Source organism: Bradyrhizobium jicamae (assembly GCF_018130215.1).
Lineage (GTDB): Bacteria > Pseudomonadota > Alphaproteobacteria > Rhizobiales > Xanthobacteraceae > Bradyrhizobium > Bradyrhizobium jicamae_A.
Map to the genome: position 1 here is coordinate 1 of NZ_JAFCKQ010000030.1, position 89,369 is coordinate 89,369.

General features: G+C 65.4%; 77 protein-coding genes, 1 other RNA gene, 2 pseudogenes and 1 riboswitch. Of the genes and pseudogenes, 40 read left to right on the forward strand and 40 right to left on the reverse strand.

The window, feature by feature from the left end:
* The first annotated feature begins 347 nt into the window (after window positions 1-347).
* Entirely contained in the window at window positions 348-722 is a 375-nt protein-coding gene (locus JQ586_RS26470) for a hypothetical protein (protein WP_212397563.1), read from the forward strand.
* A gap of 196 nt (window positions 723-918) precedes the next feature.
* Here the strand turns inward: JQ586_RS26470 and murD are convergent, their stop codons facing one another.
* From murD to rsmH, 7 genes and pseudogenes are all read right to left on the reverse strand, one after another.
* Window positions 919-2,319 (reverse strand): UDP-N-acetylmuramoyl-L-alanine--D-glutamate ligase, encoded by a 1,401-nt coding sequence (murD, locus tag JQ586_RS26475; protein ID WP_212397564.1) that lies wholly within the window; start codon window positions 2,317-2,319, stop codon window positions 919-921.
* Between the two features lie 113 nt (window positions 2,320-2,432).
* Window positions 2,433-3,539, reverse strand: coding sequence for a phospho-N-acetylmuramoyl-pentapeptide-transferase (gene mraY, locus JQ586_RS26480; protein ID WP_212397565.1), 1,107 nt, complete (start codon window positions 3,537-3,539; stop codon window positions 2,433-2,435).
* A 10-nt stretch (window positions 3,540-3,549) separates the two neighbouring features.
* Entirely contained in the window at window positions 3,550-4,983 is a 1,434-nt protein-coding gene (locus JQ586_RS26485; protein ID WP_212397566.1) for a UDP-N-acetylmuramoylalanyl-D-glutamyl-2,6-diaminopimelate--D-alanyl-D-alanine ligase, read from the reverse strand.
* Window positions 4,980-6,437, reverse strand: coding sequence for a UDP-N-acetylmuramoyl-L-alanyl-D-glutamate--2,6-diaminopimelate ligase (locus JQ586_RS26490; protein WP_212397567.1), 1,458 nt, complete (start codon window positions 6,435-6,437; stop codon window positions 4,980-4,982). Before JQ586_RS26490 ends, JQ586_RS26485 begins: the two co-directional genes overlap by 4 nt.
* Window positions 6,438-6,485: 48 nt before the next feature.
* Entirely contained in the window at window positions 6,486-8,243 is a 1,758-nt protein-coding gene (locus JQ586_RS26495; protein ID WP_212397568.1) for a penicillin-binding protein 2, read from the reverse strand.
* 86 nt (window positions 8,244-8,329) lie between these two features.
* Window positions 8,330-8,707: pseudogene (locus tag JQ586_RS26500) on the reverse strand (hypothetical protein); the annotation flags it as partial.
* A 1-nt stretch (window position 8,708) separates the two neighbouring features.
* Window positions 8,709-9,704 carry a 16S rRNA (cytosine(1402)-N(4))-methyltransferase RsmH gene (rsmH, locus tag JQ586_RS26505; protein ID WP_212397570.1) on the reverse strand — a complete coding sequence of 332 codons (996 nt, stop codon included), beginning with the start codon at window positions 9,702-9,704 and terminating at the stop codon, window positions 8,709-8,711.
* A 467-nt stretch (window positions 9,705-10,171) separates the two neighbouring features.
* On the opposite strand from rsmH, the gene JQ586_RS26510 reads away from it, so the two are divergent.
* Together JQ586_RS26510 and JQ586_RS26515 are read left to right on the forward strand one after the other, a co-directional pair.
* Complete coding sequence (locus tag JQ586_RS26510; protein WP_212397571.1) at window positions 10,172-11,044, forward strand: N-acetylmuramoyl-L-alanine amidase; 873 nt, start codon at window positions 10,172-10,174, stop codon at window positions 11,042-11,044.
* Window positions 11,045-11,136: 92 nt separating this feature from the next.
* Complete coding sequence (locus JQ586_RS26515) at window positions 11,137-11,403, forward strand: hypothetical protein (protein WP_249148171.1); 267 nt, start codon at window positions 11,137-11,139, stop codon at window positions 11,401-11,403.
* Between the two features lie 60 nt (window positions 11,404-11,463).
* Here the strand turns inward: JQ586_RS26515 and JQ586_RS26520 are convergent, their stop codons facing one another.
* The 3 genes from JQ586_RS26520 to JQ586_RS26530 form a co-directional block, all read right to left on the reverse strand.
* Complete coding sequence (locus JQ586_RS26520) at window positions 11,464-12,699, reverse strand: RNA polymerase sigma factor (RefSeq protein WP_212397637.1); 1,236 nt, start codon at window positions 12,697-12,699, stop codon at window positions 11,464-11,466.
* A gap of 106 nt (window positions 12,700-12,805) precedes the next feature.
* Window positions 12,806-13,159 (reverse strand): YciI family protein, encoded by a 354-nt coding sequence (locus JQ586_RS26525; protein ID WP_212397572.1) that lies wholly within the window; start codon window positions 13,157-13,159, stop codon window positions 12,806-12,808.
* A gap of 107 nt (window positions 13,160-13,266) precedes the next feature.
* Window positions 13,267-13,707: a PAS domain S-box protein gene (locus tag JQ586_RS26530; protein ID WP_212397573.1), complete on the reverse strand. Its 441-nt coding sequence runs from the start codon at window positions 13,705-13,707 to the stop codon at window positions 13,267-13,269.
* A 124-nt stretch (window positions 13,708-13,831) separates the two neighbouring features.
* On the opposite strand from JQ586_RS26530, the gene rnpB reads away from it, so the two are divergent.
* From rnpB to JQ586_RS26545, 3 genes are all read left to right on the forward strand, one after another.
* An RNA gene (gene rnpB / locus JQ586_RS26535) (RNase P RNA component class A) lies at window positions 13,832-14,257 on the forward strand.
* A 131-nt stretch (window positions 14,258-14,388) separates the two neighbouring features.
* Window positions 14,389-16,044, forward strand: a complete 1,656-nt coding sequence (locus tag JQ586_RS26540; protein WP_212397574.1) for a tetratricopeptide repeat protein — start codon at window positions 14,389-14,391, stop codon at window positions 16,042-16,044.
* Window positions 16,045-16,095: 51 nt separating this feature from the next.
* Complete coding sequence (locus tag JQ586_RS26545; protein ID WP_249148172.1) at window positions 16,096-17,103, forward strand: VOC family protein; 1,008 nt, start codon at window positions 16,096-16,098, stop codon at window positions 17,101-17,103.
* A 155-nt stretch (window positions 17,104-17,258) separates the two neighbouring features.
* Here the strand turns inward: JQ586_RS26545 and JQ586_RS26550 are convergent, their stop codons facing one another.
* Window positions 17,259-18,164: a heme-binding protein gene (locus JQ586_RS26550; RefSeq protein ID WP_212397575.1), complete on the reverse strand. Its 906-nt coding sequence runs from the start codon at window positions 18,162-18,164 to the stop codon at window positions 17,259-17,261.
* A gap of 410 nt (window positions 18,165-18,574) precedes the next feature.
* Window positions 18,575-19,303, reverse strand: coding sequence for an alpha/beta fold hydrolase (locus tag JQ586_RS26555; RefSeq protein ID WP_212397576.1), 729 nt, complete (start codon window positions 19,301-19,303; stop codon window positions 18,575-18,577).
* A 106-nt stretch (window positions 19,304-19,409) separates the two neighbouring features.
* Here JQ586_RS26555 and JQ586_RS26560 point away from each other — a divergent pair, with 106 nt between their 5' ends.
* Together JQ586_RS26560 and JQ586_RS26565 are read left to right on the forward strand one after the other, a co-directional pair.
* Window positions 19,410-20,153 (forward strand): sulfite exporter TauE/SafE family protein, encoded by a 744-nt coding sequence (locus tag JQ586_RS26560; protein WP_212397577.1) that lies wholly within the window; start codon window positions 19,410-19,412, stop codon window positions 20,151-20,153.
* Window positions 20,154-20,228: 75 nt separating this feature from the next.
* Window positions 20,229-21,137, forward strand: a complete 909-nt coding sequence (locus JQ586_RS26565) for a DMT family transporter (protein ID WP_212397578.1) — start codon at window positions 20,229-20,231, stop codon at window positions 21,135-21,137.
* On the opposite strand, the gene JQ586_RS26570 is transcribed toward JQ586_RS26565, so the two are convergent.
* The 4 genes from JQ586_RS26570 to JQ586_RS26585 all read right to left on the reverse strand — a co-directional run bounded on the left by JQ586_RS26570 (window position 21,082) and on the right by JQ586_RS26585 (window position 27,656).
* A complete protein-coding gene (locus JQ586_RS26570) occupies window positions 21,082-22,485 on the reverse strand; it encodes an MATE family efflux transporter (protein WP_212397579.1) in 1,404 nt (467 codons plus the stop codon). The genes JQ586_RS26565 and JQ586_RS26570 overlap by 56 nt on opposite strands.
* A 56-nt stretch (window positions 22,486-22,541) precedes the next feature.
* Complete coding sequence (locus JQ586_RS26575) at window positions 22,542-24,344, reverse strand: ABC transporter ATP-binding protein (RefSeq protein ID WP_212397580.1); 1,803 nt, start codon at window positions 24,342-24,344, stop codon at window positions 22,542-22,544.
* 364 nt (window positions 24,345-24,708) lie between these two features.
* A complete protein-coding gene (locus JQ586_RS26580; RefSeq protein ID WP_212397581.1) occupies window positions 24,709-26,304 on the reverse strand; it encodes a DHA2 family efflux MFS transporter permease subunit in 1,596 nt (531 codons plus the stop codon).
* A 50-nt stretch (window positions 26,305-26,354) separates the two neighbouring features.
* The gene (locus JQ586_RS26585; RefSeq protein ID WP_212397582.1) at window positions 26,355-27,656 is read right to left on the reverse strand and encodes an HlyD family secretion protein; all 1,302 of its coding nucleotides are present in this window, start codon (window positions 27,654-27,656) and stop codon (window positions 26,355-26,357) included.
* Between the two features lie 186 nt (window positions 27,657-27,842).
* On the opposite strand from JQ586_RS26585, the gene JQ586_RS26590 reads away from it, so the two are divergent.
* A complete protein-coding gene (locus JQ586_RS26590; protein ID WP_212397583.1) occupies window positions 27,843-28,484 on the forward strand; it encodes a TetR/AcrR family transcriptional regulator in 642 nt (213 codons plus the stop codon).
* A gap of 108 nt (window positions 28,485-28,592) precedes the next feature.
* Window positions 28,593-29,096: a hypothetical protein gene (locus JQ586_RS26595; RefSeq protein WP_212397584.1), complete on the forward strand. Its 504-nt coding sequence runs from the start codon at window positions 28,593-28,595 to the stop codon at window positions 29,094-29,096.
* A gap of 702 nt (window positions 29,097-29,798) precedes the next feature.
* On the opposite strand, the gene cls is transcribed toward JQ586_RS26595, so the two are convergent.
* Window positions 29,799-31,241, reverse strand: coding sequence for a cardiolipin synthase (gene cls / locus JQ586_RS26600; RefSeq protein WP_212397585.1), 1,443 nt, complete (start codon window positions 31,239-31,241; stop codon window positions 29,799-29,801).
* Window positions 31,242-31,478: 237 nt separating this feature from the next.
* Here cls and JQ586_RS26605 point away from each other — a divergent pair, with 237 nt between their 5' ends.
* Entirely contained in the window at window positions 31,479-32,321 is an 843-nt protein-coding gene (locus JQ586_RS26605) for a GNAT family N-acetyltransferase (RefSeq protein ID WP_212397586.1), read from the forward strand.
* A 202-nt stretch (window positions 32,322-32,523) separates the two neighbouring features.
* A complete protein-coding gene (locus JQ586_RS26610; protein WP_212397587.1) occupies window positions 32,524-32,817 on the forward strand; it encodes a hypothetical protein in 294 nt (97 codons plus the stop codon).
* Between the two features lie 99 nt (window positions 32,818-32,916).
* Here the strand turns inward: JQ586_RS26610 and JQ586_RS26615 are convergent, their stop codons facing one another.
* The 6 genes from JQ586_RS26615 to JQ586_RS26640 form a co-directional block, all read right to left on the reverse strand.
* On the reverse strand, window positions 32,917-35,589 hold the full coding sequence (locus JQ586_RS26615; RefSeq protein ID WP_212397588.1) for an alpha/beta hydrolase fold domain-containing protein: 2,673 nt from the start codon (window positions 35,587-35,589) through the stop codon (window positions 32,917-32,919).
* A 212-nt stretch (window positions 35,590-35,801) separates the two neighbouring features.
* A complete protein-coding gene (locus JQ586_RS26620; RefSeq protein ID WP_212397589.1) occupies window positions 35,802-36,506 on the reverse strand; it encodes an SDR family oxidoreductase in 705 nt (234 codons plus the stop codon).
* 35 nt (window positions 36,507-36,541) lie between these two features.
* Entirely contained in the window at window positions 36,542-36,925 is a 384-nt protein-coding gene (locus JQ586_RS26625) for a response regulator (RefSeq protein WP_212397590.1), read from the reverse strand.
* 106 nt (window positions 36,926-37,031) lie between these two features.
* On the reverse strand, window positions 37,032-38,282 hold the full coding sequence (locus JQ586_RS26630) for an extensin family protein (RefSeq protein ID WP_212397591.1): 1,251 nt from the start codon (window positions 38,280-38,282) through the stop codon (window positions 37,032-37,034).
* Between the two features lie 430 nt (window positions 38,283-38,712).
* On the reverse strand, window positions 38,713-39,054 hold the full coding sequence (locus JQ586_RS26635) for a hypothetical protein (protein WP_212397592.1): 342 nt from the start codon (window positions 39,052-39,054) through the stop codon (window positions 38,713-38,715).
* Between the two features lie 110 nt (window positions 39,055-39,164).
* Window positions 39,165-39,983, reverse strand: coding sequence for a DUF2147 domain-containing protein (locus tag JQ586_RS26640; RefSeq protein WP_212397593.1), 819 nt, complete (start codon window positions 39,981-39,983; stop codon window positions 39,165-39,167).
* 185 nt (window positions 39,984-40,168) lie between these two features.
* On the opposite strand from JQ586_RS26640, the gene JQ586_RS26645 reads away from it, so the two are divergent.
* The 7 genes from JQ586_RS26645 (at window position 40,169) to JQ586_RS26675 (ending at window position 48,037) form a co-directional block, all read left to right on the forward strand.
* Complete coding sequence (locus JQ586_RS26645; RefSeq protein WP_212397594.1) at window positions 40,169-40,915, forward strand: DUF2147 domain-containing protein; 747 nt, start codon at window positions 40,169-40,171, stop codon at window positions 40,913-40,915.
* Between the two features lie 153 nt (window positions 40,916-41,068).
* On the forward strand, window positions 41,069-42,175 hold the full coding sequence (locus tag JQ586_RS26650; RefSeq protein ID WP_212397595.1) for a helix-turn-helix domain-containing protein: 1,107 nt from the start codon (window positions 41,069-41,071) through the stop codon (window positions 42,173-42,175).
* A 91-nt stretch (window positions 42,176-42,266) separates the two neighbouring features.
* A complete protein-coding gene (locus JQ586_RS26655) occupies window positions 42,267-43,334 on the forward strand; it encodes a prolyl oligopeptidase family serine peptidase (RefSeq protein WP_212397596.1) in 1,068 nt (355 codons plus the stop codon).
* Between the two features lie 4 nt (window positions 43,335-43,338).
* The gene (locus tag JQ586_RS26660; RefSeq protein WP_212397597.1) at window positions 43,339-45,231 is read left to right on the forward strand and encodes a PQQ-binding-like beta-propeller repeat protein; all 1,893 of its coding nucleotides are present in this window, start codon (window positions 43,339-43,341) and stop codon (window positions 45,229-45,231) included.
* A gap of 59 nt (window positions 45,232-45,290) precedes the next feature.
* On the forward strand, window positions 45,291-45,905 hold the full coding sequence (locus JQ586_RS26665; protein ID WP_212397598.1) for an inner membrane-spanning protein YciB: 615 nt from the start codon (window positions 45,291-45,293) through the stop codon (window positions 45,903-45,905).
* A 127-nt stretch (window positions 45,906-46,032) separates the two neighbouring features.
* On the forward strand, window positions 46,033-46,359 hold the full coding sequence (locus JQ586_RS26670; RefSeq protein WP_249148174.1) for a hypothetical protein: 327 nt from the start codon (window positions 46,033-46,035) through the stop codon (window positions 46,357-46,359).
* A 160-nt stretch (window positions 46,360-46,519) separates the two neighbouring features.
* On the forward strand, window positions 46,520-48,037 hold the full coding sequence (locus JQ586_RS26675; RefSeq protein ID WP_409411016.1) for a FecR domain-containing protein: 1,518 nt from the start codon (window positions 46,520-46,522) through the stop codon (window positions 48,035-48,037).
* A gap of 46 nt (window positions 48,038-48,083) precedes the next feature.
* Here the strand turns inward: JQ586_RS26675 and JQ586_RS26680 are convergent, their stop codons facing one another.
* The 3 genes from JQ586_RS26680 to JQ586_RS40660 all read right to left on the reverse strand — a co-directional run bounded on the left by JQ586_RS26680 (window position 48,084) and on the right by JQ586_RS40660 (window position 49,161).
* On the reverse strand, window positions 48,084-48,530 hold the full coding sequence (locus tag JQ586_RS26680) for a hypothetical protein (RefSeq protein WP_212397600.1): 447 nt from the start codon (window positions 48,528-48,530) through the stop codon (window positions 48,084-48,086).
* Window positions 48,531-48,576: 46 nt separating this feature from the next.
* Window positions 48,577-48,882, reverse strand: coding sequence for a nickel-binding protein (locus JQ586_RS26685; RefSeq protein ID WP_212397601.1), 306 nt, complete (start codon window positions 48,880-48,882; stop codon window positions 48,577-48,579).
* A 90-nt stretch (window positions 48,883-48,972) separates the two neighbouring features.
* A complete protein-coding gene (locus JQ586_RS40660; RefSeq protein WP_249148187.1) occupies window positions 48,973-49,161 on the reverse strand; it encodes a hypothetical protein in 189 nt (62 codons plus the stop codon).
* Between JQ586_RS40660 and JQ586_RS26690 the strand changes: the two genes are divergently transcribed.
* Complete coding sequence (locus JQ586_RS26690; RefSeq protein ID WP_312017028.1) at window positions 49,087-50,838, forward strand: winged helix-turn-helix domain-containing protein; 1,752 nt, start codon at window positions 49,087-49,089, stop codon at window positions 50,836-50,838. The two genes, JQ586_RS40660 and JQ586_RS26690, sit on opposite strands and share 75 nt — an antisense overlap.
* Window positions 50,839-51,262: 424 nt before the next feature.
* On the opposite strand, the pseudogene JQ586_RS41615 reads toward JQ586_RS26690, so the two are convergent.
* Together JQ586_RS41615 and asd are read right to left on the reverse strand one after the other, a co-directional pair.
* A pseudogene (locus tag JQ586_RS41615) lies at window positions 51,263-51,679 on the reverse strand (NUDIX hydrolase); the annotation flags it as partial.
* A 163-nt stretch (window positions 51,680-51,842) separates the two neighbouring features.
* A complete protein-coding gene (asd, locus tag JQ586_RS26700; protein ID WP_212397604.1) occupies window positions 51,843-52,712 on the reverse strand; it encodes an archaetidylserine decarboxylase in 870 nt (289 codons plus the stop codon).
* A gap of 34 nt (window positions 52,713-52,746) precedes the next feature.
* On the opposite strand from asd, the gene JQ586_RS26705 reads away from it, so the two are divergent.
* Complete coding sequence (locus JQ586_RS26705) at window positions 52,747-54,411, forward strand: aminotransferase class III-fold pyridoxal phosphate-dependent enzyme (RefSeq protein WP_212397605.1); 1,665 nt, start codon at window positions 52,747-52,749, stop codon at window positions 54,409-54,411.
* Between the two features lie 270 nt (window positions 54,412-54,681).
* On the opposite strand, the gene JQ586_RS26710 is transcribed toward JQ586_RS26705, so the two are convergent.
* The 3 genes from JQ586_RS26710 to JQ586_RS26720 form a co-directional block, all read right to left on the reverse strand.
* Window positions 54,682-55,299, reverse strand: a complete 618-nt coding sequence (locus JQ586_RS26710; protein WP_212397606.1) for a hypothetical protein — start codon at window positions 55,297-55,299, stop codon at window positions 54,682-54,684.
* A gap of 257 nt (window positions 55,300-55,556) precedes the next feature.
* Window positions 55,557-56,246 carry a class I SAM-dependent methyltransferase gene (locus JQ586_RS26715; RefSeq protein ID WP_212397607.1) on the reverse strand — a complete coding sequence of 230 codons (690 nt, stop codon included), beginning with the start codon at window positions 56,244-56,246 and terminating at the stop codon, window positions 55,557-55,559.
* Window positions 56,247-56,279: 33 nt separating this feature from the next.
* Window positions 56,280-57,335 carry a glycosyltransferase family 1 protein gene (locus tag JQ586_RS26720; protein WP_212397608.1) on the reverse strand — a complete coding sequence of 352 codons (1,056 nt, stop codon included), beginning with the start codon at window positions 57,333-57,335 and terminating at the stop codon, window positions 56,280-56,282.
* A 138-nt stretch (window positions 57,336-57,473) separates the two neighbouring features.
* On the opposite strand from JQ586_RS26720, the gene JQ586_RS26725 reads away from it, so the two are divergent.
* The 4 genes from JQ586_RS26725 to JQ586_RS26740 all read left to right on the forward strand — a co-directional run bounded on the left by JQ586_RS26725 (window position 57,474) and on the right by JQ586_RS26740 (window position 62,940).
* A complete protein-coding gene (locus JQ586_RS26725; protein WP_212397609.1) occupies window positions 57,474-58,910 on the forward strand; it encodes a TAXI family TRAP transporter solute-binding subunit in 1,437 nt (478 codons plus the stop codon).
* 244 nt (window positions 58,911-59,154) lie between these two features.
* Window positions 59,155-59,838, forward strand: coding sequence for a L,D-transpeptidase (locus JQ586_RS26730; protein WP_212397610.1), 684 nt, complete (start codon window positions 59,155-59,157; stop codon window positions 59,836-59,838).
* Window positions 59,839-60,032: 194 nt separating this feature from the next.
* Window positions 60,033-61,601 carry a DUF4403 family protein gene (locus tag JQ586_RS26735; protein ID WP_212397611.1) on the forward strand — a complete coding sequence of 523 codons (1,569 nt, stop codon included), beginning with the start codon at window positions 60,033-60,035 and terminating at the stop codon, window positions 61,599-61,601.
* Between the two features lie 124 nt (window positions 61,602-61,725).
* Window positions 61,726-62,940, forward strand: a complete 1,215-nt coding sequence (locus JQ586_RS26740) for an ABC transporter substrate-binding protein (RefSeq protein ID WP_212397612.1) — start codon at window positions 61,726-61,728, stop codon at window positions 62,938-62,940.
* Between the two features lie 63 nt (window positions 62,941-63,003).
* On the opposite strand, the gene JQ586_RS26745 is transcribed toward JQ586_RS26740, so the two are convergent.
* Window positions 63,004-65,160: an alpha/beta hydrolase fold domain-containing protein gene (locus JQ586_RS26745; protein ID WP_212397613.1), complete on the reverse strand. Its 2,157-nt coding sequence runs from the start codon at window positions 65,158-65,160 to the stop codon at window positions 63,004-63,006.
* Window positions 65,161-65,223: 63 nt separating this feature from the next.
* Between JQ586_RS26745 and JQ586_RS26750 the strand changes: the two genes are divergently transcribed.
* On the forward strand, window positions 65,224-65,904 hold the full coding sequence (locus tag JQ586_RS26750) for a TetR/AcrR family transcriptional regulator (RefSeq protein WP_212397614.1): 681 nt from the start codon (window positions 65,224-65,226) through the stop codon (window positions 65,902-65,904).
* 9 nt (window positions 65,905-65,913) lie between these two features.
* Here the strand turns inward: JQ586_RS26750 and JQ586_RS26755 are convergent, their stop codons facing one another.
* Window positions 65,914-68,976: a glycoside hydrolase family 38 C-terminal domain-containing protein gene (locus JQ586_RS26755; RefSeq protein WP_212397615.1), complete on the reverse strand. Its 3,063-nt coding sequence runs from the start codon at window positions 68,974-68,976 to the stop codon at window positions 65,914-65,916.
* Between the two features lie 454 nt (window positions 68,977-69,430).
* Between JQ586_RS26755 and JQ586_RS26760 the strand changes: the two genes are divergently transcribed.
* Window positions 69,431-70,834, forward strand: coding sequence for a glycerophosphodiester phosphodiesterase family protein (locus JQ586_RS26760; RefSeq protein WP_212397616.1), 1,404 nt, complete (start codon window positions 69,431-69,433; stop codon window positions 70,832-70,834).
* 99 nt (window positions 70,835-70,933) lie between these two features.
* On the opposite strand, the gene JQ586_RS26765 is transcribed toward JQ586_RS26760, so the two are convergent.
* A complete protein-coding gene (locus JQ586_RS26765) occupies window positions 70,934-72,499 on the reverse strand; it encodes an acid phosphatase (RefSeq protein WP_212397617.1) in 1,566 nt (521 codons plus the stop codon).
* Between the two features lie 117 nt (window positions 72,500-72,616).
* Here JQ586_RS26765 and JQ586_RS26770 point away from each other — a divergent pair, with 117 nt between their 5' ends.
* The gene (locus tag JQ586_RS26770) at window positions 72,617-73,867 is read left to right on the forward strand and encodes a cytochrome c peroxidase (RefSeq protein ID WP_212397618.1); all 1,251 of its coding nucleotides are present in this window, start codon (window positions 72,617-72,619) and stop codon (window positions 73,865-73,867) included.
* An 18-nt stretch (window positions 73,868-73,885) separates the two neighbouring features.
* Here JQ586_RS26770 and JQ586_RS26775 read toward each other — a convergent pair whose 3' ends face one another.
* From JQ586_RS26775 to JQ586_RS26785, 3 genes are all read right to left on the reverse strand, one after another.
* A complete protein-coding gene (locus tag JQ586_RS26775; protein ID WP_212397619.1) occupies window positions 73,886-74,092 on the reverse strand; it encodes a hypothetical protein in 207 nt (68 codons plus the stop codon).
* Window positions 74,093-74,290: 198 nt separating this feature from the next.
* Entirely contained in the window at window positions 74,291-74,803 is a 513-nt protein-coding gene (locus tag JQ586_RS26780) for a PRC-barrel domain-containing protein (RefSeq protein ID WP_212397620.1), read from the reverse strand.
* 78 nt (window positions 74,804-74,881) lie between these two features.
* Window positions 74,882-75,259: a PRC-barrel domain-containing protein gene (locus JQ586_RS26785; protein ID WP_212397621.1), complete on the reverse strand. Its 378-nt coding sequence runs from the start codon at window positions 75,257-75,259 to the stop codon at window positions 74,882-74,884.
* A 440-nt stretch (window positions 75,260-75,699) separates the two neighbouring features.
* Between JQ586_RS26785 and JQ586_RS26790 the strand changes: the two genes are divergently transcribed.
* Complete coding sequence (locus tag JQ586_RS26790; RefSeq protein ID WP_212397622.1) at window positions 75,700-76,437, forward strand: response regulator; 738 nt, start codon at window positions 75,700-75,702, stop codon at window positions 76,435-76,437.
* A 1-nt stretch (window position 76,438) separates the two neighbouring features.
* Window positions 76,439-77,803: an ATP-binding protein gene (locus tag JQ586_RS26795; protein ID WP_212397623.1), complete on the forward strand. Its 1,365-nt coding sequence runs from the start codon at window positions 76,439-76,441 to the stop codon at window positions 77,801-77,803.
* 41 nt (window positions 77,804-77,844) lie between these two features.
* On the opposite strand, the gene JQ586_RS26800 is transcribed toward JQ586_RS26795, so the two are convergent.
* On the reverse strand, window positions 77,845-78,039 hold the full coding sequence (locus tag JQ586_RS26800; RefSeq protein WP_212397624.1) for a hypothetical protein: 195 nt from the start codon (window positions 78,037-78,039) through the stop codon (window positions 77,845-77,847).
* A gap of 337 nt (window positions 78,040-78,376) precedes the next feature.
* Between JQ586_RS26800 and JQ586_RS26805 the strand changes: the two genes are divergently transcribed.
* From JQ586_RS26805 to thiC, 6 genes are all read left to right on the forward strand, one after another.
* Window positions 78,377-78,901: a lytic transglycosylase domain-containing protein gene (locus JQ586_RS26805; protein ID WP_212397625.1), complete on the forward strand. Its 525-nt coding sequence runs from the start codon at window positions 78,377-78,379 to the stop codon at window positions 78,899-78,901.
* Between the two features lie 158 nt (window positions 78,902-79,059).
* A riboswitch (TPP riboswitch) is annotated at window positions 79,060-79,202 on the forward strand.
* Window positions 79,190-80,203 carry an FAD-dependent oxidoreductase gene (locus tag JQ586_RS26810; RefSeq protein ID WP_212397626.1) on the forward strand — a complete coding sequence of 338 codons (1,014 nt, stop codon included), beginning with the start codon at window positions 79,190-79,192 and terminating at the stop codon, window positions 80,201-80,203. Its footprint overlaps the riboswitch before it by 13 nt.
* Window positions 80,194-80,391 carry a sulfur carrier protein ThiS gene (thiS, locus tag JQ586_RS26815; protein ID WP_212397627.1) on the forward strand — a complete coding sequence of 66 codons (198 nt, stop codon included), beginning with the start codon at window positions 80,194-80,196 and terminating at the stop codon, window positions 80,389-80,391. Before JQ586_RS26810 ends, thiS begins: the two co-directional genes overlap by 10 nt.
* Window positions 80,392-80,527: 136 nt before the next feature.
* Window positions 80,528-81,310 (forward strand): thiazole synthase, encoded by a 783-nt coding sequence (locus JQ586_RS26820; protein WP_212397628.1) that lies wholly within the window; start codon window positions 80,528-80,530, stop codon window positions 81,308-81,310.
* Complete coding sequence (gene thiE / locus JQ586_RS26825) at window positions 81,297-81,905, forward strand: thiamine phosphate synthase (RefSeq protein ID WP_212397629.1); 609 nt, start codon at window positions 81,297-81,299, stop codon at window positions 81,903-81,905. The genes JQ586_RS26820 and thiE overlap by 14 nt, the downstream gene beginning before the upstream one ends.
* 133 nt (window positions 81,906-82,038) lie before the next feature.
* The gene (thiC, locus tag JQ586_RS26830) at window positions 82,039-83,904 is read left to right on the forward strand and encodes a phosphomethylpyrimidine synthase ThiC (protein ID WP_212397630.1); all 1,866 of its coding nucleotides are present in this window, start codon (window positions 82,039-82,041) and stop codon (window positions 83,902-83,904) included.
* A gap of 400 nt (window positions 83,905-84,304) precedes the next feature.
* Here thiC and JQ586_RS26835 read toward each other — a convergent pair whose 3' ends face one another.
* Complete coding sequence (locus tag JQ586_RS26835; protein WP_212397631.1) at window positions 84,305-85,972, reverse strand: NAD(P)/FAD-dependent oxidoreductase; 1,668 nt, start codon at window positions 85,970-85,972, stop codon at window positions 84,305-84,307.
* Window positions 85,973-86,269: 297 nt separating this feature from the next.
* Here JQ586_RS26835 and JQ586_RS26840 point away from each other — a divergent pair, with 297 nt between their 5' ends.
* The 4 genes from JQ586_RS26840 to JQ586_RS26855 all read left to right on the forward strand — a co-directional run bounded on the left by JQ586_RS26840 (window position 86,270) and on the right by JQ586_RS26855 (window position 88,186).
* The gene (locus JQ586_RS26840) at window positions 86,270-86,785 is read left to right on the forward strand and encodes a mismatch-specific DNA-glycosylase (RefSeq protein WP_212397632.1); all 516 of its coding nucleotides are present in this window, start codon (window positions 86,270-86,272) and stop codon (window positions 86,783-86,785) included.
* A 118-nt stretch (window positions 86,786-86,903) separates the two neighbouring features.
* Window positions 86,904-87,329, forward strand: a complete 426-nt coding sequence (locus tag JQ586_RS26845; RefSeq protein WP_212397633.1) for a YeeE/YedE family protein — start codon at window positions 86,904-86,906, stop codon at window positions 87,327-87,329.
* 2 nt (window positions 87,330-87,331) lie between these two features.
* Window positions 87,332-87,796 (forward strand): YeeE/YedE family protein, encoded by a 465-nt coding sequence (locus tag JQ586_RS26850; RefSeq protein WP_212397634.1) that lies wholly within the window; start codon window positions 87,332-87,334, stop codon window positions 87,794-87,796.
* 3 nt (window positions 87,797-87,799) lie between these two features.
* The gene (locus JQ586_RS26855) at window positions 87,800-88,186 is read left to right on the forward strand and encodes a RidA family protein (protein ID WP_212397635.1); all 387 of its coding nucleotides are present in this window, start codon (window positions 87,800-87,802) and stop codon (window positions 88,184-88,186) included.
* A 42-nt stretch (window positions 88,187-88,228) separates the two neighbouring features.
* Here the strand turns inward: JQ586_RS26855 and JQ586_RS26860 are convergent, their stop codons facing one another.
* Entirely contained in the window at window positions 88,229-88,663 is a 435-nt protein-coding gene (locus JQ586_RS26860) for a hypothetical protein (RefSeq protein WP_212397636.1), read from the reverse strand.
* Window positions 88,664-89,369: the final 706 nt, after the last annotated feature.

Genomic DNA, 89,369 nt, shown 5'->3' on the forward strand with positions numbered 1-89,369 from the left:
TCACGCATGCGGCGTCCACCGCATCCCACCGCAACGTTCGTGACGATCGCGAGCGCCCCTCGATCGGGTGAGACGGGATGAGCTATACACTGATTTGTCGTTACGATAAACCGAAATATTTCTTAAATGGGGGCTTGCGCCGTCGGGCAAATCAGTGATTGGCGCGAGGGACGCAGGATGGGCAATGGAACAGTCGTTCAGGTAGATGAACGTGCGCGCAGCTGAACGTGAGGTTTGATCCAAGTCAACAACGCGAAACTCCGGCGCGCGAGCCTTTGGACGGTCGCGGTCAATCGCGATGGGCAGGTGTGTCCGCGGCTTTCACTCTGGAAAAGGAGAGTACGCCGATGTTGCGTAAGATACTCATCGCTTCGGCAGCCGCAGCCATGGTGTTGGTCACCCTCACGCCCAATGACGCGAACGCGCGTGCCGGCGCGCGTGCTGGCGGAGGTTACAGGGGCGGCGCAGTCGCGGTTCGCGGTGGATACAGGGGTGGCGCTGTCGCGGTTCGCGGCGGGCGATACGGCTATCGGGGTGGCGCCGTCGCTGTGCGCGGTGGGCGCTACGGCTATGGGGGGGCATATCGCGGCTACGGCTACGGAGCAGCAGCAGTGGGCGCGGCTGCAGTCGGTGCGGCAGCGGCGGGGGCCTACTACCGCGGCGGCTGCGGTTACGACGCCTACGGCAACTATGTTTGCCCGGGCGGATATTATCCATACTGAACGCGCGACGCCACTGGCCCATGGTGCGCGAAGCTCATGACGAGGTCATCGGCATTGCGCACCATGCCTCACCGGCAACCACAACCGCGAGTTTTCTCGCGGCGGATATTCTGAGCAAGTGCGGTCGCGCGTACCGCACTTTTCGTGCGCGCCCGGAGGACCAGGACGGCTGCGCGGACAGTCGCCCATCCTGCGATCACACCACCGGCTTGACGCCGGGCAGCGCGTTGACGAGGTCGCGGAAGGCGGCGCCGCGGATCTCGAAATTGCGGTACTGGTCGAACGAGGCGCAGGCCGGCGACAGCAGCACGACCGCCTCGCCGAGCCCGGACGCTTCGGCATCGCGCGCGGCGCTGGTCACCGCGACGTCGAGCGTGCCGGACATCTCGTGCGGCACGTGTTCGCCGAGCGTGCCGGAAAACTCGGCCGCCGCCTCGCCGATCAGGTAAGCCTTGCGAATGCGCGGGAAGTAGCCCGACAGGCCGGTGATGCCGCCGGCCTTGGGCTTGCCGCCGGCGATCCAGAAGATGTCGGCAAAGGATGACAGCGCATGCGCGGCGGCATCCGCATTGGTGCCCTTGGAATCGTTGACGAACAACACGTGGCCGCGGCGGCCGACCTGCTCCATCCGATGGGCGAGCCCCGGGAAGCTGCGCAATCCGTTCTGCAGCACGTCGGTGGAGATCCCCATCGCGAGCGCGCAGGCCGAAGCGCAGGCCGCGTTCTGGGCATTGTGCAGGCCACGCAGCGAGCCGATGCCGCCCAGCCGCGCCACCTCGCTGCGCGCCGCGCCGGACGCCCGCACGATGGTCTCGTGCTCCACATAGAGACCATCGGGAAGCGGGTTCCTCACGGAGATACGCACCACGCGTTTTCCCGCACGATCGAGCCGGTCGGCGATGTCGCGACACCAGCCGTCGTCGACGCCGACGATTGCGGTGCCACCACCCTGCACGCCGGCGACCAGACGCTCCTTCACCGCGGCGTAGTTCGCCAGCGTGCCGTGGCGGTCGATATGGTCCTCGGTGACATTGATCAGGATCCCGACGGAAGGATCGAGCGAGGGCGTGAGGTCGATCTGGTAGGACGACATCTCGATCACATGGACGCGGCCGATCCGCGGCGGCTCCAGCGACAGGATCGCGGTGCCGATATTGCCGCCCATCTGGGTGTCGTAGCCCGCAACCTTGATCAGATGCGCGATCAGTGCGGTCGTGGTCGACTTGCCGTTGGTGCCGGTGATCGCGACGAACGGTGCGTTCGGCGCTTGCCGCCGCCGCTCACGGCAGAACAGCTCGATGTCGCCGATCACCTCGACGCCGGCCTCGCGTGCCTTCAGCACGCTCCAGTGCGGCGCCGGATGGGTGAGCGGCGCGCCGGGGGTCAGGATCAGGGCCGCGATGTCAGCCCACGACACCGTGCGGAGATCGGCGGTGACGAAGCCGGCCTGGGCGGCCTTGGCGACATTGTCGGCATTGTCGTCGGCCGCGATCACCTCCGCGCCGCCGGCCTTCAGCGCGTGGCAACTCGCCAGCCCGGAACCGCCGAGACCGAACACCGCGACCGTCTTGCCTGCGAAGGAGGTGACGGGGATCACGATTCACCACCTTGTCATTCCGGGGCAGCCCGACAGGGCTGACCCCGGACTCTCGAGATTGCGGGTTCTCGCTGCGCGAGCCCCGGAATGACGATGGTTGGGTTGAAGGTTCATCACCGCAACTTCAGCGTGGAGAGGCCGGCGAGCGCCAGCATCACCGAGATGATCCAGAAGCGGATCACGATCTGCGGCTCGGTCCAGCCCTTCTGCTCGAAATGGTGATGCAGCGGTGCCATCCGGAACACGCGCTTGCCGGTGAGCTTGAAGGAGGCGACCTGCACGATGACGGAGACCGCCTCCAGCACGAACAGGCCGCCGATCACGGCGAGCACGATCTCGTGCTTCACCGCAACCGCGGTGGCGCCCAGCATGCCGCCGAGCGCAAGCGAGCCGGTGTCTCCCATGAAGATCGAGGCCGGCGGCGCGTTGAACCAGAGGAAGCCGAGACCCGCCCCTAGCACCGCGCCGCAGAGCACCGCCAGTTCGCCGGTGCCCGCGACGTAGTTGATCTGCAGATAATCGGAGAACACCGCGTTGCCGGTGAGATAGGAGATCATGCCGAAGCTGGCGGCCGCGATCATCACCGGCACGATGGCAAGGCCGTCGAGGCCGTCGGTCAGGTTCACCGCGTTGCCGGCGCCGACCATTACGAAGGCGCCGAAGATCAGGAAGAACCAGCCGAAATTGATCACGACATCCTTCAGGAACGGAATCACAAGCGAGGTCGAGGAAACGTCGCGCCCGAGCCGGACCAGCGCGTAGGTGGCGGCGAGCGCGATCACCGCCTCGATCAGGAGGCGCAGCTTGCCGGCAAAGCCGCCGTGCGACTGCTTTGTGACCTTGAGGTAGTCGTCATAGAAGCCGACGAAGCCGAAGCCGAGCGTCACCGCCAGCACGATCCAGACATAGGGGTTGATCGGGTTGGCCCACAGCAGCGTCGACACCACCAGGCCCGACAGGATCATCAGGCCGCCCATGGTCGGCGTGCCCTTCTTCGAGATCAGGTGCGACTGCGGACCATCGGTGCGGATCGGCTGCCCCTTGCCCTGCCGCAGCCTCAGGTGGTCGATGATCCAGGGTCCGAACAGAAATACGAACAGCGCGCCGGTCACCATCGCGCCGCCGGTGCGGAACGTGATGTAGCGGAACACGTTGAGAGCGCTGCGGAACATCCCGAACCCCGGGACGGTATTGGACAGCTCGATCAACCAGTAGAACATTCAAAAAGCCCTATACCGCTTCTTCGTGCGCGGCTTTGCCGGGAAAGCGTCTTTCCAGTGCGCTGACAATGACCTTCATCTTCGAACCCAGCGATCCCTTCACCATGATCGCGTCACCGGCGCGGATCGCGGCGACCGCCTGCGCTTCCAGCGCCGCCGAGCTCTCCGCATAGCCTCCCCGCTTGCCGGAGGAAAGGGCATCCCACAAATTCCGCATCAATGGACCACAACAATATACGAGGTCGATGCGATTGGCGGTGACGGCCTCGGCCAGACCGCGATGCAGCGCCGGCCCGGTCGGGCCGAGCTCGAGCATGTCGCCGAGAACCGCGATGCGGCGGCCGTGCGGGCCGATCCGGGCCTGGCCGAGCACGTTGAGCGCGGCTCCCATCGAGGCCGGATTGGCGTTGTAGCTTTCGTCGATCAGCGTGGCCTCGCCGAGGCCGAGATCGAGCGCGCGGCGCACGCCGCGTCCCGAGGGCGCCTCGAGCTGCGACAGCGACAGCGCTGCACGCGCGATGTCCGCGCCCAGCAGCGAGGCCCCTGCCAGCACCGCGAGCGAGTTCATCGCCATGTGACGGCCGGGCGTGCCGATCTTGTAGGTGATGTCGTGATCGAGGATGTCGGCATGCACCGCCGAGCAGGTCGCATGCAGCGACAGATCGATCAGCCGCGCATCCGACCCCTTGTTGGTGCCGAACGAGACGATCCGGGAGATGCCCGCCTTCCTGGCGTGCTTCTGCAATCTCGTGAATTGCGCATTGTCGCGGTTGAGCACGACTGCGCCGCCGGGCTCGACGCCGGAGAAGATCTCGGCCTTGGCATCGGCGATCGCCTCGATGCCGGAGAAGAATTCCAGATGCACCGGTTCGACCGTGGTGATGATTGCGACATGCGGCCGAACCATCTTCACGAGCGGCGTGATCTCGCCGGCATGGTTCATGCCGATCTCGAACACCGCGAAGCGCGCGGTCGCAGGACAGCGCGCCAGCGACAGCGGCACGCCCCAGTGATTGTTGAACGAGGCCGTCGAGGCATGGGTCTCGCCCTGCGCCGCCAGTACGCGCCGCAGCGCCTCCTTGGTCGAGGTCTTGCCGACCGAGCCCGTCACCGCGACGATCTGCGCGCCAAGCCGCGCGCGCGAGGCATGCGCAAGCTCGACGAGCCCGGCAAGCACGTCGTCGACCACGAGCAATGGCGCATCGGATGGAAACCTGTCGCGCTGCGCCGCCGCCACGACCGCGAGCGCTGCACCCGCCTTCAGCGCCGCCTCGACGAAGCTGTGGCCGTCATGGACCTCGCCCTTGATCGCGAAATAGGCTTCGCCGCGCCCGATGGTGCGGCTGTCGATCGAGAGGCCGGTGACGCCCTCGGGCAGCACGCCCTGCGTTGCGGCACGCATCGCCTTCGCCATCGCATCCGACGTCCACAATATCGTGCTCATTTGCTCCTCGCTGCCAGAGCCGACGCCACCGCTTCATGATCGCTGAACGGTAACGTCCTGTCGCCGATGATCTGCCCGATTTCATGACCCTTGCCCGCCACCAGCAGGGCATCGCCCGGCTGCAGGCCCGCAATGCCGGCGCGGATCGCCGCGGCGCGGTCGCCGATCTCGCGCGCGCCCGTCGCGGCGGCGAGGATCGCGGCACGGATCGCCTCCGGCTTCTCGCTGCGCGGGTTGTCGTCGGTGACGATAACGTGATCGGCATTCTCGGCGGCGATCGCGCCCATGATCGGACGCTTGCCTGCATCGCGATCGCCGCCGGCGCCGAAGATCACGACGAGCCTGCGGCTGGCATAGGGCCTGAGCGCCTGCAGCGCCTTGGCGAGCGCATCGGGCTTGTGCGCATAGTCGACGAAGATCGGCGCGCCATTATGCTCGCCGACGAATTCGAGCCGCCCCCTGGCGCCCTCGAGCTGCGCGAGGCTGTCGAACACGGCGTCCGCGGCGCTGCCGGTACCGATGGCAAGCCCTGCGGCCACCAGCGCGTTCTCGATCTGGAACTCTCCGACCAGCGGCAGGGTGACGGCATGGTTGCGGCCGCGATGCTCGATCACGAGCTTCTGCGCAAAGCCCTCGATCGCGGCGTCGACGAGCCGGATGCCCTCGCCCGCATCGGCGTTGCGTCCGACCGCGATGACCCGCAAGCCCCGCCCGCGCGCCGCGGCGATCACCTCCGCCGAGCAATCATGGTCCGCCGCGACGACGGCTGCGCCGCCGTTCGCGACGAGATCGCGGAACAGCCTGAGCTTGGCGTTGAGGTAGTGCGCGACGTCAGGATGATAATCCATGTGATCGCGCGACAGGTTGGTGAAGCCGCCGGCGGCGATGCGCACGCCGTCGAGGCGATACTGGTCGAGGCCGTGCGAGGAGGCCTCGAACGCCAGATGCGTGACGCCGTCGGCCGCGATCTCGTCGAGCTGCCGGTGCAGCGCGATCGGATCCGGCGTGGTCAGCGAGCCGTAGACGGTGCGCCTGTCCGACACCAGACCGATGGTGCCGATGCTCGCGGATGAATGGCCGAGCCGCTGCCAGATCTGGCGGGTGAAGGCCGCGACCGAGGTCTTGCCGCTGGTCCCGGTCACCGCCGCGATCACCGCCGGCTGGCGCGGATAGAATCTTGCGGCGGCGAGCGCCAGCGCGCGGCGCGGATTGCCCGTCACGATGAAGGGAACGCGCAGCGCGCCGTGCGGCGGATGGTCGCCTGCGACGGCCACCGCGCCGGCCGCGATCGCCGCGTCGATGAAGCGCGCGCCATCGGTCTTCTGGCCGGCCAGCGCGAAGAACAGGTCACCCGGCTTCACCGCGCGGCTGTCGACCGCAAGTCCGCCGACCACAATCGTGTCGGCCCTTGGATCGATCGTCGTGTCATCGCTGAAGAGGTCGCGAAGTCTCATGATCTTCCAGCTGGCTGGCGCGGCCCCGCGCGCCCGTGAATGTACGCCTTACTGGGTTGTTCTGGATGCCGCAAGAATAAGGCGGTCGGACGGCGGCAGGTCGAATCGCGGTTCGATACCCAAAATCGGCGCAATTCGGGCGATGACGGCGCCGCCGGTCGGCACCGCATTCCAGCCCGAGGTGATGAAGCCGTAGGTTTCCTTCAGCGCCTGCGGTTCGTCGAGCATGATCAGGAGCTGATATTTCGGATTGTCGGCCGGCAGGATCGCGGTAAAGGCCGTGAGAACCTTCTTCTTGGCATAGCGGCCGTTGACGACCTTCTCGGCCGTGCCGGTCTTGCCGCCGATGTAATAGCCCTTGACGTCGGCTTTTCGCGCGGTGCCGATCTCGGCGTTGAGCCGCATCAGGAAGCGCATCTTCTCGCTGGTCTCGGGCTTGATGACCCGTTTGGCGATCGCCATCGCTTCCTGCTCGGTGCGCTTCAGGAACGTCGGCGGAATCAGATAGCCGCCATTGGCCAGCGCGTCGATACCCATCACCGCCTGCAGCGGAGCCACCGCGATGCCGTGACCGAACGAGATGGTGATGGTGTTCAGGTCGCCCCAACGCTTCGGCACGATCGGCGAAGCGCTCTCCGGCAATTCGGTGCGCAGGCGCTCGAGCTGGCCCATCTTGCGCAGGAACGCCTTGTGTGCCTCGACGCCCTGCGACAGCGCAATGCGCGCCGCACCGACGTTGGAGGAGAAGGTGAAGACCTCCTTCATGCTGAGGAAGCGGCCCTTCGGCTCGTCGTCGTGGATCGCGAACTTGCCGTAGTGCAGCGGGCCGCGCGCATCCCACATCGAGTTGAGATCGTACTTCCCGGAGTCGAGCGCCATCGCCAGCGTGAAGGCCTTGAAAGTCGAGCCCATCTCGTAGACGCCGGTGGTCAGGCGGTTGATGCGATCGGGATCGTGCGCCTCCTTCGGATTGTTCGGGTCGAAATCGGGCAGCGACACCATCGCCACGATCTCGCCGGTACGCACGTTGGAGACGAGGCCCGAGGCGGCCTTGGTGTGGAACTTCTCCTTGGCCTTGATCAGCTCGTCGCGCAGCGCGTGCTCGACGCGCAGGTCGATCGACAGCTCGACCGGCTTCTGCAGCCGGTCGGTGGCGAAGCCCGCGCGATGCAGATCGGCCAGACCGTTGCTGTCCAGCCACTTCTCCATGCCGGCGATGCCCTGGTTGTCGATGTTGACCAGGCCGATCAGGTGGGCGACCTCGTTGCCGGTCGGATAGACCCGCTTGTTCTCGCGCAGGAAGCCGATGCCGGGAATTCCGAGGCGGTGGATCTCGAGCTGCTGCTTCGGCGTGATCTCGCGCTTCAGCCAGACGAACCCCTTGCGCGACGACAGGCGGTCGCGCACCTCGCCGGTGTCGAGATCGGGCAAGGTCGCGGTCAGGAGCTCGATCGCCTCGTCCTTGTCGATGATGCGGCGCGGCTCGCCGAACAGGCTCGGCGCCTTGACGTCGGTGGCCAGGATCTCGCCGTTGCGGTCGATGATGTCGGGTCGCGCGGTCGCGATCGCGTCCTGCGAGGCTGTGTGTCGCGCGCCATGGCTGTCGGCACCGACCGCAAACAGCACGAGGCGTCCGGCGAGCACGGCGTAGACGGCGGCGAAGGCGAGGATCGCGAAGCCGACGCGGGCGCGCGCCTTCGCGGCACGGTCGACATTGCGCCCGTACAGCAGGGTGCGGATCAGCCGCTGGCTCCAGGGTTCGGTGGGCCTCGCGGCCGGCTTGTTGGCTTGCGCCGGATCGGTCATTGCTGATCTCCCTGCGCCTGGTCTGGATCTGGCTCTGGAGCCGCCTGGTCGGGAGCGGGCTGGTCGGAAACCGACTTGTCCGTCGCCGGCGCGGCGATCGAGCCGGTCGTGCTGTCGGGCGCGGCGGCCGCCTCGATCGTATCGATCATCGAGCCGATCGGATCGCGCGCGCCGGGCCGGGTGAAGTTCGGCGGCCGCTCGGGCAGGTTCTTCAGGGAGTCATACTGGTTGGCGTTGATCGGCTTCAGCGGCAGATGCCGCTCGACCAGGCCCTGCAGCCGGAGCGGCGCATCGAGCTTGGCCCATTGGGCGCGTAGCGAGGCGATCGCATCGCGCTGTGCGCGGATCTCCGCATTCAGTTGCAGCACACGCTCGACGCGCGCGGTCGATTCCATCTTGATGCGATAGACATAGGATGCGGCGAAGATCAGCATGCCGATGACGAGGAGATGGAGGATGCGCATGTCAGCCTCCCCGCATCACGTCTGCCAGACGCGGCCATGACGGCAACGCATCGGCCTTGTGCAACGGTGCAGCGGTGCGTTCGGCCGCGCGCAGCTTGGCGGAGCGCGAGCGCGGATTGGCCGCGACCTCGGCCTCGCCTGCCGTCACCGGGCGCCTGGTCAGGATCTGGAAGCTCGGCGCTGCCTGCGCGACCTCCGGCAAGTGCCGCGATCCGGCTGCGGCCTTGCCGCGCTCGGCGAAGAAGGTCTTCACGATGCGATCTTCCAGCGAGTGGAAGGACACCACGACCAGCCGGCCGCCAGGCCTCAGCATCCGTTCGGATGCGGCGAGCGCCTGATGCAGCTCGTCGAGCTCTTCGTTGACGAAGATGCGCAGCGCCTGGAACGTCCGCGTTGCGGGATGGATCTCGTTCGGCTTGGCGCGCACGACCTTCGCGACGATGTCGGCGAGCGCCTGCGTCGTCGTGATCGCCGCCTCCTTGCGCGCTGCGACGATGGCGCGCGCGACGCCGCGCGAGTGGCGCTCCTCGCCGAAGATGTAGATGATGCTGGCGAGGTCGCTCTCGGAGGCCTTCGCGACCACGTCGGCGGCAGTGGGGCCGCTCTGCCCCATCCGCATGTCGAGCGGGCCGCCGAGGCGGAACGAGAAGCCGCGCTCGGCCTGGTCGAGCTGCATCGAGGAGACGCCGACATCCATCACGATGCCGTCGACCGCTTCTAGCCCCTGCGCGGCGCAAACCTCCGCAAGGTTGGAGAAGCGGTCCTCGACCAGCGTCAGCCGGCCGTCGGAACCATCGACAAGATCGAAGCCGCCCAGGATCGCGGTGCGGTCGCGGTCGATACCGATGACGCGGGTTTCGGCCACGCCGAGGATCACCCGGCTGTAGCCGCCGGCGCCGAAGGTGGCATCGACATAAGCACCGCCGGCGTGCGGCGCCAGAAACGCCACGGCCTCGCGGCCCAGCACGGAAATGTGACGGGAGTCACGCGCGCTCATCCGCGGCCCCCTGACGGAGCCGCGCCGCTCGAATCGAAAATGGACGTGCGCCGGCTCATTGCGCCTCGAATCTCTGCGCCTTGCCAGGCCGTTCCGGTCAGAAAGCCCCCGCGAGAGGCCTGCGCGGGTTCCCATCCCCGGCGGCAAATCCTGACATCCGACCGGAATTTGCTGGGCTTCCATGGGATTTCGCGCAAAAAAGCGGACCTCGGCCGTCCCCAACCGGTTCGGCTCCTCACCCCTCAGTAACGGCACTTAGCGTTAAGAAAACGTTGATGTTCCGTTAGCGCTATCAGCAGCATTTGATTAGCATTTTGGGTGATGCTTGTGGTGCCCCTCACCGCACGCCAGATGTGCCCCTCGGGAAGGCCTGATGATTGCGCGGACCGCAGGGTAAAGGAATAGTAAACGAGTGTTCGTTTATCCATGTGTGATGTGCCGTTCTGCCGCCTGACTCGAGTGATTTGATGACTTCTGGTTCGTCCTCGTCCGCCGATGCTGATTCGAAGCGCCAACGTGTCCTCCCGGCTCCCAGGGGAGCGGCCGACATGACGACATTCACGCCCGATTCCTCGATCGCCTCCGACGTGATCGCGTCGGCGAATTACGGTGAGCGCGCCGATGGCAGGCAGCCCGACATGATCGTGCTGCACTATACCGGGATGCCCGACGTCGAGGGCGCGATCGCGCAGCTTTGCACGCCCGGCACCGAGGTCTCGGCGCACTACGTCGTGCTCGAGGACGGCCGCATCGTGCAGTGCGTGCCGGAGAGCAAGCGTGCCTGGCACGCCGGCGTCTCCTGCTGGGCCGGCGAGGAAGACATCAACTCATGCTCGATCGGCGTCGAGATCATCAACCGCGGCCACGACTGGGGCTATCCGGACTTCCCGCTGCGACAGATCGCTGCCGTGATCGCGCTGTGCCGCGGCATCATGCTCCGCCGCAAGGTGCCTTCGCATCGCGTGCTCGGCCATTCCGACGTCGCGCCGGCGCGCAAGAAGGATCCCGGCGAGAAGTTTCCGTGGCATTCGCTGGCCAATTCCGGTGTCGGCCACTGGGTGCAGCCGGCGCCGATCGTGCGCAGCGATGCGCTGAAGCTCGGTGCGATCAGCGACAATGTCGCAAGGATGCAGGCGGCGTTTCGGCACTATGGCTACAACATCCCGACTCACGGCAAGTTCGACGGCCCGACCATGGACGTGGTCACCGCCTTCCAGCGCCACTTCCGCCCCGAGCGGGTCGACGGCATCGCCGACCAGTCCACCATGGCGACGCTCCATGCGCTGCTGGACAGCCTGCCGGAAGGCGCGCTGGCGCCTGATGTGACCGACGCGAAATAGCCGCTTCTCCGACGATCTGCCTATCGGTGACGCAGGAACCTTTTGCCTGCACGCCGCTTCCTGTTCGGGGCGGTTTGCGTGGAGACCAGTCCATGTTCAAGGCACTCATTGCGGGAGCCGTCGCCGTCGGCCTCGTCGTTGCTCCAACAGCGGCAAGCGCCATGACGACCCACAAGGTCCATCACGTGCAGAAGCACAAGATGGCACCCGGCACCACGACCGGCATGTCGAAGGAAACGACGACCGATAAGATGACGACCGGTAGCACGACGAAGTCGACGACCGGTACGACAACCGGCAATGCGGCCAAGTCGACGACCGGTACGACATCCGGTACAGCGACGAAAAAGAACTACTGAGCGCGTCGAACGTCGCGGCATGGGAGTTGATCCCCTCGTGAGCCGCACGCGCAGGTGACGTCACCCCAGCTCCGCGATGCGCCGCGCATAGAGCCGGCGCAGCGGCTCGAGTTGCGTGGCCGCGGTTGCCGCGAGATACGCCTGCCGCGCCTCGTCCTTGCGGCCGAGCCGGCGCAACAGCTCGGCGCGCGCGGCGGGCAGTTGGTCATATCCCTTCAGCCCGCCGCGCGCCTCCAGCGCGTCGATCAGGTCGAGCGCGCGCGCCGGACCGTCGACCATCGATACCGCGGCGGCGTGATTGAGCTCGATCACCGGCGACGGGCTGATGCGCAGCAGCACCTCGTAGAGGCCGGCGATCTGCGGCCAGTCGGTGTCGTCGTAACTCGGCGCCCGCGCATGCAGCGCGGCAATCGCGGCCTGCACCGCGTAGGATTGCGGCCGCCCCGGCATCAGCAGCGCCTCCTCGACCAGCCGCAAGCCTTCGGCGATCTGCTGAAAATCCCACAGCGCGCGGTCCTGCTCCTCGAGCAGCACGATATCGCCGCCTTTGGTCTGGCGGCCGGCGCGGCGCGCGTCATGCAGCAGCATCAGCGCCAGCAGGCCCTTGATTTCGCCGCGCGCCGGCATCAGCCGATCGATGAGCCGCGCCAGCCGGATCGCCTCGCACGCGAGATCCGGGCGCATCAGGTCCTCGCCGGAGGTCGCCGCGTAGCCCTCGGTGAACACGAGATAGATCACCGCGAGCACGCCGTGCAGCCGCGGCTCCAGCGCGTCGCGCTCCGGCACCTCGTAGGGAATGCCGGCGAGCCTGATCTTCTGCTTGGCGCGCAGCAGCCGCTGCGCCATTGCATCCTCGCTCACCAGGAAGCCGCGCGCGACCTGCGCCGTGGTGAGGCCGCACACCGTGCGCAAGGTCAGCGCCACCTGGACCTCCGCGGCAAAGGACGGATGGCAGCAGGTGAAGATCAGCCGCAGCATGTCGTCGTCGAGCGTCGCATCCGCCGGCTCGACGGACGGCTCCGCATCGAGCAGCAATTGATGCGTCAGCTGCTGCTGCTTGCCGCGAAAGCTGACGGCGCGCCGCACCCGGTCGATCGCCTTGTTGCGGCCGACATTGACCAGCCATGCGCGCGGATTGGCGGGCAGATCGCCGATCGGCCAGCGCTCCAGCGCCACCGCGAAAGCATCCTGAAGGGAATCCTCGGCGAGATCGAAATCGCCGACGAGGCGGATCAGCGTGGCCAGCGCCCGCCCCGCCTCGTCGCGGAAGATCTTTTCGATTTCGCTCGGGGTCATCTGATCCAACATGTCGCTCCGGGGCGCACGTACCCTTGCACGCGCGAACCCGGAACCTCGAGATTCCGGGTTCGTCCTTCGAAGCTCCGGAATGACGACACTTCTATCAGTTGTCGTAGACCATCACCGGCCTGACCTCGACCGAGCCGGTCCTGGCCCCGGGAATCCGCGCGGCGAGGCCGAGCGCGGTGTCGAGATCCTTGGCATCGACCAGATAATAGCCGGCGAGCTGCTCGCGGGTCTCCGCGAACGGGCCGTCGGTTGTCAGGATCTTGCCGTCGCGAACCCGCACCGTGGTTGCGGTCGTCGTCGGCTGCAGCCCGTCACCCGCCTTGAAGTGGCCGCTCTGAATGATGGACTGGGTGTAGGCGCCGTACTCTCCGGTCATCTTCTTGCGATCATCGGCGGTCATGTGGCCCAATTCCGCTTCATTCCGATAGATCAGCAGCAAATAGTGCATGTCTCATCTCCTTGTCATCGGCTGGATCGCCGACACTCAGTCGAACGGACGACGTGCAGGACGACATCGTCGTCATTATTTTTTTGCCGGGCTCATCGTCCGCGGCCTCATGACCCGGAACCGGCCTGGCCCGACTGCGCCAGCCGCCGCCTCAATGCCCTGATTTCCTCGAACCGCCGGCTCACGTCGCGCATCACGGCCACGGTCCCGGCCACGCGCTGCGCCGGGTCCCGCAGCATCACGATCGTAAACTCGACCGAGATCCGGCGGCCATCCCTGGTCAGGCCGGGCACCGACAACAGATCGCCGTGCCCGTAGCGGCTGACGCCGGTCTCCATGACTTCGCGAAAGCCCGCCCAGTGGCGCGCGCGCAGGTTTTCCGGAATGATCAGGTCGAGCGACTGGCCCACGGCGTCCTCGGCCGTGAAGCCGAACACCCGCTCCGCGCCGGGATTCCAGAATGTGATGCGGCCTTCCCGATCGGTCGCAACAATCGCGTCGGACGCGCTGCCAAGCAGCGCCTCGCCCAGGTTGGTCTGGAATTCCATCGGACTCTCCACTCCTTCACCCCTCGCCCCGATCTGGACCCGCGGACCCGGTTTGACAAGCGCGGACCGGATTAACCAACGCAACCGCTTGACGCGGCGGAGCAAAGCCCGCATGCCTACGCCGTCAGTCGGCCGGACGGCCGCTCCCGCTGGCGCCGAAAGGCCGCGGGGGAGGAAAGTCCGGGCTCCATCGACATGCGGTGCCGGATAACATCCGGCGGGGGCAACCCCAGGGAAAGTGCCACAGAGACCGAACCGCCCCGCTTCGCCCTCGGGCTTCGCGGGGTAAGGGTGAAAAGGTGCGGTAAGAGCGCACCGCGTTTCCGGCAACGGAGACGGCATGGCAAACCACACCGGGAGCAAAACCGAATAGGGACGGCACCGCGGTTAGTTCGCGCTTTCAGCGATAACACCGCAGGGCGATGTCAGGCCCGCTGTCCGGGTAGGTTGCTCGAGGCAAGGTGCGAACCTTGTCCCAGAGGAATGGCCGTCACGTACCGTTCGCGAGAATGGTGCCCTACAGAACCCGGCTTACAGGCCGGCTGATGCTCTACCATGAGGGGCTCGGCGTAATACGCCGGGCCCCTCGCCATTTTGCGGTACCACTCAGCAAGCGCAGTGACGCCGCGAGCCTTTCGAGTAGAATGCCGGAACCGGCACTGCTCAATGAGGACAAGAGGCATGACCTATTTTGATCTCGGGCCGTACAGCCGCAAAGTCACCACATCATCGCCTGACGCACAGCTCTGGTTCGATCGAGGGCTCAACTGGCTGTTCGGGTTCAACCATACCGAGGCGATCAAGTGCTTCCGCAAAGCGCTCGCGCACGACGGCGAATGTGCGATGGCGCATTGGGGCATCAGCTACGCCTCGGGACCCAACTACAATCTGCCCTGGGTGCGCTATGACCCGCAGGGGCGGCAGATGGCACTGTCGGCCTCATACGACGCCATGCAGGACGCGCTCGCGCATGCGGCCAAGGCAAGTGCGGTCGAGCGGGCGATGATCGAAGCCCTGCCCGCGCGCTATCCGCAGCGCGAGGCGATCGAGGACATGGCGCCATGGGACAAGGCCTACACCAGGGAGATGCGCAAGATCTTCACGGCCTTTCCGGACGATCTCGAAGTCCGATGCGTGTTCGCCGAATCGATCATGAACGAGACCCCCTGGCAGATGTGGGATCTGCCGTCCGGCAAGCCGGCTGAAGGAGCAAGCACCGAGGAATGTCGCGCGGTGCTCGAACAGGCTTTCGAACGAGTGCCGGCCGCGTGGGACCATCCGGGCCTGCTGCATCTCTATGTCCACCTGATGGAGATGTCGCCGTTCCCGCAGCGCGCGCTGCGCGCCGGCGACCGGTTGCGCGCGATCGTCCCCGACAGCGGTCACCTGATCCATATGCCGACGCATCTCGACGTGCTGTGCGGACAGTACAACGACGTGCTGCTCTACAATCAGAAGGCGCTCAAGACCGACCGCAGCTTCCTCGCCTTTTCGGACGATCCGGGCGTCTACCTCGTCTACGTCATCCACAACTTCCACTTCGCAATCTACGGCGCGATGTTCCTCGGCCAGTACTTGCCGGCGATCGCGGCGGCCGAGGAGCTGATCGCCACGGTCCCGGAGCCGGTGCTGCGCATCCCTTCGCCCCCGATGGCCGATTTCCTCGAAGGCTATCTGACCATGAAGCAGCACGTGCTGGTGCGCTTCGGCAAATGGCGCGAGATCATCGCACAGAAGCTGCCCGAGGATCGCGACCTCTACTGTTCGGTGACGGCAATGATCCACTACGCCAAGGCGGTGGCGCACTCGGCGCTCGGCCATGTCGCCGAGGCCGAGGCCGAGAAGGCATCGTTCACGGCAGCGAAGGCCCGCGTGCCGGAGAGCCGGCTTGTGCACAACAACAAGGTCGCGAACCTGCTCAATGTCGCCGAGGCGATGCTGAACGGCGAGCTGGAATACCGCAAGGGCAACCATGACACCGCATTTGCGCAGCTGCGCAAATCGGTCGAGCTCTCCGACGCGCTGCCCTATGACGAGCCGTGGGGCTGGATGCAGCCGCCGCGTCATGCGCTCGGCGCGCTGCTGCTCGAGCAGGGACGCCTCGATGAAGCCGAGGCGGTCTACCGTTCCGATCTCGGCCTCGACGGCAAGCTGAGCCGGGCCTGCCAGCATCCCGACAATCTGTGGTCGCTGCATGGTTTGCACGAGTGCCTGGTGCGCCGTGGCGAGATGGTCGAGAGCGCGCTGATCAAGCAACGGCTCGATCTCGCACAGGCGCGCGCGGAGATTCCGATCAAGGCCTCCTGCTTCTGCCGCAGGACCGCGATGGCAGCGTAGAACATGATGCAGTCAGGTTGAACCGGTTTCGAAACAGAGGGGAGGCACGTCATGGAAATCCAGGCATTCGGCTATCTCGGCGTCGGCACCGCGAAACTGGACGACTGGACGACATTGGCGACGAAGGGCCTCGGTATGGAGGCTGTCGATCGCGGCGGCGGCATGCGTGCTTTCCGCATGGATGACCGGAAGCAGCGCCTGGTGCTCGATGGCGCCATGCCCGGCGGTACGAACTATTTTGGCTGGGAAGTCGCGGACGCCGCAGCGCTGGAGGCTCTTGCTGCAAGGTTGGAGCAGGCCGGCATTGCCGTGCGGCGCGAGCCGGCTGCGCTTGCGGACCAGCGCTTCGTGTCCGGCCTGATCTCGTTTCGCGATCCGGCCGGCAATCGTCTGGAGGCGTTCCATGGCGCCGCGCTAGCCGATACGCCGTTTCGCCCCAGCCGCCTGATTTCGGGATTTCGTGCCGGCCCGCTCGGGATGGGACATGTTCTGATCGCGGTGCAGGACATCAAGGCCGCATTGACGTTCTACCGCGACCTGCTCGGCTTTCGCATCAGCGATTATTCCCTCGCGCCGATCGCGGCGTATTTCCTGCACGTCAATCCGCGGCATCACAGCATCGCCCTCGTCGAGGCGCCGGTGAATGTCCTCAACCACCTGATGGTCGAACTCTATTCGCTCGACGACGTCGGCCAGGGTTATGACCTGGCCCTGACGGATCGTGAGAAGATCGTCGCCACGCTTGGTCGTCACAGCAACGATTTCATGACGTCCTTCTACATGCGTACGCCGTCGGAGTTTTTTGTCGAGTATGGCTGGGGTGGCCGCGACGTCGACGACGCGACGTGGCAGCCGCACGAGGTGGACACGCTGGCGAGCTTCTGGGGCCACGATGGACTGTTCCGCGCCGTTGGCGGCGAGGATCCGCCTCCCGACGTGCGGCATGATGCACAAAACCGGCAGAGAGGAGCGCCGGTTCAGGTGATCGACGGCAATTACGCGCGCGTCAAAGGCGTCTGCCCGTGGTGGGATGCCGTGGTGGCGCAGGGCCGGCAATGACGATCAGCGCCGCTTCGGCGAGCTAGCCCAAGCGGGTAGCGCCGATGTCGCCTATTGGACAATCGCCGACCGCCCACCATCCGCGACGTCGTTCGTCGGCGTGGATCGGATATTGAACGGGGACGCTGCCTGTGCGGCGTCCCCGCTGATGGATGTCACTTCACGGGCGGAAGAGCGGCCACGGCGGCATCGGATGGATTGTTCAGACACTTCGGATGGCCAAACCCGCTCGCGCTCTTCCCGACCCCGCCCGAGCCGGCGGGAGACTGGCCCGTGCCACCCGTACCATCGGGATTTGTCGTGATGTCGAAGATGATGTTGTCCGGGTGAGTTGCATCCGCCACCCCTTTGACGCCCTGGAATTGATCGAGTCCCAGGGCATTTCGAACGCGCCATGCGACCATGTGGTCGGTGCACGACGTGTCACCGCTGACGCCGACGCCACCGACCTTGAACCCGTTCGCGTAGAGCGCAAGTCCGCCCCCGAATACATTCACGCCGCCAATTCGCTGGCCGACCATGGGATCGCTCGGCGTACCGAACGAAGCCCCCGCGGCGGGACCCGAGGTGAAACTGGCCTGGCTCACGCCGGGAGTACCGGCGGGCGGACGGTTGCCATAGGCGGCGGCCGTGTCGACCGGATTGCTGTGCTGCAGGCCATAGAGGCTGCCGCCCGGTTGCACGGCGGTGAACAGGTTGGCAGTCGACAACGCCAATCCCGTCGGGAACAGGCTGCCGGCCGGTGTGGCGTTGTGGCCGAGACTGAAATCATTCGCGGTGTTCGCCTTCTGTGCGGAGATCACGCGACTGCCCAACCATTCGGAGGTACCTTGGCTGCCCGAAAACGCGACAGCGCAGACGGTGCCGTCATTGGCGACCAGCGTCGCCCACATGTTGAAGCCCAGGCCGCCATTTGCCCCGGACGCGGGCGTCAACGCGCCGACGAGCGCAGAACGCAGTTGCGAAAAACTCGGCAAAGCAGAGCAATCTGCGAAGGCCGGACCGGCGACCATGGTAAGAGCACAAATTGAAAACGGAAGTATCCGCAGTCGGACGCTCATTGTCTCGCTCCTCTGGTACGGTGGATGACGGGACGACAGAAATACGACGCGGGGCCCGTCGAGCCCGCGATCTCGATAAATTGCAATTGCTCCGTTCGGCGATCTGATTGTGCCCGAGAGAAATATCCGGGCAGGAAATTTCGATTACGAGAAGAAAAAGCCCTGCAATAACATTCGGCTGCCGCTCACCCTTGGAGTTTGATACCTCCGTTGGCAGATCGTTGGTTGCAGCTTACATCACCGCGCGGCGCGATGAAATCACGTTTCTCTTCCAGGTGAAGTGCTCGGTGAGCTCGCGGACTGAACGGCAGTGACGTTGACGCTTCGTATCAACGCGTGCGGCAGGTCCGACGGGCACGGCTCGCATGAGCACATGCCCGGATTCTCATCGCGCTCCAGTCGTTCGCCAATCAGCCGACGACCTCTTCCAGCAGCGCCATCAACGCCTCCGGCGCGGTGACGTTCGGCGAATGGCTGGCGTCGATCTCGAAATAGCGCCAGCCGGCTTCGTTCTTCGCGCGCTTCGCAAACCGGCCGAACGTATCGGCCGGCGTGATCCGGGTGGCGTAGATGTAGCTGCGCGGGATCGATGGCTCGCCGTGCTGCAACTTCAGCTTCTGCTCGAAGCATTTGATCGGCATGTCGACGCGGCGGGCGGTCAGCCATTCGACGTCGGCGGGGTGCGTGTCCGGCGGCGTCGGCATCGGCGGGATCCGCCAGCCGTCGCCGTCGTGCGCAGCTTCCCGCATCTTCTCGATCGCGACCTCGTTGAGGTCGAACAGCGACTGGCCGTCGCGCGGCACGAAGGCGTCGAGATAGATCAGTTGAGTGACGCGCTCGCGTGCGCGGTCGGCGACGCCGGTTGCGACCATGCCGCCATAGGAATGGCCGAGCAGCACGATATCGCCGAGATCCTCATACTGGATGACGCTGAGCACATCCTTGATGTGGGCTTCCAGATCGATCGCCGGATTGGCCAGGTGGGCGCGCTCGCCGAGCCCGGTGTAGCTCGGAGTGATCAGCCGGTGGCCTCTGACCTGCATCAGGGGACGCATCTTCTTCCACGCCCATCCCGCCGACCAGGCTCCGTGACAGACCAGAAAGGTTTTGGACGAGCTTGCAGACGGGCTTGCAGACATGGGGACGCTTCCGGTTCGATTGTCGTTGAAGGGCTGCGATTTCGAAGTGTACCTGCCGCCGGCGTCGTGTAAACGTCACGGCAATGACCAAGAACACGAGACAGCGATGACGCCGGCGACCTACGTGATCCTGTTCGCCGGCGCGCTGGCCGGCGGCTTCGTCTCCGGGCTTGCCGGCTTCGGCACCGCGCTGATGGCGCTCGGGATCTGGCTCTATGTGCTGCCGCCGACGCTTGCGGTGCCGCTGGTGCTGGTCTGCTCGGTCATCGCGCAGGTCTCGACGCTGCCGTCGATCTGGAAAACGATCGATTTCCGCCTGATCTGGCCCTTCATCATCGGCGGTCTTGCGGGCGTGCCGATCGGCATCCTCCTGATCGCGCAGGCCGACCCTGCCGTGTTCAAGCTGACCGTCGGTGTCTTCCTGCTGGTGTTTCCGACCCTGCTGTTTCTGCAGCGCAAGCCGATGTCGATCGCCTTTGGCGGCAAATGGGCCGACACGGCCGTCGGATTTGCCGGCGGCATCCTCGGCGGCCTTGCAGGGCTATCCGGCCCGCTCCCGATCCTGTGGGCGAGCGTGCGCGGCTGGGGCAAGGAGCAGCGCCGCGGCGTGTTCCAGACCTTCAACTTCACGATCCTCGCAGTCGCGCTCTGCGTCCAGATCGGAAGCGGGCTGGTGAAGCCCGCGATCGTCTGGCTGGTGATCTGCGCTTTCCCCGGAACGCTGCTCGGCGCCTGGCTCGGCGCGCGCGTCTATCATGCGCTGAACGACCGGAATTTTTCCAGCATCGTGCTCGCCTTGCTGTTCCTGTCCGGGGTTGGCCTGGTGTGGAGCGGAATTGCTCCGAGATAGCGTGCGCATAGCCGCCATGTGCTCCGAGCGCGCCGGCTTGTCGACGGTACCGTCAAGCCGCTAATCACATGCATCATGACTTCCTCCTCGCACCAACGTCTCGGCCTGCTGCTCGGCTTCGTCGGCATGGCAATCTTCGGCGGCACGCTGCCGGGGACGCGTCTTGCGGTCTCGGTCATTGATCCGATTGCACTGACGGCGATGCGGGCCGCGATCGCGGGCGTTTGCTCTGCGGCACTGCTGGTCGCGTTGCGGCGTCCGATACCGGCGCCGGCGCTCTGGCCACAACTGATCCTGACGACGCTCTGCGTCACCGTGCTGTTTCCCCTGCTGATGGCGAAGGGCACGCAAAGCGTCGATGCCTCGCATGGCGGCGTGGTGTTCGGCGTCATGCCGATCGGAACGGCGCTGGTAGCGGTCGCCGTGACGCATGAGCGGCCGCAGCCATTGTTCTGGATCGCTTCGCTGGTGGGCGCGGCGCTGGTGGTTGCCTTTGCGCTACGGCAGGGCGGCGGCAGATTGTCGACCGGCGACCTCTATCTGTTCGCAGCAGTCGCGGTCGCGGCGATCGGCTATGCCTTCTCCGGCAAGCTGACGGCAAGCATGCCCGGCTGGGAGGTCATCAGCTGGGTGCTGGTGATCGCGCTGCCGCTCTCGCTGCCCGCGGCCTGGCTGACGATGCCGCCCGACCTCCTTCACATCCCGCTCGGGCCGCTGCTCGGCCTGCTCTATGTCGCGCTGTTCTCGCAATGGATCGGGTTCTTCGCCTGGAACGCCGGCATGGCGATGGGCGGCATCGCGCGGGTGTCGCAGGTGCAGCTGCTGCAACCCTTCGTCACCTTCGCGCTCGCCGCACAGTTCAACGGCGAAACCATCACGCGGCAGATCGTGCTGTTCGCCACCGCCGTCGTGGCGACGGTGGCGATCTCTACACGGACGCGCCAGCAGAAGGCGCCACTTCCGGCTCAGCTGGTTCCGGAGTGATCGCGCGCGCCGATGGCGCAAGGCGCTTCCCGAACTCGCGGCGCAGCAGCCACAGGCTCAGGGCGGCCTGCAACGTCGTCGTCGCGATCGACAGGTACCAGACGTACTCGATCCGGAAGCCTGGCCGCGTCGAGAGCCAGATCACCGGCACCGCATAGGTGACCAGGCGAGTGGCCGAACTCAACAGCACCGGCCTGGTGTTGCCGAGACCCTGGAACATGCTGTTGCAGGTGAAGACCAATCCCTGCGCCACGAGATTCAGCGAGACGAACTGCAGGAACATCGCGGCGACGCCCATGGTCTCCCGATCGCTCGAGAAGTTGCCGAGCAACCATTCGGGCTTGCATTGCGCCAGGACCGTGAACGCCCCCATCACGATCGTCACGATCGCTACCGCCTTGATGAAAGTCTCCCGCACCCTCCCGGCATTACCCGCGCCGAAATTCTGCCCGGCGATCGGGCCCGCGGCGAGCGCGACCGCGAGCGCCGGCATCTGGATCAAACCGAGCACCCGCGTTCCGATGCCGAACCCGGCCTGCGCACCCGGACCGAAATCGCGCAGCACGTAATAGATCACGCCCATCCAGGCGAAGATGATCGCGAACTCGCCGCCGGCCGGCAGGCCGACATTGAGGATGCGCTTCCACTGATCAAGCCGTGGCCGCCATTGCCTGGGATCGAAGCCGACATAGCGCTCCAGTCTCCGGAAATACACAAACAGCATCAGAACGGCCATCAAAACGGCGATCGAGCTGGCAAGGCCGGCGCCGGCGACGCCGAGCGCGTGGCCAGTGCCCCAGCCCGCGATCAGGACCGGCGCCAGCGCGATGTTGATGATCACGGCAAGCGCCTGCACCAGCATGGTCGGCCGCACGACGCCGGTGGCGCGCAACGCCGAACCCATCACCTGCGTGATGAATTGCATGGCCAGCGCCGGCATGAACCACAGGAGATATGTGGTGCCCGCCTCGATCGTGTCCGCGTCGGCGGCGATTGCGCGCACGTAATGGCGCGACAGCAGAGCGCCCGCTACCAGCGTCACCAGTCCGAACAACACCGACAAGACGATTCCCTGGTTGAACACCGAATTGGCGTCGCTGCGATCCTTGCGTCCGACCGCCTGGGCGATCAGCGAGACCGTGCCGACACCGAGCACCTGCATCAGCCCGTTGATCAGGAATCCGGCATTGCCCGCCGCAGCCACGCCCGCGACCGCGGCCTCGCCGAGGCCGCCGACGAAATACAGATCGACGAGCTGGCAGATCATGATCGTGATCATGCCGACGACGATCGGCGGCGCCATGGTCAGGATGTGGCTCACGATGGAGCCGCGTGTCAGGTCTTTCATCGCCAATTCCCCCGGGGCGCGGCTGCCGGACTTTCACCCGTCAGCCGCGCGCCATTTCACTCCGCCGCCGCGATCTGGCCGAACTCGGTCGCCTGCCGCTCGAACAGCGAGCGGTAGATGCCGCCCGGCCGCGCGGCGAGCGCCTCATGCGTGCCCTGCTCGACGATCTCGCCGCGGTCGAACACCAGGATCCGGTCCATGCTGCGCACCGTCGACAGGCGATGCGCGATCACGATCGAGGTGCGGCCCTTCATCAGCCGCTCCATCGCCTGCTGGATCAGCGCCTCCGATTCCGAATCGAGGCTCGATGTCGCCTCGTCCAGGATCAGCACCGGCACATCGGCCAGGAAGGCGCGCGCCAGCGCCACGCGCTGCCGCTCGCCGCCCGACAGCTTGACGCCGCGCTCGCCCACCAGCGTGCCGTAGCCCTTCGGCAGCCGCATGATGAAGTCATGCGCATTGGCAAGCCGCGCCGCCTGCTCGATCGCCGTCATGCTCGCGCCCGGACGGCCATAGGCGACGTTCTCCGCCAGCGAGCGGTGGAACAGGATCGGCTCCTGCTGCACGATCGCGATCTGGCTGCGCAGCGACTGCTGCGTCGCGCGCGCGATATCCTGACCGTCGATCAGGATCGTGCCGGCCGACACATCGTAGAGCCGCTGCACCAGCTTGACGAAGGTCGTCTTGCCGGAGCCCGAGCGCCCGACCAGGCCGACGCGCTCGCCCGCACGGATGTCGATCGACAGGCCGTCATAGAGCGGCCGGCGATGGCCGCCGTAGTGGAACGTCACGTCGTCGAACACGATCCGGCCACCCTGAACGTCGATCGGGCGCGCGTCCGCAAGATCGACGATGCCGAGCGGCTCGCCATGGATCTGCACCAGTTCCTCCATGTCGTTCACGGAGCGCTGCAGATTGTTGATGTGCATCCCGACATCGCGCAGATAGGCGTGGATGATGTAGTAGCTGGTCAGCACATAGGTGACATCGCCCGGCGTGGCGCGGCCCGCCGCCCACAGCAGGATCGCACCGCCGATCACCGAGCCGCGGAAGCACAGCAGCACCGTCAGCTGCGCGGCAGCCGTGTAGTTGTAGCGCAACCAGGTCCGCTGCACCCGCCGGCCCCACCGGCCGATGACGCCGGCAAGCCGCCCGTCCTCGCGCGTCTCTGCGCCGAACGACTTCACCACCGCGTTGCAGGTCAACGCATCCGCCAGCGTGCCGCCGACCTTGGTGTCCCATGCATTGGAGACCCGCGCGGCCGGCGCGACATAGCCGACTGACAACGTCACCGTCATCGTGACATAGATCACCGAACCGATCGCGATCACCGCTCCCAATGACGGCCAATGCAGTCCGAGCAGGATCATCGAGCCGATCAGGACCACGAACGACGGCAGCAACGCCATCAGGATGGTGTCGTTCAACAAATCGAGCGCCCACATGCCGCGCGTGACCTTGCGCACGGTCGAGCCGGCGAACGAATTGGCGTGCCAATCGGTCGAGAAGCGCTGCACGCGCATGAAGGCCTGTTGTGCCACGTCGGACATTATCTTCAGCGTGAACGGCACGATCGCCTGCAGGCCGAGCATGCGCAGGATCACCGAGGAGAAGCCGAGCGCGACGATGGCGCCGAACGCGATCATCGCCGCGCGACGCGCAGCGGCGTCCGAGGCGCCGAGCGTCAGCGCATCGATCAGGCGGCCGGAATAGACCGGCATCAGCAGGTCGGCGACCGTCGCGCCGAGGAATCCCGCGATCATGGCGCCGCCGCGGAGCGGCTGCTGCAGCCAGTGGCGGAAGACGAACGGAAGCACGATCCGGATCGCGGCCGGCCGTCTGGTGGTCTGGCGGGTCATGGCTCATTCCGGCCGCGCATTTGCCGCGCCGGCCGGCTCCATCTGGGACGACGTGCGGACGGAATCCGGCCGCTGCTGTCGTTGAAAACAATCGATAACGTGTTGGGAAGTTTGGGTGATCGGGGATCAGGCCCGATCAGAGCTGACGCTCAATGCGCGAGGGCGTCCAGCGACATCGAACGCGGGCGCGCGATCAGCATAAAAGACGAAATCATGCGCATCTCCCCGGTTCGAGCGACAATATGAAACTTATAAATGCATCACGCGAAATTTGCAAGATGACAAGGTCGTGAGCGCGTCAAACCGCGCGACTGTGGCCGTTCGGACTCAGTGGGTCGCCGCGCGGTGCGAGCTACCACTGCAGCTAATGCGCGTCGCCGCCGCCTCCGGCAGTCATCGACGGCGGCTTGTTGACCAGCAGCACCAGGAGGCTGAGGCCGACATAGAACAGCGAGAGCATGAAGAAGGCGTCGCCATAGCTCATCACCAGGGCCTGGCGGTGCACGATCTGGGAGAGCTGCTTCATCGCCATCATCGCGGCATCGCCCATGCCCTGCATGCGCTGGGTGAGCATGTTGAGCGTCTCGACCGCGGTGGTGTTGGCCCAGGTCACGCGATCCTGCAGCCGCACGATATGCAAGTCGGTGCGATCGTTGAGCACCTCGTTGATGATGGCAAGCCCGACCGCGCCGCCGAGATTGCGCATCAGGTTGAACAGGCCCGAGGCGTTCTTGACGCGATCCTGCGGCAGCGTGGCGAGCGCGATGTTGTTGGTCGGCACCATCGCGCACATCATGCCGATGCCGCGCAGGACCTGCGGCAGCAACAGCTCGTAGAAATCATAGTCGCGCGTGATCCAGGTCATCTGCCAGGAGCCGAGCGCGAAGGTGACCAGGCCGAAGGCGATGATGTAGCGCAGGTCGACCTTCGTCATCAGCCGCCCGACCACCGGCGCCATGAAGAACATCGTCGCGCCGGAGACGAACATGGTCTCGCCGATCATCAGCGCGCTGTAGCCGCGCACCTCGGCGAGATAGCGCGGATAGACGTAGGTGAGGCCGTACAGCCCGATGCCGATGCAGAACTGCAGCACGCAGCCGACCGCGAAGTTGCGGTTGACGAAGGCGTAGAGGTCGACGATCGGCTCCTCCGCCGTCAGCACGCGCCAGAAGAACGCGATCGCCGAGAGGAAGCAGATGACGGCGCAGATCGCCACCGACGTGTCCTGCAACCATTCATATTGCGGGCCTTCCTCCAGCACATATTCGAGCGAGCCGAGGAAGCCGCCCATGAAGATCAGGCCCCACCAGTCGAAACGGTCGAGCAGCGCGAAATTCGGCTGGTCGAAATCGATCAGCGCCAGCACGCCGATGGTGATGCCGATGCCCGGCACGATGTTGATGAAGAACAGCCAGTGCCACGACATCAGGTCCGTGATGTAGCCGCCGACCGTCGGACCGATCGTCGGCGCCAGCGTGGCGACGAGGCCGATGATGGGCGCCACGATGTGGAACTTGGAGCGCGGGAAGATCGTGTAGGCGGAGGCGAACACGGTCGGGATCATTCCCGCGCCGAGAAAGCCCTGCAGCGCGCGCCACAGGATCATCTGCGCGATCGACGAGGCGAAGCCGCACAACAGGCTCGAGACCGTGAAGCCGAACGCCGAGATCGCAAACAACAGCCGCGTGCCGAGCGCACGCGACAGGAAGCCGGACAGCGGGATCGCGATCACCTCGGCGATCAGGTAGGCGGTCTGCACCCAGGAGACTTCGGTCGAGCTCGCCGAGAGGCCGGCCTGGATGTCGGTGAGCGAGGCCGAGACGACCTGGATGTCCAGGATCGACATGAACATCCCGAACACCATGATGATGAATGCGAACACCCGCTTCGGCTGGAGGCGCTCGGCCGCCGGCGGTGCAGCGCTCATCATCGAGGGGGAAGCGGTGGTCGTATCAGCCATGGGCTCATGCGGCTCCGGACCGTGGACCTGAGGCCCGAAGCCTCAAGGCATCACTGCGGATGGATCATCAGCGGCGAATCGAGATCGGCGTCGCTGTCGGCATCGGCGGCGCCCTCGCGGGTGTCGACGGTGGTGTAGACCGACATGCCGGCCCGCAACAGGCCCTGCCTGGCGACGCCGCGCGGCACGCGGATACGCACCGGCAGGCGCTGCACGATCTTGGTGAAGTTGCCGGTCGCATTGTCGGGCGGCAGCAGCGTGAACACCGAGCCAGCCGCCGGCGAGATGCTGTCGACGACGCCGGAGAATTTGCGGAAGCCGTAGGCGTCCACCTTGATCGTCACACTCTGACCGGGGCGGATGCGCTTGAGCTGGGTTTCCTTGTAATTGGCGTCGATGAAGACGTCGTCGAGCGGCACCACGTTGCCGAGCCGCTGGCCGAGCGTGACGTAGTCGCCGACATTGACGAGACGGTTGGAGAACGTGCCTTCGACCGGCGCGCGCACCTGGGTGAAGTCGAGATCGCGCTCGGCCTTGGCGAGCTGGGTCTTCAATTCGGCGAGCTGGGCGCGGGCCTCGGCCTGCTGCGCCTTGATCACCTCGACATTGTCCTTGGCCGAACCATAGGCCGCCTGCGACGAGCGCACCGCGGCAGCACCCTGGTCGCGGCCGGCCTCGGAGACCTCGAAGGTTGCGCGCGAGGCAAAGCCCTTGTTGCTCAGCGCCTGCTGGCGGTCGAAGTCGAGGTCAGCCCGCTTCAGGCCAGCTTCGGCGGAGACGAGTTGCGCCTGCGCCTGTTCGACCGCGCTCACCGCGGCCGCGACCTGGCGGCCGATGCGCTCGATCGTCGCTTCCTGGGTCGCGATCCTGGTGCGGGCGGCATCGACGGCGATCCTGTAGTCGCCGTCGTCGATACGGAAGACCACATCGCCGGCATGCACCAGCGCGTTGTCGCCGGGCATGATCGCGGCGATATGGCCTGCGACGCGGGCACCGAGCATGGTGTTGTTGGCGCGGACATAGGCGTCATCGGTCGAGACGTAGAACCGGCCGACCAGCATGTAGTAGGCGGCGTAGCTCGCGGCGGCGAGCGCCAGCGCGCCGATCACGCCCATCATGACGAATTTACGCTTGCCGGATTTCGGCGCAGCTGCGGTTGCAGCGGGTAGAGCTGCCGGCTTGTCCTCGGTCGCAGGCGCAGCCGGCACCTCGCCGGGACGGCGCCTGGCTTCATCGGAAGTGTGAGCCCTGGCCTGCTCGCCCGGATACGCGGCGGCGCGCGCTTCCTCGTCGGCGACCGTCCCCGGTTCGGACCGAACGATGCGCGCGGCCTGGTCTCTCGCTGCGGCCATAATTGGCCTCCCCACAAAAAAATCCCGCTGTCCCGCGCGCCCAACATAGGGCAAGCGGGTCATCCGGGTCCAAACGTATCATTGACCGAACCGTTCGGTCAATCTATATTCCCGTCCCACGGATTGTAATGCGTCGATACTTAACCCCCTGTTTTGAGTTGAATTCTTTCTTAAGAAGCTAAATCAATGGTTGCAGCATCCGCCAATCCCGTCCGCCTTGCCGAGGAGGACTCCTCGAAGCGCCGCCAGATCCTGGACGGCGCGCGCAAGGTGTTCATGGACCTGGGCTTTGACGGTGCCAGCATGGGCGAGATCGCCCGCGCCGCCGGGGTCTCCAAGGGCACGCTCTACGTCTATTTCGCTGACAAGGGCCGGCTGTTCGCGGCGATCGTCGAGGAAGAGAAGCTCGAGCAAGGCAAGATCGCCTTCAACTTCGATCCGGCGCGTGACGTCGACACCACCCTCCCCGAATTCGGCCGCGCCTACATCGCCGTGCTGTGCCGGCCCGGTGGCGGCTCGGCGATCCGCACCGTGATGGCGATCGCCGAACGGATGCCGGAGCTCGGCAGCGAGTTTTACACCCATGTGATCGCCCACACCGTCGATCGCTTCGCGGCCTATCTCGAGGCGCGCGGTGCACTCGGCGAGCTCGAGATCGAGAACTACCAGCTTGCAGCGTGGCAGTTCATGCAGATGTGCCAGGCCACGCTGTTCCAGGCGTTCATCTTCCAGGCCAAGCCCTCGCCCTCGCCCGAGCAGATCGCCACCGTGGTCGACAGCGCCACGCGCGTGTTCTTCGCGGCGTACCGGCCGAAGCAAGCGGGCTGAGATCCCACTCCGGACATCGGCTTGCGGATGCCATTGCCGCAGATCGAAGTTGCGCCCATATTCATCGAGCCGTCGCAGCCAACGCGGGCCCGGCGAAAGGGCAATCGGATGAGCGATGAACCGGACAAGGAGCGTTCCGAAGCGGACGCCGAACTTGAACGCGAAATCCGTCGAGGGCGAAAGTTCACCGCAAAAGAGGCGATAGCGCGGATGATCGGTCCGGGCGCGATGAAAGGCGGTTCCGCGGTCTCCAGAGTGCAACAAGCCGAGACGGAGATCGGGACGTGGCTAAGAAGCAACCTCACGGATTCGACGGGAGCATTGCAGGCGCTCCTCCACCGTCAGCTCAAGGGAAGCGAGTTGCTGCTCAACAACCTTGATCAGCCGCTCCTGGCCTTGGCGGCCTACTGCCGACAGGTTCTCGCCTCGGATCATCACCTCGAAGAACTCGTCCGCGAAGCCGACGTCGAATGGGGACGAAGGATGGATGAGCGGCCCCATTTCAACAAGGCAGGTTCTCCACCGCACCCGGACGACCCCTATACGAACGATTCCGTTCGCATGGCATTGGGCAAAATCCTGACCCAGATTTCCCAGGCGACAGGCCGATAGGTTGATCAGGCCGCTTAACGCCCGTGCCCGGTATCGCCCTCGTGTCTTCCGACAACGAGCGCCGGCGCGGTATTATGGCGCAAACGCCACAAGCTTTCTCCACGGGGGTGGATTGATCCAAATCAATAATGAGCACTCACCCACAAAGGCTAATGCCTGGCGGCGGTAAGCTTCGCAAGATGGGGAGGTTTCCATGGGCCGTTGTCTAATTGTCGTTGCAGCGATCAGCATGCTTGGCACATCAGCCCACGCGATGACTATGGCGGAGTGCAGGGAACAGTACAGAGCCGATCACGCCAAAGGAACCCTTGGGGTCAAGTCATGGCACGAATACCAGCCAAAGCGCTGCGGTATCCACCATGAGCCTAAGGCACCGAAACACGCGCCCAGCAAACAGCACTGAATTCACACCACCCGATTTACGATTAGCGCTCTCGCCAGGCCTGAGATCGCCGATCTAAATCCCTACCTTCGGCTCTACAGAAAGAGAAACGCAGCGAGCGCGACCGCGCCCGCCAAGATTGAGGCGTATCCGACAATCATGATCCAGTCGATAGGTCTGCTCGTCATGTTGGGACGGTTGTCCCAAATCTCAGCACGACGTTGACTTAGGTCAAATCTCCTCCAAAACCACCTGTTCAAGCTCTGGCGCGGCAACGCAGGCAAGAAAGAAGATCGCCGTGAACGATCCCCGCTTCAGCTTCATAGGAGCGGGCTGAAGAGCCGAGCCAAATGCTCCGCGAGCTTGGATCGGAACGGCCGCTTCCGCCATTGCTGCAGCTCGAGCGAACGACAATTCCGGATGTAGCGTTGCTGCTCCGACTTGAGGCGACCCGTCATGTCCAGGTCATGAATCACGAGGATATGCTCGGCATTGAGCGCAAACGAGCGGATGTCCATGTTGCTCGTGCCGACCAGGCCAATGGTATCGTCGATGGTCAGAAACTTGGCATGGAGGAAATTCTTTCGGTACAGGTGGACCCTGGCTCCCGCCTCAAGAAGCTCCTCATAGTACGATCGCTGGGCGTACGAAACGACGGGTTGATACCCTATCTCGGAAAAAACGAGGTGAACGTCCACGCCACGAAGTACAGCCGTTTCCAACGCCTGGAGCACAGGCTCGTCGGGAATAAAATACGGTGTGGTGATCTTGATCTGTTTGCGCGCGGCGTAGATCAGAGCAACGATCAGACGTTGGTTGTTCTGAGTTGGAAAATCCGGTCCGCTCGGCACGACCTGGATGGGGACCGATCCTGTGATTTCTGCATCTGGAAAAATGTCCTCGCTCTCAAGCACCTCGTCGGTTTCCAGGAACCAGTCCGCGGCGAAAATGTACTGCAGCTCCAGAACGGCAGGACCCGTCAGGCGCAGCACGAGTTCCTCGTAGGTGACCCCTGCCACGAAATCGGAGGCGACCAGGTTTTGCGAACCGGTGAACGCAGCCCGGCCGTCCACAATCGCGATCTTTCGATGGTTGCGCAGGTCCAGCCGTGCTCGTTTGTGGCCGAAGAGACTGACGGGCAGCATCTCCCTGACATTGACGCCCAACGCGGTCAGTTTCGGTATCAAGATGGGCAACGCGGCGCGAGAGCCCACGGAATCGACGAGCACCCGGCACGCCACACCACGCTCGACTGCTCGGCCCAGTGCAGCAATCACGGGGGCTGTTGCGGTATCGGCGGCAAACAAGAAATACAGCAAATGGACGTGGTTCTTGGCGTGGTCGATCTCAGCCGCCAGGCGAGCAAGGATGGCGTTGTAGTCTATCAGGATCTCCGCGTCGTTTCCCCCGAGCGATGGCATATAGCCAAGCCTTTCCGCCAGGTAACCAGTCCACTCAAGTCCGGGCATCACCTCGGGGCGGAAAACGTTTGGATGATTGAGAACGCGCTCGCGAACCTTGGCCATGGCCTGAGGCAGCCTGGCCATCTGTTGAACCCGCCAGCGAGACATTGTCGGCCGGCCAATCAGGACGTAAAGCAACAGGCCGATCCACGGTTCGAAAAAGATCAGCAGCAACCAACCTTTTGCTGCCGCCGGACTGCGCCTGAATGGCACGACCGCAAGCATGACCAACCGGATCGTCCATTCGCTGAGAAAGAAGACCCAGGCAAACCAATGCAGGACGATCTGGACGAAACCCATGACATCCTCAGGTCAGGCGACTGCCGCACTGCGACACACTGTCCGTCGCCTTCTACCACCGAGACAAGCGTAAGAGTATAGAGCGCGACGCGACGGAGCAGCGCGTGCGAAAGGACCCGGTCGTGAACTGGGCCAGTACCCGTATTTCAAGAATGGCCACGCAACTCGCGATGACGGGGACCGATTGGCGCGCTAGTCTGCCTCAGCCGACGCCAATTCGAGGTGATCATCTCCGTCATGAGCGACCTCACCATCCGACACATGCGGCCGGACGAGATTCCGCTCGCGCTGGACTGGGCCGCGGCCGAGGGCTGGAATCCCGGTCTCGCAGATGCCACCTGCTTTGGCGCCGAAGATCCGGCGGGATTCTTCATCGGCGAGTTCGACGGGCAGCCGGCCGCGGTCATCTCCTGCATCAATTATGGCGCACGTTTCGCCTTCCTGGGCTTCTACATCGTGCGTCCGGATCTGCGCGGCCGCGGCCATGGCCTGCGCATCTGGAACACCGCGATCGCGCATTCGCGTCCACGCGTGATCGGGCTCGATGGCGTGGTGGCGCAGCAGGCGAACTATCGGAAGTCCGGTTTTGAGCTCGCCTACGCCAATGTGCGCTACGGTGGCACGGTCGCCGCGCCGCCAGCGCCGAACGGCGACGTCATCGCGCTGACCGACGTGCCCGCAGCGACCCTCGCCGCCGATGATGCGACGGTGTTTCCGGCACCGCGCGCGGCATTCCTGCGTGCCTGGATCCAGGCACCCATGCATCTCGGCCGCGCGCTCATGCGCGATGGCAGACTGGCCGGCTGGGGCGTGATCCGCCCGTGCCGCAGCGGCCGCAAGATCGGTCCGCTTGTCGCCGACGACCGCGCAACTGCCGAAATCGTTCTGGCGGCATTGCTCGCCGGCACGGGCGGCGGCGAGATCTTCTTCGATGTTCCCGCCATCAACCGTGACGCGATCGCGCTCGCTCACGACCTCGGACTCTCGCCGGTGTTCGAGACCGCGCGCATGTACACCGGCGCGATCCCGCAATTGCAACTGCAGCGGATATTCGGTGTCACGACATTCGAACTGGGCTAGTCGGCGATGGGAAATTGAAGCCCTGCTGCCTGCGCGCAATCGCCGCATGCGACAACGCCGGTTCCGTCCGACCGGCTGTGAAGCGGCTCACATTGCGATCATGTGGTTCAGACTTATACCTCAGGTTGAACGACGGGAACGCCGGTTCGGCAGCACGTCGTTCGTCACGCACTGCGGCCACCCACGACACCGGAGGTATCACATGGCATTCCTGTTCGCTCACACCCGCAGCATGGGCCTCAGCGACGCACTCGCCAATATCGGCGAGCTCAAGGGCGTCATTGCCAACACGCTGAAGCAAAGCGGCTTCAGCGACGTCATCAACAATCAGGCCGAAGTTGCCGGAAACAAGAACGGCGTGCGCCTCTCGATCCTGCATTTGCACATCGCGGATCGGCAGTTCTGGCAGGTGTTCATGGCCGGTGGCGACACCGCCGCCACCCAGCAGATGCTCAACGATGTCGTGAACAAGGTCGAGCACCTCGCCTTCCTTTGAGGGCAGTACCGGCCGGAGAAAGCGGGTCGCGCGACGGCGCCGCACCTCACAGCGGCATGCCGCCGTCATTGCGCGTTCCTCGCAATGACGGCCGCCGCCTCAGTCCGCCGCCACGTTGATCTTCGGCGCGCTGCGCTCGCCTTGCTCCAGTTCCTCAGGCAACCCGGCGAAGCGTCGCAGCGCGCGCGCCATCCTGGCGCGGCCGCTGACGCCGGTGATGATGACGTCGACCATCGTGAAGGACGAGTGGAATTGGCCGTGCGCCTTGAACTGCTCGACCGGAACGCCGGCCTTCGCCAGCGCCTCGCCATAGGCCACGCCCTCGTCGCGAAGCGGATCGAATTCGCAGGTCGTGATGAAGGCCGGCGGCAGGCCTTCGAGCTTGCCGCGCAGCGGCGAGACCCGCGGATCGGTGCGGTCGGCGGGCGAGCAATAGATGTCCCAGAACCAGTACATCAGCCCGCGCGTCAGGAAGTAGCCGGTCGCGTTGTCGACATAGGAGGGACGATCGAAGCTGCAGTCGGTGACCGGGCACACCAGCAATTGCCCGGCGATGTCCACTCCGCCGCGATCGCGCGCGAGCTGGCAGGTGACGGCCGCGATGTTGCCGCCGGCGCTCCAGCCTGCGACGAGCACCGGCCCCGCCCTGCCACCGAGCTCGGCAGTATGCGCGGCGATCCAGCGCGCCGCGGCGTAGCCGTCCTCGGCGGCCGCCGGGAAGCGATGCTCGGGCGCATGGCGATAGCCGACGCTGACGATGATCATGCCGGTGCGCCGGCACATGTCGCGACAGAATGGATCGTCGGATTCCTCGTCGCCCAGCACCCAGCCGCCGCCGTGGAAATAGACCACGATCGGATGCGGCCCCGGCGTCGCCGGACGGTAGAGCTTGTACGGCAACGGCCCGTCGGCACCCTGCAACATGCCGGTGCCGACCTCGCCGACCGGACGTCCCGCGGGACGGCCCTTGTTGAACTCGTTGAGGAAGTCGCGCGCGCCCTGCGCGCCCATCGTCTCGATCGGCGGCAGGTTCATCTCGGCGAGCATGCCGAGCACGAGGCGCACATCGGGCTGCAACCGCACCACCTCGCCGTCATTGCATTGCTCGGCAACGTCGGGTCCCGTGAGCTTGAAGCCGAGCATGCCGCGGCTGACGACCTCGTTGCAGATGCTGCGATACGGGCCGACGCCGCCGGTATAGGGCATCACGCCCTGTGGCTTGCCCGGCACGTTGGCGCCGGTGTACCAGGTGTTGGCGAGCCGGTGCAGCGTCAGCGTCGCGCAATCGGCCATGTGCCGCTCCCAGCCGGCCTGTGCCGTCCCGGTCGCTTCCATCGTGGTGAAGCCGGCCTCACGCAGCTGCATCAGGCGATCCACCACCCAATCGACATGCTGCTCGATCGAGACAGCCATGTTCGACAGCACCGACGGACTGCCGGGCCCGGTGACCATGAAGAGGTTGGGGAAACCCGCGACCGTGAGCCCGAGATAGGTCTGCGGCCCGTGCGCCCAGACATCAGACAGCGACTTGCCGCCGCGCCCGGTGATCGGATGCACCGCCATGATCGCGCCGGTCATCGCGTCGAAGCCGGTCGCGAACACGATGACGTCGACATCGAAGCTGCGCTTGTCGGTCGTGATGCCACTTGCCGTGATCGTCTTGATCGGCTCCTGCCGCAGATTGACCAGCGTCACGTTGGGACGGTTGTAGGTCGCATAGTAGTTGGTATCGAGGCAGGGACGCTTGGCGCCGAACGGATGATCGTGCGGCGTCAGCGCCGCGGCAATCTCCGGATCCTTGACGACACCCTTGATCTTCTCGCGGATCAGGTCGGCAACCACGGTGTTGCCGTCGACATCGACGCCCTGATCGGCCCAGAGCTGCGTCAGGATGTGCACGAGATCGCCGGCGGCCCATGCGGTCTCGAAGCGCTCTCGGCGTTCGGCGTCGCTGAGCTGCCAGCTCACCACCGTCTGCTGCGGATACGGCACGCCGGCCATCGACCAGCGCGCCTGCTCGCGATAGGCGGCGCGGTCGGTCTCGAAGTAGGTCTTGCGATCCTCCGGTGACGGGCCGTTGCCCGCGGGTAGCGCGAAGTTCGGCGTGCGCTGGAACACGGTGAGCTGGGCGGCCTGCTCGGCGATCAGCGGGATCGACTGGATGCCCGAGGAGCCCGTGCCGATCACCGCGACGCGCTTGCCCTTGAGGTCGACACCGTCATGCGGCCAGCGGCCGGTGAAATAGATCTTGCCCTTGAAATCCTTGACGCCGTCGATCTCCGGCGGCTTCGGCGCCGACAGGCAGCCGGTCGCCATGATGTAGTTGCGGCACGACACGGACGCGCCCTTGTCGGTCGCGATCAGCCAGCGCTCGCTGGCATCATCCCAGGTCGCCTGCGTGACGCGGGTGCCGAAGCGAATGTCGCGGCGCAGATCGTAGCGATCGGCGACGAAGCCGAAGTAACGGAGGATTTCCGGCTGGGTCGCGTATTTCTCCGACCAGGTCCAGGCGGTGTCGAGTTCCGGATCGAACGTGTAGCCGTAGTCGATGGTCTGGATGTCGCAGCGCGCGCCGGGATAGCGGTTCCAGTACCAGGTGCCGCCGACGTCGCCGCCCTCCTCGATCACGACGGCGGAGAAGCCGGCCTTGCGCAGCCGATGCAGGAGATAGAGACCGGCGAAGCCCGCGCCGACGACCGCGACGTCGACCTGCTGTACGGTTCCGCCGCGTGTCTCGTTCGAAGCGCGTGCTGCAAATGCTGCGTCTGGCATGCCATTCCTCCCACAGGTTTGATTTTGGAGGAAGGCTAGTCCTGACCCCTCAGTTTGTCATCACGACAAATGCAATCTGAGGCAGCGTGTAGACGCAACTTGTCTGGCCGCCGTGCTTGCGGAACTGCTTGGTCGCTTCAGCGAGAAATTGCTTTGCAATCTTGTCGCGAGCTCCTCGCGATGCGACGTTGCAGTGTCAACGTTGCAGTGTCTCAAACCGACCGCATCAATCCGCCATCGACGCGGATGTTCTGACCAGTGATGTAGGCGGCGCCGTCGGAGGCGAGGAAGGCGATCGTCGCGGCGATCTCCTCGGCCTTGCCATAACGCTGCATCGGCACGCTCTGGCGGCGCTCCTCGTTCGCCGGCAGGCTGTCGATCCAGCCCGGCAGCACGTTGTTCATGCGGACATTGTCGGCGGCGTAGCTGTCGGTGAACAATTTCGTGAATGCGGCGAGACCGGCGCGGAATACGGCCGAGGTCGGGAACATCGCGCTCGGCTCGAACGCCCAGGCGCTCGAGATGTTGATGATCGCGCCTGATTTCTGCGCCTGCATGATCGGTGCGACCAGGCGCGCCGGGCGGATCACGTTCAGGAGATAGACATCGAGGCCGGTATGCCATTGCTCGTCGGTCAATTCCAGCACCGGCGCGCGCGGGCCATGGCCGGCGCTGTTGACCAGTGCATCGATGCGGCCCCAGCGCGCCATCACGCCGTCGACGGCGCGCTTCAGGTCGTCGTTCGAGCGGTTGGAGCCGGTGAAGCCGAGGCCGCCGAGTTCGTTCGCGAGCGTCTCGCCCTTGCCCGATGACGACATGATCGCGACCTGAAATCCGTCCGCCGCAAGCCGGCGTGCCGCCGCTGCGCCCATGCCGCTGCCGCCCGCAGTGACGAGCGCGACCTTCGTTGCTGCCATGATCGATTATCCCGTGATGTTGAGCCGGACGCCGGCTATGCCTTCGCAGCGTCCTTGAGCAGTTTCGTCACCTCCGCGACCAGCTCGTCGGGCGAGAACGGCTTTTGCAGCAGCACGCTATCAGGCACGCCCTTGGTCGGCCACTCGTCGCCACCGCCGCCCGTAATGTAGAGCACCGGAAAGGCCGGATCGACCTCGCGGGCACCACGCGCCACGCGCCAGCCGTCGAGCCGGCCGAGCAGGCGAATATCGGTGACCAGGGCGCTGTATTTGGTGCGGAATGCCTTCAGCAAGGTCAGCGCTTCCTCGCCCGAGCCTGCTATCGCCGGTTCGAAGCCGCCATCCTTCAAGGCGTCCTCAACCAGTGATTGAAGGTCACGATCGTCTTCGATGACGAGAATGATCGGCGCGTCTGGCAAAGCTTCCCCCTGAAAATCGCCGGGCGCGCCCGGCTCCGCGAGGATATGCAGTAAAAAATGGCTACCGTTTGCACGGTACCGGGCAAAATGATGGGCGTGGACAGCTTTATTCGTCTGTCGCGTCGTCCTCGTCGTCCCCGGACTTGCCCCGCGGAACGGACGGCTTGCGCCCGCCCAGCGATCCTGTCGCATATGGATCGCGCGCTGCATAGGGGCCATGGCCGCCGGCACGTGCAGCAACCTCCTCGCCGGAGCGGGCGGCCGGCTCGCAGATGAAACGACGGCTGGCGCGCCGCATCAGGTCCACGTGGATGTGGTCATAGTGATAGACATTGGATCCTGGCGCAAGCACGGTCGTGAACTGCTGGCAGGCCGCGGCCTGGACGTCGCGCAGAAAACCTTGCTCCTCCGGCAGGCCCTTCCAGCCATCCTTCACCGAGATGCGGCGGCCGTCGGACAGCGTGAAGGCGGCGATGTCGAGCGCGTTGCCGAAGGCGTGCTCGGAAATATGAGCGTGCGGATTGCCGTTCATGCCGCGGCAGGAATAGGCGGAGATCTGCTTGATCTCGACCACGCGCGCACCGAACCAGCGCTGCGCCGCAGGTTGCACCGAATCGGCCAGCCAGCGCTCGAGCACCGAGACGATCGGGCACGCCAATGTCGCCGCCGGCTTCACCGCAACCGGGCCAACCGCCATCACCTGATTACCGTTCGACGGTCCGAGCCGCGGCGGCGAAGCCGTGCCGGGCTGCTGATATTCGGGCTGGTGGGCATACGGCGCTGGCGAATAGAGCGGGGCTGCGCTGTCGCGCTGCGGATTGGCCGGCAACCCCGGATAATAGGGCTTGCGACCTCGCGGCTCGGGCGAGCCTTCGGGAGGCAGGTCGATCTCGTCCTGTTGCGGCTCGACGCCAGGTGCGGTGAGCGAGATCGGGCCGCCCGGTTGCGCACCGTAACCCGGTTGCGCACCGTAACCCGGTTGCGCGCCGTAATTCGGCTGGCTGACGACCTGGTCGGAGTAAGGGGCCTGCGCCGGCCGCTGGTTGATCGGCCAGCGCGGCTGATTGCCGATCGGCGCCGGCGGACGCAGATCGTCGACATATCCGTAGGCCGAGTTGCCCTCGCCGATTGCAGAGACCTTGAGCGGAAACTCCGCGCCGCAGGCGCCGGGACCGGAAATCGGGTCGATGCGAACGAGGTCGGGACCTTCCTTGACCGCGCCTGATTTCAGGCATGCGGCCTCGGCCTCGGCTCGCCACGGTTCGCGCTCGGCAGTCTGAAACAGACCGCGCCCGCAACCAGCCAGCGAGACAAGGACCAGGGAGCCGACGAGATACAAACGAACTCCACGCGTCATGCGCGCAGGTTCGGCGAATTTATTTAAAGACTCTTCAACGCATTGATTTCACGTGTTTTTAACCATGCGCGGGAACCCGCCTGAAGCATCGCGGATGCCGATCGACAGCGGAACTGACTTTTTTGGCCGGGAACGCCTTGCTAGCTTGATGGTTAATGCGGGCAGCGTTGTGAACCAATGGAGCTTCCAATGCACTCCGCGAGTCCTCTGCTGAGCAAGCTGAGCATTGTGGCCGCGTACCTCGCGTTAGCCTTCGTCGGCGCAATCATCCTCGGCGTGTTCTAGGCCATCTGATCAAGGCAGAATTTCGCGCCCGGCGGCCCGTGCCCCGCCGGGCGTTTTGATTTGGGGCTGATGCACGGGGCTTCATCCGCCGCCGCTGCGAGCGCTGGCGCAGCAAGCCATCGCGCCACAGGCATCGCGTATCACATCAAAAATTCGAGCAGTCCGAGCCGGTGATGCCGCCGATCTTGAAGTCATGGCAGATCAGGCCGGGATTGTCGGGATCGGGATAGCCGTCGTCGGGTTTCGCACGTTCGCGGATCGTGCGGCTGAAGCGCCAGCCGCGGGCGCGCATGCAGCTCTTGTATTGCCGTGACGTCGGCGTGCCGTTCTGCGGCGCGCCGAACTGCGCATCGCAGAACGCGGCGTCGACATGCAGCGCGTCGTCGCCGCGCTTCTGCTTCAGCATGTTGTTGTAGATATCGTTGTCGGCATGGGCGGCGGCGACGCTGCCGACGAGCAGCAGCGCGACCAGGCTCAGGCGCTTCATGGTTGCCTCCATCGCTTGCAGGATAGCTTGACCCCTGTCGGTCGCGCGCGATGGAGCCGAGGGTTCGACGTCAGTCGATTACAAATTGGACACGTGGAGATGATCCGTTATCAGGAGTGTGGCTCGACCTGCTGCCGCTGCGTGATCATGTGCTGCGGCGGGCGCGAGGCCCGGATCCAGTCGGTGCCAGTGCAATAGAACCGGCCGAGCGCGCAGGCCTCGACCCGCAGCGTGCCGATGCCCTTCAGCTCGATCGTGCCGTAATAGATGTTGCCGCTGTCGTGGCTGTAGACGCTGCCGCTCCATTGCGCATCCTGCTTTCGCTTCATGTTGATCAGCACGGATTCGCCGAGATCGCGCGTGGCCCTGTCGAGCGTGTAACCGCACAGCGCGCGGCCGCACAGGCGGATGCGCACGAGGTTGCCGGTTTCGGTCTCCCAGTCACCGACCGGCCCCTCGGCCGGTTCGTCGCCGGTCTCGTGCGACACACGCACGACGTGCGGTGCCGGGCGCGCAGGCTCGGGCGGCATCACGGCCGGCGGAGGCGGTGCAGGCGGAGCCACCACAACGGGCTGCGGAGCCGGCGCGCTGAACACGCGTGGTGGGGGCGGAGGTGACGCCGGTGGGGCAACGACGGGTGGCGTCGCGACCGGCGCGGGCTTGGTAGACTCAGGCGGACGAGTGGCAATCGGTGCTTCGGGAATCGCGCCCGTCATTGCAGGCGCCGGCGGAGGGCTCTTCGCGCTGCCATGACAATCTCCGCCGTCATCCCGCCGGGACTGGCCGGAGACCGAGAGACAGGAGAACGAGCGGCATCGCACGGAATTGACGTGAATGCGATGGCCGGCGATCGAAAACGAGATGCCGTTGCCGGCATAAGCCGACGAACTGAGCAGCATTAGCGCGATGAGCAGGGAGGAGCGCTTCATCGAGGCCTCCGGGGTATCGCGCACGAGGCTAGCTTCACTGCACTCACGGTGATGTGAGGTGAGTCACGCGCCGGCTCGCCGTGCGGCCTGTGACGCATGTCACGGAAGACGGCGGCGAGGCCGGCTAGCTTCCACGCCAGATCGACGCACGGCGCATCCGCCGTTCAACGCTCAAGGAGGCTCTGATGAGGAAGCTCGTTGCGATCGCCGCGCTGTTGATGGCCACCACCTCCGCCCATGCCGGCGGCTCCGGCATCACCATCCAGATCGACGGCCAGCGCATCCGTGTCGAGGCGCCGCGCAATTGCAATGCTTTGTCCTGCATCCGCATCGCCGCGCCGGGCTACAACGGCACGCTCAGCGGCATCAATCTGAAGGGCCTCGGCTCGAAGGCCGACGATGACGACGACGTCGCGTCGACGACATCGGCACCGTCTGCGCCCGACTATGCGCCCGCTCCGGTCCAGGCCACGGCACCGCGGCCACAGCCCCCAGCGCCCGTTGCAACATCAGTCGCGCCGCCTGCGCCGCCCTCGACGGTAGCGACCGCAGACCCCGCACCTGATAATGCCGCGCCCGCTCCCGTCGCCGCGCAGCCCGCGCCGCAGCTGCAACCTGCTCCGGTCTCTGCCGCGCCGACACCTGCTCCGACCGGGCCGATCGGCATCTGGGCCACCGAGGAGAACAAGGGCAACGTCCGCGTCGAGGCTTGCGGCGACAATCTCTGCGGCTATTCGGTCAAGAGCAACGAAAGAATCCTGATCAACATGAAGCCCGACGGAAATAAATGGAGCGGCCGCATCCACGATCCCGACTCCGGCCGCAACTATGACTCGACGATCGCGATGAAGGGCCCGAACGCGATGCGCGTGCAGGGCTGTGCCTTCGGCGGCATGTTCTGCGGCGGTCAGACCTGGAAGCGGGTCAGCTAATTCGGAGTGATTTCAATGCCCGCTTCCGCCCGGCCACCGGCGGCAAGCGGGCATTCGCAATTAAAAGTGTGCCGAACCGCCGCTTCATGGAGATCATCCGGCACGGTATAACAGGGCCATCGTTGATTTGAGAATCCGCGGAGGCGGCTGACGATGGCGTTGACGGCTCTTGATCTCGGCCTCCGCGGAGCGGTGGTCGGGCTGTTCCTGGTGGTTTGCGCAGTGCTGCTGCTGCGTTACACGACGGTGCACCGCGCCGCGAGCCTCGGTGCCGCCATGGGCGTCGCCGGCGCGGCCTACGCGATTTCGACCGCGCCTTTCTTTCCGACCTGGTCGTTCGGCTGGAGCACGCCCTTCGTCGCGCTCGGCATGAGCTGCCCCGTCATCCTGTGGCTGTGGGCGCGCATGCTTTTCGACGAACAGTTTGTCCTGCGGCCCCGACATGCCGCGATCTGGGTGCTGATGGCCGGCCTTGGCGTCGTGGCCTGCAACGGCTGGACCAGCTGGCCCGGCCTCGCAGCGACATGCGGACGCGTGCTGGCGTCAGCGTCGATCGCCTTCGCCGTTCTGGCGCTCGCTCAATCGGCGAAAGGTTGGCGGAAGGCCATGACGATAGCGCGCGGCCGGCTGCTCGTCGCGCTGCTGATCGGCATCAGCAGCCAGACCGTGCTCAGCGCCTCCGCCGGGCTCGCCGGAATTCCTAACCGGTCCACCAGCCTCACAGCCGCCTGCGCGCTCGGCGCCTTCGCGGTGATCTCGATCTGGATGATGCTGTTCATCCCCCCGGAGAGCCAGCCGGTCGTTGCCGGCGCGAACGACGATGGCGGCCGGGCCTCCGGATCGCTCGTGCGCGCCAACCCCTCGGCACCCGATCGCGCCGCGCTCCGTCGCCTGGAACATCTGATGACGACCGAGCGGACCTACCGTCGGGAGGGGCTGACCATTGGCCTCTTGGCAGCCCGGCTCGGAATGCCGGAATACCGGCTGCGAACGCTGATCAATGACGGGCTCGGTCACCGGAACTTCAACGCCTTCCTCAACCGCTACCGGATCGACGAGGCCAAGGCCGCACTCGCCGATCTCGGCCAGGCCGACGTGCCGGTGCTGACCATCGCGCTCGACGCCGGGTTCCAGTCGCTCGCGCCTTTCAACCGCGCCTTCAAGGCCGACACCGGACTGACGCCGACCGAATTTCGCAGGCGAGCGGCGGCCGGGAAGCGGAGCCGGGATGTCGAGGCAGAAATCGCCCATTCGAGCTGACAAATCGCTCCTCGATTTCAAAATTCGATAGGCCCAAAGCCCCGCAATCCCGTTAGTTTTGCCGCGACGGTATCGCTTCGGGACCTCGCAGGTGAACAAGGTTGCACTTTTGGCCACCGCGTTGCTGGGCCTGCTGGCCCGGCCCTGCACCGCGGCCGCAGTGACGTGGGAATGCCCCGCGGGCTATCAGGTCCATGAAGGGCTCAACGTCGGCTTTCCCCACAAGGGATTGCAGCGATCGTTCTGGGTCTATCCGCCGGCCGACAACACCAGGCCTGCCCCGGTCTGGGTGCCGCTGACCGGCACCGTGGAATCGACCAACGGCAACCTCACCGCGCCCCGCAGCGGCGCCAATGCGCTGATGGCCCAGCAGGGTTTCCTGGTGATCGGGCCAGTGCGCCAATGCGCCGACGGCGATCCGGCCTATACCGGGGCGCGCTGCAACGGCCCCGGCGCGGACGGCTGGATCTGGCGGCCCTGGAACGAGGGCCGCGCCGCAAGCCCAGGCGGCGATCGCTGGAAGCAGGACGCCGGTCCCGATGCGAGCTTCTTCCAGGCGGCAATCAAATGCGTCGGCACCCGATGGAAGCTCGATCCCAATAGTCTCTATATCGGCGGCATCTCCTCCGGCGGCACCATGACCAACCGGGCGCTGTTGTTCGACTCCGATTTCTGGGCTGGCGGCATGGCGATCTCGGGCGAATGGTACGTCACGCGCGACGATGGAACGGGCCTTGCCTTCAACGACGCACGCAGCTTCGTTGCCGCCAATCCCGACAAGATCGTTCAGGGCCGGGCCGGACCCTATCCGCTGCCGGCGCGGCTTGGGCCGATGATCGTCATCACGGTCTGGGGCGGCGACAAGGACCTCTGGGATTGCGGCCCGCCGATCGGCCCCTGCGCGGACTACCGGCCGGCGACGCAGGCAAGCTCCAACTTCTTTGCCGCCCAGCCCGACGTGGTGCATATCGCATGCAGCTCGAGCCATGGACACATGTGGCCGCAGATCAACACCCAGGCCTTCAACACCTGGGCCCTGAAGACGATGGCCTCGCATCCGAAAGGCACAAGCGCCAAGGACTTCGTGCTCGTACCGCCACCGGACGGCTATCAATGCCGCATCGGTCGCTTCACCGATCACTATCCGGAGCGGAGGTGATCGCATGGGCATCGCACGCGTCGGTACATGGTTGCTGTTGGCAATGACGCTGCCTCTGGCTGCGTCCGCGACCGATGATCCCGCGCCGGCAATTGCGAACGGCAAGATGCTGTACGAAGCACGCTGCGCCGGCTGCCACGATCGCGCCAGCGACCGCACGCCGTCACGCGACATCCTGGCGCATAATCCACCTGCCTTCATCCTCAATGCGATGCGTGGAGTGATGGCGCCGATGGCCGCCGGCCTGTCCGACGACGAGATGAAGGCGGTCGCCCTCTATCTCGGCGCCGCGGCGGCGCCGCAGCCCGGCGATCCCAATCCGAACGCGATCTGGGGCCCCTCGTCCGCGCAGATGCCGCTGGACGGCCCGAGATGCGAGGGACCACCGCCGCCGATCGATCTGTCCGCGGCACAGTGGAACGGCTGGAGTCTTCGGCCGGACAACGCGCGCTATCAGCCGAACCCCGGATTCGCCGCAGCCGACGTGCCGCGGCTCAAGGTCAAATGGGCCTTCCACTATCCCGGTTCGAAGAACGGCCAGGCCACCGTCATCGGCAATCGGCTCTATGTGACGAGCATGTCGGGCGCGGTCTATGCGCTCGATGCGCGCTCTGGCTGCGTGTACTGGCGATTTGATTCACTCGCGGCGACACGCTCCAGCGTCTCGATCGGTCCGATCGCGAACCGGCCGGGCCATCGCTACGCGCTCTATTTCTCGGACTGGACCAAGAGCGCGGTCGCGATCGACGCCGAAACCGGCGAGCCGCTGTGGCGCACCAAGGTCGATGACAGCTCGGGGCTCCAGATGACGGGGTCGCCGACACTCTATCACGGTGTGCTGCTGGTGCCGATCTCGACCGGCAACGAGGCGTATGCACGCAACGACGACTATGTCTGCTGCAAGTTCATCGGCTCGCTGGTCGCGCTCGATGCCAATAGCGGCGAGATCCTCTGGAAGACCTACACGACCGACAAGAAGCCCGAGCCCTATCGGCTGAACGCCAAGGGCAGGCAGATGTGGGGGCCCTCCGGCGGTTCGATCTGGAGCGCACCGACGATCGACCCGGCACGCGGCCTGATCTATGTCGCCACCTCCAACTCGCACACCGACGCCTTCCATGACGGCGCCGATTCCGTGATCGCGATGGATTTCAAGACCGGCGCCATCAGATGGAAGAACCAGCTGCTGAAGGACGACAATTACATCAATGGCTGCCCGGCCGCCGCCAACTGCCCGCAACCGGTCGGACCTGATTTCGCGCTCGGTGACTCCGTCATCCTGCATACTCTGAAGGACGGCAGGCAGATGCTGATCGCCGGCCAGAAGTCGGGCGACGTCTACGCGCTCGATCCCGACGCCGACGGCAAGATCGTCTGGCGCCATCGCCTGAGCAGCGGCAGTGCGCTCGGCGGCGTGGAGTTCGGCTCGGCGGCAGATGACGACAATGTCTATGTCGGCATCTCCGACGTGGTGAATTTCCGCGATCCAAAACCCGGGCTGACCGCGATCCGGATCGCCGACGGCGCCATCCTGTGGAATACGCCGGCGCCGGGTACGCCCTGCCGCTGGAGCAACATCTTCTGCTCCGGCGCGATCTCGATGGCCGTCACCGCGATATCGGGCGTGGCTTTCGCGGCCTCGATGGACGGGCATTTCCGCGCCTATGCGACAGCTGACGGCAGCATCGTCTGGGACTTCAACACGTCGGCCGACCCGATCACCGACGTGCTCGGCAAGCCGGCCTATGGCGGCGTGATGGATGGAGCCGGGCCGACGATCGTGAACGGCATGGTCTATGTCCATTCCGGCTATGCCGGACGATCGACCGCGAACATCCGCGACCTCAAGGGCAGAGAAGGCAATCTGCTGATCGCCTTCTCGGTCGACGGCAGATAACCCAGGGCATCAATCGGCGCAGCGCGCTGCGCAACAAGAGAAGCGGAGTTCAACGGGCGATGAAGGATTTTCTCAATGCGGCCAAGCTGCTGCTGCTCGACCTGGCGTCGACCCTCGTCTTTCTCGTCCTGTTCCTGCTGACGCACAACACGTTGCTCTCGGTCGGACTCGGCATCGCGTTCGGCGTCGCGCAGATTGGTATCCGGCTGGTCCGCGGCAGGCAGATCGGCGCCATGGAATGGCTGAGCCTGTTCCTGGTCGTCGCCGCGGGCACCGCGACACTGCTCACCCATGACCCGCGATTCGTGCTGATCAAGCCGAGCGTGATGTACGCGATCGTCGGCGTCGTGATGCTCAAGCCCGGCTGGCTCAACCGCTATCTGCCCGAGATCGCCAAGGCGGTCATCCCGGACGTCGCGCTCGTGGTCGGCTACGTGTGGGCGGGGCTGATGTTCGTCTCGGCCATGGTGAACGCATTCGTCGCACTGACCTGCGACGTGGCCACGTGGGCCATGGTGATGCCGGTCTACGGCATGGTCAGCAAGATCGTCGTGTTCCTCGGCGGATTTGCCGCGATGCGCCTCATCGGCCGCCGCCGCATCCTCGCGATGCCAGAAGCCCAGCGCAATGCCGTGCTGGCGCTCGATGGTCGCGCGGCGACGGCGTCACCGTAACGGAAGCGTCCGCACGGCCTCTCGACGAAACCATTTCGCCGCTGCGATGAAGCATTGCGGAAACGAAGCGTCCCTAGTGGTGGCAGCGGACACGCACCGCTCCGGTGCGGTGAACAAGGGGGACATCATGGCTTTCACCGCTTCTGCGCGCCGTCACGGCAAGCTCTTCGCCGCCAGCGTCTTCGCGCTGGGCCTGCTGACGTCGGCTTCCCATGCCTACACGCAGGAGCAGCAGCAGATGTGCACCGGCGATGCGATGCGGCTGTGCGGCGCGGAAATTCCCGACGTCGATCGCGTGACCGCCTGCATGATCCGCCAGCGCGCGCTGCTCAGCGACGCCTGCAAGGCCGTATTCCAGTATGTGCCGCCAACGTCGGCGGCGCAGCCTGCGAGCTATTCCCCCGCAACCAGGCCGGGCAAGCCGCTGACCATCGCCCCGAATAAGCGCGGCTGAGGATTCCCCGGACGCAAGACAGGCACCGCTCCTCCCTGACGTGGTGCGGTGCTTGATCGTCACGGCGTGCCATGACAACAAGTGCGGACCGTTCATTCGGCATTCAGCCTGACACGGCTCAATTGCCGGTCCGTCAAATGCTTCCCGGGAATTGATGGTGATGCGGCGCCCGCTCCTTTTCGCGCTTCTGCTTGCCGGTGTCATGACGGGCAGGCCCGCGCAGGTCGTGGCGGCGCCGGAGTTGATTCAATATGCACAGGCGCAGCCGGCACAGACGCCGGCCCCGGCGCCCGGTGCTGCACCGGCAACGCCGGCGACACCGGCGCCGGCGGCAAACACGCAGGCCACTGCCCCGGAGCCGATCGGCAACGTCGCGACCTTGACCGGCACGGCGACCGTGAAGCGCAACAACACCACGACGCCGCTGCAGATCCGCGACGATATTTTCCCCAACGACGAGATCGCCACCGCGCCGACCTCTTCACTTGGCATCACCTTCACCGACGGCACCACGTTCGACCTGCGGGCCAACGCCAGGATCGTCATCGACAACTATGTCTATCAGGACGGCGGACAGCAGAACAACGCGCTGTTCGATGTCGCCAAGGGAACGGCAGCCTTCGTCGCCGCCGCGGTCGCCAAGACAGGCAACATGAAGATCTCGACGCCGACCGCGACCCTCGGCATTCGCGGCACCACCGGCCTTGTCGAGGTGCCGGAAGGCGCGACCGCGGCCAGCAACAACGTCGGGATCAAGCTCTATCCCGACGCCGACGGGCATGTCGGCCGCATCGAGGTTGCCGATCGCAGCGGTGCCTCGCTCGGCGTGCTGACGCAGGGCGCCAGCGGCTTTGCGATTCGTCCCGGTGCAGGCGGCGCGCGCTTCGCCGCGGTGCCGCTGACGATCTCGCCGCAGCAGATCGCGCGCGACCAGGGTTTTGTGCGCCAGGTGCACGCCGCGCAGACGCTCGGCCGCCAGGTCGTCAGCGAGCAGCGCGACTTCCGCCGCGCCAATCCCGACTTCCGCCGCAACAATCCGGCCGCGCCCTATCCGAACCGCGGTCAGCCGGTGCAGCCGTCCCAGCCGCGGCCGAACGGATTGCCGGGTCAGAACCGCAACGCGCCGCAGCAGCAGCCGGGTCAGCCGAACCGTCCGGGCCAGCCGCCGCCGCAGAACCGTCCCGGCCAGCCGCAGCAACCCGGCGTGCCGGGCCGGCAGGGCTCGCAGCAACCCGGCACGCAGCAGCAGGGCGCCGCGCAGCACAGCCTGCCCGGCCAGCCGGGCGGTGCAGCGCTGCCGCGCGCGCCGGGCGCGCCGACCCCGGCCGGGCAACAGCCGGCAGGACAGCAGCCTGCCCGCCAGGGCGCCGCGCCACAGCCGGGCAGCCAACCGGTCAACCGCCAGGGCGGCGTGCAGCCGCTGGGTCCGCGCATGCCCTCAGGCACCCAGCCGCCGGGCGGCGTACGACCGCCGGGCACGCCGCAGCAAAACGGTGCGCTGCCGCCTGCGCTCCGCCCGCAGGGTCAGCCGCACCTGCCGGGATTCCAGCAGGCCCTGCCCGGTCTGCTACGGCCCGGCCTGCCACCACGGCCCGGTTTGCCGCGGCCCGGCCTCCTGCAACGGCACCCGCCTGCGCTGAAGCCTGCGAAGCCGCCGCCAAAGGACATCCGCAACTGAACCGCGGACCGTCGGCCTGTCGTGGACGTACCTTGTGTTGGCCGGCCTACTGCACGCGACGATCGGCTCGGGCGGGCATGGCGGACGCGACAATCCAGCCTCTGTCCCAACGGACAAAGCGGTCCGGGCCGCAATGAAGACGAGCGACCTGTTGCATTCGCCCGACACGATGATCCCGTGCAACCGGCCCTTCCGTCCTGGTGAACACGGGCGAGGACCAGCTTGCAACCATGAGCCCGATCAGCGCACTTCGAACGATCAGCCGGGAGCAGCCGGTGCGGACATTGCCGTCCCTTGCCCGCGGATCGACGAACCTGCGCAGCCCGAAGCGGCTGACCTGCCGCGCGCGATTTGCAAGCATGCTCGCCACCGTCTGATTGACGATCCGGTGGAAGCGCAAAAGAAGAATGGAAAAATATCCGAGCAATGAACCTATTGCTGGCTCCTTGAATAAAGGCGACATCAGCGTTTCCTTGATTGAAGCATGGCGCACCGGGTCATCGTGAACCGCGATGCGCCATCATGACGCCTCGCACGCGTCATTCAGCGGCAACTGGCGACTCCGCGGGATCGATGCGCACCACGACTGTGGTCGCGACCTTGTAGAATTCCTCGCCGGGCATGCCGACGCGGCGCGCATGCTCGCGGATCGACTCGGCGTCCTTCGCCTCGTAGATGCAGAATGTGCCGATGCGACCATCTGCCTCATGCACCACATAACTGCGAATCCACCGGACGCAGTCCGGCATCTGTTCATCGCCAATTCGGGCCGACGTCGCACCGGCGAGCTCCAGCTCGCGCATGTCTGCCCACGCGCTCGGACGGCGAATGACGTACAGTTCCATCGGAATCTCCTCGGTTGCGGCCGTTGCACGGCTGGCTGCGACAATCGCGGGCCATGATGGAGCTATAGCCGTCGCCGATGCGGATCGTCCTTACCGCGGGCTGATCATTGTCTGATCTTTGCCTGAACCTTTTCCGGCAACGCCGGACTCATCGACATGGCTTTCGTATTTGGACCGTTCGAGCTTGATGAAGCTCGCCGCGTTGTGTTGTGCGCGCGGCAAGAGGTCGCAATGCAGCCACGCGTCTTCGATCTGCTGGTCTACCTCGTTCGCCATCACGATCGCGTCATCTCCAAGGATGAACTTCTGGACGCCGTGTGGTCTGAAGTCACGGTAACCGACAATTCGCTCCAGCGCGCCGTGAGTTCGTTGCGAGCGGTGCTTCGCCAGGGCGGCATGGCGAGCGTGATCCGAAACGTGCCGGGCAAGGGATATCGCTTCTGCTTCGACGGCGAGACCACCCGGCCAGTCGAATCCGGTGAAAGGGACGTCGACCGGATTTCCGGTGCGACAGGCCTTGCCCGACGCGCGGCTTCTTCGCAATTGTGGCTCCAGGCTGCAACGCTGTTCGAAAGCGCGGATGAAGGCGGCCTGCTCACCGGCGAGGACTTGCGCAGCTGGGCGCTTGCCCTGCAATGTCTCGGCAAACCCACAGCTGCCATTCCGTTGCTGGTTCGCGCAGTCAGTACCCGCACCAGGGCGGGTGATGCAGTCGGGGCCGCCATCGACGCGATCACGCTCTCGGGCCTGCACTTCGAGAGCGGTCAGGCTGCGATTGGGCAGGGTTGGCTCGCGCGCGCCGAGGACTGGGCGTCCGGGCTCGACGATCCTGCGACGACCGCCCTGATCCTGTGGATGAAGTCGAAGCTGGCCGCATTCGATGGAGAGCTGGAACAGGCGCTCTCGCTGGCGGAGATCGCTTACGCAACCGTGCAAAACAAGGGCGCGGCCAACGTTGAGGCCCTCAGCCTTGCCTATCGAGGCTTCTATCGGCTGTGCCTCGGTGACACGCGCCGCGGACTGGCCGATCAGGACCACGCGGCTGCGCTTGCATTGTCCAGCAGCAATCTCGATCCGATCCTGGGCGGCATACTCTATTGCAATGTCCTGTGGGCCGCCCGGATGTTCGGAGACTGGGCGCGAGCCGACCAGTGGACCCTGAGTTACCAGAATTTCTGCTCGGGCAGCGGCATGGAATTGACCGGATCGTGCCAGCTCCACCGTTCCGAGGTCCTTGGCATCAGGGGCTCGCTGCACGAAGCATTGTCCCGCATTCAGGATTCGCTCGCCCGCCTGTCAAGCGATGCGCCTTGGTCGACCGGCGACGCCAATCGGGTGCTGGGCGATATCCAGGCCGCCATCGGCAACGATGACGCGGCATTGGAAGCCTATGACAGGGCCTATTCGTTCGGATGGTGCCCGGAGCCGGGCCACGCGATGCTGTTGCTGACGAGAGGCGAAGCGGAAGCAGCCCATGCCAGCCTCGAACGGAGCCTGATCGGCAAGACCTGGTGGACCTTGCAGCGGCGGGGAATTCTGCTCGCCCACCTGGCGCTGGTTGCTGCGCATACGCACCGGAACGACCAGGCGGAGGCGTTGATCGGAGAACTTTCCGGAAGCCCCGATCGCTGGCCGATGCCGTCGATTCGCGCTCTCACGAACGAGGCGCAGGCGATCCTCGCTCTCGCCCGGGGGGATCACGAAACAGCCATGCAGCACCTGCACCTTGCCCGGCAACTCTGGTCGAGCGTCGGCGGGCGAGTCCATGCGGTACGGCTGCGGCTCCAGATCTCCAGGCTTCAGTTCGAACGCGACGACATTCGTGGCGCCATGGCCGAAGTTCACGCGGCCCGGCTCATCGCCAGCGAATTGGGCGCCCGCAAGCTCGAGGCTGAATGCATCGCCTTGCAGCGCGACATCGATGGCCGCGCAAACGGCTCCGCGCTGGTCGCCTAAAATTTTTCCCATTCCGAAAGCGAATGCGTGGTGCTCAGGCCGCGCGGCGCAGCCAGTCCCGCACCCACTGGATCAGATTCTTGCGCACGGCCTGCTCTGGCTCGGTGGCGACCGGTTCGACATCGGGGGCGAACGACGGCGGCTCGACCGGCGCAGTTTCGTGCACGATTTGCTCCGTCTCGAGCACATCAGGCGCAGCCATGACGGATTCCTGCGCGAAGGACGGCAACGCGGCCTGCTCGTCCGTCCCGGCTTGCACGACGACCGGTGTGTCCACGACCGTCGGCGTCTCGGCGAGCACCGGCGTTTCGGCAATTGACGCCTCGGTGACCGCGGGCGGGTCCGTCACGACCGGAAGCTCTGCAGCCAGGCGGCGGCGCTTCTCCGCGGCGACCGCGCGCGCGCGGGCACGCCGCGTGCGCTCGGCAAGCGCTGCCGCCTGTAGCGCGATCGGACCGACATTCTCGAGAAACGCGCGCTCATAGCCGCGTGACAGCCGCTCGAGCGCCTCATCGAGCGGCAGCCAGTCGACCGCCCTGACATCATTCATCAGCCCGCGCACCGGCTTGTCGCCGGCATCCATGCGCCAGTAATGCACGACCTTGGAACGGCCGCCCGATTCATAGACCAGCGTACCCAGGAACTCATGCACGTCGACGGCGTGACCGGTTTCCTCCAGCACCTCGCGCTCGGCGGCGGCGCGCGGCGTCTCGCCGTCATCGAGCTTGCCCTTGGGGAGCACCCATTCATTGCGCTTGCGCAGGCGCACGACGGCGAAGCGCGGCGGCGTCTCCCGCCGCAGCACAATGCCTCCCGCCGCCATGACAGGCGTCCGCGCCATCTCGTATCCTAAAGGGTTGCGATTTATGATCGTCGCACGACGATCGCAGCCACTCTAAAGCATGATCCGGAAAAGTGGAAACCGGTTTTTCCTCGCGGCAAACGCGTTGGCAGCGTTTGCGCGGAGATCATGCTCAAACAATGACGCGCAGACGAAAACGAGATCAATCTGCAGGCTTTCGCAGCAACGGCTCGCCGCATTTGATCCGCGTTCCCTCCGCGACATTATCGCAGAACTCGAAATTGCCGGGCGCCAGCACGATGATGGTCGAGCCATGCTCGAACCAGCCGAGTTCATCGCCCTTCTTCACCTGCGTGTCGCAGGCAAAATCGACCGGGCCTCGCGACTGCGCATTCAGCGTGACGTCGAGGAAGTGCAGGCGGATGCTGGCGACGAGAATGGCTGCGACCGGAACGAGCGTCAGCGCCTCTCCGCTCGCAAGTTTCGCGCGCAGCACCGCGCGCTCGTTCTTGCAGAACAGCCGCTCGACCCGCTTCAGCGCGATCGGATTGACGTTCCAGACGTCGCCGTGGATGAAAGTCACCCCGTCAATCACGAGATCCGCGGGCGCATGGAAGCGGTGATACATGCTCGAGGTCAGTCGCAGTGTCACGAAGCGGCCGTTCCGGTGCCGTTCGACGAGATCGGAATCGCCGAGCAGGTCGAGCAGCGAATAGGGCGCGCCCTTGACCTGGAACAATTGCCCGTCCTCGATCCGACCGTGCGCGCCTATGATCGCGTCGGACGGGCTTGCGATGATCGCGGGATCGGTCACCGCCGGGCGCAGGCCGGGCTTCAGCTCGCGGGTGAAGCAGTCGTGCAGACTCCTGAACTCTGTCTTCTTGGCCTCCGACAGGTCGAGGTCGGAGAACAGCTTCCAGCATGCGATCGAGGCGTCGCGCACCAGCGGGTTCTCGATCTTGGAGAACCAGCCCATGAACCGGGTGATTGCGGCGCGCGGAATCCGGTTGGTCAGCAGGAAATTGAGGTCCTCCTGCTGGGTGAATGCCGAGATCAGGCCCTTGACTGTCATGAATCTGTTAGGCTGTGACGCTAGCGCTTCTGTCATGGATTCATCCCTTCCGATTCTCTCGCTGTCCGCCGCCGCGCTTGCCGGCGCCGCCGCAGCCTTCCCCAAGGTGCAGGCCCGCATTGCCCTGTCGCGTGCGAAGCACCGCTCGCTGACCGGGCACTCCAAGATGTCCAAGATGGTGGCGCGGCTGGTTCCGCACTACGAATTCGACATCAACGAATTCTTCCGCTCCGACGGCGCGCCCCCCGCGGTCGCGACACAGCGCCAGGACGGCTTCTTCCGCCTCGCCGGCATCTACAACGACCGCTACCCCAAGGGCCGCGCGCTCACCGCCGAGGTCTCTGACCGCATTTCCGACCTGCAATTCACCGAAACCTACCGCGTGCCGTTCCAGTACAGCCGCCTGGTGCGCGAGCACCTCAACACCTCGGCGTTCATGGAGACCTCGAAGGGCGTCACCGTCACCGACGTCGACGGCAACGTGCTCTACGACCTGACCGGCTCCTACGGCGTCAACATCTTCGGCAACGACTTCTACAAGGAGTGCATCGCCGAGGGCGGGAGGCGCGCGCATGCACTCGGCCCGGTGCTCGGCCCCTACCACCCCGTTATCGCCGACAACGTCAAGCGCCTTTGCGAGATCTCCGGCCTCGACGAGGTCTCGTTCCACATGTCCGGCACCGAAGCCGTGATGCAGGCGGTGCGCCTCGCGCGCTACCACACCAGGCGGAAGCGTCTCGTCCGTTTTGCCGGCGCCTATCACGGCTGGTGGGGCGACGTGCAGCCGGGAGTCGGCAATCCGGTCTCGCCGCACGAGACCTTCACGCTCGCCGACATGTCGGAGAAGGCGCTGCACGTCCTGCGTACCCGCAAGGACATCGCCTGCGTGCTGGTCAATCCGCTGCAGGCGCTGCACCCGAACAGCAACGCGCCCGGCGATTCCGCCTTGGTCGACTCCTCGCGTTCCTCCAGATACGACCGCGCCGCCTACACCGAGTGGCTGAAGAAGCTGCGCGAGGTCTGCACCGAGCGCGGAATCGTGCTGATCTTCGACGAGGTGTTCGTCGGCTTCCGCCTCGCTGCCGGCGGCGCCCAGGAATATTTCGGCGTCAAGGCCGACATGGTGACCTATGGCAAGAGCCTCGCGGGCGGCCTTCCGGTCGGCGTGGTCTGCGGCCGCAAGAACCTGATGCGGCGCTTCCGCGACGATCGCCCCGCGGATGTCTGCTTTGCCCGCGGCACGTTCAACTCGCATCCTTACGTCATGACGTCGATGGACGAGTTCTTGAGCCGGCTCGCCAGCCCGAACTTCCGCTCGATCTACAACGGGCTCGAGGAGACCTGGAACGGCCGCGCCAAGGCGCTCAACGACCGCCTCACCGCACAGGGTCTGCCGGTTCGCGTCGGCAACATCTCGTCGATCTGGACCGTCTATTACACCGAGCCGTCCCGCTACAACTGGATGCTGCAGTACTATCTGCGTGCCGAGGGTCTGGCCTTGAGCTGGGTCGGCACCGGCCGCCTGATCTTCACTCTGAACTATACCGACGCCGACTTCGCCGAGGTCACCGAGCGCTTCGTCGCAGCGTGCGGGAAGATGAAGCGCGACGGCTGGTGGTGGCACAAGGAAGGCCTCACCAACAAGACCATCAAGCGACAGATCCTGAAGGAGATGGTCGCGGTGAAGTTCGGGCGCTGAGGCGCGGCACGCTCCCTCCACTCCCTCGCCCCGCCCTTGCGGGGAGAGGGTAGTGGTGAGGGGCTCTCTCCACGACATCGGTGACAAACGGACTCGCGGTGAGCCCCCCTCACCCGGATCGCATCTGACGATGCGATCCGACCTCTCGCCGCAAGCGGGGCGAGGTGAAGCGAGAGCGCGGACGAAGTTATTCACTGTCGTAGTCCCAAGACGTAGATGCCCGGGACAAGCCCGGGCATGACGCGATTCGAAGACGTTGAGGTCGAACGATCAGGCGTGCTTGACGTGCTTCTCGAGGCCCGGATCGATCAGCTCGCCCTTCATCAGGAACAGCGGCGCCTTGTGGTAGAGCTTCAAGTCGTTGAAGGGGTCGGTGATGATCTTGGTCATCCAGACGAGGCCGGTCTCGATGTCGCGGATGAAGAACAGGTGGACGGTGCGGAACAGCAGGCCGCCGATGCCGACCACGAGCCAGATCTTGGCCACCTGGCGGGCGAAATCGGCGAACGACACCCACGGCTTGAACAGACCGAACAGGGTCGGGTCGAAGTACAGCACCATCGGCGAGGCGGCCCAGATCGCCATCAGCACGACCTTGCGCTGCAGATTGTAGCCGACCTTGATGTCTTCCTTGTGCTCATGGGTCGCCTGGTTGACGTGGTCGTAGCCCTTCGGCTCGAAGAAGAAGTGACCGGCCTGTCGCGAGGTCATCGAGACCAGCCAGCCGACCAGCGCCGACACCACGGGATCGAAGAACAGCATCACATAGGCGAACAGGAAGCTCAGCGCGCTGACAAAGTGCAGGCTCTGGTTGATCCGGCTGTGATGATAGTAGCGATGGTCGTCCCAGCGCTGGGTACGCAGCTCTTGCAGGAAATTCTTGATCATTGGTTCCCCCAACATCTTTCGGAACAGGGTTTACAGGGATTCGATGTAGCGCGTGTGACATCATCATAATGACATATAACGATGCGGAGCGGTGGGCTTGACGCAACCTGCGGCTGCTGCCGTGTCACCAGTGACCCGACAGGCGCCTGAAGGATGGGCCGAGGATCGTCACCTCATGGGCGAGGCCGGCGCGGTGCACCGCCTCGCACGAGGATCGGCGGCCCGGGCCGCCCTGATGCCGCCTCCTAGGCCGCCTCCTAGGCCGCCTTGGCCACGTCAGTCTTGCGGAGACGGACCAGCGAGAAGTGACCGAGCGGCGGGATCAGGCGGCGTTCGGCGAGCTCCATGCCCTTCGCGCCGGCCAGCCACCTGGTGTAGCGCGACCAGGCGAATTCGGCGGTCCGGAATCCGAGCGGACGCACCACCGGCTGCAGCGTCTGCTCGATGAAGCGGCGGACACCGGCATCGGCGCTGACGCGGGTCAGGATGATCAGTTCGCCGCCCGGGCGCACCACGCGGGCAAACTCGTCCATCGCGGCTTCCGGGTTCGGCACCGCTGACAGCACATACTGCGCCATCACGACGTCGAATGCATTATCGGGGAATTCGAGCTTCTCGGCGTCCATCACCGCGAGCCCCTCGACATTCTTGAGCCGCTGCTCCGCGACGCGCTTCCTGGCCTTCTCCAGCATCGCTTCCGAGATGTCGGTGCCGAAGATGCGGACGTTCGGGCCATAGAGCGGCAGCGAAATGCCGGTGCCGACGCCGACCTCGAGCACGCGGCCGCCGATCTTGTTGGTGGCCTGGATCGCCGCCTGCCGGCCCTTGCTGAACACGCCGCCGAACACGAGGTCGTAGATCGGCGCCCAGCGGTCATAGGCCTGCTCGACCGTCTCGCGGTCGAAGTCCAGGGAACGGTTGGCGTCCAGCTTGTAGATATCTGCCATTGATGGTCTCTCGTCTCTCGTTCGATTGAGCTGCTAATTCGGAACGGCAGTCCGGCCGGCGACGCGGCGGGCGGGCCGCGGCGCGCGGCTCGGCTGCAACGTGGCCAGATTGCCAATGAACTGACGCGCACTGTTCTCCCAGGAACGCTCGAGCGCGAAGTTGCGGCACGTCGTGCGCGACATCGTCAGCGCACGCAGGCAGGCGCTGCACAAATCATTGTCGATCGCCCCGATCGGATGGTCCGCGATCACGTCCTTCGGGCCGGTGACCGGGAAAGCCGCAACCGGCGTGCCGCAGGCCAGCGCCTCGAGCTGCACGACGCCGAAAGTGTCGGTCAGACTCGGGAACACGAAGACATCGGCGGCAGCGAGATGCGAGGTCAGGTCCTGGCCCTTCTTCTCACCGAGGAAAACCGCACCGGGATATTTCTGTTGCAGCGCCGCCTTCTGCGGACCGTCGCCGACCACGACCTTCGATCCCGGCAGGTCGAGCGACAGGAACGCGTCGAGATTCTTCTCCACGGCGACGCGGCCCATTGTCATGAAGATCGGCCGCGGCAGATCGAGGCTCGCCGGCTGGTCCGGATTGAACAGCCGGGTGTCGACGCCACGGGTCCAGAAGCCGAGCTTGCGGAAGCCGCGCTCGGAAAGCTCCTGGCGCAGCGAGTCGGTCGCCACCATCGTCATCGACGCCGCGGCATGGAAACGGCGCAGCACGGCATAGCCGACGCTGTCCGGAATTCCCGTTCGCACCGAGACATATTCAGGAAAGCGCGTCGTGTAGGATGTCGTGAAGGCGAGCTTGTTGCGGCGGCAATAGCCGCGCACCGCCCAGCCGATCGGCCCTTCGGTCGCGATATGGATCGCGTCGGGTGCGGCCTGCTCGATCCGGCGCGCGATCTCGCGGCGGTTCGGCAGTGCCATGCGCAGGCCCGGATAGGTCGGCACGCCGATCGACGGAAAGCCGTCGGGCGTGAGGAATTCGATGTCGGCGCCGAGTTCGGCCGAGCTGCGCGCCAGCGAGGTCAGCGTCCTCACCACGCCGTTGACTTGCGGATGCCAGGCATCGGTCGCAACGAGTATGCGCATCGCAGGAGATCCAAATCGTTAATCTTGATTCTGCTCCCGCGACGTTCTGACATGGATGTTTCAACCGTATGACGTCATCGAAATGTAAGGTTCTTTTTCATCACCGGGCGCCGCTTTTTCGTGTAACGTGACAGTAAGATGTCAGAGCAGAGCGAAATCCCCGGTGCAGCGCGCCGCAGGCTCAGGCGAAGAAACTCGTCGCTGCTGATCCTGGCGCTGGGCATCTTCGTGTTCGGCATTGCCGCCAGCACGCTCTACTACGCGCTGAGCCCGGTGACGTTGCGGATCGCCGTCGGCCCGACGGGCAGCGACGACGTCAAGGTGGTGCAGGCCTACGCGCAGGCCTTTGTGCGCGACGGCAGCCACGTCCGGCTGCGGACGATCACCACCCAGGGCGCCGCCGAGAGCATCGCGCTGTTCACGGCCGGCAAGGCCGACCTCGCGGTCGCGCGCGCCGATCTCAATGTACCGACGAGCGCCGAGGCGGTGGCGATCCTGCGCAAGAACGTCGTCGTGCTGTGGGCCCCGTCGGGCGCGCCGGCGAAGGGCGTGAAGCGCTCGGCGATGTCGAAGGTCAAGAGCATCGACGATCTCCCCGGCCACAAGGTCGGCGTGGTCGGCCGCACCGAGGCCAACGTCACGCTGCTGCGCGTGATCCTGACCGAGTCCGGCGTCAACCCAGACAAGGTCGCGGTCAGCCAGTTCGCGGTCAACCAGATCGCCGACCTGGTGCGCGATCCCTCGCTCGACGCCTACATGACGGTCGGCCCGCTCGACTCCAAACTCACGGCGGACGCGATCGCGGCAACGGCGGCCGCGCGCGGCGAGCCGAAATTCCTGCCGATCGACGTCTCGGAGGCGATCGCACAGAAGCATCCGCTCTACGAATCCGAGGAGATCACCGGCAGCATCTTCTCGTCGTCGCCGGCGCGGCCCGAGGACAAGGTCGAGACCGTCGGCGTCAATCATCTGATCGTCGCGCAGCATGCGGTTCACGAGGCGATCGTCGGCGCACTGGTCCGACAATTGTTCACGATGCGCCCGCAAGTCGCCCATGACGTGCCGGCCGCCGGCAAGATCGAAAAGCCCGACACCGACAAGGATGCGACGCTGCCGGCGCACCGGGGCGCCGCCGCCTATATCGACGGCACCGAGCGCACCTTCATGGAGAAATATTCCGACTACATCTGGGCCGGGATCCTGCTGCTGTCGGGCGTCGGATCGGCGGGTGCCTGGCTGCGTCATTACCTCAGGCGCAACGAGCGCGAGGAGTACATCGACCATCGCGACAACCTCCTCGCGCTGATCTCCAAGGTGCGCGAGGCCGAGAGCGCAGAGGAACTGGCGACGATGCAGGCGATGGCCGACAGCCTGCTGCGCGAGGCGCTCGACTGCTACGACGACGGCGCGATCGAGGACGGCGACCTCTCGGTCATCGGCCTGACGCTCGAGCAATTCCACCACGCGGTCGCCGACCGCCGTGCCGTGATCGGCATGGCCGCCCCACCGGTTGCCGCGGATGCGGACGAACCGCTCCGGCCGCACGTCACGCCGATCGCGCCGAGAGCGATGTAGCTGTTGCGCCGCCGCCGGCGAAGCTGCGTCGACAAGGGCCGCCCGGGAATTCCATCCTGAGCCGGGACACTCCGCGGCAAGATTGCCTTAACCGTCCGACGAAACACGCACGAAACAATTCCCTAACGCCACGAAACCATTTTGGCGATTTCGTGCAAACGTCCTGAAACGCCTCCCCTGTACTTGTTCCCTCAACGACGCGCCGAAAACGAGCGCGCAAGGGCGCAAACAACAGGGGTCGACAATGTTCAATTCCATCAAGCTGAACTCGCGTCTTGCTGCCGCCGCCTTCGGTGCGCTGGCGATCGGTACCGCTGCCTTGTCCACCTCGGCCACGGCCGCTCCGCTGCCGATCTTCCCGTTCATCCTGCCGCTGCCGACCGAGTCGGCCCCGCCGCCGGTGCAGTCGGCGCCCCAGGTGCAGGAGGAGGAGCGCGGCGCCGAGTTGCCCGCCCGCCTGAAGCGCCAGATCGTCACCTATCCGACCCGCGAAGCGCCGGGCACCATCATCATCGACACCCCGCACACCTATCTCTATTACGTGCTCGGCGGCGGCCAGGCGATCCGCTACGGCATCGGCGTCGGTCGCGAAGGCTTCACCTGGTCGGGCACCCAGACCATCACCAAGAAGGCGGAGTGGCCGGACTGGACCCCGCCGCCGGAAATGATCGCCCGCCAGCCCTATCTGCCGCGCCACATGGCCGGCGGCCCCGGCAACCCGCTCGGCGCCCGCGCGATGTATCTCGGCGGCACCGTCTACCGCATACATGGCACCAACGCGCCGGAGACGATCGGCACGCACGTGTCCTCGGGCTGCCTGCGCCTGACCAATGAGGACGTCACCGACCTCTATTCCCGGGTCAATGTCGGCACCAAGGTGATCGTCCTGCCGATGACCCGGGCTGACCTCGGCTCGACCGTCCGCTAGCTTCGACACATCCAGAAACCAGTGACGGCCCCGGCACCGCGCCGGGGCCGTCATTGCGTCTGGTCTCGTTAACCTTCATCGCCGCAATCGCCCTCGCCGCCAACTTCTGCCCCCGAAGAAGCCCGATCCGGCCACACTGGCGCCGCCGTCGGCGGGCCTGTACAAGCCGTCTATTCATTTCATCCGGGGTGATGATGCGTCTACCGATGCGTCCAAGGACGATCCTGATCGCCGTTGCCGTCGTCGCGCTGTCCTTCCTGGTCAGCCTGAAGGCCATGGACTGGCTGGGGCCGCGCCAGAACGTGCCGCAGCCGCAGCTCGCGCAATTGCCGCCGCTGCCGCCCGCGCCGCGCTCGTCGACGATCGTCGCGCGGGTCGCGGTCGCGCTGTCGGCGATCCGCGATGCCGCCGAACGCGGCGCGCCGAAGACCTTCAGCGGCAAGGCCAACAATCCGGTGTCGCAGATCCTGCAGAACGCCGATATCGGCTGGACTGCATCGCGCGGGCCGATCACGGCAACCGGCGCCCAGGACCTGCTGACGCTCGCAGCCCCGATCAACGGAACGCTCAACGTCACGGGCACGCTGTCGGCCAAGGCGACCGGCGCCGTCACCGACGCGCTCGGCAGCCTGCTCGGCGGCAACGTCGCCAAGCACATCGGCAGCGTCAACATCAAGCAGCTCAACGCCAGCGCCGAGATCAACGGCAACGTCACCATCACCTCGCGGCCGAAGCTCGGCGCGTCGTGGCGGCTCGAACCCAATCTGCAGGCGCAGGTCAATCTCGGCGACACCAGCCTGAGCGCGGCGGGTGTCAAGGTCAGCGTGCCGGCCCAGGTCAAGCCTGTCATCGACAAGACGGTCGCCGACCAGATGGCGGCGCTGCAGGCCAGGGTGCACAACGACCCGACCTTCGAGAACAACGCCCGCGCGCAGTGGGCCAAGGCGTGCCGCTCGATCCCGCTGCAGGGCACCGGCGGTACCTCGTCGATGCCACCGATGTGGCTGGAGCTGCGGCCGATCCGCGCCATCGCGGCGCAGCCGAAGGTCGACGCCTCGTCGATGATCGTGACGATGGGAATAGAGGCAGAGACCCGGATCACCGAAACGCAGACCAATCCGACCTGTCCATTCCCTGAGAAACTGTCGATCGTGCCGCCGATGCCGGGCCAGGTCGCGATCGGCCTGCCGGTCGACATGTCCTTCACCACGCTGAGCCAGCTCGTCGAGGCCCAGCTCAAGGGCAAGACCTTCCCCGAGGACGGCTCCGGCCCGGTCGACATCACCGTCAAGCAGGCGAGCATCGCCGCGTCCGGCGACCGGCTGCTGATCTCGCTGCTGGTGCGGGCCAAGGAGAAGAAGAGCTGGTTCGGCCTCGGCGCCGAGGCGACCGTGCATATCTGGGGCCGGCCGCGGCTCGACGAGCAGGCGCAGACGCTGCGGCTGACGGACGTCACGCTTGCGGTCGAATCCGAGGCCGCTTTCGGCCTGCTTGGAGCCGCGGCGCGCGAGGCGATCCCCCACGTGCAGCAGGCGCTGGCCGACAAGATGATCGTCGACCTCAAGCCGTTCGCGAGCAACGCGCAACGCAAGATCGCCGCCGTTATCGCCGACCTGCAACGGAACGAGGAAGGCATCCGCGTCGATGCGGAGATCAACAGCATCCGCCTGGCCGACATCGCGTTCGATTCGAAGATGCTGCGCGTGATCGTCGAGACCGACGGCACCATCGACGCCGCCGTGAGCACGTTGCCGACACTGTGAGCCGCCAGTCGGCGGTCCGTCCATACCGCCTTGCCCAAAAAGTCGACTTTGCGGGCGCTTGCCACACCGGATAGAAGGGGCGCGTGGTTCAAGCCCCTCAACAAGAAGACAGGGAGACGAAACGATGAAATTGCTCGTGGCCGCAGCAGCGGCCAGCCTCGCGCTTGCCGGTTCCGGCACTGCGGCCAACGCCCAGATCTCCGACGACGTCGTCAAGATCGGCGTGCTCACCGACATGTCGAGCCTCTATTCGGACGCCACCGGCAAGGGCTCGGTGGCCGCCGTCGAGATGGCGGTGGCCGATTACGGCGCCAAGGTGAAGGGCAAGCCGGTCGAGGTGGTGGTGGCCGACCACCAGAACAAGCCGGACGTCGGCGTCAGCATCGCGCGCAACTGGTACGACAACGAGAAGGTCGATGCGATCTTCGACGTCCCGACCTCGTCGGTCGCGCTGCCGGTCTCGGCGCTGACGCGCGAGAAGAACAAGATCAACATCAATTCCGGCGGCGGCTCCTCCGATATCACCGGCCCGGCCTGCTCACCCAACACGGTGCACTGGACCTACGACACCTACGCGCTGTCGAACGTCGCCGGCAAGGCGATGGTCAAGCGCGGCGAGGACACCTGGTTCTTCGTCACCGCCGACTATGCCTTCGGCCAGGCGCTGGAGCGCGACGCCGCCAACGTCGTCAAGGAGAGCGGCGGCAAGGTTCTGGGTGACGTGCGTGCCCCCCTGAACTCGTCGGACTTCTCGTCATTCCTGCTGCAGGCGCAGGCGTCCAAGGCCAAGGTCGTGGCGCTGGCGAACGCCGGCGGCGACACCACCAACGCGCTGAAGCAGGCCTCCGAGTTCGGCCTGACCCAGGGCGGCCAGAAGATGATCGCGCTGCTGATGGAGATCACCGACACCCATTCGCTGGGCCTGAAGGCAACCCAGGGGCTGATCGTGACCGACGCCTTCTACTGGGACATGAACGACGAGACCCGCGCCTTCTCGAAGCGCTTCAACGAGAAGGTCGGCCACATGCCGACCATGATCCAGGCCGGGCTCTATTCGGCCACCATGCATTACCTGAAGGCGATCGAGGCCATCGGCACCGACGAGGCGCCGAAGGTGATGGAGCAGATGCGCAAGACGCCGATCAACGACTTCTTCGCCAAGAACGGCCATATCCGGATCGACGGCCGCATGGTGCACGACATGTACCTGTTCGAGACCAAGAAGCCCGAGGAGTCCAAGGGCGAGTGGGACCTCTACAAGCTGATCGCCACCGTGCCCGGTGACGAGGCGTTCCGCCCGCTCGACAAGGGCGGCTGCCCGCTGGTGAAGTCGAACTGATCCGACTGACCGCAGAACAGGGACGCGCCCGGCACTGCCGGGCGCGTTTCTTGTTTCAGGAGGTCATTCCGCAGCCTGCGAATGCGGCGCGGGTGCCTTGAGATGCCGCCGCGCCCAGAGCGCGACCTCGGCCATCGTGCTTTCGGTTTCAGGCAGGAACGGAAAGATCGTGTAGACGTGGACGGAATCCTCGACCAGCCGCAGCGTCACGTCGACGCCGGCCCGTTCCGCGCGCTCGGCAAGACGCACGGAGTCGCTCAGCAACACCTCGCCCTGCGTCGCGGTGACGAACAGCGGCGGCAGGCCGGCGAGATCGCCGAACAACGGCGACACCAGCGGATCCGCCGGCTCGTGGCCCTGGAAGTAGGATGCCCCCATGAAGGCCAGCAGGTCGCGGTTGGCCGCGGGATCATCGCCGTTGAACGCGCGGACGCTGTCGCCCGAAAGCGTCAGATCGGTGAAGGGCGCAACTGCCAGGATGGCAGCAGGCAAGGGATCACCGGCCATGCGCAGGGCAAGCGCTGTCGCAACCGCAAGGCCGCCGCCGGCGGATTCGCCTGACAGCAGGATCGAGCTCGCGGGGATCCCTCTGCGCAGCAGCGCGCGATAGCTGGCGACGGCATCGTCGAGCGCGGCCGGATAGGGATGCTCCGGCGCAAGCCGGTAATCGACGGTGTAGCAGGCCCCGTCGACGGCGGTAGCCAGCCGGCTGGCGTATTCCAGCGATCCCCTGGCCGAACCGATCAGATAGCCGCCGCCGTGAAAGTGCAGCACCACATTGCCCGATCGCGCCTCCTTGCGCGCAACACGAAACGCCCCGACGTCGCCGAGCTCGCCTTCGATGGCCTCGAAGTCCGCGGGCAACGGGAAACTCGTGGTCAGGAATCGATCATAGGCCTCGCGGAGCCCATCATGGCCGCGCGCAACATCCTCGGGGCGGAATGCGTATTTCCAGAGCTCGAAGGCACGCTGGCTCTCGGGACGCTTCAGACGCTTGCCTTCACGCAGGCCGGTGACGTTGACGACGTCACCGGGCGCCTCCTCGGTTGCCTTGACGACGTTGTAGTCCCAAGCCAGCCCCCAGCTGGTTTCCGCCAGCGGATCGATGCGGGCGAGCCCCTTCCAGCGCGCATTGCGGTTGCGCAACCGGCCGGCCTCGGTCTCGTGCATCAGCTTCACGACGGCACGGGCCCCGGCCTGGATGCGCGTGGTACGCGGCAGCCGGCGCCGCTCGTACTCGAGAAGCGCGCCCGGGACGTCGTCCTGCCGTCGGGCCAGCACGCGCGCGAACGTCCAGGCGTCCTCGATGCTCTGACCGGCGCCCGCCGCCAGGAACGGCACCATCGGGTGCGCCGCATCGCCAAGCAGCGTGACGCGGCCCGAGCTCCAGCTGTCGATCGGATCGCGATAGTACATGCCGGTGATGAAGGCCGTCTTGATCTGCTCGAGCATGGCCCGCGCCCGCGGCTCGGCGTCCTCGAAGGAACGCAGCAACTCGGCGATGTCTCCGCTCTCGGTCCAGGATTCGCGACGCACCTCGTCGGCCGGGACCGACGCCAGGATGCTGTACAGGTTTTGCGGCCGCACCCAATAGGTGATCAGCGTGCGGCCGGGTCCGAACCAGTAATTGCCGCGTTCGGGAAGATCGATACCGGCAAGCTGCTCGGCAGGAATCAGCGAACGCCACATCAGGATATTGGCGAACTGCTTCTGTTCCGGTCCCCGCAGATGCTGACGCACCACCGAGTGGATGCCGTCGCAGCCGATCAGCGCGTCGGCCTGCAGCGTCTCACCGGTCGCGAGCCGCACCTCGACCGCATCGTCGGTCTGCGAGATCGCCGTGCAGCGCGCCCCGAGCCGCTTCGCTTCTGCAGGCACCGCGTCGAACAGCAACTGAACCAGATCGGCGCGGTGCACATTGTACATCGGCGCCCCGTAGCGGCGCGCGGCTTCGTCACCGAGCGGCGCCTGATAGAGCATGCGGCCGGTGTGCAGATCCCGGTAGTCGTACGACTGGGGCTTGACGCCGACGGCTTGCATGGCGGCCTCGAGCCCGAGCTCGCGAAGCACGATCGCGGCATTGCTGGCGATCTGGATGCCGGCGCCGATCTCGCTCAACACCTCGGCCTGCTCGAGCACCAGGGCGTCGATCCCGTGATGTCGCAACGCGATTGCAGTCGTCAGTCCACCGATTCCACCACCCGCTATGAGTACGCGCATCGTTCGTCTCCGGCTCTGGACAATTTAAGCGATTTCACTTAATTTAGGATCAGGGAGATTCGAATGTCAAGCAGAATGCGGACGACGCCTCGCGCCGGCTCGGAAGAGACGCGGAACCAGATCAAGGCCGCGGCGCAAATGTTGTTTGCCCGCAATGGCATCGACGCGGTGACGGTGCAGCAGATCGTCGATGCCGCAGGCCAGCGCAACAATGCGGCGCTGCACTATCACTTCCGGACCAAGGAGGAATTGATCCGGCAAATGGTCGTCGACGGCGCCACCGTGCTCGACGCGCGACGGCGCGGGATGCTCGACGAGATGGATCGACGCGGAGGTCCGACCAGCATTCGCGAGGTGATGCTGATCCTGATCATGCCGGTCATCGAGCTCGGCGAAGACGAGCGGTGGCGCGGCTACATCCGCTTCACCTCACAGCTCCAGGCGACCAACCCCAAGGCGTTGCGCGAGGCGCTGAGCGACCGGTGGAACGCCGGCTATGTCGAGTGCTTCAATCACCTGAAGCGCATGCTGCCGCTGCCTCCGGCGATCGTCGAACAGCGGCTCTCGATCATGGCGATCTATGCCAACGCCGTGCTCTCGGCCCACGAAGCGGCACGGGAATCCCGCAACACCAAGGGCAGCCGCCTGTGGGGGCAACCCTTCACGGTCGAGAACATCCTCGACATGCTGGAAGCCGCGATCACCTGCCCGCCCTCCGAGGTCACGCTCGCGAAACTGCCGTAGGTGCGCCGATCACTCCTGGAAGATTCGCAGCGTTGCGATCTGGAACGGGCGGAGCGACAGGCGGCAGGTCCGGCCCTGCGTCGGCAATGCGTGGATGCGGTCTTCCAGAGTATTGCTCATCCACACCGACGCGACGTCGACGCCGAAGTCGAGCAACGCGCCGGCGCGAATGCCCGCGCTTTCATAGAGCCGCACCACCCAGCCCTCGCCGTCTTCGGCCGGCTTGAGCGTATCGACGACGACGTTGGACGGAGATGCCGTCAGCAGCGACCGCTTCAACGGATCGCGCGGGCGTCCCTTGACCCAGAGCAGCGGCCGCGAAAAGCGCAGCGCCCGGCCGACGCTGTCGGCGGAGCGCCAATCGCCCGCATGCGGATAGATCGCATAGCGCATCCGGTGACGCCCGAGATCCGCCTTCGGATCGGGCGACTCGGGCCCGCGCAGCAGCGTCAGCGCGAGCTGGCTGCCGAACGTCGAATAGCCATGCCTGACGTCGCTGAACAGCGACACGCCGAAATCCGGCTCTGACAGATCCGACCAGCGATGGCCGGGGACCTCGTATTTCGCGGCATCCGCATCGGTGTTGGCATGCGTCGGCCGTTCGGTCGCACCGAACATCGTCTCATAGGTCGCATGAGGCGCGCGGCAGGCGACGGGGAACATCACCTTCAGCGCCGTCTTGCGCTCCTGCCAGTCGATTTCAGTCTCGAATTCGAGGTGATGCGCGCCCGCATCGAGGCGGATCACCTGGGAGAGCCGGCTCGCCTTGCCGAGCGCGCGCTCGAAGCGCAGCGCGCCGCGCAGTCCGGCATCCGACACCACCTCGCAGCTCACCTCGCCGGTAACGTCGCGCGCGGTTTCCAGCGCGAACGGATCGATGTCCCAGGCTTCGAATTGCAGCGGCCTGTCGTCGAGCAGCACGAAGCGGGCACCCGGAGAAGCGAGGGTTTCGCGGCCGGTCGGCAGATGGATCAGCGACTGCACCAGGCCGTTGCGGTCAATGCGCGCCTCGAGCTGCGCGTTCGACAGCACGAAGCCGCCGGGGCCGGACGATATCGACACACGCTCGTCCGTCGCAGTCGTCGTTCCCGCCGCGAGCGGCGCAGCGACGACGCAGTGGAGCCCGCCGTCCGGATCGGCCGCGATCTCGGCGCGCGAACTGCCGAGCGTATTGATCGGCGTCCAGTCGGTTCCGGGGTCGCAGAGTACGGCCAGCAGGGCTTGCGTGCGGCGTCTGGCCTCTTCCTCGACGGCGGCGAGCTCGACCTCTGCCCGCTCATAGACCTCGCGGATGCTGCTGCCCGGGATGATGTCGTGAAACTGATTGGTCAGGAGCGTGCGCCAGAGCGATTCGATCTCCCCGGCCGACGGCGCCTCCTGCCGCCACGCGCGCGCCAGCGTGGTGACGAATTCGAGCGCCTGGAGGCCGGCCTCGCAGGCGCGGTTGAGGCGCTTGATCTCGCCTTGCGTGGTGTAGGTGCCGCGATGATATTCGAGATAGAGCTCGCCCTCGATCGTCGCCAGATCCGCAGCCGACATCGCAAGGCGGTCGAAGAACTCGTCGACGTTGCGAATCCCGATCCTCGGCAATCCCTGCAGATCCTGCGCGCGCGCGAGCGTCTCGAGCATCGTCTCGTCGGCGCCGCCGCCGCCGTCGCCGTATCCGAACAGGTAAAGCGCGTCGGGCGACCGGTCGGCATCCTTGTAGTTGGCCGCGTGGTAGCGCAGTTCCGCGACCTGCGCCGAGCCGTTGTAGGTGTCCGCCGGCGGGAAATGCGCCAGCACGGTGCTGCCGTCGTGGCCACGCCAATGGAAGCTGTGATGCGGCGGCGACGTGAACCTGTTCCACGACAGTTTCTGGGTCAGGAAGCGCGACATCCCGGCCGACCGCATCAGCTGCGGCAACTGGCCGTCATAGCCGAACACGTCAGGATTCCAGAACACGGTGGAGCGCTGGCCGAAGGTCCGCTCGAAATAGCGCTGGCCATAGAGAAACTGCCGGCAGATCGACTCGCCCCAGGGCAGGTTGCAGTCCGGCTCGATCCAGCTGCCGCCGACGGGGATCCATTGCCCGGCGGCGACCTTGGCGCGGATGCGCGCGAACAAATCGGGGTCGTGCTGCTCGATGACGGCGTATTGATAGGCCTGCGAGCAGGCGAACTTGAATGCAGGATAGCGGTCCATCAGCGCGACCGCGGTGGAGAAGGAGCGCTGCGCCTTGCGCCTCGTCTCGTCCAGCGGCCACAACCACGCAGTGTCGAGATGGGCGTGGCCGATCGCCGACATCTCGTGCGCGATCGTGCCGTTACGCGCCGCGAGCAAGCTGCTCAGAATGGCGCGCGCTGCCGGCCATGTCGCGCGATCGTCGGGATCGGCGATGTTGCAGACGCGGTTGAGGTCGTGCAGCAATCGACCCGCCCAGGTGCGATCCAGCGCCGGCTGCACCGTTTCGCCGACGGCGCCGTAGGACCTGCTCTTCGTCGCGGGATCCCGGTCGGCCTCGAGCTGGCGCAGCACGTCAAAATCGAAATAGAACGCCAATGCGTCGGGATCGAAGCGGCGCAGCTCGCACGCCGCGAGAGCATAGCCCTGCGGATCGCCGTTGAATGCGCCGAACAAACCGTTGCAGGCCACTTCCACGTGGAAGGTCAGCGTCTCGCCGCCGCGCGCCGACTGGATCAGCGGCGCGATGTGGCGGCCGGGATTGAGGCCCTGCTGTGAGCGTCCATCGAGCCACAGCAGGGCTTCCGAACGGCTGTCCCAGCACAATTCCACGCGCGAGCCGGCCCAGGCCGCCGGTACCTCGGCCACCACCCTGACCCAATACGTCGCCCACAGCGGCCCCAGCGTCTCCCCCAGCGAAACCGGCCGATAATCCAGCTCGAGCGCCTCGGAGAGGCTGATCCGCCCGGTCGGTCCGGCAAGCGCGAGCGAGGTGACCGGAACGCGATCGGGATGGATCCTGTCCTGCAGCCGTTGCGCGAAGGCCTCCAGCCGGCCGCGCGTGTATCGGGGGTAGCGTCCACGAATCCGGCCGACCGCGGGATTGTCGTCTCGATCCGTTTCGTCCATCGCCGGCCCCAATTCGCTGCGGCCGGACTATAGCGGCAATTCAGATGCCGGAATCGATGGTCTCGACGCGCGTGGTTAACGGTTTCGGACGCGGGCATCGTCGGCGCCGGCAAAGCTGTGCGAACGAGCCGTTGCGGGCTGTCCTTGGACCGATCGATCGCCTAGTGAGAGATTGCGGTTGAGCCTCACGACTGCGCCGGACCCGCAGTCCCTGATGTGACGATGTTTGGCTCACCAAGTCGTCCCGGCGAACCGCGCCGCCCCGCATGCACAGAGCCTGATATACAGATCTTGCGCATCCCGGCGTTTTTGCCTCCCCTGCCCTCCGGCGGTCATCTGCCTGTCAAAAAACCGGGGCTAGAAGACTGCAGCGGCGGCCTTGTTCGGCTCGGCCCTGCGGCATTCGACGCGATGCTGCGCAAAAGATGTTACCCCGAAAGCTGGAGGCTTGGTCATGAAGCACGGTCGTTTGCGACGGAAACCACATGTTGGAGCGATCCTGCTCGGCGCTGCGGCCCTGACGCTCGCCTTGGCATTGCTTCCGTCATCGATGGCGTCGGCGCAAACAGCCACGGCTCCGGCCGGCGCAAAGCCGTTCCTGACCCTCGATGGAAAGGCGCCGTTGGTGATCGGGCATCGCGGCGTGCCGGGACTGATGCCTGAAGAGACCGAGGCATCGTACGAGCTGGCCGCTGCGCTTGGCACCGACTCGTTTGAAGAGGACCTCCATTTGACCAAGGATTGCGTCCTGGTCGCACGTCACAATCCCTGGCTCAGCGACAACACCAACGTTGCCGCGGTGGCGAAGACCAATGCCGAGGTTGCGGCCCGCAAGCGCACGGTGCCCGGAATCATGATCAAGGCCCCCAGGTCTGCGGCCGGCGGACCCGCTGAATACCCCACCGACCTGACCGATCCGGCCAACCCCAAATCGGTGCTGAAATCGCTGATCGTCGACGGCGAAGACCATACCAATGACTGGTCGATCACCGATTTCACCATGGCCGAACTCAAGAACTGGATCGCCGGCACCACCTATGATGCAGCCAACGAGCGGCCGAAGGTATTCAACGGCAAATTCCCGATCCTCAGCTTCCAGGAGATCGTCGATATCGCCAAGGCCAAGAGCAAGGAGACGGGACGCACCATCACCGTCTATCCGGAAACCAAGAACCCGACCTGGAACAATGCCCAGGCCATAGCAAATGGCTGCGGCGCGCCCGGCAGTCGCCCGCTCGAGGATGCCCTGATCAAGCTCATCAACGACAACGGCCTCAATTCGAAGGAAGCTCCGATCTTTGTTCAGAGCTTCGAGCCCGGCAGCCTGAAATATATGCGCAGCCACGGCCTCCAGACGCGGGTGGTCCAGCTCATCGATGGCAACGGCGTCGACTTCAAGGCCGGCAAGGTCCTGCTCAATAACATCACCAATTCCCGGCCGTTCGACTGGACGGTTGCGGGTGACGCGCGCCTGTATGATGCGATGGTGACGCCCGAGGGCCTTGCGGAGATCAAGACCTATGCCGACGGCATCGGTCCGTGGAAGCTCTACATCGTGCCGGCCAGGATCTCACCGTGGAAGGACAGCAACGCCGATGGCTCCCCCTACAAGGCATCTATGCCGGACGCCACGACGCAGGACGCCACCAGCCTCGTTGCCGACGCACACAGGCTCGGCCTGTTCGTGCATCCCTTCACGTTCCGGAACGAGAAGAAATATCTGGCCGGCGACTATCACGCCGATCCGAGCCAGGAGTATCTGAAGTTCTTCCGTCTCGGCGTGGATGGCGTCTTCACCGACTTCACCAACACCGGCGTCGCCGCCCGCGCCGCCTACCTGCGTGAACTCGGCTGGTAGGCACCGGCAACCGGCCCGACCTGACTTCATCGAGCCTCGGTTCTGGTTGAAGCAGAACCGAGGCCTTTTCATTTTCGACTTCAGACTGGTATCTCCGCCTCACTTGTCCTTGAGCATCAGCGCGCTGGTCAGGTCGCCGAGCGGCTTCTGGTCGTGGGCGGCGATCGCGGCGTCGCGAACGGTGATGCCGTGCAGGGTCGGCAGCTCGAAGCGGCGCGTGATGAAGCGCAGGATCGAGGTCGTGTCCATCGGCGTGTGGTCGACATAGCCGTGGCGCGCATAGGGCGAGATGATGATCGCCGGGATGCGGGAGCCCGGGCCCCAGCGGTCACCCTTCGGCGGCGCCACGTGATCCCAAAGGCCGCCGTTCTCGTCATAGGTGACAACAACGAGCATATGCGGCCATTGCGGGCTCTTCTCGAGATGCGCAACCACATCGGCGATATGGGCGTCGCCGGCCTGGATGTCGGCATAGCCCGAATGCTCGTTGAGATCGCCCTGCGGTTTGTAGAATGAGACCTGCGGCAGCTTGCCGGCGTCGATCGCCTTGATGAACTCGCTGCCGGCCAGGCCTCCGTCGAGCAGATGTTCGGCACGCGCGGCGGTGCCGGGCGCGAAGCTGGCGTAATAGTTGAAAGCCTGGTGGTGAAACTGGAAGTTCGGGACCGGCGACTTGTAGCCGTGGTCGAGCACGTCCTGCCAGGCCCCGCTGTACCAGGCCCAGGTGATGTGCTTGAGGCTGAGCAGATCGCCGATGGTCGGCTCGATCTGCGGCGGCAGCGTCGTCGGCTTCGTCGGATCCGCATAGGCCTTGTCGCCATCCTTCGCCGGCTCGTTGCCGCTCGGCTGATAGGGCGGCTGCATGGTGTTCACGGCGTAGAAGTCGGGGGTGATATTGCCGTCGCTGACATATTTCGGAATGCCGTCCATCGCCGATTTCGGCGAATTGGCGGCTTCCTTCAACGTCACGCCGTCCGCCTCGACAGCCGCGATCGACGGCTTCGCCGGATTGGTGTCGGCCTTGGGATAATAGGGCACGCAGGCGCAGACCAGCCATTGATGGTTGAGGAAGGAGCCGCCGAATGCGCCCATGAAGAAATTGTCGGCCAGCGTATATTTCTCGGCCACCTTCCACATCGCCTGCTTCGATCCGTCCCACAGGCTCATCACCAAGGCTCCGGAATCGGCGTGGGCGACGAACTTGTCGTTGCGCCCGCCGTCGATCTGCATCTGGTTCTGGTAGAAGCGGTGCCAAAGGTCGTGTGTGATCGTGCCGTAGCTGAGCTTGAAGCCCTTCGGATCGTCCAGATAAAACGGGCGATTGGGCAGGTGCTCGGTCTGCGCCTGCGTCACCGGCGGCGTCACACCCTTGGCGGTCAGGCCGTCCCAGACCGGCGGCAGTTCACGGAACGGCTTGCCGTTGCGGTCGCGCTGGATCCGCGCCGAGGCAGCCGCCTTCGAGACGCCGTTGGCGCCGGGGAAACTGCCATAGAGATTGTCGAAAGAGCGGTTCTCCGCGTAGACCACCACCACCGTGTCGATCAGCGACAGATCGGCGGCGGCGCCCTTCCTGGCCCCCGCACTGTTCTCCGCTGCCAGCGCCGGACCGCATGCACCGATCAAGACACTCGACGCGCAAAGGATAACCGCCGATTTCGTTCGCATTCAAAGCCCCCAGCAATCACCTGATTGTTGCTATCTTTCCATTCGTCATAACCCGGACGCGCACCGAAGGCACGTTCGATCGCCATACAATTTCCAGCCATAGGCCCGGTTTGCAACATGCGGATTAAGCATTGGGTCTTCAGGTTCGCAATGATCCTCAACGCCTTGGCCATCGATCCCGGCCAGGCCGGGGCGGAGATGTCACGCACCGAGGCGCGCCGGCAGGCCGAACGGCTCGGCGCCCTCGGTCAGGCGCTGTTCTTCGATCCGTCGCTCTCGCCGTCGGGCAAGCTTGCCTGTTCGTCCTGCCACGATCCCGCCCACGGTTTCGGCCCGGCCAATGCGCTTTCGGTCCAAATGGGGGGTGGCGACATGCAGCAGCCGGGGACGCGAGCCGTCCCCTCCCTGAAATACCTGCAGGCGGTGCCGCCCTTCAGCGAGCATTTCCATGATTCCGAGGACGAGGCCGACGAGAGCATCGACAACGGCCCGACCGGAGGCCTCACCTGGGATGGACGGGTCGACCGTGGCGCCGACCAGGCCCGGATTCCGCTCCTCTCCAGTTTCGAGATGGGCAATCGCGACGAGGCCGAGGTGGCCCGCCGGGTGCTGGCTGCGGGCCACGGCAAGGAGATCGCGGCGATTGCCGGGCTGAAGGCGACCAGCAAGGCAGCCGCCGAGCCTGCCACTGTCTACAAGACGGCCCTCAAGGCGCTCGAGGTCTACCAGCAGGACTACCGGACCTTTTATCCCTATTCGAGCAAATATGACGCGGTGCTGGCCGGCAAGGCTGAACTCGCGCCAGCGGAAGCGCGGGGGCTCGAGCTGTTCAACGCGCCGAACAAGGGCAATTGCGCCTCCTGCCATATCAGCAAGCGGGGCAACGACGGCACCCCGCCCCAGTTCACCGATTACGGGCTGATCGCGCTCGGCGTGCCGCGCAATCGCGACATTCCCGCCAACAAGGACCCGGCCTATTTCGACCTCGGGCTGTGCGGACCCCTGCGCACGGATTTCCTGAAGCGCGAGGACTATTGCGGCCTGTTCCGGACGCCGACGCTCCGCAATGTCGCGCTCCGCCAGACCTTCTTTCACAACGGCGCCGTGCATTCCCTGCGTGACGCGGTGCGGTTCTATGTTGAGCGGGAGACCAAGCCCGAGCTTTGGTACCCGCGCAAGGCCGACGGCGGCATCGACAAATACGACGACCTGCCCGAAACGGCCAAATCCAATATCAAGGCCAATCTCAACATGGATCCGCCGTTTGACCGCAGGCGTGGCGATGCACCGGCCCTGACGACGGCCGAGATCGACGACGTCGTCGCCTTTCTCGGTACGCTGACCGACGGATATCAGCCGGCGAAGTGAGGGTTCAGACCCGCGACCTCAGGCAGATTTGCCGGGCAGGCCGAGCAGACTTGCGACCGCCTCGGCGCCCTTGCCGGAGGCGGAGATTTCCCCATTGTCCCTGACTTCCACGACCGCGCCGTTGGAGAAACTGAGCGACCAGCCATCATCCGTGCCGTTCCGGCGCCGGTCGGTCAGTTCGATACCGGCTGCGGAAATCACTGCTGCGGCCTTGTCGACATCCATGGTCGTCACCTCTTGTAAGGCGTCGGAATATTTTCCTCTGCCTGTGGTTCGCGAAATCCAGCCTACTCTAGGCGAAGCGATTAGCGGCAATATGAACGCGGCGGAGGTTTGCGCAATGGCGACCGCCGCGTATCCCCGAACGACAAAGCGCGCCCGGCATCGCCGGGCGCGCTCTGCATCTGCGCCACGCGGGAAAAGTCACTCGGTCGAATATTTGAACTGCGGCATCGCCTTCAACTCGTCCTTGCTCGCATTGAACACGGCATGATCGGGATACCAGGGATTCGGCTTCGACGCCGATGTGTTGGCGGCACCCGTCGTAGTCGTCGACGACTTGTTGGTGCTGCCGGTGTTCGACGCGCTGCTGCCGGTATAGGCGACCGCTTCGGTCGAGAATTTCACCTTGTCGAGCGGCACGGCGACCAGATGCTCGCCGACGCCGAGGAAGCCGCCGACACCGATCACCACCGCCTTGATGGCACCGCCCTTGTCCATCAGCAGGTCGTTGATCGTACCGACGCTCTCCTTGTTGTCATTGTAGACGCGCAGGCCGACGACCTTCGAGGCGCGCCAGTCGCCTTGATACGAGGTCGACGATGCGGCCGTCGTCGCCGCGGTCTTGTCACTCTTGTCGGTCGGTGTTTGCGCGAAGGCAACGCTCGCAAGCAGCGCAGAGCCGGCCACGCCGGCGACGATAGATTTGACTAACATCGTGGGCTCTCCTCATTTCGCGAAATCGCTGGAGGGAAAACCCGGAATGTCAGCGAGCGTTCCTACGGGAACTCGCGCTCAAAAGCCGCCCCAATACGGCGGAACGCCATAGAACCGATGCAACTCGACTTCCTGCGAGCGATCGCCCCAGTCGAAATCCTTGTCGGCGCGGAATGACGGCGCGCGCTTCAATTCATCATCCTCGATGTCGAGCTCATAGGCCTCGAACTTCGGATTGTAGTGCAGCCGTCCCCAGGGAAGCGGAATGAGGTTGGTGCCGATGCCGAGGAAACCACCGAAGCTGAGCACCGCGTAGGACACTTTCCCGGAAATCTTGTCGATCATCAGCCGTTCAACGTGTCCGATCATGTCGCCATTGGGCCGCCGCACCGCCGTGCCCTCGACGCGATCACTCGCAATGAGTTGATGCGGCGTTGTCACCGCGTCGACTGCCATCTCACCCTCCATGCCTTGACCCTGAAATTAACGCACTGCTCGGCGACCGGGTTCCCCGGGAGATGCGACAGCCGGCCTTTCCTTTCGGAAGATCGGGATAGCGATGCCGTCGCGAGACGGGCCCATGGCCCAGACGAGGGTGACAGGCAGGGCGATGTATCTCAACCGGGAAGAATGGCTCGCATGGTGAAATCCAAACCCGCCCCGACAAGTTGCGGATGCGCCGCGGCGCATCCGCAAGGCCCGCGGCCCATCATCTTCGAGGTGCGGCAGGGTCCGAAAAATCCTGTCGATATTTCAGGTAATTAGCGTTGATGACAGAACAATAACTTTTCAGCGCGGCGACGACCTGTTAGCTCTGTTTGCCGGGCAAGATTTCAGAAACATGCTGAAACAAAAAATCCTGAGCCGTTTCCCCGAATCACGGACAAAACGTCGCTATGACCCAGGCTTCGCCCAACATCCTAGTCGTCGAGGACGACCGCGAGACGCGGGCCCTCATCGCCAAATATCTCCGTACCAATTCCTGCAACGTCACCACCGCATCCGACGGCCGCGAGATGGCCCGGGCGATGGCCGATCATCGCGTGGACCTGCTGATCCTCGACGTCATGCTGCCGGGCGAGGACGGGCTCAGCCTGTGCCGCAAGGTGCGCGCGGAATCGCAGACGCCGATCATCATGCTGACCGCGCGCGGCGAGGACGTCGACCGCATCCTCGGCCTCGAGATGGGCGCCGACGATTATCTGGCCAAGCCGTTCAACCCGCGCGAGCTGCTGGCGCGGATCAACGCGGTGCTGCGGCGGCAGGCCGCCGCGCGCAACGCCAGCGCCATCGAGGGTGCGACCACGCTGTCGTTCCTCGGCTGGCGCATCGACATCCGTCTGCGCGAGCTGCGCAACCCCGAGGGCGCCCGCGTCGCCATGACCAGCGCCGAGTTCGACCTGCTCAGGACCTTCTGCGAGCGTCCCGGCCGCGTGCTGTCCCGCGACAGTCTGCTCGACCTGACGCAGGGCCGCAGCGCCGGATCGTTCGAGCGCTCGATCGACGTGCTGGTCAGCCGCATCCGCCGCAAGATCGAGCCCGATCCGCAGGAAGCCACCATGATCAAGACGGTACGCTCCGGCGGCTACATGTTCACCCCGAGGGTGGAGGCCGTTGCCGCCACGAGCAACTGACATGAAGCTGCTGCGCGTCTTGAGTCTGCGGGGGATCGGCGCACAGATCGCGGCACTGATGGTCGTGTCGATCGTCGCGCTGCATTTCATCATCACCATCAGCTTCCTGATCCACCGGCCCGACAGGCCCGAGCCGCCGGACCGCTGGCACACCCAGCTCGCTGCCGCCGCGCAGCTCCTCGGGCATGCGCCCGCATCGGAGCGGCCGCGGCTGATGGCCGACGTCGCCCGCGCCTTCCCGCAGCTTGCGATCGGCGACCTCGCCGCGGACACCACCCTTCCGGCGGAATCCGACGTCTCAACCATGCACGCGCTGCGCCGGCTTGGTGCGACCTATCACATCTTCCTGCTGCCCGACCCCGTCGGCACCAGGGGGGATGACGGCGAGATCCGCCGTGTCGGCATCCGCCTGCCCGACGGCGCGATGATCGCGGCGAACCTGATGCCGGACCAGCACATGCGCCCGTTCTGGGGCGGGCCGTGGATGATAACGGTGCTGTTCGCGGTGATCAGCGTCACCCTGCTCGGCCTGTGGGCGGCCTGGGCGCTGACCGCGCCGCTGTCGTCCTTCGTCAAGGCGGCAGAGACCTTCAGCCTCAACGGCGCCGCCGCGCCGTTGCCCGAACGGGGCCCGGAGGAAATCCGTTCGCTGGCGAAAGCGCTGAACCGGATGCGCGAGCGCATCACTGCCCTGATCGACGACCGCACCAAGATGCTCGCCGCGATCAGCCACGACCTGCGTACGCCGATCACGCGGATGCGGCTGCGCGCCGAATTCATCGAGGACGAAACCCATCGCCACCGCATGCTGCGCGACCTCGACCAGATGCGCTCGATGCTTGAATCGGTGCTGTCTTTCCTGCGCAACGACCGCAAGCTCGAGGAGATGACGCTGGTCGACATCGCCAGCACCCTGCATCTCGTCACCGACCAGTTCGCCGACATGGGCCACAAGGTCACCTACGAGGGCCCGCAGCACGCGATGGCAACCGCGCGGCCCGGCGATCTGCATCGCAGCATCACCAATCTGGTGGAGAACGCGGTGCGCTTCGGCGGGCAGGTCGCGGTCCGCCTCGCCGTCACGCCAGACGAACTCACCATCGATGTCGAGGATGACGGTCCCGGCATTTCGGACGCGCACAAGGCGAGCGTGCTGGAGCCTTTCGTGCGCGGCGACGACGCGCGCAACATGGACGAAGCCGAGGGCTTCGGCCTCGGCCTGTCGATCGCCAACGCCATCGTGCTCGCACATGGCGGCACGCTGTCGCTGCACGACCGGCAGCCGCACGGGCTCGTGGTCCGCATCCGGTTGCCGGCGCGTCAGCAGCAGCCGCTCGACCGGGCGCCGCGGAAATCGGCGGCCTGATCGAGAGCTGGCGCTTCGGTTCTGATTGAATCGAAAACGCTCTACGCGGCGAGCGGTGTCAGCTGCTCGTGGTCGTAGATCGCGATGGCCTCGAAGCGGTAATTGCAGGCGCGGCAATTCCACAGATAGGTCGTGCGGCCCTCGTCATGCTCGACCCAGTCCGGACGCGGGATCGGCTTGCCGCATTGTGCGCAGGGATTTTGTCGTGGCGAATAGCCCATATCCTGACGAATCATGGCGCACCTCCCTGAATCGTTTCTCGCGTGCCGCTGAATGGACAGACGTTGAATGGACAGATGATGAATGGACAGACGTATTGTCTCAAGCGCCGCACGCTGTTGGGCAGCGTTATAAACCTCTGCTGAGTCGTTTGCACGACAATCAGCAAGAAATCGCGTTCAGAAAAAATCCATGCCGACAACTTGAATCATCTTGCGCGAATTCCACTCCCGGCCCGGCTGTGGACAACTGCCGACGGCCAGTCCGCGGCGGCTTTGCCACATTCCTGCCCGCTCGCCGTTCCAATCAGGATGCGGAACCCGCCATCTCGTGAACAGTTCGAGCGATAGGAAAATGAAGAAGCTGCAAATCCCTGGCCTGCTTGCCGCAATTGCCGTGCTGGCGTTGTGCGCACCCGCGAGGGCGCAGTCGCGTGCCCAGTACGAGACGACGGTGGCGGCCCACGCCAGGGCAAATCTGGTGCCGGAAGAGCTGGTGCATCGCGTCATCGTGCGCGAGAGCAAATATCAGCCGAGGCTGATCGGGCGCGGCGGCGCGATCGGCATGATGCAGATCAAGCTCGCGACCGCCCGCAGCCTCGGCTACACGGGGACTGCCGAAGGCCTGCGTGACGCCGAGACCAACCTGACATATGGCGTCAAATACCTCGCCGGCGCCTATCGCGCTGCCCAAGGCGATTTCGATCGAGCCGTGCGTTATTTCGCGGGCGGGTATTACTACGTCGCAAAGCACCAGCGCATCGAGCACCTGCAAGAAGCGAAACATGCCGGCGAAGGCGCGCCGCCCAAGGAACTCGCAAAGCAGGATCAACTGACCACCGACACCGCCGAAGCCGACCCGGAACAGGCTGCAAGATAAGCCCGATCGCGCGTTTCGCTGATCGGCCCGCGGCGCGATCGGCCTGTTCCCGCTCCGCAATTCCTGCAGAATCATTCGGCAGTGCACCCGTCGCGCACCACGGCACGATGCACGTTCTGGCATACAAGTTGACACATCCGTCCATCGGCCTACATTAGAGCCGTTCCGAGGGGTGCTCCGATGAGGAGCTGAGATACCGCAAGCTTGGACCCGCCAGCGATGGCGATCAGTCCGGGACCGCGGTGACCCTTTGAACCTGATCCGGGTCATGCCGGCGAAGGGACAGGGATGTACCAGACGAGCAAGCTGCGGGGGGAATCCCCCGTCACCATCATCGGCGCAGGCATAGCCGGCGCCTGGCATGCGCTGTTGTTCGCGCAGGCGGGGCACGCGGTGACCTTGCACGAGCGCAGTGACGCCGCGATGACGGAATCCACCAGCCACTTCGCCGGCGGCATGCTGGCGCCGTGGTGCGAGGCGGAAGCTTCCGAGCCGGTGATCGGCCGGCTCGGCATCCGTTCGCTCAGCCTGTGGCGCGATCATTTCCCGCAGACGCCGTTCAACGGCTCGCTGGTGGTGGCGCATCCGCGCGACCGCGCCGATTTCGAACGCTTCGCCCGGCTCACGTCAGGCCATCGCCGGCTCGATGCGCAGGGGGTCGGCGACCTCGAACCGTCGCTGCAGGGCCGTTTTCGCGACGCGCTGTTCTATCCCGACGAGGGCCATGTCGAGCCGCGCCGCGTGCTGCCGCAGCTCCATGCCGCAATCGCGAAGGCAGGCGCCACCATCAGCTTCAGCAGCGACGCCGCGGCCGATGATCCCGACGGTCTCGTGATCGATTGCCGGGGTCTCTGCGCTCGCGATCGCGAGCCGGGCCTGCGCGGCGTCAAGGGCGAGATGATCATCATCGAGACACCGGAGGTCGAACTGTCGCGTCCGGTGCGTCTCATTCATCCGCGCTGGCCGCTCTACGTGATCCCGCGCGGCGACGGCCGTTTCATGCTGGGCGCGACCTCGATCGAGGCCGAGGATCGAGGGGTCAGCGTCCGCTCGGCGCTGGAGTTGCTGGGCGCGGCCTATGTCGTGCATCCGGCCTTCGGCGAAGCGCGCATCGTCGAATTCGGCGCCGGCCTGCGCCCGGCCTATCCGGACAATCTGCCGAAAATCAGGATCGAGCAGGAACGCATCACGGTAAACGGACTCTACCGTCATGGCTTCCTGCTCGCGCCGGCGCTTGCGGAGCTGACGCTCGGCTTCGTGACGCGCGGCGAAATCGACAACGAGGTGATGCAATGCGCGTGATCGTCAATGGCGAGCAGCGCGAGATCGCGGCCGCAAGCGTCGGCGCGCTGTTGAGCGAGCTCGACTACGAAGGCACGCATTTCGCGATCGCGGTGAACTACGACGTGGTGCCGAAGAGCCGCTGGGCCGAGACCGAGCTGAAGGCCGGCGACGAGATCGAGATCATCACGCCGCGGCAGGGAGGGTGATGGTGATTGGCACATTCCCGCCGCGCGACGCTCTTCACCTCGCCCCGCTTCCAGGGCGAGGTCGATCGCCCCTCACCCCAACCCTCTCCCCGCAAGATCGGGGCGAGGGAGCAGACCGCACCATGCGGAGACATTGATGGTCAACTTCTACGGCAAATCCTTCCCCTCCCGCCTCTTGATCGGAACGGCGCTCTATCCCTCGCCCGCGATCATGCAGGCTGCCATCCGCGCTTCCGGTGCCAGCATCGTCACGGTGTCGCTGCGGCGCGAGGCCGCCGGCGGCAAGACGGGCGACGCGTTCTGGTCGCTGATCCGCGAGCTCGGCGTCACCGTGCTGCCGAACACCGCCGGCTGCCGCAGCGTGAAGGAGGCGGTGACCACCGCAAAGCTGGCGCGCGAACTGTTCGGCACGCCCTGGATCAAGCTGGAGGTGATCGCCGACAACGACACGCTGCAGCCCGACGTGGTCGGCCTGGTCGAAGCCGCCGCGATCCTCATCAAGGACGGCTTCGAGGTGTTCCCCTACTGCACCGAGGACCTCTCGGTCGCCTCCCGCCTGGTCGATGCGGGCTGCAAGGTGGTGATGCCGTGGGCAGCGCCGATCGGCAGCGCAAGAGGCATCATCAACCGCGACGCCTTGCGGCTGCTGCGCGATCGCCTGCCCGACATCACTCTCGTGGTCGACGCCGGACTAGGCGCGCCGTCGCATGCCGCCGAGGCGCTCGAACTCGGCTATGACGCCGTCCTGCTCAACACCGCGGTCGCCAAGGCCGCCGATCCGGTGGCGATGGCCAACGCCTTCCGCCTCGGCGTCGAGGCCGGCCGCATTGCCTATGAAGCCGGGCTGATGGGCGCCCGCGACTTCGCCTCCCCGTCCACCCCTGTCGTTGGGACCCCGTTCTGGCATGCCGTATCCTGACAAGTTCTATCCTGTCGTCGACAGCATCAAGTGGGTCGAGCGCCTGACCAAACTCGGCGTCGGCACCATCCAGCTGCGCGCCAAGGAGCTCGACGACGGCGCGGCGCTGCAGATCGTCAGCGACGCGCTCGCGGTGACCAAAGGCACGGGCACGAAGCTCGTCGTCAACGACTACTGGCGCGCGGCGATCGTCGCGGGCGCCGAGCATCTGCATCTCGGCCAGGAAGACCTCGTCGACGCCGATCTCGGCGAAATCCGGAAAGCCAGGCTGACGCTCGGCGTCTCCACCCATGATGACGCGGAGCTCGCCACCGCGCTCGCGGCAGAGCCCGATTACATCGCGCTCGGCCCGATCTTCTTCACGACGCTGAAGTCGATGCGGTTCGCGCCGCAGGGCATTCCGAAGCTCACCGAGTGGAAGAAGCGCATCGGTTCGATCCCCCTTGTCGCGATCGGCGGCATCAAGTTCGAGCACGCGGCCGAGATCTTCGCCGCCGGCGCCGACTCGATCGCCGTCGTCTCCGACGTCACCCAGAACGCCGACCCCGACGCGCGGGTCAGACAATGGCTCGGCCTCAATGCGGAGGCCGCGTGATGCAGACATTTCCACCAGCGTCATTCCGGGGCACGCGAAGCGTGAACCCGGAATCTCGCACCACAACCTCGAGGTTCCGGATCGGTCCGCTTCGCGGCCCGTCCGGAACGACGCCATAACAAGGAGGATCCTCATGAACATCCGCTCCAACCCCGACACCACGCTTCCCGCCGTCACCACCGGCCCGCTGCCGTCTTCGCGCAAGATCTTCGCTGCGCCGGAGGCCGCGCCCGATCTCCGCGTGCCGCTGCGCGAGATCATCCTCTCGGAAGGTGCCGGCGAGCCGAACCTGCCGGTCTATGACACCTCGGGCCCCTACACCGATCCCAACGTCACGATCGACGTCAATTCCGGCCTGCCGCGCAATCGCCTCGCCTGGGTCAGGGAGCGCGGCGGCGTCGAGGAATATCAAGGCCGCGAGATCAAGCCGGAAGACAACGGCAATGTCGGCGCCTCGCATGCCGCAAAAGCCTTCACCGCGCATCACAAGCCCTTGCGCGGCCTCGACGGCCACAAGATCACGCAACTCGAATTCGCGCGCGCCGGCATCATCACCAGGGAGATGATCTACGTCGCCGAGCGGGAGAATCTCGGCCGCAAGCAGCAGTTGGAACGCGCAGAAGCCGCGCTGGCCGACGGTGAAAGCTTCGGCGCCGAGGTGCCGGCCTTCATCACGCCGGAATTCGTGCGGTCGGAGATCGCACGGGGACGGGCCATCATTCCCTCCAACATCAACCATGCCGAGCTCGAGCCGATGATCATCGGCCGCAACTTCCTGACCAAGATCAACGCCAATATCGGCAATTCGGCGGTGACCTCGTCGGTGGAGGAAGAGGTCGACAAGATGGTGTGGGCGATCCGCTGGGGCGCCGACACCGTGATGGACCTCTCGACCGGGCGCAACATCCACACCACCCGCGAATGGATCCTGCGCAACTCCCCGGTGCCGATCGGCACCGTGCCGATCTACCAGGCGCTGGAGAAGTGCGACGGCGATCCCGTCAAGCTGACCTGGGAGCTCTACAAGGACACGCTGATCGAGCAGTGCGAGCAGGGCGTTGACTATTTCACCATCCACGCCGGCGTCCGCCTGCCCTACATCCACCTCACCGCCAACCGCGTCACCGGCATCGTCTCGCGCGGCGGCTCGATCATGGCGAAGTGGTGCCTGGCGCATCACAAGGAGAGCTTCCTCTACACCCATTTCGACGAGATCTGCGACCTCATGCGCAAGTATGACGTCTCGTTCTCGCTCGGCGACGGCCTGCGTCCGGGCTCGATCGCCGATGCCAACGACCGCGCGCAATTCGCCGAGCTCGAAACGCTCGGCGAATTGACCAAGATTGCGTGGGACAAGGGCTGCCAGGTCATGATCGAGGGCCCCGGCCACGTGCCGATGCACAAGATCAAGATCAACATGGACAAGCAGCTCAAGGAATGTGGCGAGGCGCCGTTCTATACGTTGGGCCCGCTGACCACCGACATCGCGCCGGGCTACGACCACATCACCTCGGGCATCGGTGCCGCGATGATCGGCTGGTTCGGCTGCGCCATGCTCTGCTACGTCACGCCGAAGGAGCATCTGGGTCTGCCCGACCGCAACGACGTCAAGACCGGCGTCATCACCTACAAGATCGCAGCGCACGCTGCCGATCTCGCCAAGGGCCACCCGGCAGCGCAGCTCCGCGACGACGCACTGAGCCGCGCCCGCTTCGACTTCCGCTGGCAGGACCAGTTCAACCTCGGCCTCGACCCTGATACGGCGTGCAAATTCCACGACGAGACGCTGCCGAAGGAAGCCCACAAGGTCGCGCATTTCTGCTCGATGTGCGGCCCGAAATTCTGCTCGATGAAGATCACCCAGGACGTGCGGGATTACGCAGCCACGCTCAACGACAAGGAGCAGGGCATGGCGAAGATGAGCGCCAAGTTCAAGGAGATGGGCGAGAGCGTGTATCTGGATGCGGACGTGGTGAAGGAGAGCAATCGGGTGTTGTGAGGCCTCGGGGCTCGTCTTGCCCGCCCGAGCATCCATCAAATGTGAAGAGGCCGGGCGAGAGCCCGGCTTTTTCTTGCAGCAAACGTAGCCGGATGAGCGAAGTGACGTCCGGGCTCACAGCGTTCCGCATATCGCTTCGCTCATGCGAACTGCGAGCCTGCGCAATGTGAGGCGGGCACATCGGAAGGGCTCTCCCCCCTTGCGGGGGAGAGTTGGAGAGAGGGGTATCACAAGCGCCACCCCTCTCCCTAACCCTCCCCCGCAAGGAGGGAGGGAACCCATCCACTGACGCGGCCCTCACGAACAAACACATCTGCAATACCGTCGCCGCAAAAGACCGCGACGCCATCTCGCTATGCGCCACGCATCCCACAAATTGCGGCGCTCACCTCGTTACAATCTATGCCGACGCGCGCACCGCTGTCTTGACATCGCCATCCGCACCCGCCCCGAACTCGATCTCCTGATACCCCTCCGCCGCCACCTCGTTGATGATCCCGAGAAACTTCGGCGTGCCGCCATTGTAGACGAAGTACCGCACCGTCCCCTCTTCGTGCCCCGCCACGTTGGAGTTGTATCCCGTGAACCAACTCTTGGCTTTGCGCATCAGCATGATCTCGTACATCTTGACGACATGCGCGGTCCAGCGCTCCTGCGCCTCGAGCGTGGCATCGGCGCGGGTCAGGCCGCGGTCCCACATGTATTGCAGCAGGTGGGTGCACCAGTTGACGCCATTCTCGATGCCGCGCGGGAAATTCGTCGACGCGGAGGCGCTTTGCGGACCGGTCGGCATCAACAGGTTCGGGAAGCCGTGGACGAGCATGCCGAGGAAGGTCGACGGCGCAGTCTTCCACTTGTCGGCCAGCTTCTCGCCGCCGATGCCGGTGATGTCGATCATGTCGTAGGCGCCGGTGATGGCGTCGAAGCCGGTGGCGTAGACGATGATGTCGAACGCGTAGTCGCGCGCCGTGGTGCGCAGGCCGGTCTCGGTGATGCGGACGAGCGGCGTCTCGCTGAGATCGACGAGATGCACGTTGTCGCGGTTGTAGGCCTCGAAATAGTTCGTCTCCAGCGGCAGGCGCTGCACGCCGAAGCCGTGATCCCTGGGGATCAGCTTTTCGGCGACCTTGGGATCGTTCACACGCTGGCGGATGCGGCCGGCGATGTAAGCCGAGAGTTCGGCGTTGGCGGCCTCGTCCATGAAGATCTCGCGGAAATTCGCCAGCCAGATGCCGAAGCCGGGCTCGCCATAGAGCCTGTCCCACGTCGCAAGCCGCTCCTCGCGCGTCACCTCGTAGAAGCCGCGCTTGTCCGGCCCGTGCACGAAGCTGCCCGGCGTCAGCGCGCAGGCGGCGAAGATCTCGTCATAGCGCGCCCGGATGTCGGCCATTTCCTGTTCCGAGATCGCGCTGTTGTTGAGCGGCGCGCTCCAGTTCGGCCGGCGCTGGAACACGGTGAGCTCGGCGACCTTGTCCGCGATCTCGCCGATCAGCTGGATGCCGGTGGCGCCGGTGCCGATCACGGCGACCTTCTTGCCGGCGAGATCGACCGGTTCGTGCGGCCAGTAATAGGTATGGAACGAGCGGCCCTTGAAGTCGTCGATGCCCTCCACGCGCGGCATGGTCGGCGCGGAGAGCAGCCCGATCGCGAGCACCACGAAGCGGCAGGTCAATTCGCGGCCGTCGCTGATCCTCAGTTGCCAGAGGTCGCGCGTCTCGTCGAAGCGCATCGCCTCGACCTTGCAGTTGAACTGCATGTGCCTGCGCAGATCGAACTTGTCGGTGACATAATTCAGGTAGCGCAGGTTCTCGGGCTGGCCGGAGAAGCGCTCCTTCCAGTGCCACTCGTCGAGCAGTTCGCGCGAGAACGAGAAACCATAGGTGTAGCTCTCGGAATCGAAGCGGCAGCCGGGGTAGCGGTTCCAGTACCAGGTGCCGCCGAGATCGGGCGCGCCTTCGAGCACGGTCGCGTCGATGCCGAGATCGACCAGCCGCTTGATCTGATAGATGCCCGCGACGCCGGCGCCGACGACGATCACCTCGTAATGGGTCTTTGCCGCTTCCGACATTTCCTGCTCCGGAATATTGTTCTTGCTTCTGCTTGGATCGATTACAGACCCTTTTGCCCGAGCAGGCAACCGCAGGATCTGTCATGCAACTTGCGTTGAGGCGCTGCCTGGGTCACATCGATTGTTGCAACGCTGGACGCCGGGCTCGCGGCACCCTCCCGCTCGCGGAGGAGGTCGTCGCGCGAAGTTGCGTAGCCCGGATGAAGCGCAGCGTAGTCCGGGACAAGTCCATCGCGGATGCCCCGCTCCCGGATTTCGCTGCGCTCCATCCGGGCTAGATGTATGATGCCTCGGCTGATGCCCAACACCACTCTCCATCGCCTCCCCGACCAGCTCCGCGCCGACCTTCGCCTGGTCTTCGTCGGCACCGCTGCGAGCACGCGCTCAGCCGCGGTCGGGCACTACTACGCCCATCCCGGCAACCGCTTCTGGCGCGCGCTGCATGAGGCCGGCATCACGGCGCGGCGCTATCGGCCGGGTGAGTTTGCAAGCTTGCTCGCACTCGGCATCGGCTTCACCGATCTTTCCAAGACCGGCGCCGGGATGGATCATGAGATCGCGAGGCAGTCGTTCGACGTGGTCGGGTTCCGGGCAAAGATCGAAACGTATCGGCCGAAGACCATCGCATTTACCAGCAAGACAGCGGCGAGCCTGTTCTACAACACGCCGAGCAGCGCGATCGCGCTTGGCCGGCAGCCACAGGCCGGCGGCTTTCCGGCAATATTCGTGCTATGTTCGCCATCGGGCGCGGCCTCCGGACACTGGACGCTGCAGCCGTGGCGCGATCTGGCCGCGTGGATCAAGGTGGACTAGCGTAGCCCGGATGGAGCGAAGCGAAATCCGGGGTTTTCGCCGCGGGATGGATCGTCCCGGATTGCGCTTCGCTCCATCCGGGCTACGGCACTGCCGGTTGCACAACGGGACCACCGCCATGCACAACTTCACTCCCCTCTCCGGCTTCCTCGGCGGCGCTCTGATCGGGCTCGCGGCGGCGATGCTGATGCTGCTGACCGGGCGGATCGCCGGCGTCAGCGGCGTGGTCGGCGGTTTGCTTCAGGCCGGCGCCGCCGATCGCGGCTGGCGGATCGCGTTCGTCGCGGGGCTGGTCGCGGCGCCGCTGATCGCCGCGCTGTTCGGCGCGCCGCTGCCGCGGCCGGCGATGGATGCGAGTCTCGCGGTGATCGCGCTGGCGGGCCTGCTGGTCGGATTCGGCACCCGCATGGGCAATGGCTGCACCTCCGGGCATGGCGTCTGCGGCTTCGCGCGGCTGTCGGTGCGCTCGATCGCGGCGACCTTGATCTTCATGCTGGTGGCGTTCGCAACCGTCGCACTCGTCAGACACGGATTGGGAGGCTAGCGATGCCCGCGATCGTTGCGAGTTTCATTTGCGGCCTGATCTTCGGCGCGGGCCTTTTGATCTCTGGCATGACCGACCCGCAGAAGGTGCTCGGCTTCCTCGACATCTTCGGCGCCTGGGACGCGACGCTCGCCTTCGTGATGGGTGGCGCGGTGGCCGTGTCCGCTGTTGGATTTGCGATCGCGCGGCAGCGCAGCGCGCCGGCGCTGGCGGCGCAGTTTCGCTGGCCTGATCGCAGCGACATCGATGCGCCGCTGGTTACCGGCGCCGTGCTGTTCGGCATCGGTTGGGGCCTGGCGGGCATCTGCCCCGGGCCTGCGCTGGTCAATTTCGCCGGCCTCTCGACCCCGATCGTCGTATTCGTCGTCGCGATGATCCTCGGGATGATCGGTTACGAACTCTGGCGCCGGCGCGCGACCGCGCCCGATACGATCGACACGGCCCTTCCATCACGTGCAGACGGGTGACCCATGACAGAAATCAAGCACTTTCCGCCACCGCCCGGCCTCAAGGCGCCGCCGCTCTCGTTCGGCACCCGCGTCGGCGACCTGCTGTTCATCTCGGGCATTCCCGGCTTCGACACCAATGGCGGCCTGCCCGACGGATTCGACGCGCAGTTCGCCAATGTCGTGACCAACTTCAAACGCGTGCTGTCCGAGGCCGGGGCCACGATGCGCGACCTCGTCAAGGTCAACGTGCTGCTGACGCGCGCGTCCGACGTCGCCACGATGAACGCGCTCTATGCCGGCGCGTTCGGGCCGCCGCCCTATCCGGCGCGCACCACCTGCGTGGTGGTGGCGCTGCCCAATCCGCAGATGCTGATCGAGATCGAGGGCGTGGCCGCCGTGAAGGGGTGACGTGGAATCGCAGGGTTGGTTAGCCACCCTGCGCGCTGCGCGTTACTGCTTGAGCGTGATAGCAAGGCCGGAGAGGTCGAGATTGGCCATCAGGCCGAGCTGCTTGCCGCCCAATTCCAGGATCGCGCCGTTCTGGTTGGTCAGCACGATGCCGCGGACGCCGGCGCCGAGCGCAACGCCCATGCCGGCCGCGGCATAGACGCCCGCGATGTCCTCGGCCCGCTTGATGTTGCGCACCCGCCCTTGCAGCGTGGTCTGGGAACCGCCGAACACGAGGCCATAGTCGAGCCCGCCGGCCGAAAGCCCGTAGGTCTGGCCGTGGAAGGTCATGACGCCTTTGCCGATGGAACCGCCGAACACCCAGCCGCCCTTGAAGATGACGAGCGTCACGGCCGCCTCGTCGGCCCGGGCGGCGGACGACCCAGTGAGCAGCGCCAGCAGGAACAGCATGGCGTGGGCGGCGGATGGCAGTCTCATGGTGTGTTCCCCCGACGATGTGGCAGATCGAATCGTACCAATTTATCCGATGGGTGGCCGTGTCGATATGTCCGCCGGGCAACAGGTTTGAGCTTGTCGCGGGCCGTTCATCACATTGCGCTGAGCGGTTGACGAGCCCGGGATTGCGAGCGGAATCGCAGGGGTGGGCAAAGGTTGCGTCAGCGCCTGCCCGCCATTCGCGGCGTTCCCGTGATGGTGGGCACGCCTGTGCTGTGCCTACCCTACGCACGGACTGCGTCGCTCCGCATGCAAGCGCAATCCGCAACGCTCCCCTGCGACACAACAACCCGACGGGCAAACCATCAAAACCTGTCAAGCGCGTCAGGCAAAAATATTTCGGTTTATCGTAACGTCAAATCAGTATATAGATTTTCCCGTCTCACCCGCTCGAGGGGCGTTTCGCGATCGTCACGAACGTTGTGGTGGGATGCGGTGGACGCCGCGTGCGTGACTGACGAGCGCGCATGAAGCGGACGGCGAAATCGTGCAGGCCTGACGCCCTAGTGGCAGGTGTCTCGTCAGCGAGGGCGATGTCTCTTGCTGATGACGGTGACAAAAGAGCCCAGTCTCGCCGGGGAGAGCACGTATAAGCCGTAACCCATCGCGCGGGGAAAGCCGGGTTGTTCCCGGTTACACCTGTGGTCCTACCCCCGTGCTTTCTACACTGCACGGGGCCCATGGGTGC

Bases quoted from the DNA above. Each gene is read 5' to 3' on its own strand.
- JQ586_RS26470 (WP_212397563.1), top strand. From the start codon at position 348: ATGTTGCGTAAGATACTCATCGCTTCGGCAGCCGCAGCCATGGTGTTG.
- mraY (WP_212397565.1), bottom strand. From the start codon at position 3,539: ATGTTCTACTGGTTGATCGAGCTGTCCAATACCGTCCCGGGGTTCGGG.
- JQ586_RS26485 (WP_212397566.1), bottom strand. From the start codon at position 4,983: ATGAGCACGATATTGTGGACGTCGGATGCGATGGCGAAGGCGATGCGT.
- JQ586_RS26490 (WP_212397567.1), bottom strand. From the start codon at position 6,437: ATGAGACTTCGCGACCTCTTCAGCGATGACACGACGATCGATCCAAGG.
- JQ586_RS26495 (WP_212397568.1), bottom strand. From the start codon at position 8,243: ATGACCGATCCGGCGCAAGCCAACAAGCCGGCCGCGAGGCCCACCGAA.
- rsmH (WP_212397570.1), bottom strand. From the start codon at position 9,704: ATGAGCGCGCGTGACTCCCGTCACATTTCCGTGCTGGGCCGCGAGGCC.
- JQ586_RS26510 (WP_212397571.1), top strand. From the start codon at position 10,172: ATGACTTCTGGTTCGTCCTCGTCCGCCGATGCTGATTCGAAGCGCCAA.
- JQ586_RS26515 (WP_249148171.1), top strand. From the start codon at position 11,137: ATGTTCAAGGCACTCATTGCGGGAGCCGTCGCCGTCGGCCTCGTCGTT.
- JQ586_RS26520 (WP_212397637.1), bottom strand. From the start codon at position 12,699: ATGACCCCGAGCGAAATCGAAAAGATCTTCCGCGACGAGGCGGGGCGG.
- JQ586_RS26525 (WP_212397572.1), bottom strand. From the start codon at position 13,159: ATGCACTATTTGCTGCTGATCTATCGGAATGAAGCGGAATTGGGCCAC.
- JQ586_RS26530 (WP_212397573.1), bottom strand. From the start codon at position 13,707: ATGGAATTCCAGACCAACCTGGGCGAGGCGCTGCTTGGCAGCGCGTCC.
- JQ586_RS26540 (WP_212397574.1), top strand. From the start codon at position 14,389: ATGACCTATTTTGATCTCGGGCCGTACAGCCGCAAAGTCACCACATCA.
- JQ586_RS26545 (WP_249148172.1), top strand. From the start codon at position 16,096: ATGGAAATCCAGGCATTCGGCTATCTCGGCGTCGGCACCGCGAAACTG.
- JQ586_RS26550 (WP_212397575.1), bottom strand. From the start codon at position 18,164: ATGAGCGTCCGACTGCGGATACTTCCGTTTTCAATTTGTGCTCTTACC.
- JQ586_RS26555 (WP_212397576.1), bottom strand. From the start codon at position 19,303: ATGTCTGCAAGCCCGTCTGCAAGCTCGTCCAAAACCTTTCTGGTCTGT.
- JQ586_RS26560 (WP_212397577.1), top strand. From the start codon at position 19,410: ATGACGCCGGCGACCTACGTGATCCTGTTCGCCGGCGCGCTGGCCGGC.
- JQ586_RS26565 (WP_212397578.1), top strand. From the start codon at position 20,229: ATGACTTCCTCCTCGCACCAACGTCTCGGCCTGCTGCTCGGCTTCGTC.
- JQ586_RS26570 (WP_212397579.1), bottom strand. From the start codon at position 22,485: ATGAAAGACCTGACACGCGGCTCCATCGTGAGCCACATCCTGACCATG.
- JQ586_RS26575 (WP_212397580.1), bottom strand. From the start codon at position 24,344: ATGACCCGCCAGACCACCAGACGGCCGGCCGCGATCCGGATCGTGCTT.
- JQ586_RS26580 (WP_212397581.1), bottom strand. From the start codon at position 26,304: ATGGCTGATACGACCACCGCTTCCCCCTCGATGATGAGCGCTGCACCG.
- JQ586_RS26585 (WP_212397582.1), bottom strand. From the start codon at position 27,656: ATGGCCGCAGCGAGAGACCAGGCCGCGCGCATCGTTCGGTCCGAACCG.
- JQ586_RS26590 (WP_212397583.1), top strand. From the start codon at position 27,843: ATGGTTGCAGCATCCGCCAATCCCGTCCGCCTTGCCGAGGAGGACTCC.
- JQ586_RS26595 (WP_212397584.1), top strand. From the start codon at position 28,593: ATGAGCGATGAACCGGACAAGGAGCGTTCCGAAGCGGACGCCGAACTT.
- cls (WP_212397585.1), bottom strand. From the start codon at position 31,241: ATGGGTTTCGTCCAGATCGTCCTGCATTGGTTTGCCTGGGTCTTCTTT.
- JQ586_RS26605 (WP_212397586.1), top strand. From the start codon at position 31,479: ATGAGCGACCTCACCATCCGACACATGCGGCCGGACGAGATTCCGCTC.
- JQ586_RS26610 (WP_212397587.1), top strand. From the start codon at position 32,524: ATGGCATTCCTGTTCGCTCACACCCGCAGCATGGGCCTCAGCGACGCA.
- JQ586_RS26615 (WP_212397588.1), bottom strand. From the start codon at position 35,589: ATGCCAGACGCAGCATTTGCAGCACGCGCTTCGAACGAGACACGCGGC.
- JQ586_RS26620 (WP_212397589.1), bottom strand. From the start codon at position 36,506: ATGGCAGCAACGAAGGTCGCGCTCGTCACTGCGGGCGGCAGCGGCATG.
- JQ586_RS26630 (WP_212397591.1), bottom strand. From the start codon at position 38,282: ATGACGCGTGGAGTTCGTTTGTATCTCGTCGGCTCCCTGGTCCTTGTC.
- JQ586_RS26635 (WP_212397592.1), bottom strand. From the start codon at position 39,054: ATGAAGCGCCTGAGCCTGGTCGCGCTGCTGCTCGTCGGCAGCGTCGCC.
- JQ586_RS26640 (WP_212397593.1), bottom strand. From the start codon at position 39,983: ATGAAGCGCTCCTCCCTGCTCATCGCGCTAATGCTGCTCAGTTCGTCG.
- JQ586_RS26645 (WP_212397594.1), top strand. From the start codon at position 40,169: ATGAGGAAGCTCGTTGCGATCGCCGCGCTGTTGATGGCCACCACCTCC.
- JQ586_RS26650 (WP_212397595.1), top strand. From the start codon at position 41,069: ATGGCGTTGACGGCTCTTGATCTCGGCCTCCGCGGAGCGGTGGTCGGG.
- JQ586_RS26660 (WP_212397597.1), top strand. From the start codon at position 43,339: ATGGGCATCGCACGCGTCGGTACATGGTTGCTGTTGGCAATGACGCTG.
- JQ586_RS26665 (WP_212397598.1), top strand. From the start codon at position 45,291: ATGAAGGATTTTCTCAATGCGGCCAAGCTGCTGCTGCTCGACCTGGCG.
- JQ586_RS26670 (WP_249148174.1), top strand. From the start codon at position 46,033: ATGGCTTTCACCGCTTCTGCGCGCCGTCACGGCAAGCTCTTCGCCGCC.
- JQ586_RS26675 (WP_409411016.1), top strand. From the start codon at position 46,520: ATGCGGCGCCCGCTCCTTTTCGCGCTTCTGCTTGCCGGTGTCATGACG.
- JQ586_RS26685 (WP_212397601.1), bottom strand. From the start codon at position 48,882: ATGGAACTGTACGTCATTCGCCGTCCGAGCGCGTGGGCAGACATGCGC.
- asd (WP_212397604.1), bottom strand. From the start codon at position 52,712: ATGACAGTCAAGGGCCTGATCTCGGCATTCACCCAGCAGGAGGACCTC.
- JQ586_RS26705 (WP_212397605.1), top strand. From the start codon at position 52,747: ATGGATTCATCCCTTCCGATTCTCTCGCTGTCCGCCGCCGCGCTTGCC.
- JQ586_RS26710 (WP_212397606.1), bottom strand. From the start codon at position 55,299: ATGATCAAGAATTTCCTGCAAGAGCTGCGTACCCAGCGCTGGGACGAC.
- JQ586_RS26715 (WP_212397607.1), bottom strand. From the start codon at position 56,246: ATGGCAGATATCTACAAGCTGGACGCCAACCGTTCCCTGGACTTCGAC.
- JQ586_RS26720 (WP_212397608.1), bottom strand. From the start codon at position 57,335: ATGCGCATACTCGTTGCGACCGATGCCTGGCATCCGCAAGTCAACGGC.
- JQ586_RS26725 (WP_212397609.1), top strand. From the start codon at position 57,474: ATGTCAGAGCAGAGCGAAATCCCCGGTGCAGCGCGCCGCAGGCTCAGG.
- JQ586_RS26730 (WP_212397610.1), top strand. From the start codon at position 59,155: ATGTTCAATTCCATCAAGCTGAACTCGCGTCTTGCTGCCGCCGCCTTC.
- JQ586_RS26735 (WP_212397611.1), top strand. From the start codon at position 60,033: ATGCGTCTACCGATGCGTCCAAGGACGATCCTGATCGCCGTTGCCGTC.
- JQ586_RS26740 (WP_212397612.1), top strand. From the start codon at position 61,726: ATGAAATTGCTCGTGGCCGCAGCAGCGGCCAGCCTCGCGCTTGCCGGT.
- JQ586_RS26745 (WP_212397613.1), bottom strand. From the start codon at position 65,160: ATGCGCGTACTCATAGCGGGTGGTGGAATCGGTGGACTGACGACTGCA.
- JQ586_RS26750 (WP_212397614.1), top strand. From the start codon at position 65,224: ATGTCAAGCAGAATGCGGACGACGCCTCGCGCCGGCTCGGAAGAGACG.
- JQ586_RS26755 (WP_212397615.1), bottom strand. From the start codon at position 68,976: ATGGACGAAACGGATCGAGACGACAATCCCGCGGTCGGCCGGATTCGT.
- JQ586_RS26760 (WP_212397616.1), top strand. From the start codon at position 69,431: ATGAAGCACGGTCGTTTGCGACGGAAACCACATGTTGGAGCGATCCTG.
- JQ586_RS26765 (WP_212397617.1), bottom strand. From the start codon at position 72,499: ATGCGAACGAAATCGGCGGTTATCCTTTGCGCGTCGAGTGTCTTGATC.
- JQ586_RS26770 (WP_212397618.1), top strand. From the start codon at position 72,617: ATGCGGATTAAGCATTGGGTCTTCAGGTTCGCAATGATCCTCAACGCC.
- JQ586_RS26775 (WP_212397619.1), bottom strand. From the start codon at position 74,092: ATGGATGTCGACAAGGCCGCAGCAGTGATTTCCGCAGCCGGTATCGAA.
- JQ586_RS26780 (WP_212397620.1), bottom strand. From the start codon at position 74,803: ATGTTAGTCAAATCTATCGTCGCCGGCGTGGCCGGCTCTGCGCTGCTT.
- JQ586_RS26785 (WP_212397621.1), bottom strand. From the start codon at position 75,259: ATGGCAGTCGACGCGGTGACAACGCCGCATCAACTCATTGCGAGTGAT.
- JQ586_RS26790 (WP_212397622.1), top strand. From the start codon at position 75,700: ATGACCCAGGCTTCGCCCAACATCCTAGTCGTCGAGGACGACCGCGAG.
- JQ586_RS26795 (WP_212397623.1), top strand. From the start codon at position 76,439: ATGAAGCTGCTGCGCGTCTTGAGTCTGCGGGGGATCGGCGCACAGATC.
- JQ586_RS26800 (WP_212397624.1), bottom strand. From the start codon at position 78,039: ATGATTCGTCAGGATATGGGCTATTCGCCACGACAAAATCCCTGCGCA.
- JQ586_RS26805 (WP_212397625.1), top strand. From the start codon at position 78,377: ATGAAGAAGCTGCAAATCCCTGGCCTGCTTGCCGCAATTGCCGTGCTG.
- JQ586_RS26810 (WP_212397626.1), top strand. From the start codon at position 79,190: ATGTACCAGACGAGCAAGCTGCGGGGGGAATCCCCCGTCACCATCATC.
- thiS (WP_212397627.1), top strand. From the start codon at position 80,194: ATGCGCGTGATCGTCAATGGCGAGCAGCGCGAGATCGCGGCCGCAAGC.
- JQ586_RS26820 (WP_212397628.1), top strand. From the start codon at position 80,528: ATGGTCAACTTCTACGGCAAATCCTTCCCCTCCCGCCTCTTGATCGGA.
- thiE (WP_212397629.1), top strand. From the start codon at position 81,297: ATGCCGTATCCTGACAAGTTCTATCCTGTCGTCGACAGCATCAAGTGG.
- thiC (WP_212397630.1), top strand. From the start codon at position 82,039: ATGAACATCCGCTCCAACCCCGACACCACGCTTCCCGCCGTCACCACC.
- JQ586_RS26835 (WP_212397631.1), bottom strand. From the start codon at position 85,972: ATGTCGGAAGCGGCAAAGACCCATTACGAGGTGATCGTCGTCGGCGCC.
- JQ586_RS26840 (WP_212397632.1), top strand. From the start codon at position 86,270: ATGCCCAACACCACTCTCCATCGCCTCCCCGACCAGCTCCGCGCCGAC.
- JQ586_RS26845 (WP_212397633.1), top strand. From the start codon at position 86,904: ATGCACAACTTCACTCCCCTCTCCGGCTTCCTCGGCGGCGCTCTGATC.
- JQ586_RS26850 (WP_212397634.1), top strand. From the start codon at position 87,332: ATGCCCGCGATCGTTGCGAGTTTCATTTGCGGCCTGATCTTCGGCGCG.
- JQ586_RS26855 (WP_212397635.1), top strand. From the start codon at position 87,800: ATGACAGAAATCAAGCACTTTCCGCCACCGCCCGGCCTCAAGGCGCCG.
- JQ586_RS26860 (WP_212397636.1), bottom strand. From the start codon at position 88,663: ATGAGACTGCCATCCGCCGCCCACGCCATGCTGTTCCTGCTGGCGCTG.